The organism is Streptomyces sp. NPDC037126, from assembly GCF_055605965.1.
In genome coordinates, this window is the sequence record NZ_JBVJTD010000004.1 from 391,026 (window position 1) to 506,368 (window position 115,343).

Sequence of the window (115,343 nt, forward strand, 5' to 3'; positions counted from 1 at the left end):
CCTGATCAGCGAAGCGGGCCTGTACGACAACCTCCTCGGCGTCATCCTGCCCACCGCCGCGTTCTGCCTGCCGATGTCGGCACTCATCCTCAGCGGTGCCATGCGGGACATCTCCCCGGAGCTGTTCGAGGCCATGACGGTGGACGGGGCGAGCCCGCGAAGGATGTTCTTCCAGCTCGTCGTACCGCTCTCGCGCGGCGGACTGTCGACGGTCGTGGTGTTCTCCGCGCTCCAGGCCTGGAACGGCTTCCTGTTCCCGCTCGTCCTGACCCAGTCCGACTCGACCAAGGTGATCACCCTGGGTCTGTACAACTTCCAGACCGAACACGGCATCGACATCCCCGGCCTGCTGGGAGCCGTGACGCTGTCCATGGTGCCCGTCCTGCTCGTCTACCTGTTCGCCCGCAAGGCCCTCGTCCAGGGCCTCATGGGCGTCGGAGGAAAGTGAACCGAAGTGGCCGTTGAGACCACCCCTGAAGCCCCCCTCTGGAACGACACCACCCAGGACATCGCCGTCCGGGTGTCCGCACTGATCGACGCGATGACCCTGGACGAGAAGATCGCCCAACTCTACGGCGTATGGGTCGGCGCCTCCGACGAGGGCGGCGAAGTCGCCCCGCACCAGCACGAGATGGAGGAGGCCGTCGATCTCGACGCGCTCCTGCCGGCCGGCCTGGGGCAGCTGACCCGCCCCTTCGGCACGGCGCCCGTCGACCCCGCGCTCGGCGCCCTCTCCCTGTCGCGCACCCAGAGGCGGATCGCGGCGGCGAACCGCTTCGGCATACCCGCGCTGGCCCACGAGGAGTGCCTGGCGGGGTTCGCCACCTGGGGCGCCACCGCCTACCCCGTCCCGCTCTCCTGGGGCGCCACCTTCGATCCCGGCCTGATCCGCCGCATGGCCGCCGCCATCGGCCGCGACATGCGGTCCGTGGGCGTCCACCAGGGTCTGGCGCCCGTCCTGGACGTCGTACGCGACGCACGCTGGGGCCGGGTCGAGGAGACCATCGGAGAGGACCCCTACCTCGTGGGCAGCATCGGCACCGCCTACGTCCAGGGCCTGCAGTCCACCGGAGTCGTCGCCACCCTCAAACACTTCGCCGGCTACTCCGCCTCCCGGGCCGGCCGCAACCTCGCCCCCGTCGGCATGGGCCCGCGCGAGCGGGCGGACGTGGTCCTGCCCCCCTTCGAAATGGCCGTGCGCGAGGGCGGGGCCGGCTCCCTCATGCACGCCTACACCGACACCGACGGAATGCCCTCCGCGGCCGACGAGGACCTCCTCACCGGGCTGCTGCGCGACACGTGGGGCTTCGACGGCACGGTCGTCGCCGACTACTTCGGCATCGCCTTCCTCAAGACGCTCCACGGCGTCGCCGGCGACTGGGGGCAGGCCGCGGGCACGGCCCTGCGCGCGGGCGTCGACGTGGAACTCCCCACCGTCAAGACGTTCGGCGCACCCCTCGCCGAAGCCGTCACGGAGGGGCGGGTGCCCGAGTCGGTCGTCGACCGCGCCCTGCGCCGGGTGCTCACCCAGAAGGCCCGGCTCGGCCTCCTCGACGCCGACTGGACCCCGGTACCGGTCGCGCTGGACGCGGCCGACACGGACGACCCGGACACCCTGCGCGGCACGGTCGACCTGGACTCGCCCGGCAACCGGGAACTGGCCCGCACCGTCGCCGAGGAAGCGGTCGTCCTGCTCACCAACGACGGCACGCTGCCCCTGGAGCGGCCACGCCACATCGCCCTGATCGGCCCCAACGGCGCCGAACCCACGGCCGTACTCGGCTGCTACTCCTTCCCCCAGCACGTGGGCGTGCACCATCCGGGCGTCCCGTCGGGCATCGACCTGCCCACGCTGCACGACGCCCTCCGGCACGAGTTCCCCGACGCGGAACTCACCGTCGCAAGGGGAACCGGCGTCGACGACGGCGACGCCTCGGGAATCACCGAGGCCGTCCGCACCGCGCGGTCGGCCGACGTGATCGTCGCGGCCCTGGGCGACCGCTCAGGACTGTTCGGCCGCGGAACCAGCGGCGAGGGCTGCGACGTCGAGTCGCTGGCACTGCCCGGCGCGCAACAGCAGCTGCTCGACGCCCTCCTCGACACCGGCAGGCCCGTCGTGGTGGTCCTGCTCACCGGCCGGCCGTACGCACTCGGGCGGGCCGCGCAGGAGGCCGCCGCGATCGTGCAGTCGTTCTTTCCCGGCGCCGAGGGGACCACCGCCATCGCGAGTGTGCTGAGCGGCCGGACCAACCCCTCCGGTCGGCTCCCCGTCAGCGTGCCGCGCGGCTGCGGCGCCCAGCCCGCCACCTACCTCGGTGCCCGGCTGGCCCAGTCAGGCGGCGTCTCCAGCATCGACCCGACCCCGGCCTTCGCCTTCGGACACGGCATGTCGTACACGTCCTTCGAGTGGAGCGGCCTGACGGCCCACCAGCCGGAGGCGGACACCGGCGGAGAGATCTCGCTCGGCCTCACCGTCCGCAACACGGGGCGCCGGCACGGCACCGAGATCGTCCAGCTCTACCTGCACGACCCGGTCGCCTCCGTCGTCCAGCCGGTACAGCGCCTCGTCGGCTACACACGCGTCCCGCTGGCCCCGGGGGAGGCCCGCCGCCTGCGGGTGACCGTACCGGCCGACCTGGCCTCCTTCACCGGCCGCGACGGACACCGGGTGGTCGAACCGGGCGAACTCCAGCTGCGCCTGGCGGCCTCCAGCGCCGACGTCCGCCTGACGGCCACGGTCACCCTGACCGGCCCGGAACGCCGGGTCGACCACTCCCGTCGCTTCCACGCGTGCTTCGACCAGGAGGCAGGGGACCGGGCACCGGGAACCAGCACGTGAAACCGCTCCCATGAGCATGCGCGATGCGGCGTCCGGGCCCGGAACCGCCCTGACCCAGACGCCGCACGGCTCCCGCGCCTCCCGGTGGCCGTGCGTCGGGCGCATGGGAAGGCGCGACCACGAGTAGCCTCGCTATATGTCCACTGTGTCCGTGATGTCGTCCTCATCGGTCTCTGCAGGGCTCGACATCGCGACGCGTTACCTGGACCTCGCCGGTGTCTTCTCATGCGCGCTGCTGGGCGGTGCCGTGGCCCGTGCGGCCGGCCTGGACATGTTCGGGTTCCTGGTGGTCGGCATCGTCTCCGGGCTCGGCGGAGGCATCATGCGGGACGTGCTGCTCCAGCACGGCACACCGGTGGCCCTGACCGACTACGCCTACCTCCTGACCTCCTTCGTCGGAACGGGGATCGCATTCCTCATCCACGTCAGTGAGCAGTCCTGGAACCGACTGTTCATCGGCCTGGACGCCGCCGTGATCGGGTTCTGGGCGGTCGCCGGTGCCAACAAGACGCTGGCGGTCGGCCTCGGCTGGCTCCCGGCCGTTCTGCTCGGCACCCTCACGGCCGTCGGGGGCGGCGCTCTGCGGGACATCATCCTCGGCCGGGTGCCGGCCGTCTTCGGCGGCAACGGTCTGTACGCCACCGTCGCCCTCGCGGTCGCCGGGGTCACGGTGCTCTGCTCGTACCTCGGCGTCCCCAGGATCGGCATCGGCCTGGGAATCGCGTTGGCGCTCCTCTTCCGGCTCACCGCTGTGCACTACCGCTGGAACCTGCCCAGCGGCGTGCAGTGGCAGCCCCAGTCCCAGCTCGCCTCGATGATGCGGCGTCGTTCCGGACCTGCGACCCGTCGCCGGGGAAAACGCCGCTCGCGCAAGGAATCGTCATGACCACCCCCGCCCACACCGTGCTGGCCGGCCTGAACGGCATCCGCTCCGACCTGGAGGACTTCTACAAGGACCTGCACCAGCACCCCGAACTCGGATCGCGCGAACACCGCACGGCGAGGAAGGTGTCCGATGCCCTGCGGGACTTCGGCTACGAGGTCACCGACGGGGTCGGCGGCACGGGGGTGATCGGGACCCTGGCGAACGGTGAGGGCCCGGTCGTCATGGCCCGCGCCGACATGGACGCCCTCCCGGTGCGCGAGCGGACCGGTCTGCCCTACGCCTCGACGGTCACCGTGACCGGCGACGACGGTGCCGAGCGCCCCGTGATGCACGCCTGCGGACACGATGTGCACGTGAGCTGTCTGGCCGGCTGCGCCCGGCTGATGGCCGAGGCCCGGGACGCCTGGCGAGGCACCTTCGTGGTGCTCTTCCAGCCTTCGGAGGAGAACGGAGACGGCGCCGACAGCATGATCAACGACGGCCTGACGTCCAGGTCGCCCCGGCCCGATGTGGTACTCGCCCAGCATGTCCTGCCTTACCCGGCAGGGTATGTCGGCACCCGCCCGGGACCGTTCCTCTCGGCCGCGGACAGCCTGCGCATCACGGTCCACGGCCGGGGCGCGCACGGCTCCATGCCGCAGGCCGCGGTGGACCCCGTGGTGCTGGCGGCGATGATCGTCGTACGCCTGCAGACCATCGTCTCCCGAGAGTTGGCCGCGACCAGCCCAGCGGTCGTCACCGTCGGCAGCATCCACGCCGGCAGCGGCCCCAACATCATTCCCGACAGCGCGGTCATCCAGCTCAACGTCCGTACCTATGACGGCGCTTCACGCACCAAAGTGCTGCACGCCGTCGAACGGATCGTCAGGGCCGAGTGCGAGGCCTCCCGGTCGCCGAAGCCACCGGAGATCGAGAAGACGGTCAGCTTCCCGCCCACGGTCAACGACGAGGCCACGACCCGGCGCGTCGCCGAGGCGTTCGCGGCCCACTTCGGCGACGACGCACACACCATCGACCTGCAGACCGCCAGCGAGGACATGAGCGAAATCCCCGGGGCGTTCGGCGTGCCGTTCACCTACTGGGGCATCGGCGGCATCGACCCCGGCCTGTACGCAGAGGCCGCCGGCAAGGGGACCATCGCCGAGGACATCCCGGTCAACCACAGCCCCGGCTTCGCCCCCGTCATCCAGCCGACCCTGGACACCGGCGTGAGCGCCCTGACCGTCGCGGCCCTGGCCTGGCTCGGCACCTGAGAGGAGTCCGCCACCGCCCAGCGGCCTGTCCGTACGCGGCCGCGGGGCACCCCTGGACCGGCGAAACCGCCGCGCGGTCCGTAGAACTCACGGATTTCCGGACGTGGTCGCTGTCGGCGTCGAGGGCGCCGAGGCGCTGCCGGGCGAGGTGGCGGGGGCGGTCGGACTGTAACTCGTGCCGGTGGACGGCGCGTTCGTCGACGCGGACGGTGACGGCGACGAGGACGGAGACGAGGAGGGGGACGCAGTGGTCGGGGAGCCGGTCGTGGGAGGCGTCTGGCCGAGCGGCGCCAGCACGGCGTCGGTCACGCGTCCCTGTGCATCCGTGGTGAGGCTGACGGGGTCGGTCGCGCCGAGAAGCCGATCGCAACCCAGGTTGGTGAACGTCTGGTTGGCCCGCGAGGCGAGGAAGCCGAAGAGGTTCGGTGCCGTGGCCGGGTCCGGCGAGGGCGCCCTTTCGAAGAGCGCCTTGTCCCTGAAGACGCGCCGGACGCCTGCCGGGTCGCGGAACAGGGTGGTGCAGAAGGCCGCTTCGTCCTTGCCGGGGCGGGCGCCCCCGCGGATCGCGGGCATGTCGACTCCCGCGCGGTACGCGTCGGTCTTCGCGACGCTGCTGTGGCCGTCGACGAGCGTCATCGGGTCGTTCTGCGGAACCAGCGCGACCGGAGCCTTCTGGCGGGCGGCGGCGGACAGTTCGTCCAGGGCGAGGGCGGACGTGGCGTGGCCGTCGCCGGACTGGTCGGGCGCCGTGAACGGCTTGCAGCCGAGAGCGGGGTCCATGAACTGGGTGAGCAGCAGATTGTCGCTGCCGTTGGCCAGGTCGGTGGGGGTGGCCGCGGTCCTCGACCGGGACCCGCCGTTGTGACGGTGGTGGCGGTCGCCGCGGTTGGCCAGTCGTGCGGCCCTCTGCATGGCGGCCCTGCTCGCGGCGTTGTTCTGGGCGATACGGCCGTGCGCGTCGGCGAGGTAGTGGGTCACCACGTTGTCGCTCCCGTCCTGGTCCACGACGGAGAAGTCCCTCGTGGTCGGGCAGGGCAGTCCGTCCCGGGCGGTGCCGAGCGCCGGAATCCTGAGGTGTCCCTTGGCGATCTGGGCGTTGGCGGCCCGGAAGAAGGCGGGCGCGTTGCAGTACGCGAACTGGCCGAAGACGGATCCGCGCAGGCCGTTGACGCACTTGCCCTGAGCGAGGGTGTCGGAGCGACCGCTCTTGCGCAGGGTCAGGTTCTCACTGTTGAAACCGAACCAGATGCCGACCGTCGATCCTCTCGGCACCGAGGGCGGGACGGTGCGCGCGGCCGGTCTCGATCCTCTGTCGATCACCAGCGGGTTGTAGATGGTCAGTTTGCCGGTCGGGGTGACGATCGCGGCTTCCACGAACGCCGACTGATCGGCGTTGGCCTCGTGGCACGGCCCCTGTGTCGGATCGGTCGCCACGAGTCTGTACGGCGTGGCCAGGCCGCGCGCGGTCAGGGGGTGATCGGGCACCTGCAGCGTGCAGTTCGGATCCGGCTTGCTGTCCGACGCCGGCCGGGCGGTGGCCGGCGGGTTCCCCTGTGGATGACGCTGATCTCGGCTCTCCGCCGCGAACACCGAACCCGCGACGACTGCCAGAAGGACCGGCCCGCCGACGAAGGCGAGCGACCACTTCGACCGTTTCCGACGTCGGGCGCGTTCGCGCTGCGACGTGCGTGACGACTGCGTCAGGTCCTTGCCGGGCACTGGCCTGCTCCTCACTGTGCTTCCCTCCGCTGAGGGGAAGTCACGGTCCTGCGGGGCGCACGATGGTCGTTTCGTACGGGACCCCCGTCTCGGCGGGCTGGAGGGCAACCCGACAAGCCGGCATGACAGATCCGTACGCGGTACGTGCGGGGCCCGCGGGGCGTTCAAAGGTGGCAGCAGACATTGCCAAGCCTTGAAGAAGCGGGCGTCGTCCGGCCAGGCGTCGGCGAACGGGCTGATGGGGCCACGCCGTTCGGACGGGTGCCCTGGTCGCGTGCCGGGCTATGGGCGATGGATCGTCCCGTCGGCCGAGATGCGGCCGGCGTGCGGGCCGAAGTCCTCGTCCGACACGTCGGAGACGAGGTCGATCCCGTCGCCGCCCGGCTCCGGTGTGCCCGGCGGCACGATCCGGGTCGGGCGCAGGCGCCCGGACACGTAGGTGCCGTCGGCGCGGAGGGTGACTTGCAGGACGCCGCTCGTGGAGAGCGTGCCGCCGAGGCCGAGCACCTTGTAGCCGGAGAAGTTGCCCAGGCTGTAGGCGATCAGTCGGCCCTTGTAGAACTCCACTCCCCGCATCACGTGGGGGCCGCTGCCCACGACGAGGTCGGCGCCGGAGTCGATCACGGCGTGGCTGAAGTCGTAGCAGTCTCCGCGGTCCTCGCCGAGGAAGTACTCGGTGCCGGGTTCCACGTGGGTGCGGTCCGAGCCCTCCGCGCCGGCGTGCATCGTGACGATCACGATGTCCGCCATCTTCGCGGCGCGAGCGGTGAGCCGCTTCGCGGCGGAGATGTCCGTGAGATCGTTGGACCCTCGATCGGGAGCGAACCCGACCACCGCGACCCGGACGCCGTTGACCCGTTGGACGGTGATCTGGCCCAGGCGGCCCGTGTACGGCAGGTTCGCCGAGCGCAGGGCGGCGAACGTCTGGCGCCGCCCCTCCGCCCCGAAGTCGTCGATGTGGTTGTTGGCCACGTTCATCACTGTGAACCCGGCCTTCTTGAGTACGTGGCTGTAGGCCGGAGGGGCGTGGAACGCGAAGCAGTGCGGACTGTCGTCGTCGCACTTGCTCGGGCCGTCGGTGGTGAGCGTTCCCTCCAGGTTCCCGAGCACCACGTCGCCGTCGAGCAGATCGTCGACGGAGTCGAAGAAGGAAGCGCCGTCATCCGGCGGCAGATCGTCCGGCAGCGAGCCCATCACGACGTCCCCCACGGCGGCGATGCGCACGTTGCCGGCAGGGCGCGGGCGTGGTGCTCCAGGCGCCCCGGGCGTCGTGGTCCTGGTCGTCCGCTGGGGGGTCCGGGCGGATCCGAGGGATCTCGCCTGCTCGGATCCGTCGCGGAGAGCGATCGCCGAAACGACCACCGCGCCGATCCCGACCAGACTGAGGACGAGCGTGCCCTTCCGGCGCACCGGTTTCTGCCGCTCGCGCCGTTGCTGAGCACATCGCTTGCCTTGCCCGATCATCCGCTCATGCTACGAAATGGGTGCTTATCCTTCGCGGAGGTCGGCCGCTGGCGTGTTCGTCGGCCGCTGGTCTCTCCGCCTCCCCGGAACGGCCGGGCGCGTGGAACGGGCGGCCATCACGGTCCGGCCTGCTCCGGAGATCACGGACCTCGGGCGTGCGGGTCCTCAGCGCCGGGCCAGAGCCAACACACTCAGACCGAAGAGCAGGACGCCCAGGGGGAGATGGGCCGAGGGCACGTGCGCGATCCCGAGCACGACCTGGATCGAGGCGAGCACGAGGAATCCCGACGCGTGCCAGACGGGCCGGGGTGAGCCGCCGCCCGGCTTCCATGCCAGCACCGCGGCGAGTACGTACAGCATCGACGCCCCGTACCTCACCCGGGCTCCTACGCTGTGCAGCGTCTCTCCGTAGGACGAGGTCAGCAGCAGTCCGGCCGAGACCGCCTGGAAGAAGATGGTCAGGGTCGGCAGGGCGAGCGCGATGGCATTCGTCCTGCACGACGTCCTCAGGTACCCGTTCGCCGAGATCGCCGACGTGCTCGGCCGGACCCCTGCGGCCTGCAGGCAACTGGCGGCCTCCGCCCGGCGGCGCGTGAGCGTCGCGCCCGCTTCCGTGGCGGCGACCGGCCAGGCCGACGTGGTGAGGCATGTCAAAGAGGCCTGGGAGACCAAGGACGTCGCAGCCCTCGTCAGTCTCCTCGACCCGGCCGCCGTGATGACCGACGACGGCGGGGGCATGGTCGGCACCGCCCTGCAGCCGGTCGAAGGCGCCGCGCTCATCGCCCGGTACATGGTCGCCATCGCCGCCTGGTGGCCCAGCGTGCCGGCGCCGTGGTGACGGTAGCCTCGTTCGAGATCTCCGACGGCCGCGGCACCCGGACATGGGTGATCCGCAACCCGGAAAAACTGGGCTCGTGGGCCCAGCAACCCTGACCGGCCCTCGCTCGGCTGAGCGTGCGGTCGCTGTTGGTGAGAGGGATGCCTGGGGTGTCGGCCATCGGGCGGGGGTCGCAGTCGTCTCCGTGTTCACAGGCTTCGCTCGGGATCCAGCGACCCGGCCGGACGCGGTTGGGTGGGGGACGCCGGCGCTGTGAGCGTCGGCCGACGCGGTGTGCCCACGCCAGTGCGCCTTAGCGTTGCCGGCCCTCGTCGCGTGTTTGCTTGAAGGCGTCGGAGATCGCCTCCGCCGCGCCGGACAGGGCCCCCTTGGTCTTGCCGTGTGCCCCGGACTCCGTGAGTTTCCCGGTGAGTTCCGTGAGTCCGGCGGGCTTGCGGGGCCCCGATTCGAGGTCGAGGCGGTTGCACGCCTCGGCGAAGCGAAGGTAGGTGTCGACACTGGCGACCACGACGCGTATGTCGATCTTCAGTATCTCGATGCCGACCAGAGAGACCCGCACGAACGCGTCGATCACCAGCCCGCGGTCGAGGATGAGTTCCAGAACGTCGTACAGGCCGCTGGAACCGCCACCGCCACCCTGCTGTGTCGCTACGGTCATCGCGAAATCCCTTCATCCGTGACTGCATGACCTCACCGGCGCCACCGCGTCGGCCTCGCCGTCCCTCGCCGGGACGCGGGATTCCGGGCGAGGGTAGCCCCACCACCTACGACCAGACGGCTGTTCGAGATCGGCGGAGGGGGCCGACCCTGCCGCGCCAATAGGCGTCTACCCGCTTCTCCTCCCCGGACGCCCCGGTCAGCGGCAGTAAGCAGGGTGATGAGGCACTGCAGGACTTCGTCGGCACCGGTGACGCGTGCAGTGGCGCGGTGGCACGCCGATGGCGCCCGACCTCACGCGTGCGCGGCGTCCGGGGCGGCGTGGTCGGCGATCCAGCGGTCGACACGGGCCCACTGCGCGAGCAGCCACTCGCTGCGGGCGTCATCGCCCGGTGGGACGCGATCGGCGGGTACGCGCCACCAGTACGCCCGCACGTCGTCGCGCAGCGGGAGCCGGCTCCAGACGGTACGCACCGAGTTGACGGCGTCGAGGCCGGTGTGGGCGACGAAGACCACGTCGGCGGTGGGCGCGGCGGCGATCGCGGCGAGGGCCCCGGCGTCCTGCGGCGGCAGGACATGGTGCATACGTGCCGCGCGGGACGCCCGGCGCCGGAACCCCCGGCGCTGCAGCGAAGCGATCGCGCGCCGGCGTCGGCGCGGTGTGAAGTTGCCGCCCTCCGGAAAGATCACGAGGGCGTCACCCGGGCCCAGCCCGGCCGCCATCCGGCCGATCGCGTCCTCGGGCCGCCCGCTGAAGGGCGGAAGGAAACAGTGGGGGACCCGCCCGATGAGGACATCGAGTGCCGGGTCGGCGCGCAGTGTCCGCTTCAGGACCGTGTGGGGGCGCAGTCCGGCCTGGCTGAGCAGCGTCTGCAGCAGCAGGAAGGAGTCGCCGACCCCGGCGTGCCGTACGAAGATCAGAACCGGCGCCCGAGCGTGTCCGGTGTGCCCCGGTGGCGGCGTCACCTTCACCTGGAGACCGAACAGCCGTTCGCCCGCACGTCGTAGCAGCCGCAACAGCGTCTCCAGTACGGCGTACGCATCCGCGGCGCACCGCTCCACGCGGTCCCGCCTGTCGGGCAGCCGCCGCACCCACAGGCCGACGGCGGCCACCAGCCCGGCCAGGTCCACCACCAGGTACACCAGGGCGAAGCCGGTGATCCGCACCGGTCTCCAGGGGCCGCGCGTGACGAGAGAGACCGGCGCGCAGAGCACGCCCGCGGCCACGAGGAGCGCGGCCACCGTGGGGACGAGGACGAGCAGCAGCGCGGTGGTGATCGTGCGGCGCAGCCCGGTGACCGCCGCGCGGATCAACCGCGTCGGTCGTCTTCGGGACGCATCCGCATCGGTCATGGCGCGCCGTCGGGTGCGCCGAGAGCGATCTCGAGGTACCGGGAGGCGGCCGCGTAGGAACTCTCGATGCGCTCGGCGGTCCGGCCGAACGTGCGGTGCCGCAGCTGCCGCAGCGTGGGCGCCCCCTCCGCGGAGCCCGAGCCCGAGGGGAGTACGCGGACCGTCACGCCGGGCGGCAGGTCCGCCATGTCGCGGGCGAACCGGTGTCTGCGAGCGATCTCGAACGCCACCAGTGCCACCTGCCACGGAGCCCGCGGCGGAGAGAGGGCTCGCTCGACACGGCCGACCTGCAGGACGTAGACCTCGCGCGCGCCGAGGGCCACCGCGCGGCCGACGGGGATGCTGTTGACCAGGCCGCCGTCGACGAAGTGCTCGCCGTCGAGCCGCACAGGCGGCAGCAGCCCCGGCACCGCGCACGAGGCGAGCACGGCGTCCACCAGCGGCCCGGCGCTGAACCAGTGCTCGGCGGACCGTTCGATGTTCGCCGCGACGCACTGGAACGGCAGGGCCAGGTCCTCGATGTGCGTCACCGGGAGGTGGGAGGAGAGCAGCTCCCGCAGCGGCGTGGCGTGGTACAGGTGAGTTCCGCTCCGCACGGCGGTGCCCAGCCGCCCGAGCAGCGACCCGGAGAACACGCCGGCACGCCCGAGGCCGGTCCACAGGTCGGCGAGCCGGGCCACCGACGCCCGCGAGGGGTCGGCCGCCACGACGGCGCCGTTGATCGCGCCGACGGAGGTGCCGACGACGAGGTCCGGGTGCACGGCGGCGGCGAAGAGCGCCTTGAGCATGCCAACCTCGTAGGCGCCGAGCGCACCTCCGCCGCCGAGCACGAAGGCACGGGTCGGCGGGCGGGCGGGCCGGCTTTCCTCCATGGGCCCAGGGTGCCCCGGCACCGCGCCGCCAATCACCCAGGGACCCGGCACCAGCCGCGGCGGGGGCGGGGGTACCCGGGTGGCTCCTGATACGACCAGCACCGCGAAGGTTCGTCCTTCGCGGAACTGCTCGGCTGTTTCCTGAGCCGGGTGCGCCGACACACGGTCTGCCCGGCGACGGCCGAGGCGGACGTTCGGCCGTGCGTCGGCCGCGGAACGGCAGAGGCCGGTCCACCGGCGAACTCACCCGCACGCAGCAGGAGTTGGTGCCGACCTCGCACGGCGCCGGTCAGTCGGAGCTCCTACTGGCGCCGTGGACCAAGGACGCAGAACTCGTTGCCTTCGGGGTCCGCCAACACGACCCACGACTGGTCGCCCTGGCCGATGTCGACCCGCTGTGCGCCGTGGGCCAGCAGGCGAGCCACCTCGGCGTCCTGGTCATCGGGCCTGAAGTCGAGGTGCAGCCGGCTCTTGGCCTTCTTGCTCTCGTCGAGCCGGACGAAGTCCAACCCCGGCAGGCGATCCGGCTCCGGGCGGATCTCGAACTCGTCATCGGAGGCGTGGACCACAACCCAACCAAGAGCCGTGGCCCACCACTGCCCCAGGGCCGCCGGATCGACCGAGTGGACAACCACCTGTTCCCATTCCAAGGCCATCAGCGGAGCTTAGACCAGTACCCGGCAGCCCACCTTGGTGCGACGCTGCGTTTCCACCGAGCCTTCTCCCCGGTGCAGTCGGCGGGGACCGAGCTGCATGCAACCGCCTCGTGGAATCTTCTGGTCATCATCGCCCAAATCCGGCCAGACCACCCGGAGTTCCCTTTCGGCGCCGCCGTGGAGACCTCCGTGTTCGACTCCGACTCGGGCTCCAGAATTCGAGAAGGTGTTCCATCAATGGCGGATGGCGGTTATGTTCCTTCCGAACGATCTTGTCGGAGGTGCCCCGGATGGACAACGATGCCCGCACTCGCCGGGGCCGGCCCCCCGGCCGCCGCACGGAAAACGGTGAGCTGAGCGACCGCCAGCAGGCGATCGTCCGTTTCATCACCGACACCGTCCGGCGCCAGGGCTATCCGCCGTCGATGCGGGAGATCGGCCTGGCGGTCCAGCTGGCCAGCACGTCTTCGGTCGCCCACCAGCTGATGGTCCTGGAGCGCAAGGGCGTGCTCTACCGCGACCCGCACACGCCGCGCGCCTACCGGGTCAGGGCCTCCTGGGCGCCCGAGCTGGCCGACAGGAGCCAGGCGCAGGTCGACGTGCCACTCGTCGGGCGGATCGCCGCCGGCAGTCCCGTCCTGGCCGAGGAGATGGTCGAGGACGTCTATGCCATGCCCCGCCAGGTGGTCGGCGAAGGCGAACTGTTCGCCCTCACGGTCTCCGGCGACTCCATGATCGAAGCGGCGATCTGTGACGGCGACATCGTCACCGTGCGAAGGCAGGACAGCGCCGACCACGGTGACATCGTGGCCGCGCTCCTGGGTGAAGAGGCCACGGTCAAACAGCTGCGCCGCCAGGACGGCCGGGTGTGGCTCATGCCACGCAACCCCCGCTACGAGCCGATCCCCGCGGACCACGTCCAGATCCTGGGCAAGGTCGTCGGGGTTCTGCGCCTGCTCTGATCTGAGCGGCCGTTCGGCACACGTCACAGATGCGCCAATCTGAGGGGGCATCCGGCCGTGGGTGGTGTGTGATCGGGACGGTTGTGGCACCGTGGAGCCAGGGCCTGGCCCCGCCGCTTTCCCCCGTAGCGGCGGGCCGGGCCTGATTGCGTTTGGACGCATCACCGACCTGGGGCCCGCGCTCTCCAGGATTCGGACCGGTCGGAAGCGGGGGGCGGCGCACGGTCGGCACCAAGATCACTGGCGCAGGCCTCTCGCTCCCTCGCAGTCCAGGCCGAGGCGCCGTAGTTCCCGGCCTCGGGTGGCGGGACCAGGCGGTCGATGCCGAGGCCCTGCGGCCTGTGGATCCGGGAGTCGTCGTAAGGGGAGCGCACGCGCGGCCGGTGAGGGTGCGGTCCGGTCCCGGGCCGTGCCCGGTGAGCCGGGCCGCCCACATGACGGGCCTACCCGCCTGTACGTAAGGCTCCTGGCCGAGGGGCTCGGCCGAACCCTGCCCTGCGGCTGTAGCGGGAGGCTGGTCGCGCGGCGGAAGGATCACCAGCCGGTGTGGGGTCGTGCCGGCCGGCCCGCACCGTGGTGCCGCCCGGGGTCTTCCGGCGTCGGCGGTTGAGGGCCCCGCCCCCTCATGACTGGCGGACCGTCAGGTGGTGCCTGCGGATCCGCTCCGAGTGCTCCCGTCTCGGCGATGTGTGCCGTGTCACGCACTCAATGGTCGCCCAAGTTGTCTGCATCACAGCGGAAATGTCCATTTAGCGTCCATGCTCGAAACAGACGCCGAGCCCCGAAGTGGTGCTTATCGGCATCCTCTTGGGCGCGAAGTTCCAAAGTGGCCCATGACACAGCACTCGTGACTTTCCTGCTTCTGCCCCCCAGAAAGGTGCCATCATGGTTGCTTACCTCTGTCCTCCTGCCGTGATACACGGCGAGCACGCCGTGGAGACCAGCCAGATCGTGGCGGAGGTGCGTGACCGGCACCCGAACGCCGCTTGGGCGCCGCGGATCGACGGCATCGCGGCCAGTACGGGCATCGAGACCCGCGGGTGGATGCTGCCACTGGAGACCGCCGTAGCGCCCGGCAACGGCAACGGCCTGCGGTCCGTCGGCGTCGGGCCGGCCCAAGAGGCGCTGGCACGCGACGGGTTCAGCCGGCAGGACGTGGACCGCGTGATCGCCGCTCTCGAGGCGATACCCGCGCCGCAGACCGTCCAGGAGCGCACCGCGCCGGCCTGGGAGGCCGTGCAGTCCTACGGGGAGCGTGCGGCGCGCGGGGCCCTGCAGATCGCCGGGCTGGACGTCTCGGACGTCGACTGCCTGATCACCAGCAATTCCACCACCCCGGCGCTGCCGGGTCTGGACGTCGCCCTGGCCAACAGGCTTTCGCTCCGCAGCGACGCGATGCTGCTCCCGGCCACGCAGTGGGCCTGCATAGCCGGGACCCGCTCCCTGGCCCTGGCGGCGGAGCTCGTGGCCGCGGACCCCGACCGGGTGGTGCTGGTCGTGATCTCGGAGGCGCTGAGCACCACCTACCAGCCTGCGGACGACACCCTGGAGTCCCTGATCGTCCGGCTGCTGTTCGCGGACACCGCGGTCGCCGCGGTGGTCACGGGCCGCCCGCGGCGGGAGTCCATGCTGCGGCTGGACTCCGCCTGGAACCACACCCTGCCCGGCACCCAGGACCTGCACCGCCTGGAGACGCGGGCGGACGGCACCCACTTCGTGATGGACCGGCGCGGCCCGCGCGCCGTGCAGGAGACGGTCACCGCGATGTGGGAGTGGCTGCGCGTCCGTTACGAGGACGACCCCGACTCCTGGCACCCCGACGTGCTGCTCGCGCACCCCGGCGGCACCCGGGTGCTGGAGTACATGGAGCAGACGATGCCAGAGGCGTGGCCGTCCGGGCTGCTGGAGTACAGCCGGGACAGCTACACCACCGGCAACCGCGGCGGCGCCGCGGTGTTCGACATCATGCGGCGGGCGCACGACGCCGGGCAGAAGTCGGGCAGCCGAGCCGTCCTGTACGCGGCCGCACCGGGCCTCACCGCCACCGCGCTGGAGGGGGAGTGGCTGTAGGGCGACCCCACGCCGCACCCAGCGGCGGAACGAACCGCCGGCGCCACCGGCACCGCTGAGGACACCGTCCTCACCCGCGGTGGCGCCGGACGACACGCACGCGGTCCGTACCCCGCCGCGCCCGGTCCCGGGCCCGTGTCACCTCGCGACTTCCGCCCAGACCACCTTGCCGGTGTCCGTCCAGCGCACCCCCCAGCGGCTGGTGAGCCGGTGCACGACGTGCAGGCCACGACCGCCGTCGTCGAGCAGGTCGCCGCGCCTCAGGCGCGGCCTGCCGTTTCCGGTGTCGCCCACCTCGCAGAGCAGTCCGTGACCGGCCCTGATCAGCCGTACCGTGACGGGACCCGAGGCGAAGCGCACCGCGTTCGTGACCAGCTCGCTGACCAGGAGCGCCACGTTGTACCGGAGGTCGTCCCTGACGCGCCACTGCCGCAGCAGCCCGGAGACCTGCGCGCGGGCGCGGGCGGGCGCGTCGTAGCGGGCGGGCAGCCGCCAGGTCGCGGTGTCCCCCTTGCGGTAGCCGATCATGCGCGCGAGCAGCAGGGTCACGTCGTCGCGCTGGCGCACCGGCCCGAGCGTGGCGACGACGTGCCGTGCCGCCTGCTGCAGGGCGTCCCAGGGGTGCACCGTGGACACGACGTCCGCGAGCCTGCCGATGCCCTCGTCGATCGACACGGCCGGATCCTCCACCAGGCCGTCGGTGTAGAGGGCGAGCAGGGAGCCCGGGGGCGCGCCGAACGTGTGCACGTCGAACGGCTCCCTGAGCGCGAACTCGGCACCCAGGCCGGGGTGAGGGCGTACCGCGAGCGTGCCCGCCTGCCCGTCCGGGAGCACCAGGATCGGGGGCAGATGGCCGGCGCTGGACAGCGTCACACTGTGGCTGACCGGGTCGTACAGGGCGATGCAGCAGGTCGACCCGAGGGCGCTGTAGCCGGCCGCCAGCCCGGAGTCCACGTCGTCCAGGAGGCTCACGGTCTCGTCCAGGTGCTCCAGCACCTCGTCGGGCGCCAGCCCCGCGGACAGCAGCGCGCGCGCCTCCATGCTCAGCTGGCCCATGGTCGCCGCCGCTCCCAGGCCGTGCCCGACCACGTCGCCGACCACCAGCGCCGTACGGCCGTCCGGCAGCGGAAAGCTGTTCACCCAGTCACCGCCGACGCCCGCGCTGTCGGGCGTGGCGGGCTGGTAGATGCTGGCGATCTCGATGGTGTCGCCGCCGGTCCGGGGCAGCAGCCGGCGCTGCAGGGCGAGCACCTGCGTGTGCTCGCGCTGGTGCTGTCGGGCCAGGTCGACGTGATGGGCCGTCCTGGCCACGAGTTCCTGCAGGTCGAGCAGCTCGCTGTCCCGAAAGGGACGGTCAGCCCGCCGCCAGATCTCCGCCACGCCCAGCACGACGGGCGGCGCCTCGTCCAGGACCAGCGGTATGCAGGCGACACCCGCCGACCGCTCGCCGGGCACCAGGGCCCGCATCACTCGCGGACTGCCGAGTATCCGCTCCACCGCCTCCCGGTCGGGTATGACGATGGTCTGCGGGGTGTCGTCCCGCCGCACCGCCTGGGCCAGCAGGCGACTCGCGTCGCTGGGAAGATCGTCGCCCGGAGTCACGTAGCCCTCGGGCCAGGCCCGGTCCGGCACCAGGGCCGCCCGCCGCAGCCGGATGCGCCCCTGCGGCTGCTCGGTGACCCCCTCACCCGTCCACACGGCGAAGTCGAGGTCCACGGCGGCCACGTCCCCCCAGGCCAGCAGGGACTCCGCCAGCGACTGCGCGGTCTCGCCGATGTCCAGCGAGGTCCCGATCGCGGTCTCGGCGGCGTACAGGTGCAGCCTCGTGGCCATGGCGATCAGGGAGACGGTCAGACCCTCCTGAGGCGCCGCGGCGGGCAGGATGCTCATCGAGACCACCAGCTCCGGACCGTCGCCGCGGCGCAGGCGCTGGATCCGGGCCACGTGCGCCTCGCCGGTCTCCAGAACTTGCAGCAGCCGCCGTGTGACCGTCGGTACGTCCCCGGGGGGCAGGAGATCGACGAAAGGACTCCCGGGTACGACGTCCAGACCCGCGAACACGGGCGCGTCCAGGTTGCAGCGGGTGATCCTCAGCTCCCGGTCCAGGTTCACCGCGCCGAGAATCTGGTCCTGACGGCTGGCCGTGCGGGTGGTGCGATGGCCCTGCGGGTCGACAGGACCGGCGGCCGCTGCCGATCCGCCGCGCGGGATGTAGCGCCCCAGGGCGCTGCTGACCAGGTCGAACGGCGACGAGGACGAGTGGGAGGGTGTGGAGTCCATGCGGCTCTCTCGGCAATCCCCGGCACAGCGCCGGGGCTGTACTCGGACCCGTGCGACCGGGCCCCGAGATCCCTGACCGCACACCTCATTGAATAACACCGGGTGTCGCATCGCCCACACCAGCGGAGCGCACGGTGAACACGGACAGTGAGGGAACGCCGGGGTCGGTGGGCCGTGCCCGCCCGGCCGAGGGCCGCGTCCCCGCGACCACCCGATGGCACACGATCGGAGCGGTGGGCAGCCTCCCGGCCCGGTCCCACGCCGGCCCGTACCCGCTCGCTCAGAAGTTGAAATCCTCCGTGGCGCGGATCGCGGTGATCAGCGACGAGCCGGTCCACCAGGGAGCGAGCCGAAACTGTCTGGTTGCGGCTCCGCGGCCTGTGCTTCCATGCCGGAGTGGACACCGAGAGCTCCGAGGCTGCTGTGAACAGGCCAGACCGCTGGGTTCGGCGGAGGACCGATGGCGACGTCGAGAGGTGCGTGCGGGTTCTCGCGGAAGTCCATCGATGTGACGGCTACCCGGTGAACTGGCCTGACCGGCCTGACAAGTGGTTGTCGCACGCTTCCGAATTCGGGGCCTGGGTCGCGGGACTCGACGGCGGTGTCGTCGGCCATGTCGGTCTGTCCCGCAGCGGCGAAGGGGATCTGGCCCCCGGCCTGTGGAGCGACCGGAACGGGACGAGCAGGGACCTGACCGCGGTGGTCAGCCGGCTGTTCGTCGCCCCGCGGGCCAGGGGGCACGGGATCGGCGCACTGCTGATCGGCCGCGCTGCGGAGGAAGCACGGGGGCGTGGCCTGCATCCGGTGCTCGACGTCGTGGCGTCCGACACCGCCGCGGCAGCCCTGTACGAACGGCTGGGCTGGGAACGGATGGCCACGGTCGAGCAACGGTGGAGCCCAACTCAGTTGGTCACCGTCCACTGTTACGCGGGCGCATCGTGATGTGGCCGGTCACAGCCGGTCGTTGATGTCGGCGCCGAGAACGGTCGCCTCACAGCCGCCCGCGACTGGGAGCCCCCGCGGACGTCAACCGAAAGGGGCTCGTGCCGGGTGCCATCCGCTGCCCGAGACTCCGCGCCGCCTGATCGGACCCGGCTGCGCCGACACCGGCCGGCCGACGGTGCGCATGCGTCATGGTCGAGGTGGGACGTCTTCCGTCGGCGCGACAGTCGGCCGCAGGCCCGGTCCCGTGCGATCGAACTCGCGTGTTCGAATAAATGTTCTATATCGTGAGGGGCGGGAGGTGATCGCAGTGGAGGAGTACGGGATGCAGGCTGCGCGGTCGACGGTGATGCACGTGCGTTGCCCGGACCGACTGGCGGAGGAGGTCTACCGGCAGGTGCTGGAGCTGTTGTCCGGCCTGTCCTCGGTGATCCAGGCTCTGCCTCCGACGGCGGCCCTCGCGGAATTCAAGGGCGCGCTGCGCTACCACGGCACCGATGCCCGCCACCTCGGTGAGGTCCTGCGGATCAGGGCGATCTCCCGGCTCGGCGTCGATCTCCGGATCGGCATCGGTCCGACGATCACGGTCGCCGCGACCGCTTCCGCCCAGGTCGCCGAACCCGGGGGAGTGCTCGCCGTCGCCCCGGACGGGATCGCCGACTGGCTCGGGCCGCTGCCGGTCAAGGACCTGTACGGCATCGGTCCCCGCCAGGCCGCCGTCCTCGGTGACTACGGCATCCACCGCGTCGGCCTGCTGGCCGCAGTTTCACCGGCCACCGTGCAGCGCCTGCTCGGCAAGAAGGCCGGGAGGCTCGCCGCCGACCGGGCCCGAGGCATCGACCCACGCCCCGTCGTCCCCCGCGCGCTACCCGCCTCCGCCTCTGTACGGCACCGTTTCGACCACCACACCCTCGACGGAGCCACCGTCCGGGCCGCCCTGCTGGACCTGGTCGTACGGCTCGGACTGCTGCTGCGCGGCCGGGAGCAGGCCGCACAGGCGCTCACCCTGACCCTGAAGTTCGCGGGCGGCACCAGCTGGGAGAGGACACGCCGCCTCGCCGAGCCCTCCGCGCACGACGACGACCTGCGCACCCTCGCCTATCAGCTCATGGACGGTGCGGGCCTGCAGCGCGCACGTCTCGCCGCAGTCGTACTGAAGGCCGAGGACCTCCTCGACGCCGACCGGGTCGCCCGCCAGATCACCCTCGACGCCGCACGCGAGTCCAGGATCGTCGCCGAACAGGCCATGGACCGGATCCGTGCGAAGTTCGGTCCGGGTTCGGTCGGTCCCGCCGCCATCGCACCGCTGCGGCGGGCGTCATGACCCCGACCCACCACCGCTGCGGTCGGCCGGGGCGGGGCGTTCCGCCGTGACCGCCCGGCGACGCGGCGTCCTCCGCCGCGGCCCGGCAGTCGCCGGCCTCGCGACGCGGGGGATGGTGTGGCCGGGGGTGTGGGGTCAGTCTCCGGCCTTGGTCAGGGCGGACCTGCCGCGCCGGGGCGCGATCGTCCGGCGGATCTCCTCCGTGGCCGCGCGGAACGCGGGCGCCGCCTGCCGGAAGTAGTCGAAGAGCAGATCGCGTTGCTCGGGGGTGTAGCGGGCGAGGACCTCGGCGATGTGACGGCGGGCGGGGCCCACGACCTCCTCGACGCGGGCTAGGGCATCCGGGACCGGTTCGACGACGACGCGCCTGCGGTCCCTCGGGTCCGCGGTGCGGCGGGCGTATCCGGCCCGCTCGAGACGGTCGATCATTCGTGTGGTGGCGCCGGTGGTGAGTCCGGTCCGCGTGGCCAGTTCACCGGAGGTGAGGCCGCCTTCCAGCTCGATCAGGCTCAGCGCGTGCCACTCCGAGGTGTGCAGTCCGGCGGCTTCGGCGCTGGCCAGGCCTTGGAGTCCCACCGCGTCCAGGTACTGGCGGAAGATCGCGTGCGGCTCCCCGCCGCTCAAGGAGGTTGCCATCTCTGGACGTCCCCTCTAAATTTATCTGCACGGATGCAGATACTGAATGAGTGCAGTATCTGTGTCAGTCTAGACAGAAGGGGGACCTCCGTCATGTCGACCACCGACCACGACATCGCAGCAATCACCTCCGTCCTCGGGGAACTGGTCGCCGCCTGGGAGCGGCACGACGCCGACGCCTACGGCGAGTTGTTCACCGAAGACGCCACCTACGTCACCTACGTCGGCACCTTCTACCAGGGGCGCCGGGACATCGTGGAGAGTCACCGCACCCTGTTCTCGACCTTCCTCAAGGGCACCAGGCTCGCGGACGACATCCTCGACATCCGCTTCTACGGACCGGACGTCGCCGTGGTGAACGGGCGCGGTGACACCTACAAGGGCGAACGGCGACCCAAGCTCACCAAGATGCAGACCTACACCTTCGTGCGAAACGGCGAAGGCGGCTGGCGCATCGCGGCCTTCCACAACACCAAGCGCAAGCCGCTGATGGAGTCGATCTCCTACAGGTTCGCCCCGGGCCTGGTCCCCGCCGCCGGAAGGTGAGCCCCGGGCACCGACCACTCCGGCGATGTGGCCTCATCGAGGACCGCCGCTGCCGGGGGCACACCCGGGGGCCGCGCCGAACGGGGGCACACATGAACGGGGCGCACATGAACGACGCGTCCGCCGACTGCTCATCGGCTATCGAGTCGGTCCCCGCGAGGCCCATGGGCAAGCTGCACGAGGGGGGCTTGCCCGGCCGCCGCTCGTCCGTGAGCGGCCGTCAGTCGCCTTTGAAGGCCCCGCCACGACACTCGGAACTCGCCTCCGTCAACGGATACGGCCGCGGCGAAGCGGGTTCCGCTCGGAGAGTGCGCCGATGGCCGGCCCACCGCAGACCGCGGACCGGATCGGCCGGGGTCAGCGGCTCGATCCGGTCCGACATAGCATCAGTGATCACCCATCGGACTGGCGCATCCGATCAACTGACCAACCGAGTCAAGAGACATGCTCCAGGCCGGTCAGTCATCCCCGTCCTGGCGTGTGTGTCTGGAGGCTGGGCACCCGAACCATTTCACCGTCCCCTTCTCGGACGTGTAGCCCAGGCACCTGAAGGTTCTGTCGTGCACGGTCTCGGTCCGGTCGACGCCTCCAGCCAGATCGTCACTCTTGTAGTAGGTCTGCACGAGGGTGTCGATCTCGACGGTGTACCAGCGGCGCTTGGTGCTCGGCATGGTGCAGCGCTGGGCGGTCAGCTCCCGGGCAGGGTCATTGCTCCATATCCTCTGCTCGGCGCGGTAGCAGTGCACGCTCTCGGACGCGCCGGCGGTACCGGCGCCCGCGCCGAGCAGGGTCGCGACGCCCGTGGCGACCGCAGCGGTGACGCCGAGCAGGCGCTTCAGAGTGAGGTTCATGGATGGGTCTCCTGCCAGCCTTGGTGACGCTCGGGAGTGAAGACGTCACCTTGGGTTGATAGTCACACCGATTCGGTGTGACTCGCCTGGCAGCCGACGGCGCAGTACCCCGACCCGGTGACGTAGGTGCCCCCAATGCAGCAGGCGTGGCCACCGCCCCGGCAGGCCTGTCGTGCCGAAAGCGGGGAGTCGGTCATCGGGTCGCGCGGATCCCGGGCACTTGACCGGTCCCGACCCCGTCAAGGCGTCGGCCTGGACGCACCGTCACTTGATGCCCGTCGTGGCGACTCCCTGCACGATCTGGCGCTGGAAGGCGAGGAACACGGCGATCAGCGGGAGGAAGCCCGGGACCGGGGAGGCCATCACTTCGGCGTACTGGATGTTGCTGTTGCTGACCAGGGACGCCAGACCCACCGGGATGGTCCGGGACTGGGTCTGGTTGAGGACCAGCAGGGGCCACAGGAAGGAGTTCCAGGTGGTGATGAAGGTCAGGATGGCGACCGTGGAGAGGGCGGGACGGCTGATGGGCAGGCAGGCCCTTGCGCAGACGCGCCACCAGCTCGCCCCGTCGATGCGGGCGGCCTCGAGCAGCGCGACGGGGATGCCGCGGAAGAACGACTGGAGGACGAAGACCGAGATCGGCGCCGCGATGGACGGCAGGATCAGGGCCCAGAAGGTGCCGAGCAGGTGGAAGGACCGGTCATGGGTCCTCCACTCGGACCGCGGTGCCGGTCGCGCGACGGTGCCGCAGTCCGTACCAGGCCGCCGAGATCGCGACGATGATGACGAAGTAGTCCATGGTGGCCGCGGCGCCGTAGCCGCCTCGGTAGGAGGTGAAGCCGGTGTCGTAGATGTACTCGATGACTGGGCGGGTGGACTGGTTGGGCCCGCCGCCGAGGAGCAGGTGGATCTGGTCGAAGACCTTGAGCGAGGCGAGGACCTGCAGGATCAGCACGAGACTGGTGGTCCGGCCCAGCAGGGGTACGGTCAGGTGGCGGATCCGCTGCCAGGGGCCCGCCCCGTCGATGGCCGCCGCCTCGTACACGTCCGGCGGGATGTCCATGATCGCGGCGGTGTACAGGACGAAGTTGAAGCCGAAGGTCCACCACAGGGTCATGAGCGTCACGGCGGTCCAGTCGCCCGACGTACTGCCGACGAAGTCCGGCACCGGCAGTCCGACGGCGCCGAAGATCTTCGGCAGCAGCCCGATCTGCGGGGTGTACGTCCACAGGAAGATCAGGGCCACCACGGACGAGGGCACGACGTACGGCGCGAAGAACGCCACGCGGTACAGGACCCTGCCGCGCCGCACACGGTGCCGGGCGTCGCTCCTGGAGCGGTGTGCGATGACGCGCGGCCGACGGCCGACGGGGCGACTTCTGGGGCCGGCCGGTCAGTTGGCCACGGTGAGGGCGAGCGCGGCGAGGATGAGTGCGAAGGCGGCCACGGTGAGGGCGGTCCGTACGAGCCGTGCCCCGCGCGCTCGCTTCCGCGGGGGCGGCGCGAAGCAGCAACAGGGCTCTGTCGGGTGCCAGTAGGGGGAATCCAGCCAGTAGGAGCCCAGGAGGCGGGCCGAAACCGGGAATCGGGCGTCGTCGTCCATGTGCGGGCCAACGGACGGTGGGACCGACGGGTTGCGGTGGTGACTCCGGCCGGCACCGGACCGTGACCTTGCATAGCTGCTGGGTATGTGCCAACTGGTGGTCCACCGTGGCTCGCGGGGGCGCCGGTGCCATGACGTGCGGTTGCCGTCGCGGGGGCAGCCGCTCAAAGGCCCCTCGGATCGCCGAAGGGCCTTTGACCCGGCCCGTGTGTCCTGTCAACGGCAGGAGCGGGGGCTACGGCGTGGGCACCGGCGCCGCGCTGTCGTCCGGTGCGGTGGTCTCTCCCTTCTTCAGTAGCGTCTCGGCCGCGTAGGCGCCGGGACCGAGGCAGGCGATGAGCAGGAACGTCCAGCAGAACAGGACCGCCGGCTCACCGCCGTTGTCGATCGGGAACAAGGCGTTGGGCTGGTGGACGCTGAAGTACGCGTAGGCCATCGACCCGGAGCAGACGGCGGCCGCCGCCCGCGTGAAGAGGCCGAGGGCCACCAGGACTCCACCGGCCAGTTCGATGACCGCGGCCCACCACCCGGGCCACTGCAGGGTGGGGACCGTGCCGCCGCCGTGGGCGCCGCCCAGGACTCCGAACAGTGACGCCGCGCCGTGGCAGGCGAACAGGAAACCGGTTATCAGGCGGAACACCGCCTGAACGACCGGGCGCACGGTGCGTAACGTCAGTAGCGGTGAGAAGTGCATGGGGGTTACTCCTCGGATCGGGGAAGCCTGGCGGCGGGTCAGGATTCCGATCGTGTGCATGACACTCAACGGTCTAGCTTGCCAAGCGGGCCGGCACCAGCCGCTGGAAGCTCTGTATTTGCTCTGAAGCGACCGGGCGCTGGTCCCCGGTGGCGACGTCACGTCCACAGCTCCCGGCTCGTGCACACGTGCGCACCCATGTTCGTCTCCATCATGCGCAGTGCCGCCTCTGCGAGGTCTTCGTGAATGTGCGCCACGGCGTCTCGGGGGACGATCACTTCGAGGTGGCGGATGTGGGCGTCGAGGGCGGAGTACAGCACGCACTGCTCGGTCACCTGGCCGCACAGCACCAGCTGCCGGATTCCCCGCTGCCGGAGCAGATACGTCAGGGGCGTCTCGTAGAAGATGGAGTGCCTGGCTTTGAGCACGAAGAGGGAATCGGCGTCGGGCCGCACTGGCTCGACGAGCTCCGCATGGGGAGCTGACAGGGCCTGCTCCAGCAGCTCGCCGTGGTGCGAGCGCCACTCTCCGAAGTTGTCGTTGACGTAGATGACCGGCGCTCCGTGGCGCCGCGCACGGCTCAGCAGATCCGCCAGCACCGGCACGACCGCCCGCGCCGAGGGGAGCAGCAGCTCGGCGTCCTGGTGATCGTAGGTGTTGATCATGTCGATGACGATCAGTGCGGTCTTGCCCATACCGTCAGCGTTCCACTTCCAGGACGGCACGAAGTGCCCCGAACGGGGCTGCCGCCACTCTTTCGGGAAGGGGCACCGGGCATGGTGCGTCCGCCTGGCACACGGAGGTGGCGCTAAACCCGTAGTAGGGCCGTCTGATCTGGAGATCGGCACCGTGATGGTCGCTGCCCGCCGCCTGGTCGCACACTCGCTGCTCGGTGGTGCATCCGGCACCCCGGCAGGCCCGGAATGGTTGGTGAGGGTCCGGGCCCCTGCACCCGGACGAGCGCCCGCGACTCGAGGGATACGGGAGGCGGCGCGCTCCTGGGCCCCCGGCACGGCGGTGCGCGGGGCCCAGTCCGCCCAACCGCCTGCGGGCCCCGAGTGTGGCCGGCGGCCGCGCGTGACCCCGTACGGATCACCGGGATGCGGCTCGGGAGCGGGGAGTGCCCTTCGGACGGCGCGTGGACCGACCTGGCGGGGCGCCGAGCGGGTGCACGCCTGGTCCGTCGCCGTCGTCGTTACGCGCGGTGGACGCTGACGCCACCGAGCAGGCCCCAGGCGTCGATGCGTACCGTCGGGCCGCCGGGTTCGCTCGGGCCGTCGTCCGACACGCCGCCCAGGCGCAGCCCGTGGACCTCCACCCGGACATCCGGCAGGACCCTGAGCTTGACGCCCCCGATCAGGCTCAGCTTGGTGATGCGCAGCTCCGCGCCGTCCGGTATGTCGATGTCGGTCAGGTCGACATCGGCGCCGCCGATGAGGGACGCGGTGACGGTGCGCTCATGGAGGGTGGCTCCGTCCAGGCGGTGACCGCCGAGGAGACTCACCTTGACATCGGCCTTCTTCGGGTTGTCCCCGTCGCTCTTCGTCATGGGAACAACCGTAGCGGCGTGGGCACTTGGGGCCGTAGTGTCCGCCGTCCCGTGTGGCGGATGACAAGTGTCATGCCGTGCAGGTGCCGTGAGCTACGGGCGTGCTCGGCTCCGAAAGAGATGTGCGCGCGGTGGGGCTCGTTGCCACGCCGCCAGCAGGGTCCGCCCGTCGGTGTTCGGTGCCCGGCCATTGCTGCGTCGAGGCGGCGGGCCCGAGCCGGCTCCGGCTGCCGGTGGTGGTGACCCGGCGTCGATCCTGCCGTGCCCTCGACCGGCTTGTGAGGACTCGGTTGTGAGGACTGGGTTGCGCGGGCACACCGCTAGGGCATACTGACCCCTCGCCAGTGCAACAAAATGTTGAAGGAGCGTGAGTTGGTAGCCACTTTCAGGACGGTCGCCGAGGTGGGAGAGGCTCACATGGCCCAAGCGGAGGCCCTGGGGCGTGCCTTCCAGAAGGCGATCGCGCCCGCCACCGTCAACTACGACTTCGGCCACATTCGCGATGCCGCAGCCGCACTTCCCGACAGTGGCATCGTCAGGATGGTCCGCGGCTGGGGACTTCGGGAGGAGGCACCGATCCTGGTGATGGCGCTCTCCCTCAAGGAGGCGGTCCGCCAGGCGCTCCCGCCCGAGGCGGCTCAGGCGTCGTTCTGGGGAACCGTCGAGCGCGAGCTCATGGATGCGTTCACCGGTCTCGCGGCGCAGGAGGGCGAACCGGGGCTGGCCTACTACGAGGAGGGGCCGGAACGCACGAGCTACTACCGCGACTTGTTCTTCGCCCTCCAGGACGAGGAGGCGGGCGCGTACGTGTACGGCGTCGCCTTCTGCGCCGACGTCACGGTCGGCCTTGCCAAGTCCCGTGTGGGGGCGCTGGGCCTCGCCGACGTCGCGCCGTTCGCGGTCCGGCTCAACGCCATCGTGGTGCGCCAGAAGCTCGCGAACGTGGACTGATCTCCTGGGTGTCACCCGCTGTCAGCTTCGGGTGCCGCCCTCGCGTGCCTCGCGGTCGGCCCCCGCGGGCCCCCGCGATCACTCACGGCCCGCCGTCCCGGGCCGTTCCCGTATGGCGTGCATCACATGCGTGGCGGTTCGTGTCACAGCCCAGGGGCCGTTCCTCGTCTCGGGAAGCGACCACAGCGACCGTGCCGCAGGGACCACATGAGGTCGACGCCCCACCTGACACGACGTCGCGAGACACACGCAGAGGAGTCACGATGAAGCTCTCCAAGTTGGTCACAGCTGTCGTCGCCACCACCGCCGTCATCGCCGCCGCCGCTCCGGCCATGGCCGTCACCCCGGCGAACTGGCACATCGACGGCAAGTACAACGACGGTGCGCCGTCCCCCTCCCTGGTCAACGGCGGCACGAAGGTCTCCCCGGCCAATTTCCATGTGACGGTCGGTACGGCGGTGACCCCGGCAAACTTCCACGTCACGGCCGGCACGGCGGCGACGCCGGCCAACTGGGCCCAGGCAGCGCAGGCCTGATGACGGCAACCCCGCGCGGCCGTGTGGCGACGTTCGGTGCAGTTGCGGCGCGCGATGACGACACGAGCACTTCGCGGAGACGCCCTAGTCCGTGGCGTTCCACTCTGCCTGCACCCACGCCAACTGCGCGTCGCTCAGCGACGGGTCGAAAGTCGTCGTCTTCGGCCAGCCCATGGAAGCTCGGAGATCTCCGCCGGATCTAGCCGCCGGTCGTGCCGTCGAGCATCTCGCGCAGGATGTCCAGGTGGCCGTTGTGGCGGGCGGTCTCCTCGGTGAGGTGGAGGAGGATCCAGCGCAGGTCGACGTGGAGGCCGTCGCGGCCGGCTCGCTGGGCCTGTTTGTCCAGGCTGTTCTCGGCTACCAGTTCGCGGTAGCGGGCGCTTTGTTCGGTGTATTCGTCGAGCAACTGTGTGAGCGGGAAATCGACCGCGATACGCATCTCGCGGTCGGGGTCCTCCTCCGTCCAGGGGCCCCGGTCTTCCTCGCCGAGGAAGACCACCTGGAACCAGTAGTACTCGACCCAGCGGAGGTGATTGACCAATCCGCTCATGGTCATCAACGGTGAGCTCGGCAGAAGCGCCTTGCGTGCGTTCTCAGCGGAGACGCCGTCGCACTTGGCGCGGGCGGTGTCACGTGCATAGTCCAGGAACGTGGTGAGCTGAGTGCGCTCGTCCCACGCGGGCGGCGTGTCATCGATTCTGGTCATCGGGTGAAGCGTCCCTGATCGGCGTGAGCGATGTCGAGGCAATTATCGACCGACCGGCCCTGCTCCGCCCAACTCCTCGTCCGGCAGGTCGCTACGGCGACTCAGCGTCGGCGGGGCCGCCCGGCAGAATCCGCCGGACACTCCCCAGTAGCCGCCGGGTGGTGGCCCCGTTCCCCGAACGCCCCGAGGTGGGCGGCGAGTCCGGGCGGGAGTTCCTCCACGTGCAACTCTCGCCCGGCGTCTCACACGACCATGCCGTTGCGGTCGCCGGGATGTCCGACACCGGTGATCAGCGCTTGCGTCACGGGCAGCCCCTGGTTGTCCATGTGTGGGCCAAGGGCGGGCGGGCTTGGCGGGGCGCTGTGGTGAGCCTTGGTGGCATCAGAGACGTGACCTCGCGTTGCTGCTGGACTTCTGCCGGCAGGTGAGTAGTCGTCGCGCCACACACATACGGGCCAACACGGCCGCGGTGCCCTCGTCAGTGTGATGTGTAACGGCTGCGGATGGCTGTGGTGGCGAGGAACCCTGTCGCCGCGGCGCTGAGGAGGGCGGAGAGGGCGAGAAAGAGGGTGTTCCGGTGCATGGTAGGGCCTTCCTTTCCGGGGCCTTGGATGTCTTACACAACGGCGATGGCCGCACTTTCGGGTCGGTCACGTTCGTAGGTGCACCCGGATGGCCGCCCTGTCGGGCAAGCCGCAGCAGATCGACATGGATGCACGGACGGCGGTCGTCGATCGGGGGCGGGGAATCCGAATCCGTAGGCGTCCGCTTCCTCGGGGCACCTGGGTGGACGGCCGTTGACGTTTCCAATCGGTTTGCCGCTGACCGGCCCGGTCGGATAGGAAGCTCGCATGCTTCGAGGCGACAAGATCGGGCTGCGGGCCCGGCACGAGGACGACGTCCCGGTCCTGCTGGCCGAGCTCTACGACGACGTGGTCAACTCCTCGCGGGCCGAGAGCCGGCCGTGGCGGCCGATCTCGCCCGGCTCGAAGGATCCGCGGCTCGTGGTGGACGACAAGGATCAGGGGTACGTCCCTTTCTCCGTGGTGGAGTTGGACGGCGGCGCGCTGGTCGGCACGGCGACCCTGTGGGGCATCGACAACCACAACCGGTGCGCGCACATCGGTCTTGGACTGCTGCCGTCCTCCCGTGGCAAGGGCTACGGGACCGATGTGGTCGCGGTGCTGTGTCACTACGGTTTCGACGTGCGTGGCCTGCAGCGGCTGCAGATCGAGACGCTGGCGGACAACGCCGCGATGCTGGGCTCCGCCGAGCGCAACGGCTTCGTCCGCGAGGGCGTGCTGCGCTCCTCGGCCTGGGTGATGGGCGAGTTCCTGGACGAGGTGCTGCTCGGCCTCCTCGTCCAGGACTGGCAGGCGCACGCGAGGGCCTAGGACCTGCCGCGTGGATTGGGCAGGACCTCGCCCATGGCAGCGTGGGGCGCGTACACCCAGATGGCGAGTTGAGCGGAAGACGGGGGGAGGAGGAGGCACGTGCTGGAGGGGATTCTGGAGGCGCGGCGGCTCGCCGAGGGTGCGGGGCCGCGAGACGTGTTCGACACCGACGACCCGGCCGCCTGGCTGCGACTGGACGAGGGTGCGCGGGCGGAGGACTGGTACTGGCCGCCGGAGAGTGTCGCCCGGGAGTCGATGGACAGTGGTCGCTCGCTGCTCGCCGACCTGGCCGCGGGCGATCCGATGTCCGACGGCCACCTCGCCCTCGCCCTGTGCCACCGCGACGGCAGGATCCGGCACCGGGCGCTGGGCCGGGTCGCCGGCCGGTCGGAGCTGCTTCCCCTGGTGGTCGTGCGGTGCACCGACTGGGCGGAGCCGGTGCGCACGCGGGCCCGCGAGCGGCTTGTCGAGGCGCTGGACGCCGAAAGGGCCGCACAACTCGCCCCGTTGATCCGGCGCCTCGCCGACCGCCATCGCGGCGACTTCGCCCTCGGCCTGCTGAACGACGTGCTGCGTCGGTCGCCCCGAGAGCGGATGACCCCGATCCTCTCGTCCCGTGATCGTGCGGTACGACGGTTCGGTTACGGCCTCGTCGTCGAGGAGGGCATGCTTTCCGCCGCCGAACTGGCCCGGGCCGCGGCCCGGGACGACGACGCGGTCGTACAGGCACTGTGCGCGGACGCCGCGCTGACGACCGTGACGCCACCTGATGCGCGGGAGGTGCTGGACGCGCTGCTCGGCGCCCGTGGCCCGCAGGCGCGGTCGGCAGGCGTGACCGCGCTTCGGCGGCTGGGCGAGCCGGACCGGGCCGTGGATTTCCTCGCCGACCGGTCGGCGCTGGTGCGGGCCTGCGCCCGGTACGTTCTACGGCAGCAGGGCACCGATCCGCTGACCTGGTACCGGGCGCGCTGCGCCGACCCGGCCGACCCGGAACTGCCGCCCGGTGCCGCGATCGGACTCGCGGAGTGCGGGGAGCGCGCGGACGCGGCCCTGTTGTGGCCGCTGCTGGACCATCCGCGGCCCGGGGTGCGGGCACGGACGGTGGCGGGGCTGCGGACGCTGGACACGACGGACGTCCCGAGGATGCGGCAGTTGCTCGAGGATCCGGCCCCGGGTGTGGTCCGCGAGGCCACGCTCGCCCTGCTGCCGTCGGCCGATGCGCTGCCGGCCGAGTGGCTCCTGCCGCGGCTGGACCCGGCACGGCCCCGGTGGGAAAGGGTGTCCGCGTGGCGGCTGCTTCAGGCGCACGACGTGGTCGTACGGCTGGGGGCGGCCGTGATGCTGCTCGGCGGTTCCGACGAACGGCTGCGGTCATGGGCGGTGCCCGTGGTGCGAGCCGTGGTGCGGTGGGGGATACGGGGCCGGTCGGAACCGGAGGTTGCCGAACTGCTCGAACGGGGCCGTGTCCTGCTGGCCCGATCCGTCGGCGGTCCGCACGTGCCGCGGTGATCCGCGTGCCGAACGGCTGCGGGCTCGGGCCCCTCAACTGGACCGTCCAGAAGGGGTCCGATGTCGTGATCAGACCAACTACCGTGTGATCAACCCGCCGATCCGGGCGCTCCCCGCTCGAGCGCGAGGCGGCAGCGTTCCACCTGGTCGGCGACATGGTCCATGAACCAGCGCGTGATCTCGTAGGGGATGACGTGCTCGTCATGGCCCAGGATGTGGACGGTGGGCTCAAGGTCCGGATCCTCGTCGGGTATTGGCGCGGTCAGCAGGGCAGCGCCGGGCAGGTGTGCAGGCGCGTCGGGAATCCCGGCCCATGCGACCGGTGCCGGTTCCGCCTCGCTCAGTTCCAGACGCCGTGCGTCGTCCGGCAGCGCGTAGTGGAACTGGATCGCGTAGTGGCGGCCCGCGTGAACGCGCAACTCGGTCATATCCGCAGGCTGTCACAGCCTCGGCGGGTTGCCGGTCCGTGTCCGCGAGGAGCGCTGTCCAGGACAGCTCCAATATGAGGAGATATCATGCTGTTTGTGTGACATTCGGTGCGAACGTCTCCGCCTCCAAGGCGCGAACGTTCCCCCCGTCGCACTCGGCCGAAGCGGTGCCCTCCGTCGGTGCGCCTTGAAGGTGCCCGGCTTGAGCGAGCGGAGAACGGATACCCCGTACACCCTTCGGCGTCGCCGCCGGAGCCATGACCGCTGAGTCGCTCATCTGTGATGTGCACGTCTCGATTGAGCATCGCATGCTTAGTAATGAGTCGGCTGGGAAGTCGGAGGTGCACAGCCCGGTGCCGCCGGACCGGTGGGGTGAGCCGGTTTCCCGGGCGAGGCAGTCAGACGTCCGACCGCCATCTCTGGAGTGTCATGACCCTTCGTATCGGAGTGGAAGAAGAGTTCCACATCGTCGAGGTGGAGACGGGACGGCTCGTGTCCCGTGCCGACGCGGTGCTGGACGGCCTCCCCGGACAGACCTTCACGACCGAGCTGCAGCAGGCGACCGTGGAGTCGAACAGCGGTGTGCACGCGTCCCTGGACGGCCTGTACGGCGATGTCACCGGCACCCGGCGCCGACTCGACACCGCAGCGGCCGCTCACGGCCTGGCCGTCGTCGCCGCCGGAACCGTCCCGCTGGCCCGCACCGCGGACATACGCCCCACGGCCGGACGCCGCTACCGTCACATGGTCGACGAGTACCGTCTCCTCGCGGACGAGCAGCTGATCTGCGCGACCCACGTCCACGTCGACGTTCCCGACCGTGACCTCGGCGTCCGTGTCATGTGCGAGGTGTCGCCCTGGCTGCACGTGCTGCTGGCCCTGTCCGCCAGCTCCCCCTTCTGGCTGGGCACCGACACCGGCTATGCCAGCTGGCGGACCATGCTGTGGCAGCGCTGGCCCACCGCGGGGCCGCCCGGATGCTTCGCCGACGCCGCCGAGTACGACGCGGCCGTGCGGTGCCTCATCGACTCCGGTGTCATCAGTGACGCGGGAATGATCTACTACGACATCCGGCCCTCCGCCCACCAGCGGACCCTCGAACTGCGCATCTGCGACGCCTGCCCCCGCGCGGAGACGGTCGTGCTGATCACCGGGCTCTTCCGCGCCCTGGTGACCGAGGCGCGTGAGCGGCTGGAAGCGCCTCACGCCCTGGCCTGCGCGGGCCGGCACGAGTGGCTGCGTGCCGCTGCCTGGCGGGCCGCGCGGTCGGGCCTCGAAGGCACCCTGATCGATCCCGGCACCCGGCACGAGGCGCCCGCGGCCCAGGTCGTCCGCGGCCTGCTGAGGCGGGTGCGCCCGGCGCTGGAGGCCGCCGGAGACTGGGGCACCGTCCGTGATCTCGCCGAGCGGGCGCTGGCGGCGGGCAGCGCCGCCCACCGCATGCGGCGCACGGCCGCGGGGGAGGACCTGCTGGCCTGCACGGACATGGCGATCGCGGAAACCCGGGGCGACGACCAGCCGCGCCCACGGCCCGTCGCCGACGCCACCCACCACGTCGCTCTCCCTGGGCGGACCGCCGCGAACGCCTCCGAGTCCCGCCCGGCAAGGATCGCCGGCCATTGAGGCGTACACGACGAAATCAGGCTCCCTCACCGACCCACCTCGTACACGCTCTCGTCGAAAAGGAGAGGCACCCCGTGTCAACCAGTCCTGACCACAAACCGGCGGACGGGCCCGCGTACAGCCCACGGCCGCGCACTCCGCGCGACCCGTACGCGCAGCGGGGAGGTGGTTCCGGATGTGCGGCTTGAGCGGAGAGATGCGCTTCGACGGCACGCGGCCCGACCTGGCGGCCGTCGAACGCATGAGCGACCGGCTCGCTGCCCGCGGCCCCGACGGCCAGGGCATCTGGTCACGGGACGCCGTGGCGCTCGGTCATCGCCGGCTGAAGATCATCGACCTCTCGCAGCGCGGGCGCCAGCCGATGACCGACGCCCGGCACGACATCACCGGCGTCTTCAACGGGTGCATCTACAACTACGAGGACCTGCGGGCGGAGCTCAAGGCGCTCGGTCACCGGTTCCGGTCCACGTCCGACACCGAGGTCGTCCTCAAGGCGTACCAGCAGTGGGGGACCGCCTGCGTCGACCACTTCCACGGCATGTTCGCCTTCGCCCTCGTCGAGCACCGCACCGGCCGGCTGATCCTCGGACGCGACCGGCTCGGCATCAAGCCGCTGTACCTCGCGCAGACCCGTGGACGGCTGCGCTTCGCCTCCTCGCTGCCCGCCCTGCTCGCGGCCGGCGACGTCGACACCTCGCTGGACCCGGCCGCCGTGCACCAGTACCTGAGCTGGCACGCGACCGTGGCCACACCGCGCACCGTCCTGGCCGGGGTGCGCAAGCTCCCCCCGGCCACCGTGCGGATCGTCGAGCCCGACGGCACCCACCGGGACCACCGCTACTGGCAGCCGTCGTACACGCGCCGCCCGGAGCACACGGGCATGGGTCCGGCCGAGTGGCGCGACGCGGTGCTGGACGCACTGCGCGTCGCCGTGCGCCGACGGATGGTCGCCGACGTGCCGGTCGGTGTCCTGCTCTCCGGAGGGCTGGACTCCAGCCTGATCGTGGCCCTGCTGGCCGAGGAGGGACAGCGGAACCTGGCGACGTTCAGCGTGGGCTTCGAGTCGGAGGGCGGCGCCGACGGAGACGAGTTCCGGTACTCCGACCTGGTCGCCAGGGAGTTCGCCACCGATCACCACCAGCTGGCCGTTCCCTCACGCCGGGTGTCGACCGCCCTGGAAGCGGCGATCGGGGCGATGAGCGAACCGATGATGAGCCACGACGCCGTGGCGTTCCACCTGCTGTCCGAGCAGGTGGCCAGGAACGTGAAGGTCGTCCAGTGCGGGCAGGGCGCCGACGAGGTCTTCGCCGGCTACCACTGGTACCCGCGACTGGCCGGCGTGGCACGCGAGGAGGAGCCGGAGAGGTACGTCGACACGTACTTCGACCGGTCGCACGCCGACCTCGCCGCGATTCTGCAGCCGGACATGCTGCCACGGGACGACGTCTCCGGCCGGTTCGTGCGGGAGCACATGGCGGCGCCGGGGGCCGAGACCGCGCTCGACGCGGCCCTGCGCCTCGACACACACGTCATGCTGGTGGACGACCCGGTCAAGCGGGTCGACAACATGACCATGGCCTGGGGCCTGGAGGCCCGCGTGCCGTTCCTCGACCACGAACTTGTGGAGCTCGCCGCCGCCTGCCCGCCGGAGCTGAAGCTCGCCGACGGCGGCAAGGGAGTCCTGAAGGAGGTCGGCCGCAAGCTCGTGCCCCACGAGGTCGTCGACCGCCCCAAGGGCTACTTCCCGGTCCCGGCGATCACCCACATGGCCGGACCCGTCCTGGACAGGGTGCGCGAGGCACTGGGTGCCCCCGAAGCGAAGCGGCGCGGCCTCTTCCAGGACTCGTACGTCGCCGAACTCCTGGCGGCCCCCGACCGACACCGCACCAAGCGCGGCGCGAACGCGCTGTGGCAAGTGGCTTTGCTGGAGATATGGCTGCAGACGCACGGAATCTGACCGGTGAACCGGAACCCATCACCGAGGGCACACCCGGCAGCGGCGACGCCCCTGCCGAGACGCCCTCCGCCGCGCGCCCGACGCTGACCGAAGGCCCGGCCCCGCCGGCCCCGGACGGCCGTGAACCCGCCTTCGCCGCGCCCGCCCGCATCCCACTCCCGGACGCCTCCGGCCCGCGCGAGGCGACGACACGGCTCATCGCCCACGGCTGCTGGTACCCCTCGGCCGACCCGGCCGGAACACAGACGGCGTTCATCTGCGACCGCGGCGGTGTCCCCCAGCTCTGGGTGGGCCCCGTCGACGGCGACGCGCCGCACCTGCTCGACGACGGACCGGACCCCGTCCAGGAGGTGTCCTGGTCGCCCGACGGCCGCTGGATCGCCTACACCACGGCCCCCGGCGGCGGTGAGCAGACACGGGTGCTGTGCGTACGGCCCGACGGCACCGACCGCCACATCCTGGCCGGGGCGGAACCCGGCAGCTCCGCCCACCTCGGCTGCTGGGCCCACGACGGATCGGCGATCGCTGTCACCGTCGCGGTCCCCACCACCGCACCCGCCCCCGAGGCCATGGCGGAGCCCGGCCCCGCGCCGGCCGTCGGCTTGCCCGACGACTGGCAGAGCCGGATGGGCGACGCCGCGTTCCTGGACGTCGCGCGGCTCGACACCGCCCCGCCCGCCAACCGCGGACTCGGCCTCCCGGCACACCCCACGGACCACCGCCCCGGCCTGCCGTCACCCGCCGCGGCCGTCGACACACCGGCGATCGGCGCCCCCGGCGACGGGCACACCGCCCCGGCGGCCGGCTTCGGCGACGGGCTGTCGGCCTATCTCATCGACCCCGACGGCACGACCGCCCCCGTCCTGCTCGCCACGGAGAGGGACGCGGCGACGCTGCGCGTCTGCGATCTCAGCCGTGACGGCTCGCTGGCACTGCTGCGCCGGGGGCCCCGCGGGCGGCGCGAGGCGGTCGTGCTGCGCACCACCGACCACGAGACGACGTGCGTGGTGCCGGTGGCCGACGGCGACCCGTGGATCGGCCAGTTCACACCCGGCGCGGACACCCTCTGGCTGCGCAGCAACGCCCACCGAGAGTTCGCGGTCCTCCTCGCCGCCGAACTCGACCCGGAGGGGCAGCCGCGCGGCTGGTCCGTCGGGGCATCCCGCGAGGACACCGACCTGGAGCTGCTGCGGTGCGCCCACGACGGCAGCGCCGCGGTGCTCGCCTGGAACGCCCGCGGCGCCAGCGAGGTCGAGATCCTCGACACGGACCCGCCCGGCACGACCGGGGCCGCCCACGGCCCGCCCCGATCCGTGTCCCTGCCCCACGAAGTGGTCACCCGCATCACGGACGCCGGCACCGGGCGGCTGCTCCTGGCCCTCTCGGGATCCCAGCGCCGACCCGGCATCTGGTGGCTTCCCGAGGGCGTGCATCCGGTGCGCACCCCCTGGTCGTCCGCGGACGAGGACGCCGTTCCCCCGGGCCGCCCACCCGTACGACCGGTCCACCGCCGCCAGACCGCACGGGACGGGCTGCCGCTGAACGGCTGGTACTACCGTGCACCGGGGCGCAACCCCGGCGAACCGGCGCCCTGCGTCATCTATCTGCACGGCGGTCCCGAGGACCAGGAGCGCCCCGTCCTCAATCCGCTGTACCACGAGATCCTGGGCCGAGGACTGGACGTCTTCGCACCCGACGTACGCGGGTCGTCCGGCTACGGCAGGTCGTTCGTCGACGCGGACCTGGGCAGGGGCCGCTTCGCCGCGATCGACGACGTGGCCGACTGCGCCGCCGACGCGGTGCTGGCCGGATCGGCCGACCCCTCCCGGCTCGCGGTCATGGGCCGCTCGTACGGCGGCTATCTCACCTTCGCCTCGCTGGTCTGGCACCCGGACCTGTTCCGCACGGGGGTGGCAGTGTGCGGCATGTCCGACTTCGCGACCTTCTTCGAGGGCACCGAACCCTGGATCGCGCAGTCGGCGGCCCACAAGTACGGCCACCCCGAACGCGACCGCGAACTCCTGCACGCGCTCTCACCGATGAGCCGCATCGACGCGCTGCGTGCTCCGTTGCTCGCCGTGCACGGGGAGCACGACACCAACGTGCCGCCAGGGGAGTCAGAGCAGTTCGTACGGGCGGCACGCGAGCGCGGACTGTCCGCCGAACTGCTCACGCTGCGCGACGAGGGACACGAGTTCCTCCGCGCCGACAACCGCCGGCTCTTCCGCCGTGCCGCGGCCGACTGGCTGCAACAGCACCTGACCGGCTGAGCGGCCCGTCACAAGGCGCCCCGTGCCCACTACTTGATGCGTCGGGTGATCGCCTTGACGAGGTCGGTCCTGGCGATCTGCAGCGCGAAGCGCTCGGGCTCGGTGGTGAGGGGCCGGGCGTACCAGGGCAGCGCGCGGCGCCTCCACTTGGCGGGAGGCAGATCGGTGGGGAGCGGGGGCAACGGTACGACCCATGAACCGAGCCGGAGTTCGCCGTTCCAGACCCCCGCCGGGAGGGTGCCGACGGGCACGTCGACGAGGAAATCGGGGCTGCCAGTGGTCTGCTCGACCGGGAACCGCGCGGTCTCACCGCCCCCGTCGTCCAGTACCAGGAGCAGCGCGCCCGCAGGGAGTTCCGCCAGCTCGCATCGTCCGCCGACCTGCAGCCGAGGCGGTGTACCGGCGGCCCAGCGGATGTCGTCGAGGTGCAGCAGGGGCAGCACCCGGTGCTTCGCCTCGCCGAGGTCGAGGGTGAGGTTGCCGTGCGGCTTGGTGGTGTAGAGCGTGACGGCACGCAGATCGCCGTCGTCGGCGACGACGCGGGTGCCCGCGCCGGCGGGGACGTCGGCGGCCCGCCTGCTGCCGATCCGGACTTCCTTCGACAGGCCCTGGGCGCCCACTGCGAGGGAAAGGTCCCACAGCCCGTCCGCGAGCGGCCTGCCGCCGGCCGCGGTGGCGATGTCGACCGTGGCCTCGAATCCGGCGAGGTCGTACGTGTACCGGCCCTGGTCCTGGTCCGCTCCGAGTCCGGGTGTGGGGGTATGCGTGAGCGGAAGGCGGTACTCGGTTCCGCTGTCGCGTTCACGCAGGACCAGTTCGGTGGTGACGGCGCGGGTCTCCACACGGTGCACGTAGCCGTGGCCGGCCAGGTGCAGCATGGTGCCGCGCAGGTCGGCCCGGGTGACATGGTGGCGGACGGCGAGCTGGGCCGTCACGTCGTAGCACGAGTCGGGGACGGCGCGCTCGGGATCGCGCAGGAACGGGTAGCGGGCCAGAGCCCGCCCGCCGTCGACGAGGACGGGGGTGGCGGCCTTGCCGCGGGCCAGCCCCTTTTCGAAGGTGAGCAGCTCCAGCAGTTCGTCCAGCATGCGGTGGCGTACGAGATGGAGCCGCAGCCGAGCCATGGCCGAGAGCCGCTCGTTCAGTCCCTCGTGCCACAAGGGCTCGATGATCTGGGCCAGTTGGTCCAGCATCTTCTCCTGGACCGCACGGGGTTCGAAGGCGAGCTGGTCGGCGAGCATCTCCTTGACGTCGACGGTCAGATGCCGGTGGGCGAGGTGGTCGCGGCCGGGCCCCGGAGGCACGTTCTCCAGGATCATGTCGACCACGCGCGGCAGGAAGCGCAGCCTGTGTTCGGAGCCCTTCAGCCTTCGGGTGATGTTGCCCTCGTCCTCACGCAGCACCCAGAACACGCAGTCGTAGTCGGCGACCACGGAGACGCCCGAGGCACGCAGGTAGGCCGCGCCCACGAACAACTGGTCCTCGCCGATGGGCAGATCGGTGGGGAACCGCAGCCCATGCCGCTCCAGCAGTTCCCGGCGGAACAGCTTCATCGGGTTGAGCGTCCAGTACACGCGGGAGGAGAAGACGTCGGTGCGTGGCTGGTTGCCCTTGAACATCGACGTGGGGGCGCCGCGTCCGCCGACGCCGACCATCTTGCCGAGCACGATGTCGGTGCCGTTGCTCTCGGCCGCCCGCACCATGCGTTCCAGCGCCTCGGGGCCGAGGTGGTCGTCGGCGTCCAGGAAGAACACGAAGTCACCGGTGGCGAGTTGGAGCCCGGTGTTGCGGGGCCCGGACGGGCCCCCGGAGTTCCCCTGGCGCACCACCCGCAGGAGCTCCGGGTAGAGGCCGCTCAGCCGGTCCAGCTCGGTGGCTGTGCCGTCGGTCGAGCCGTCGTCGACGACGATGACCTCCAGCCGGTCACGGCCGATGCTCTGCTGGGCCACCGAGGTGATGCAACGCGTCAGGTAGGGCATCGCGTTGTACGCGGCGACAATCACCGAAACGCTGGCGCCGGGCATGAGTCAAGTGCTCCAAAATACCGGGTGACCCCATGCCACGGAGGCTTCGACATCAGGCGTGGGGGAACCGTGAAGATCCCTGTGAACCTACCATGATCAGCCTGTGTCCCAGCGGCGCGCGCTCCGTGAGGGAACACATACCGGCCATTCGCGCACCGGCCGCCGAACGGCACCCGACGCCCCTGTTGCAGGGACGTCGGGTGGCCGGGTCGGGTCAGGGACGGTACTGACAGACCGTCACACCGTCCCGCGCGCCGCAGCCGATCTTGGTGAACCGGCTCTGGATCATGTTCCAGTAGTGCCCCCACCGGGTCTTGTAGCCCACGCTGTTGGTGTCGTTGTTGTTGGGGTCGGCGTCGTACGCGGCCTTCTCGGCCGCCCACTGCCCGGTGGCTCCGGTCGGGCCGACGGTCGACATGTTCTCGGCGCCGTTGAAACCCGGTGAGTGCGCCAGCGAGCCGGGGCCGCTCGGCGTGGACGCCGGATTGTCGGCCCAGGCCTGTGCGATGTCGGCGACGCCGCTGTCCCAGACCAGCGGCGGTGCGCCGGCCGCCTGGCGAATGGTGTTGGTCTGGCTGACGATGGTCTGCTGGTCTCCGGGGCTGATGGAGGAGATGGCCGCGGAAGCGCTCGTCGCGAACATCGTGCCCCCGGCCATCAGTCCTGCTGCTATGACGGCCACGGCTTGACGGCGTATCCGAACAGGGTTGTTCATGGCGACCCCCTGGTCGCAGAGAGAGTGGCAGATGCTGCCGACGGGTCTCACTCGTCACAGGGGCGGGCCGTGTGGCCGGCTCCTGCGGTGACCGGAGGCAACCGCCGGCGAAGTGGCCAGGTCGGGCGGCCGTACGGCGGCCCCCTGCGCCCACAACCAGACTAAGTCGCGGGCGTCCGCGCGGCGACCGGGGAGGCGCTCGCGTTGACGTCGTCCCACGTCAACGGCTCATATTCACAGGCAAGTTCACCGGTCCGGAGAGTCGTTACCGAGGTGCCTGACGGCACGCTTCGAGTGCGGCTTCATGTGACACACCGGCCTGGGTCAGGTCGGTTGCGCAGCGGTCCTGGTCGCCCACCAGTCCGACGTAGCACGCCATCTGGACGGCGTCCGTGACCTCGCCGCCCTGCGCCTGCACAGCGCGCTCGCAGGCGGCGATGTCCGCGTGCGCGGCCGGCGCGGCGATGACGCCTCCGCCCAGGGCGAGGGCAAGGCCGGCGAGGACGCTGGGGATACACGCCGTACGACGCATGAGGATGCACCTGCTCTCAGGGTCGGGTAGCGATCCTGGCTGCGCTTGCGCGGGACCGCGTGCGGGGTGCGGCGAGCCGACGCGTCGAAGGGCCGGATCCCCACTCTCGGAGCCCGAACCCGGGGCTGGTGTCGCGGGGCGAACACCATGCGCGTCCGGCAGGCGTCTTCCGCGCCCGTCATGCGGGCGGGTGGTGTGCGTATCCGCCGAGACCACGATCGGCTCGATGTCGACCACCCTCGCTCTTACGACGCTAGAACACTCCCACCGCCCCCGCACGCCCTGAGAGGGGCAGCCGGAGGTCTCGGCCGCACGGCGGTGCCACATCCCGGTACAAATCTCGCAGGCCGTCCGGCAGGAACCCGATGTGCTGGGGTTTTGGCCCGCACTGCCCCCGGAATTGTGGCTTCCACCACGGCGAACATGATCGTGTCCTGGTGAGATCACCGGGTGCTCGGTTTCCTCCTCCGCCTCCTGCCCTTCTGGGTCCGGGAGCCCCTGCTCATCGTGCTCGGATCCGTACTCGGCGTGCGCATCACGTATCTCGCCGTCCGCGATCACCGCTTGGTCCTGGCCGGGCTCGGTGCGCTGTTCCTCGTGTTCACCGCGCTACGTGTCCACGCGGTGGTCCAGGCCCTGCGCGCACGCCGGAACCCGAGTCCGAGCCCGGCGGCCTCCGTGGACGGGGCGGCGGTCGGTGCGGCCGCACAGGCACCAGTGCAGCAGGCACCGCTTCAGGCACAGGTACCCGTACGACAGGCACCGCTACAGGCACAGGCGCAGCCCGGGGCCGTGCCGCATCCCGCTCCGGCCGCTCCGGAGAAGGAGCCCAACGCCTGGGGACAGGCCGTCGCGGCGGTGGCCCTGTTCGGGGCACTCGGGGCCGCGCTGTGGGTGGCCCCGCACGTGCTGCCGTCGGACGACAACACGCCGCAGCCGGCCTCGTGTTCGGGCGGCGAGCACAAGGAGCTGCCGAAGGCCTACAAGGCGACGCCCCAGGCCGTGACCGGTGACGATCTGTGCAAGGCCCTCAACCGGCCTGACCTGGCCCAGCTCCTCGGGACGCCCGGAGAGACCGCTACCACGGCTTCCGGCACCAGCGACACCGCTCCCCTGACCGGTGGGAAGGTCGCCCGGCCGGAGGCGGAGATCGCGTTCGACACGTACACCGTGAACGTCTCGGCCACGTACAACGAGCTGTCGACCGCCCAGTACGTGAAGCTGATGAAGTACGGGGACGAGCAGGACGTCAGGACCGTCTCGGTTCTCGGCCGGCCCGCTGTCTTCTCCTCGGACCACACCATGAAGCTCCAGATCGACCTCGGGAGCGGCGGATCCGGCGGACCGGTCGAACAAGGCCCCCTGGCCAGGACGCTCTCCATCGCCCTCGACCGCAAGGACCGGGGCGGCTACTGCGAGATCACCGTGTGGAGCGCGTCCGGAGCCCTCCCGGACGACAGCGCTCTCCTGGGCATCGCCGAGAAGGTACTCCCGACGATTCCCGAGCGGACCGCCCGATGAGACGCCGGCGGTCAGGCGGCCAGGGTCTGGGTTGCCTTGGTGGCCGTGTGTCGGTCCACCCGCAGTTGGTCCAGGAGGGCGTCGGCAGCGGCGAGGGCCTCGTCCACCGACCGCGTGCCGGTCATGACGCACAGCGTGCGGGAGGTGTCCTCCAGCTCTCGGCTGGAGTGTCCGGTGGGCTGCAGGTCATGGCGGAAGCGAGCATCGGCGAAGCGGGCCAGTACCGCCCGCAGTTCCTTCTCCTCAGGCAGCAGCACAGCGACGACCTCTCTCGAAAGGCGACGGTCCCACAGGGCTCGCGAAAACCCGCGCCCGCCAAGTGACACCAAGGTGAAAGGGAGCGGATCCTCCCCGGCATGTCGAGTGCCCCCGCTTGATCACCCTATGCAAGCCGGTGCCCACCGAGCCGTGCGCCGGACCTCGGCTCCGAGCGGACCTCGCCCGGGCGCGGCCGGACGTGTGGAAGAGTCGGACGCCGGTGCCCACGCCGGCCGTACGAGGTGAACCGTGCGGTCGAGAGGAACAGGAGTCGTCCATGTCCGGCGAGATCACCCTGCGCCCCGTCACTGCCGACGATCTCGACCTGTTCGAGCGGGAGTTCAACGGGCCGGAAGGGACCGGACCGTATCAGTGGTTCGGCTTCGGTTCACCGGCCGGCCTGCGCCGGCAGTTCGCTGAGAACGGCCTGCTCGGCCCCGACGGCGGCATGCTCTCCGTAGCGGAGGCGGGCCGGGCGGTGGGCCGCGTCGAATGGTTCACCGGCACCTGGGGGCGGCCCGCCACCTCCACCTGCTGGACCCTGGCCATCGGCCTGGTGCCCGCCGCGCACGGCCGCGGCATAGGCACCCGGGCCCAGCGACTACTGGCCGAGTACCTCTTCGACCACACCAGGGCCGAACGGCTCCAGGCCTGGACGGACCGCGCCAACCTCGCCGAACAGCGTGCGTTGGAGAAGGCGGGCTTCGTCAGGGAAGGCGTGCTGCGCTCGGCGCAGTGGCGCGGCGGCCGGTGGCACGACCAGGTGATCTACTCCATGCTCCGCGCCGAGCGGTCCGGCGGCCGGTCGGACCGGTGACCGAGCTGACGCCGGCCTCCGCTGGACACGGTTCGCCCGCCGAGGCCGGCCGCCGGTGGCCGCGCATCGAACGGCACGGTCCCCGGGTTGTCGGAGGCGCCCTGTAGCGTGGCGGGACGACACAGCGTTCGCCTCACGGCCGGGGAGTCCCGAGTGGCCCATGACGATGACCTTTCGCCACCGGGCGGGTCCCTGGTCCCGCCAGTGCCCGTGAGCGGGACGGGTGCACCATGACCTCCGGGTACGGCAGGTTCATTCAGCAGATCCGGCTGGACCAGGACGTGGACGACGGCCGGTACCCGTTCAGCCTCCCCGCGGTGCGGCAACTCGCCCGGTCAGGCGCGCTCACCCTGCCGCCGGGGGTCACGTTCCTGGTGGGGGAGAACGGCGCGGGCAAATCGACGCTGATCGAGTCGGTCGCCGTGGCCGCGGGGTTCAATCCCGAGGGCGGTAGCAGGAACTTCCGGTTCGCCACGCGAGCCACCGAGTCCGAGCTGGGTGACCATCTGATTCTGACCTGGGGGATCCGCAAGCCTCGTACCGACTTCTTCCTGCGGGCGGAGTCCTACTACAACGTGGCCAGCGAGATCGAAAGGCTCGACGGAGCCGGAGGGCGGCCGCTCCTGCCGGCCTACGGCGGGGTGTCCCCGCACGAGCGCTCGCACGGGGAGTCGTTCCTCGACCTGGCCACCCACCGCTTCGGACCCGCGGGACTGTACCTGCTGGACGAGCCGGAAGCCGCGCTCTCCGTCCAGAGCTGCCTCGCCCTCCTGGCCCGCATGCACGAACTCGTCGCGCAGGGCAGCCAGTTCCTCGTGGCCACCCACTCGCCGATCCTCCTCGCCCTCCCCGGCGCGACCATCATGGAGATCTCCGACGAGGGCGGACTGGAACACGTCGACTTCGACCAGGCCCTGCCGGTACGGCTGACACGCGAGTTCCTCGGAGCACCGGGCCGGTTCCTGAAGAACCTTCTGGGCACCGACGAGAACGACCGGCCCCGAGGCGGCTGGCACTGAGTACGGCGCCTCGACGGTGCCGGCGCCGCGGCCCCCGGCGGGCACCGAGCGAGGCACGGCCCGCTCGGTGTGCGAGCGGGCCGTGGCGCAGGGAGGACGAGAGCCCTAGTACATGTCCTCGGGATCGCGCATCACACCGGGGCGGTGAAGCTGTACTTGCCCGCCGGGAGGCTGTACGTGGCGGGGCCCGACGGGACGGCCTGCGCGGGAGCCTTGACCGAGCCGGGCTGCGAGGTGGGTACGACCACGGTGGCCGTGACGTTGGCGGGCACGGTGACCCCGAGCGTCACCTGGCCGCCCGCCACGGACCAGCTGCTCTCGGCCGTCCCGTACGGCGTCCGGTACGTGCCCGAGGCCGAGCTCAGGCCCCCGCCGGGCTGCGGCGCGACGAGCAGGGACCGGTAGCCCGGAGCGGCCGGGCCCATCCCCGCGATGTGCCGGTACAGGAAGTCGCCGACCGAGCCGAGGCCGTAGTGGTTGAAGGAGTTCATGCCCGGATCCTGGAAGGATCCGTCGTTGCGGATGCCGTCCCAGCGCTCCCAGATGGTGGTGGCGCCGCGGCTGATCATGTAACCCCAGCCGGGATAGTCGGTCTGCAGCAGGATCCGGTAGGCGACGTCCGCGTGCCCGTTGCCCGCCAGGACGGTCAGGAGGTTCTCCACGCCGAGGAACCCGACCGTCAGATGCCCGTTGCTGGACGACACCTTGGCGGCGAGTTTGTCCGCGGCCCGCTGGACGAGGGCGGTGGGCACCAGGCCGAAGGAGAGGGCGAGTACGTACCCGGTCTGGGTGTTGGTGCCGACGGAGCCGTCGGACCCTATGTAGCGGCCGGCGAAGGCGGCCGCCACCTGGTCGGCCAGCTGCCCGTAGGAGGCGGCCTGTGACGACCGGCCCGTGGCACCGGCCATCCGTGCCACCAGTCGCGCCGCCCACGCGAAGTACGCGGTGCAGATGAGGTCGTGGGGCGTCTCGTCGCCCACGTTGAGCCAGTCGCCGAACGTCTGCTGGTTGCGGATGAGGTCGCTGCCGGCCGTGCCGCGCAGGTAGTCGACCCAGCCGGAGAGCGCCGTGAAGTGCCGGTCGACGACTCTCATGTCCCCGAAGCGCTGCCACAGGGTGTACGGGATGATCACGCCCGCGTCGCCCCAACCGGCCGTGCCGGAACCGTTGATGACGCTCGGGGCGACGTCGGTGAACGCCCCGTTGGACTGCTGGTCGTCGACCAGGTCGTCGACGAACTTCGCCAGGAACCGGTGGACGTCCATGTTGAACGTCGACGTGGCGCTCAAGGCGGCGATGTCTCCCGTCCATCCCAGGCGCTCGTCACGTTGCGGGCAGTCCGTGGGGATGGAGAGCATGTTGCTGCGCTGCCCCCATGTGATGTTGTGCTGGAACTGGTTGAGGAGTTTGTTCGACGTGGTGAACGTGCCGAGCTGGTCGCCCGTGGTCCAGGCGGCCCGACCGGTGACGGTGTCTTTTGTCGGGGTCACGCCGGAGGGCAGTCCGGTGAGCTCGACGTAGCGGTAGCCGTGGACGGTGAAACGGGGCTCGTACGACTCCGCCGAGCCGGCGCCGGCGAGGACGAACCGGTCGGTGGCCTGCGCGGTGCGCAGGTTGGTGGTGTAGAGCGTGCCGTCGGGGTTGAGGACCTCGCCGTGCCGCATGGTCACCGTGGTGCCCGCCGGGCCGGTCAGCGAGAGCCGGTTCCAGCCCGCGAAGTTCTGGCCCAGGTCGAGGATCCACACGCCCGGCTGCGGCTGGGTGACGGCGACGGGTGAGAACTCCGCCTGGACGGTGACTCCACCGTCGACCTGCGACACCAGAGTGGGCAGGGTGACCGAGGAGACGGTGACGGCGGCCCATGCGGAGTCGTCGAAGTCGGCGCCGTCCCACCCGGCGACGTCCAGGCGTGCGTCGTACGTCTCGCCGTTGTACAGGTCGTCCGCCCGGATCGCTCCGGTGGCGGTCTTCCAGCCGCTGTCGGTGGCGATCGTCTGCGTGGAGCCGTCGGTGAAGGTCAGCACCAACTGGGCGGAATACCACGGCTGGGAGCCGTAGTGCTGGCTCCCTGCGAAACCGAGGCTGCCGCTGTACCAGCCGTTGCCGACCCAGGCCGCGAGGGCGTTGGCGCCCTGCTGGATCCCGTCGGTGACATCGAAGACCTTGTACTGCAGGCGCTTCTTGTAGTCGGTCCAGCCCGGGGCCAGCACGTCGGAACCGACCCGGGCGCCGTTGAGGCGGGTCTCGTGCAGACCCAGCGCGGTCGTCAGGAGCCGGGCGGAGGCCACCGGCTTGGAGACGGTGAAGCGCTTGCGCACCATGGGAGCGGGAGTGATCACTCGCACCTGGACCCCCCACGGACCGCCGCCGGCGGCGGCGACGGACTTCGCAGCGGGCCAGGCGCTGTCGTCGAAGTCGCGGGTGTTCCAGCCGGTGGGCCCGGTCTGGGAGGCCTTCCAGGAGGTGTCGCTGTTGACGACCTGACCGCCGGGCAGGATGAGCTTGGCGAGCAGGCCGGCGGGGGAGACGCTGGTGTTCGTACAGGACACCGCGATGGTGTTGGTGCCCGTCGTCAGGTGCGGGGCGAGGTCGACTAGCGCCGCGTTCTTCCAGGAGTCGCCCGCCCTCGGCGAGGAGCTGACCAGCACGCCGTTGACCCAGACGTCGGCCGTGTCATCGCCGGTGATGGCCAGTACCGCGCCGGCCGGGGCGCCGGGGAGCGTGAGCGTACGGCGGAAGTAGCGGGTGCCGGCCGGTGCGGACGAGGCGGGGTCGCCCTCCGGGTACCAGATCCAGCTCGCCCCCGCGAAGTTCGGCGCGGCGGCCTGGCCGACGAAGGCGCCGTGCCATTCGGTGGCCGGGTTGAGCAGCCCCGTCTCGAACCACTGCAGGTCGCTCCAGGCGCCGGCCCGCCCCTGCGTGTCCCACACGCGGACCCGCCAGTGGTAGCGGGTGAGACTGCTCAGCGCGGTTCCGTCGTACTCGATGTCGATCTGCTGGGCCGAGGAGACACGGCCGCTGTCCCAGACGTCGCCCCTGCCGGCGCCGGTCGAGGAGATCTGGATCTGGTAGGCCGCCTGGTGCTGCTGGGGCGTCGCGGAATCCAGGGTCCAGCCGAACCGCGGCTTCGGCGCATCCATCCCGAGCGGGGTGACCTGGTGCTCGACGGTGATGCCCGTGACGCCGAGGGGCGACGCCGGCGAGAGATCGGGGGCGGCGACGTTCGAGTTCCACGGGGAGATGCCGTAGGCGCCCAGGTCCGCGGCGGACGACCAACCGGAGTCGTCGAACGCGGGCGCCTCCCAGCCCGTGGCAGCCGACTGGGCGGAGCGCCAACTGCCGTCCGTGACCAGGTCGGTCGTGCCGCCGTCCGTCGTGATGTGCACGTGTCCCAGGAGACCGGCGGGGCCGCCGCTGTTCCCGCAGGCGACCGCGATCGTGTTGTTCCCGCCGGTGAGCGCGGGGCGCAGGTCGACGTAGAGGGCGCTCTGCCAGGAATCCGCGGTGCGCGCGGAGGCTGCCAGGTGCTGCCCGTTCAGCCACACGTCCACGGTGTCGTCGCCGGTGACGACCAGCTGGGCGTCACCGGCGTTGCCCGCCGGGACGCTGAAGGTCTTGCGGAAGTACCGGTAGGCGGCGGGTGCGGTGACGCGCGGATCGCCCTCGGGGTACCAGATCCAGTGCGCACTCGACAGATCGACGGGTCCGGCCGCGGCGGCGCGGGGAGCCGCGGCCGCGACGCCCGGGCGCGCCAGCGCCGAGCCAGCGGCGAGCACGCCGGCCGCGACGCCCGTTCCGGTGCTCAGAAAGCGTCGCCTGCTGTACCGCGGTTGGTCCTCGCCGGGCTGATCCGAGCCTCTGTGGTGCCTCGCGTCACTGCTCAACGCCGTACTCCTTCTCTCGAGCCACCGGCGTGCGGCGGCCGTGCGGGGGGCGAGCGAGGTGGACCGGCAGCGCGATCCCGCGGTGCTGGTCCGGCCTGATGCAGTTGATTGAAACGTTTCATTTCCACATGTCGGGGGTAATTTAGAGGCGCCCGTGGGAGTCGTCAACGTCCTCGGCAGACACGGATGTTGTAGGGGGTCGGCTGGTGCGACGGCGCGCCACCGGGGTATTGAACCGTTGCGAGGCCCGGTGCTCGACTTCATGCCCAGGCCCCAGCGGCCGGGGGGCGAAGGGGGTCGACCAGGACAGCTACACCAAGCGCTCGCGCCAGGGCTGAGCAGCGCTCCGAGGCTGCGTACCACCGCGGCGGCTTCCTCGCGCAGCGCCTGGGCGCGTGGGGTGGGAACCATGGTCTGTCCGGCCCGGACCAGGAGGGGGTCCTGGAATATGCGGCGCGGACGGGCGAGGGTGCGGCTCATGGCGGCGGGTGAGGTGTGCAGGCGCGCGGCGGCGCGGGTCACGCTGTGCTCGGCTTCCCCCACCAGTTTCGAGCAGTGGTGCGCCCAGGTCCTCAAGCCCGCCGTCCTCTCCTGAAGCCCGCACCGGCGCCGGGAACGCATGGAGCCCGGCGCACCAGGACCCCCCGCCGCATTGGAGGCACCCTGTGTCCGCTGCAGAGACGGAACCGTCGGTCACGGCGTTCATGCTGGTCAAGACCACACCTGAGTGGCTCGCCCTGTCCGTCCAGGAACGCGTGGACGCCTTCACCACCCGGGTCCTGCCGGCCATCGAGGCCAAGACCACCGGCGTCCGGTCCCGCTTCTACGACACGGAGTTCTACTCCGCTCGCGTCACCGACGTCTGGGTGTGGGAAGCCGACGACCACCACACCTACCAGCTCCTCGTCGACGCACTGCGCGAAACCCCGTTCTGGGATCGCTACTTCGAGGTCGTCGACCTCCTCGTCGGCACCGAGAACGGCTACGCCCGCACCTACGGCCTCGAACCCGTCGCCGCCGTCACCACCTGAGGCACCGCCAGGTTCACGAACCGCTCGACACCCGACCCTCTGCGCAAAGGGAAGATCACGTATGATCCAGACCGAAAGTTGATCAACTGCTGCAGTCACCCGCCCAGTTGGAGCACTCCTCCACATCCCAGACCAAGGGTGACCGCGCAGGGGGGAAGGAAGAGGATCGATGAAGTCAACCAACATCCGCCGGCGCCTCGCCGGGACCGCGGTCACCGCCCTCGTGGTAGGCGCGGGTGTCCTGGCCACTGCGCCTTCGGCAGCGGCCAAGGCCAACCTGCTGACCATCGACAAGGTGTCGTTCCACGCCCCGAGCGTGCAGGTGCAGGTCACCTACTCCTGCGACCCCGGCATGGACCACGAACTCGTGGCCAACGCGGCGACGCTCGACTCGGGTCACGACGGAGGGATCGCCGCGGGCACCATCAAGAAGGACAAGCTCGTGTGCGACTACGCCGACCACACCGCGCGGGTGACCATGCGCACGGCCGAGGGGTCGCACTTCGCCAAGGGGGACAAGGTCAAGGTGACCGTCTTCTACTTCGACAACGACGGCTTCAGCTACGCCAACGAGACGACCGTCGCCGTTCTGTGAGACACGGAGGTGCCTGAGCACCGCCACCAGCAGGGCTTCCGGGTCCTCCCATGGGCCGGCACCGCGCAAGCGGGGCCGGCCCATGGCGATGGCTCCGCCCCTCGACCGCGTCTCCGCGGAGATCGGGCGGAGTCTCGCGGAGGTCCAGGTCCAGTTCCCGTGAGGATGGAGCGGCACCGCGCGCAGCGCACGTGGCCTGGACGGCGTGCCTGGTGGTCACCACACCAGGCTTGGCACACACTCCCGTTCCACCGCGAGGCATTGCCATGATCGCTTCATGACCCAGCGCACCACTTTGATCACCGGCGCCACCCAGGGCATGGGCCGCGCCCTCGCACTCGACCTGGCCCGGCGAGGCGGCACCCTCCTGCTGCACGGCCGGGACCGCGATCGCCTGGCGGACGTGTCCACCGCCGCGCAGGCCATCGCCCCTGACACGGCCGTCCGCACCTACCTCGCAGACCTGTCCGACCTGGACCAGGTGCACGCGATGGCCCACCGGATCCGTTCCGCGGAGCCGTATCTCGACGGCCTGATCAACAACGCCGTGGCGGGCGGGGGTACCGAGCCCCTCAGGCGCGAACTGAGCCGCCAGGGCCACGAACTCCGCTTCGCGGTCAACCACCTCGCCCCGTACGCCCTCACCCGCGACCTCTTGCCCCTGCTCACGGCCTCGGCCCCGGCCCGGGTGATCAACGTCGCCTCGATGGGACAGGAGGCCGTCGACTTCGACGACGTCATGCTGGAGCGGGGCTATGAGGGCCTGCGTGCGTACTGCAGAAGCAAGGTGGCCATGATCATGGCCACCTTCGAACTGGCCGCCGAACTGCGGGGCACCGGAGTCACGGTCAACACCCTGCACCCGGCCCACCTGATGGACACGGAGGGCGTCCGTGCCTTCGGCCTCACCCCCGTCACGAGCACGGAGGAGGGCGTCCGGCCGACGGTCCGGCTGCTCTTCGACCCGGAACTCGCGACCACCACGGGTCGCTACTTCGACCAGTTCACCGATGCGCGTGCGCATGAGCAGGCGTACGACGCCGACGCCCGGGAGCGCCTGATGAAGCTGACGCACGAGCTGATCGAATAGGTGCGCGGCCGGTCCGCCGGTCTCGGGATTCCTCAGGTGAACGGTGACCGCGCCGGCACGGCGGGCACCTCGCGCCGGTCGAGCCGGTAGCGTGGCCGGCCGTGAGGGTGGGTGGTGAAGAGACGCGGCTGATCGTGCTGCGCGGCAACAGCGCCTCGGGCAAGTCGTCCGTCGCGGCGGGCATCCGGGAGAGGTTCGGCCGGGGGCTGGCTCTGGTCGGTCAGGACAACCTGCGCCGAATCGTGCTCCGGGAACGCGACCGGCCGGGAGCCGCCAACATCGGCCTGATCGATCTCACCGCCCGCTACGCCCTGGACGCCGGGTACCACGTCGTCGTCGAAGGCATCCTGTACTCCGACCACTACGGCGAGATGCTCACCCGGCTCCGGGCCGATCACCGTGGCCCGACGCACGGCTACTACCTGGACGTGCCCTTCGCCGAGACCCTGTCCCGCCACGCCATGAAGCCGATCGCCGACGAGGTGGGCGAGGCGCGGCTGAGGGAGTGGTACCGCTCGCTCGATCTGCTGCCCGGCGGCGCCGAGGCCGTCATCGGCGCCGGAAGCGCCCTGACCGAGACCGTCGAGCGCATCATGCTCGACACCGGCCTGGCCGGCCTGCCGGCTCTCGACCGCTGACGGGGTCGTGCCGGCGCCGACTCCGGCCGTTGTGGCGGAGAGGGCAGGATTTGAACCTGCGTGGGCCCCTGAGGGCCCGACCGTGAGTCGAACTCGCTGGTCCCCGATAAGCCACTCCGGGCACCTCTCCTCGCTCCCGGCTCCGGTGGTGTGCCGTGCCGTTCACATGGACAACAGTGGCAGCACTCTCTGACGCACGGCTGATACGTCCCTGACACGGGGTTCGCCTGTCGACGTGCGAGGCGTGGGATCAGCCGGCACTCAGCGCGGTGAGGAGGCGCGCGCAACGGGACGTCATCTCGGCTCCACTCTGGTCCGGGTGTTCGGACCACCAGCGCATGACGGCGGTGACGGCGTACTGCCAGACATGGTTGAGGAGTTGGTGGTCGAGCGGGTCGTCGTGTCCGGCGTGGGCGAGGAGTCCGGCGGCGCCCGCGGCGCCCATGGAGGCGAGCTGTCCGCGGTAGTCGTTCACGGCGTCGCGCAGCTCACCTGCCGGCGGGAGTGCCGGGTCGTAGAGGACGGACCAGGCGTGGCGGCAGCGCTCGACCGTGCTGAAGAGCGCGGAAAGGGTGTCCAGCGCGTGACCGGTCGTACCGCTGCGGGACCGTGCGGCGGCCACGGAGTCCACCAGCAGGCCGCCGACCCGGTGGACGCAGGCGAGGTACAGCCCGTCCTTGGAGCCGAAGTAGCTGTAGACCAGCGGTTTGGAGATCCCCGCGCGCTCCGCCACTGCGGCGACGGACACGCCTGCGTAGCCGTGCCCGCCGAACTCCTCGACCGCCGCGTCGATGATCTGTCTCTCCCGATCGGTGCGGGAGACGCCCTTGGTTCCGGCCTTGCCCATGGCGCCGACTGTAGCCCAAGATGTGACCGCTCGGTAATTTACCCATGGGTCAATTCGAGGAGAGGCGCGAGCATGACGCGATCGTGGTGGGGTTGGGGAAACGTCGAGGACGCCGTGAGCGGTGCCGAGTTGCGGGAGCTGCTCTCGCGGGTACGGGCGCTCGTGCCGGGTGACCTGAGCGACCACGAGCCGCCGGACATCGCCTCACTCGCTCTGCCCCGGTCACGGGTGACACCGCCGGCCGCTCTCGCCGCACTGTGTTCCGCCGATCCCGCGGACCGGGCCGCGCACGCGCACGGCAAGGCATTCCGTGACGTCGTGCGGAACCTGCAGGGGGACCTGCGCCATGTGCCGGATCTCGTCGCCAGGCCCCGCGACGAGCGCGACGTGAGCGACCTCCTGGACTGGTGCACACGGGAAGGCATGGCCGTCGTCCCGTTCGGTGGTGGCAGCTCCGTGGTCGGCGGCGTCGAGCCGCGGTGCGCCGATCATCCCGGCGTGGTCACTGTCGACCTGGGACACATGAACCGGGTACTGGAAATCGACCGGACGAGCCGGGCCGCACGCATCCAGGCCGGTGTGCTGGGCCCGCACCTGGAGGACCAGCTGAGGCCCCACGGGCTGACCCTGCGGCACTTCCCGCAGTCGTTCGAGTTCTCGACGCTGGGCGGCTGGCTCGCCACCCGCGCCGGCGGCCACTACGCGACGCTGTACACACACATCGACGACCTCGTCGAGTCGATGCGGGTGGTCACACCGAGCGGAGTCAGTGCGTCACGGCGGCTGCCGGGCTCCGGCGCGGGACCGTCGCCCGACCGGCTTTTCCTGGGCAGCGAGGGAACCCTGGGCATCATCACCGAGGCGTGGATGCGCCTGCAGGAACGACCTCGCTGGCGCGCCAAGGCGTCGGTGCTGTTCGAGGACTACGCGGCGGCCGTCGCCGCCACCCGGGCCATCGCGCAGAGCGGGCTGAACCCGGCGAACTGCCGCCTCCTCGATGCGGCCGAGGCGCTGATCAACGCGGGTGTCGGAGTCGGCGGCGGCGTGCTCGTCCTCGGTTTCGAGTCGGCGGATCATCCGGTGCGCCACCAACTGCGACGGGCCCTGGAACTCTGCCGGGACCACGACGGGGAGCCGTCCGCCGACACCGTCCGGGAATCCAGCGGTGACTCCACCGGCGGTGCCGCGGAGTCCTGGCGCTCGTCGTTCCTGCGGATGCCGTATCAGCGTGACGCGCTGGCCCGTCACTCGGTGATCGCCGAGACCTTCGAGACGGCCTGCACCTGGGACCGGTTCGGCGAACTCCATCAGGCGGTCACCGGCGCGGCGGGGCAGGCTCTCCGCGAGGTCGCCGGGGCCGGGGTGGTCACCTGCCGCTTCACCCACGTCTATCCGGACGGGCCGGCGCCGTACTTCGGTGTGTACGCACCCGGTCGTTGGGGCGACATGGTGGCCCAGTGGGATCACATCAAGGCCGCGGTGTCCGAGGCGATCGAGGCGCACGGCGGTACGATCACCCACCATCACGCGGTCGGCAGGGACCACCGTCCCTGGTACGACCGCCAGCGCCCCGGCCCCTTCGCCGCCGCGCTGACGGCCACCAAAGCGGCCTTGGACCCGGCCGGCGTCCTCAATCCCGGGGTGCTCCTCCCGGCGCGCTGAACTCCGGGGCGGGCCACAGCGGTTGCCTCACCATGGCCGATGTCCGGCGGCGTCACGTGTTGTCGTAGATGTCGATCCAGATGGTCTTGCCGTGTCCGGTGGGGGTGTTGCCCCACTGGGTGGAGAGGCGGTCGACGATGGTGAGACCCCGCCCGTGTTCGGTGTGCGCACCGCCCTGTGAGGTGTGGGTGGTGGTGGGGAGGGGCGGTGTGGGGTCGGTGTCGTGTACTTCGAGGCGCAGGTGGTCGGGGTATTCACGCAGGCGCAGGTCCACGTCGCTGTCCGCGTGGATGAGGGCGTTGGTGACGATCTCGGAGGCCAGGAGCTGGATGTTGTCGATCATCTGGTCGTGACCCCATGTGTGCAGGGAGTCGGTGATGAACTGGCGCGCGGCTTTGACGGCCCTGAGGTCGTGACGCTGGAAGGTCTTGTGGGTGATCCGGCGGTTGGGGCCGGGCCGGGGACCCTCGTAGTGCGCGAGGAGGAGGGTGGCGTCGTCGTGGTGGCCCTGGTCGGTGCTCTGGTGCATCAGGCGGTCGGCGAGGTTTTCGAGCGTGCCGGGCGGGGTGGTGTCGGGCTGTGTGGCCTGGCTGGGGGTGAGGCCGTTGGTGTGCAGGACGAGCAGGGTGTCGGGGGCGAGGGTGATGTCTCCGGTTCGGTAGGTGGTGTCCGGGTCGACGCCGAGGGGGATGTTGGGCGGTAGGTCCTGGGTGTGGAGGGCGCCGCCCGGGGTGCGCAGGAGCGGGGCGGGGTGGCCGGCGAGGGCGACCTCGGCGTGTCCGGTGGCGATGTCGATGGTGACCAGGCAGCACGTGGCCATCAGGTCGGTGTCGAGGCCGTGCAGGAGGCGGTTGGCACGGGTCAGGGTGGCGCCCGGCGTGTGGCCTTCGGTGGTGTAGGCACGGACGGCGCTTCGGAGCTGACCCATGACCACGGTGCTCTCGATGCTGTGGCCTTCGACGTCGCCGATGACGAGGGTAAGGCGGTTCCCGGACTGGGGGATGGTGTCGTACCAGTCGCCGCCGAGTCCGCCGGTGGACGGGGCCGGGACGTAGCGTGCGGTGGTGGTGATGCCGGGCACTTCGACGAGGTCGCGTGGCAGCAGCTTCTTCTGCAGGCTCTCGGCCAGGGAGCGTGTGCTTTCGGCGAGCGTCGCGCGGTGCAGCGCGGGGCCGAGGAGGTCCATCATCATCATGACCACGGCCTGCTCCTCGGGGCTGAAGGTGCGTGGCCGGGAGAAGCCGAGGGTGCAGACGCCGATGGGCCGGCCGGCGAGGGTTATGGGCAGGTGGGCGCCGGCTTCGAGGCCGTCGTCGACGGCCTTGGGATAGCCGCGGGTGAGCGCGGCGCGGTCGCGGAGGAACAGGGGGGTCTCGCTCAGCAGGGCGTCGGCGTCGGGACGGTGGTGGCCGGCCGCGGCGCCGTGCAGGAGGCGGAGGGTGACGGTGGAGTGGCCGCTGTGGCCCGCGACCCAGAGGCGGCCGTCCTTGAGGGTGCTGACGAGGAAGGCCTGGGCGTCGAAGGGGGACATGATGCGGGTGCGGGCGACGCTCATGACGTCGTTGACGGTGGCGGCCTCGTTGAGTTCGGCGGCCAGTTGGTGGATCTGGTACATGAAGCTGATCCCGGTCGAGCCCGGGACGTCGGACAGACCCCAGCCGGTGTTGGTGGCGCGGGCGCCGGCGGGGGGCCCGGGTGGGTAGACAGGGAGCAGGATCGGCCTGTTGCCCGGTCGCATGGAGACGGCGTCGGTACGGGCCATGGCGTGCAGCGTGTGCGCTAGGTCATCCGTCCGGTCCGTCAGCCATGTCATGTCGATGGCGGGCAGCGGGTTGATGCGTGGGGGGATCCAGAGGAAGGCGAGCACGCCGAGCCGGCCCTCGTCGGCACCCAGGGGGACGGCCAGCACGGAGTAGGGGAAGGGGACACGGCTGGCCAGCCTGAGGCCGGTGGCGGGGACGGTGGGGAAGCCCGCCATCGTCGGCCGGCCGGTCCTGAAGGCGGCCGCGGTGGCGTAGGGCGCCTTCACGTCCACGTGTTCCGGAACGGTGTAGATCGCGGGCTGGGCTCCGGCGATGATCGCGGTGCGCAGGGTGTGGTGGTCCTCTGCCAGCAGATAGGCCACACCTGTGTGCGCCCCGAGTTGTTCGATCACGTGCTGCAGGGTGTCGGCGAGCGCGGAGTCGCGGGGCAGGGTGGTCTCTGCGTGTGTGTGGTCATTCATGGCCATGTCCCAGGTCACGCACCCCGCGGGGGAGTGGTGGGTGGGGGAGGGTGGGGGGATCGGGGGGTGGAGTGCCGGGGATGGGGTGAGGTGCCGGTGTTTTCGTTCCTCATGCTCCTCCCGGCGTGGGACGGGCGCATCCGGCCTTGGTTCCTTCGCGCGCATTTCCTCCTTCTGCGCGTCCGGTCGGTGGTCGCGCCGTGCCTGTGCCGGTCGTCCTCAGGCCGCGAGCGCGGGTTCGGGGGCGCGCGACGTCCAGTCGGGGGGAACGATGAGGACGGGTGCCGCCGCGTTGCGCAGGCAGTACCTGTCGGGCGAGGGGCGCAGCCGGGCGAACGCCTGCCGATAGCGAAGGGCGACCACCAGCAGGTCCTCGGGACCGCCGGCCAGGTGCGCCAGCACGGGGCCCAGCACGCCTTTCTCCACCCGGCGTTCCACGGTCACAGTCCGCGGGAGGCGGGCACGCGCGCAGGCGGCGTCGAGCATGCTCCGTGCCGAGGCCACCTGCTTGGCGTCCAGTGCGGGGCAGGGATACGTGCGCTCGGCGACGTCGCCCCCGTAGGGGGTCCAGGCGGCCACGGCCACGAGGACGGCGTTGCGCCGGATGGCTTCCTCGGCCGCGCACCGCAGCGCCGCGACGCTTCCCTTCTGGTCATCGACACCGACGATGACGCGTCGCTGCTGGTCGTTGCGGTCGTTTCGCATGACACTCTCACTTCACCTGCTGGGCGGGTCGGGACTATCGATGTCACGACGCTAGGGGTGCCGTGCGAGGTGGTGAGTCCCCCGTCTGAGGGAGCGGGCGGGGGACGGCCGTGTCCTCCGCGCCCGCGGCCGGACGTGCCTGAACTCGTGGCCGACGGGCGCGTGCCCGCGATGCGGCCGGGGGGCTGCGTCTCGTGCTCGCGCTGCCCGGCGCCCTGTGGCGCGGGACCTCTCGGCTATTCGATGAGCCCGCGCCGCATGGCCTCTGCGACGGCCGCCGCGCGGTCGGACACGTTGAGCTTCTCGTAGAGGTGTTGCGTGTGCGTCTTGACGGTGCTGGCGCCGAGGAAGAGCTCCTGGGCGATCTGGGGGATGCTGAGTCCGCGGGCCATGCCGTTGAGGACCTGGCGTTCGCGTTCGGTGAGGGTGGGCGCGCTGTGGCTGCGCCGCGCGCGGATCTCGTCGGCGAGCCCGCCGGTCACTTCGGGTGGTACGACGGTCTGGCCGCGGGCGATCGCTTGTACCGCTTCGACGACGTCGGAGCGTTTGCTGTCCTTGGTCAGGAAGCCCGCCGCCCCTTCTTCGAGGGCGCGGTAGACGGAGGCGCTGTCGGTGAACGCGGACAGCAGGAGGACACGGGTGTCGACGTGGTCGCGGACCAGTGCGTGGAGGACGGTGATCCCGTCGAGCTCGGGCATGCGCAGGTCGAGCACGGCGACTTCGGGTGTTTCCCGGCGGACGATGTCGAGGGCGTCCCGGCCGTTCTCCGCCTCGGCCACCACGTCGATGAATCCACTCAGCTGCAGCGCGCGTGAAATCCCCTCCCGGAAGAGGGGGTGGTCGTCGGCGATTACCACTCTGATTCGGGCGGGGTTCGGTGTTGCCACGGTAATCCCGACCTTTCGGCTGCACGGTGCTGCTTTTGGGGTTTCCGTAGATTCCGGGTGACTGGTGTCAAGCGTAGGTGAGCCCGTCTCCCCGGGCCACCGCCCGGGTGTGCCGCGCTAGCCGGTCACCGGTAGGACGGCCTCGGCGGTGGTGCCGCCGGAGGCGTTGGCGTGGAGGGCGAAGGTGCCTCCCATGCCCTCCACCCGTGCCCGGTGCGAGGCGATTCCGATGTGGCCCGAGCACAGGCTCTTGGCTATGGCGTCGGGCGGTATTCCGATTCCGTCGTCACAGATCGAGAGCCGTACGCTTTCGGTGTCGTGTTGCTGCAGGGTGACGGTGACGTTTTTCGCGTGCGCGTGTTTGACGACGTTTTCCAGTATTTCCCGGGCGAGCCAGTACAGAGGCCGGTCGGCGCATCCGGCGGTGGTGATGGTGGAATGGACTTCTGCGTGGAATTTCCCCCGTTCGGCGGCCTGCTGGGTCAGGTGTTCAAGGGCGGGGATGAGTCCCCCGGTGACCAGCACTTCGGGGTGCAGGGTCCGTACCGAGGAGCGGAGTTGCCTGCTGGCCGCGGAGAGGGCTTCGTCGGCCCGGTGCAGCGAGTCGGTGACGGTGGGGTCGGTGGCCGCCTCGTCGATGAAGTGGCGGGCGGCGAGGACGTTCTGCAGCGCACCGTCGTGGAGGACCTCGGCGATTTTGCGCTGTTCTCTTTCTTCGGCGGCCATGATGCGGTCCAGGAGCAGCAGGCGGTGTTCGGCGAGCTCCCTGATCGATCTGACCCGGTGCTGCTGGACGTCGGAGAGCAGGACGCAGCCCGCGCAGACGACGAGGATGAACAGGGCGTGGAGGAGGGTGAAGTGCCAGTACGGCTGGCGCAGGTGGCCGATGCCGGTGCCGATGGTGTAGCTCGCCGCGGCCAGAACCCCGGATGTGGCGGTGAGCACCGGTCGCATCTGGAACGAGGCGAGTACCGGGATGAACAGGAAGATGTCGGCGGAGATCGGTGAGCTCCAGTTGGGGTCGTCGAAGTTCCCGGAGACGGCCATCAGGGCGGTGAGCAGGGTCAGGTCGACCAACGGGTAGACCCAGCTGGGATAGGGCTTGTGCGATCTCCAGGCCCTCCAGAGGGTGACCAGGGTCCAGAGGGTGTAGACGCTCGCCAGGGCGATGGACAGTGCCAGCTGTTCGGACGGTGGGAAGACGGCCAGGTCCGCGGTGTAGGCGATGACGATGGCGATGCGCAGCAGCGCCTCCCAGCGGAAGGCCCTTTGCAGGTGCAGGGCGGGCACCTCGGCCCCGTCCTCCTGATCGAACCGGCCACGTTCTCCGGTGGCCTCGGGTGTGTCCAAAAGTGCCATGTCGTCCTCTTACCGGTCGCCACCGCGTCCCCGCGGAAGCGGGTTCGCGGGGCCGGGCCGTCCTGCGCTGTGCCAGAGGTTTCACTGAAATGGTCGGAAGAACCCACTCCGCTCGCAACCCGATCGGACCCGCGCTCCGAGAGCCGGACGACTTAGGTCGCCAACCGCCCCGATCCCCGGCGAGGGGCCTGCTCCCCACTGCATTCGAGGGCGTCCGACGGATAAGCGTCGGGCGGGGGCCGGCTTCGACCGGCGGGCGACGAGGGGGACAGGGGCCAGAGCGCTGGGGGCGGAATGAATTTAGGGTGTTAATACTTATTTGGTTATTTGTCCGACATGGGCGAGTGTTCGGTGGCGATGGAGCAGGCGCCCGAGTTGCCTGGGGCACTCGGAGCAGGGCAGGCCGCGGATCTGCCGTACCAGCAGTCCGCTCTGGCTGCTGCTCGCGTCGTGGCCCAGGGGGCCGCCCTGCTTGCCGCTCTGGTGGGAGCCTCGGGCCTGGTCGGCTGGATCTCGGGCATCGACATCCTGAGGCGTGTGCCGGGTGCCGATGCGGCCATGAACGCGAACACCGCCGTGGCCCTGCTGGCACTGGGCGTCTCCCTGTTCCTGGCGGCTCGCCGCCGTGTCACCCCGTGGGTGGTCGTCACGGTGCGCGCGTTCGCCGCGCTCGCCGTGGTGATCGGTGGGCTCACGGTCGTGGAGTACGTGACCGGGGCGGGCCTGGGCATCGACGAACTGTTCTTCAAGGACGACACGGCGCGGGTGGCGTCGGCGGCGGCCGGCCGGATGGCACCGAACACGGCGGCGGCACTTGTGGTCGGGGGCGTGGCGGCCCTGTGCGCGAGCGCGCCCCGACTGCCGGCCTGGACGAGTCAGGTCCCCGGCCTCGCCGTCCTCACGCTGGGGATGCTGCGCCTGTACGGGTTCGCGTACGCCGTGCCCGAACTGGAGCGCTTCGGAGCGTACAAGGGGATGGCCCTGTACACCGGGCTGGCTCTGGTGCTGCTCGGGATCGCCGCCTTCCTCGCCCGTCCGGACCGGGGCCCCGCCGGACTGCTGATGAACGTGGGCACCACGGGCGCGCTCGGGCGCCGTCTGTTCGCCACCGTCCTGGTGGTGCCGCCGCTGCTGGGCGGGCTCGTCCTCGCCGGTGAGGACGCGGGACTGTTCGGAACGCGTCTGGGCACCGCGCTGCTGGTGTGCGGGCACGTGGCCGTGTTCACCGTGCTCGTCTTCTCGGCCCTGGCCGTGGGCCGTCGTATCGAGGTGGCGCACGCGCGTGCCGAATGGCAGGTGCGGCAGAGCCAACTGCTGCAGGCCCTGATGGACCACACGCCCGCCGTGGTGTTCATCAAGGACCTGGAGGGGCGCTTCCTGGCGGTCAACACGACCTTCGAGCAGAGCCTGGGGCTGCCGCGCGAGCGGGTCCTGGGCCGCCGGGACCGGGATGTCCTGCCGGCGGACCTCGCGCGTCGGGTACGGGCCGCCGACCTCGCGTTGCTGGCCGAGGGCGCCCCCATGCAGCGCGAGGAACTGCTTTCCCTGCCGGACGGCCCACGGGCCTTCCTGACCAGTCTGTTCCCACTGAGGACCGCGTCAGGCACGCCCTACGCCGTGTGCGCCGTGGCCACGGACATCACCGAACGGGTCGCGGCCCAGCGTGAGGTCCGGCGGGCCAACAGGCGCTTCCTCGCGCTGCTGGAATCGGCCCCTGACGCGCTGCTGATCACGGACGGCCGAGGCGTCGTCGTCATGGCCAACGCGCAGGTGCTGGGAATGTTCGGCCGTGCGCCGTCCGACCTGCTGGGTACCGCGGTCGTGGAACTGGTGCCGCCCGCACGGCGCCGGAGGCACCGCGCGCTCCTCCGGGCCTACCTGCGGCAGGCGGACCCGAAGCCGATCGTCGTGGACCGGGGCCTGTACGGGCTCCGCCGCGACGGCGGTGAGTTCCCGGTCGAGGTGAGCCTCAGCAGCCTCCGGGCCGACGAGGAGACGCGGGTCTTCCTGACCGTCCGGGACATCACCGAACGCAGACGGGCCGAGGCCGAACGCGCCGAGCGCTACGAGGAGCACCGGCGCATCGCCTACACCCTGCAGCACAGCCTGATGGGCGAACCGGCCCGTCTCCCCTACCTGCCCAGCGCTCACCGGTACCTGGCATCCGTCCAGGACCCGGGAGTGGGCGGCGACTGGTTCGACATCGTTCCGCTGGACCGTGACCGCACGGGGATCGTCGTCGGCGATGTGATGGGACGGGGGCTGGAGGCCGCGACCGTCATGGGCCAGCTGCGGGCGGCCTCCCACGCGCTGGCCCGCACGGGTATACCGCCGAGCCGGCTGATGGCCGGGCTGGACGCGTTCGTCGGCGACCTGGCGGACCAGCTCGTCACCTGCGTCTACCTGGTGATCGACCAGGATGCCCACGAGATCACCCTGTGCTCCGCGGGGCACCTCCCCGTCATCGTCCTGCCGCCGGACCGGCCGGCCCGCCGGCTGCGGGCACCGGTCGGTGTCCCCCTGGGCGTCAACGACTCGTGCGGTGCCGCGGTGCCCTTCCGGCAGACGACCCAGCCGCTGCCGCCGGGCAGCACCCTGGCCCTCTACACCGACGGCCTGGTCGAGAGGCCCGGCACCGACATCGAGGCCCAGATCGACACGCTCGCCCGCACCCTCGACATCGCGCTGAAGGGCGCCGCGGCGGATGCGCGAAGCCTCGACCAGGCCGCCGACCGGCTGATCGGCACCCTCATCCCGGACGCGGCGGCGCATGACGACGACGTCACGCTGCTCCTCGTCGGGCTGCCCGAGCCGGACGGAGGAGCCGGCCGCGGCTGACCCCCGCGGCACACGTGCACGCCCCCCTCGGCCGCGGACGGCCGATCACGGCCGAAATCTGTACATTTGTTCAGTAGGTCACACGGCCGTGAGGCATACGACGGCCGCGCCCGTGCTCATGAAGCTCGCAGGCGAGGGAACATGTCCAACCTGAGTGCGCCGATCTTGGCCACATTCCTCGTGTATGTGGCCGTCATGATCGGAACAGGCATCTGGGCCTACGGCCGCACTCACACCTTCGCCGACTTCGCCCTGGGAGGCCGCAGGCTCCCCGCGTTCGTGGCCGCCCTGTCCGCAGGGGCCAGCGACATGTCCGGCTGGCTGTTCCTGGCCTTCCCCGGAGCCGTGTACGCGGCCGGCGTCGGAGCCAGTTGGATCGCGGTCGGCCTGGTGATCGGCACCTACCTCAACTGGCTGTTCGTCGCGCCGAGGCTCCGCACCTACACCGAGCGCGCCGGGAACGCCGTGAGCCTGTCGGCCTACCTGGAGGAGCGCTTCGAGGACCGCACCCGCACCCTGCGGATGGTCTCCGCGGCGGTCACGCTCGTGTTCTTCACCGTCTACGTCGCCAGTGGGCTGGTGGCCGGCGGCCTGTTGTTCGGGCACATCTTCGGCGCCGGCTTCCGGCTCGGAGTGGCCCTGACCGCCCTGGTGATCGTCGTCTACTCCTGCCTGGGCGGCTTCCTCGCCGTGAGCCTGACCCACGTCGTGCAGGCCACGCTGATGTTCCTCGCCCTGCTCGTGCTCCCCATCGTCGGCATCGCGGCGCTCGGCGGCTTCGGGGCGCTGCGCGACTCCCTCAACAGCAGGACACCCGACCTGCTGGACATGGGCGCCAGAGTCGGCTTCGCGGACGGGCGGTGGTCGGCGGGCGGCGGATCGCTGGGCGCCGTCGCGATCATCTCACTGCTGGCCTGGGGCCTCGGGTACTTCGGGCAGCCGCACATCCTGGCCCGCTTCATGGGCATCCGCAGCACGAGCGCCGTTCCCGCCGCCCGTCGTATCGAGACGGGATGGGCCGTCGTCGTGCTGGCCGGTGCCACGTTCGTCGGCCTGCTCGGCATCGCGCAGTCCGGCACGCCGCTGCACGACCCGCAGACGGTGTACATCAACCTGAGCCGGACGCTGTTCAGCCCCTGGGGCGCCGGGGTGATGCTGATCGCCGTACTCGCGGCGATCATCTCGACCGCCGACAGCCAGCTCCTCGTGTCGTCCGTCGCCCTCACGGAGGACTGCTACCGCGCGTTCCTCAACCGGCGTGCCTCGGACAGGACCCTGGTGTGGGCGGGGCGCGCCGCCGTCGTCGTCGTGACGCTGGTGGCGTTCGTGATCGCGCTCAGGGGTGGCGGGCTGCTGGGCATCGTCGCCTACGCCTGGGCGGGCTTCGGAGCCGCCTTCGGCCCGGTGGTCCTGCTCTCGCTCTACTGGCCGCGCATGACCTGGGCGGGGGCCATGGCCGGCATCGTCTCCGGCGCGGCCACGGTGCTCCTGTGGAAGGACATCAATCCGCTGCTCGGTCCCTTCCGGTCGGGCGTCTACGAAATGGTCCCTGGCGTCCTGGTCGCCACGGTCGCCGCGCTGGTCTTCGGCAGGTTCGTCGGCCGGCCGCCGAAGCGGGCCTTCTGGCGGATGCCGGGCGGCGGGGTGAGCCAGCTGATGCTCACGCCCTTCCTCACCCACGCACCGGTCGGCATCGCCGTCCTCGACATGGACCTGCGGTACGTCTGGGTGAACGGTCCGCTCGACCAGCAGATCCCGCTGAAGCGGCGGCTCGGGCGGCGCATGGCGGACGTACTGCCGAAGGCCGAGGCCGAGGCGTTCGAACAGAGGATGCGCGAGGTGCTGGAGACCGGCACCGCGGTGATGGACTACGAGTACCGGGGTGCCGGCCACCCCGAGCCCGACCACAGCCGCGCGATCTCCGCGTCCTTCTTCGCGATGAAGGACCGCCACGACCGGAACGTGGGCGTCTGGTACATGGTCATCGACGTCACCGAGCGCTGGCGGGCCCAGGAACGCCTGGCCCTGCTCAACGACGCCGCCGCCCGCATCGGCAGCACCCTGGACGTGACACGGACCGCGCAGGAACTGGCCGTCGACGCCGTGCCCGCCGTCGCCGACTTCGTCGCCGTCGACCTGCTGGACTCGGTCATGAGGGGCGAGGAACCGGCACCCGGGCCGGTCGGCATGGCGCCCGTCATCCGTCGTGCGGCGCAGCAGTCGGTCCAGGAGGGCTGTCCCGAGTCGACCCTGGCCGTGGGCGAGACCGTCCGGCGCGCCGCCTCGTCGCCCGTGACCCGCTGCCTCCTGGAGAGCAGGACCCTCGTGGAACGGATCGTGGACCACATCCACAGCCCCTGGGTGACCGAGGACGAGTCGCTCGGTGCCTCCATCCGCGCCTACGACTGCCGCTCGGTCATGGTGGTCCCCGTCCGGGCACGCGGCGTCACCCTGGGTGTGGCGACATTCGCCCGGTCCCGGCGGCTGGGGCCCTTCGAAGAGGACGACGCACGTCTCGCCGAGGAACTCGTCTCCCGCGCGGCCGTGTGCATCGACAACGCGCGCCGTTACACCCGCGAACGCACCGCGGCCCGCTCCATGCAGCGCTACCTGCTGCCGCAGGAACTGACCGGAGGATCCGCCCTGAAGGTCGCCTCCTGGTACCTCCCGGCGGATGCCCCGAGCGGCGTCGGCGGCGACTGGTTCGACGTGATCCCGCTCTCCGGAGCACGCGTCGCCCTGGTCGTCGGAGACGTGGCCGGGCACGGCATCAACGCGGCGGCGACCATGGGCCGCCTGCGCATCGCCGTACGCACACTCGCCAACCTCGACCTGTCCCCGGACGAGTTGCTGGCCCATCTGGACGACCTGGTCATCGGTCTCATGGGAGCGCACACCGACGCTCCGACGGCGGCCGAGGGGGAGGCGACGGGCACCGCGTTCCTGGGTGCCACCTGCCTGTACGCCGTCTACGACCCGGTCAGCAGGCGCTGCACCCTGGCCAGGGCCGGTCACCTCCCCCCGATGATCGTCGGCCCCGACGGCGGCGCCGAGATCCTGGACATGCCCGCCGGACCGCCACTCGGCCTCGGGTACCTGCCGTTCCAGTCCGTCGAGATCGAGCTGGCCGACGGCAGCCTCATCGCCCTCTACACCGACGGGCTCATCGAGTCCTTCGACCGGGACATCGACCTCGGGCTCTCCCAGCTGGGCGATGCCCTCGCGGTGCCCCGGCCGACCCTGGAGGAGACCGGCCGCAGGGTGATCGACAGCCTCCTGGCCGATCCGCCGTCCGACGACGCGGCCCTGCTCATCGCCCGGACCCGGGTCCTCGCCTCGGACCGCGTCGCCTCCTGGGACCTGCCCAGCGATCCGGCCGCCGTGGCGCACGCCCGCACCCTCGCCACGCGGCAGCTGACGGAGTGGGACATCCCCGATCTGACGTTCACCGCGGAACTCATCGTCAGCGAACTGGTCACCAACGCCATCCGCCACGGGACCGGACCGGTCTGCCTGCGGCTGATCCGGGACCGCGGACTGATCTGCGAGGTGTCCGACGCCAGCAGCACCTCTCCACGCCTGCGTCATGCGCGGACCACCGACGAGGGAGGACGAGGCCTGCTGATCGTCGCCCAGCTCGCCCACCGATGGGGCACGCGCTACACGACGACCGGCAAGATCATCTGGACGGAACAGGTCATCCCGGCGGACACGATGGCATAGAACTCGTGGGGGCTGTCGTTGTCGGTCCCGGACGTGGAAGGGCACTCATCGACGAGGGGGGACGGTATGGAGCCGGCGGAACTCCGCCGCGCGGTCGAGACAGGACGGGCGACCGCTGCGGAGCTGGGCCTCCAGGTCGACGACGTGGTCGTCATCCACGACTCGGACCGCGTCGCGCTGCGTCTGGTCCCTTGCGAGGTCCTGGCCCGGGTCGCGCCCTCGGGGCAGCTGGCCGATGCCGAGTTCGAGGTGGAGGTCGCCCGCCGCCTCGCCGACGTCGACGCACCGGTGGCCGAGCTGGAGCCTCGGGTCGACCCCCGGGTCCGTGTGCGGGAACCCTTCGCCGTCTCGCTCTGGACCTACTACGAACCCGTGGGACCGGAGATCGCGCCGGCCGACTACGCGGACGTGCTCCTGCGGCATCACGCCGCCCTGCGCCAGATCGATCTGGACGCACCGCATGTCACCGATCGCGTCGCCGCGGCACTGCGAGAGGTGAACGACCGGGAGCGGTCCCCCGAACTGCCCCATTGCGACCGGGAGCTGCTCAGCGGCACGCTCCGTGGACTCAGTGCCGCGATCGGCGCTGAGGGAGGCCGCGACCAGCTGTTGCACGGCGAGCCGCATCCGGGCAACCTCCTCGGCACGAGGCGGGGGCCGCTCCTCGTGGACCTTGCCACGTGCTGCCGCGGGCCGATCGAGTTCGACCTCGCCCACGCGCCCGAAGAGGTGGGAGAGCTCTACGCCGGGGCCGACCACGGCCTGATGCGCCGGTGCCGCGCCCTGAACTGGGCGATGTTCTCGGCCTGGCGCTGGCGCCGGGACGACCAGATGCCCGACCGGGACCACTGGAGGGCGGAGGGCCTCAGCCGGGTTCGCGCCGCACTCGATCGCTGCGGTCCGGGCTGAACGCGGCAGAGGGCCGTGAGCGGCTACTTGTCGATCTGGAGCACCGACATCATGCCGAGGTCCTCGTGGTTGAGGACGTGGCAGTGGAGCACCGTCTTGCCCGGGTAGTCCAGGAACCGGATCCGGATCACCATCCTGCCCCGCCGCGGGATGTCGACCGTGTCCTGGAAGCCGTAGTTCCGTTGGGGCTTCCCGTTGATGCTCATCACCTGGAAGTCGTTGGTGTGCACGTGGAAGGAGTGCACCTCGTCGGTGTCGTTGCGGATGGTCCATTCCTCGACGGTGTGCAGCCGGGACCGGAAGTCGATGCGATGGTGGTCGAACTGCTTGCCGTTGATGTGGAACTTGGTGCTGGCCTTCCCCGTGTTGTACGGCAGCGTCTCCAGCAGGCGTGAACCCCGCGGTCCGCCCTGCACGAGCACGTCGTAGCGAGCGCCGGCCGGAATGACGATCGAGTCGGCCGAGTAGACCCTGTTGACCGGGTAGCCGTCCTGCGCGACGACATGGAACCTCTGCCCTCGCAGGGCGACCTTGTAGAAGATGTTCGAGCTGATGTTCGCCAGTCGCCATAGTTGGGTCTCACCGGGCGAGGCGGCGGCGCTGCGTCCCGTCGGCGAGCGCTCAGGTCACCGGGCCGGTGTTCCCGTGCGGGTGGCGAGGAAGGCCAGGGCCACGGCGGCCTCGCAGGCGATGCCCGTGGCGAGCGCGCTCTCGTCGAGGATCATGCGGGACGAGTGCAGCGAGGGAGCCTCCCCGGGCTCCAGCTCCGGCGGGCACACGCCGAGGAAGGCCAGGGCGCCGGGAACTGCCTGGAGGACATAGGAGAAGTCCTCCGCCGTCATCTGGGGGACGGGCATGACGCCGACCGCGTCGGTCCCGAGCGCGTCGGCGGCGGCGCGCCGGACGAGGTCGGTGAAGGCGGCGTCGTTGACGGTGACCGGGTAACCGGGGGTGACGGTCACCTCGGCGCTCGCCCCGTGCGCGGCGGCCACTCCCTCGGCAACCCGGCCGATCGCCCCGTGCAGCCGCTGCCGGGTCGCCTCGGACAGGGTGCGCACGGTCCCGGCGAGCTCCGCGGTGTCCGGGATGACGCCGGGCGCGGTACCCGCGGCGAGGCGGGTCACGCTGAGGACCGCGCTGTCGTGGGCGTCCAGGCCGCGGGTGACGGCCGTCTGGAGGGCGAGCACGATCTCGCAGGCCACCGGCACCGGGTCGCACGTGGTGTGCGGTGCGGACGCGTGCCCGCCGCGCCCCCGGACGACGACCCGGAACCGGTCGGAGGCAGCCATCTGCGGTCCCGGACGCAGCCGCAGCGCACCCACGGGCAGGTTGGGCTGCACATGCAGGGCGAAGGCGGCGTCGGCTCTGCTGCCGGACGACTCCAGCACCCCCTCCTCGATCATGTGGCGGGCTCCGTGCTCGCCCTCCTCGCCGGGCTGGAACATGAACACCACCCGTCCGGCCAGCCGGTCGCGTCGCCCGGCGAGCAGCCGCGCGGTGCCGACCAGCATCGCCATGTGGGCGTCGTGCCCGCAGGCGTGCATCAGCCCGGGGGCCCGCGAGGCGAACGGCAGTCGGGTGTCCTCGGTGACCGGCAGCGCGTCCATGTCGGCGCGCAGCAGGATCGTCGGGCCGTCGGCCGCCCCGGTGAGGACGGCGGTCACGGAGGACAGGGCGCGGCCGGTGCGGATCTCCATGCCGAGGCCGTCGAGGGCGCCCAGGATCAGGCGCTGGGTGGCCGGCAGGTCGAGGCCCAGCTCCGGGTCGCGGTGCAGGGCCCGGCGCAGGGCGACCGCTTCGGGGGCAAGGCGGCGCGCCTCGCGAAGCAGAGCCGGCTGTCCCGGGGGAGCCGGTGGCCGGGACGGGCCGGCCCCCGGTCCGCCGTCGGCGGCCCTGGGCTCAGGGGTCATACGACCGTTCTCCTTCCCTGGGCCCGGCCCGTGCCGGCACGAGGCCGCGGCGGCCGCACACGAGGAGGCGACTGCTCTCCCACGGTAGGGAACGAGGCGCCGGCCGGACAGCCCCCGGCGGTGTCCGGCGCAGCGGATTCGGACAGGACCCGGGACGTGGGGCGTTGGGGCGTGAGAGCCGCCAACGCCTGCTACGGGGCCTGTTGGAATGGGGCCTGCCGCGCCAGGTCGTGGTGATGTGGGGGAACAGCCGGTGCCGTCCCTCCCCTCGCTGACCGCCGGTCAGCCGACGGTGGCGCCGTGTGCCCTCACTTCGCCATCGGCTTTCGCGTGGCGCGTGCGAGCCGAGTTCGCCTGCTTCTCCGCGGCCACTTCCCGGGTGAGACTCTGGAGCTCGTCGCCCGCCTCGACGGCTGCGCGCTTGACTTCGAGGGACAGACCGACCGACGTCTTGATGATGCCCCGCACCAGCGGCTTCGCCACTCTCTTGATCAGAGGGGCCGTGATCAGGCCGATGAGGAAGGGAGGAACTACAGGGGGCATGGGTGAACCCTCTCGTGTGTGCACAGGACGGAAGCGCGTGCAGTTTCACCCCCACCGAAAAACACCGTAGTCGGCCCTCGGCCGATGCGCCCGGGGACGCCGACGCCTTTCATTCGTTCGGGCGGCCGTCCACCAGCGAGCCCACCACCCGCACGACGAACTCGGGCACCCGGTCCGGGAAATCGTGGCCGGTCCCCTCCGGGGTGTAGACCCTGCGGGACGCGCTGGAGGCGGCGAGGAAGCGTTCTCTCACGGTGAGGAAGAAGTGCCGTACCCGAGCGTTCTCCTCCGGGTCGTGGACCGCGTCGAAGATGTTGTCACCACCCGTCAGATCGCGGGGCGCCACGAGGAGGAGGGGGAGCGCGCCGAGTTCGCCGTCGTGCACGACCGTCTGCCAGCCGTTCCGGGTGATGCCGCCCGGCGACAGCTCCCGCAGGATCGACGCGGCGGCGCAGTTCGCCTTGGTCCTGGTCTCGACCACGGCGAGAACCTGCATCGGATCCTCGGAGACGTGCGCCTCGTTCCTGCGCACGACGGCGTGGAGGCCGAAGAGGTGGCGCAGCGCGAGGGCGGTCTGGTCCTTCACCACGTGCCGCAGGGCCGGAAGGGACGGGCCGAAGGCGACGACGTCGGGCGGGGTGGGATCGAGCAGCACCAGGCCGGCCACCAGGTCGGGGCGGCGCCTGGCGGCGTTCGCCATCAGAAGGCCCCCGAAGGAGTGCCCCACCAGCACGTAGGGACCCTCTTCGCCGGCCCGCTCCAGCGCCGCTAGCAGTTCGACGGCCTCGCCCGCCGTCGTGCGCGGGAAGGGGCCCGGGTCGCTCCAGCCGGAACCAGGGCGGTCCACCAGGACCGAACGCGTCCGTTCCCGCGCCAGCGCGTGCAGCCGGTACATGGCGTATCCGCCGGCATGGCCGCCCGGCATCCAGACCACGGTGGGCCCGGCTCCGGCGTCTCCCTCGGCGAGCACGTGCATGCGGTACCCGCCCACGTCGACCATGCGTCCGGGCGGCGGATACCTCACCCGCACCCGGGCCACATGCACCAGATGGCGGAGGGACCCGAGAGCGAGCGCGAGGGCCACGGCGCAGAGCACGCCGCCGAGGATGCGCGGGCCCGTTCCCAGGGTGAGGCACCACGCGCCCGCGGCCGCCGGCAGCAGGGCGATGACCAGTCCGGCCCAGTCCCGGCTGAGCAGCCGGAGCATCGCGTCGGCGACACGTGTGCCCGGTCGCATGGCTCCCTCTCCGTCCCAGCCTTCACGGCCGCTGCCAGGGACGCCGCGCGGCCCGGCGCCCGGCACCGGCATCGTCCCCTGGAAACCCCGGGGGCGCCATGCGCGCTGTCGGGCCCCGCCTTCCGTCACGGCCGTGACGTGGATGTCCGGGTGCCCGACACGGGCTCGGCACCGTCAGGCCCTGCCCGCGCCGTGCGCGGGCGCGAGGCGTGCTGCCACGTCGGCGAGCACATCGGCCTCGCGGGGCACGAGGTAGAAGTGGTCCCCGGGGAACGACCGCAGCTCGAAGGCGCCCGGGGGAGCGAGGTCGGACCAGGCGAGGACATGGTCGAGCGCGCAACTCGGATCGTCCTGGCCGACGTACGCGGTGATCGGTGCCTTGACCGGGGCCGGGTGCGGGGGACGGTAGCCGTCGAGGAGCCGGTAGTCCGCGCGGAGTGCGGGCAGCAGCAGCTCACGCAGCTCCGGGATGTCGTAGGCCTCCGAGTGCATGTCCCCGAGCTTCCGGACGCGGGCGATCAGCGTTTCGTCGTCGGCACCGTGCAGTGCGGTGTGATCGGTCCATTGGGGGGCCGCGTGTGCCGAGACCAGCAGGTGTTCCGGGACGACACCACGGGCCTCCAGCCGCACGGCCAGTTCGTACGCGACGCACGCGCCCATGCTGTGCCCGAAGAGCGCGAGCGGCCGGTCGAGCCAGGGCCGCAGTGCCTCCTCGATCGTGTCGGCCAGGGTGGCCATGTCCTCGATACAGGGTTCCGCGAGCCGGTCCTGGCGGCCGGGGTACCGCACGGCGAGCACCTCGACGTCCTCCGGCAGGAGGGTGGGCCAGCCGTGGAACAGCTGTGCCGTGCCGCCGGCGTGCGGGAGGCACACCAGTCGGAGTCGGGGGGCCGCCGTGCGCCGGTGGACACGGAACCACTTCTTCGCGTCGTGCGCCGTCATCGCTGTCGAAGACCGCCTGGCTGGGAGGAGTCGAGCTTGGAGAGGAAGGTGGGGAGCTGCTCCACCACTCTTCTGGACACGTACGTGGTCTGCACGGTGTGGCGCAGCCGATCGGTCACGACGAGTTTGTAGGCGCTGCCCTCCTGGATGAGTTCGGCGGAATACAGGGGTGTTCCGGTCGCAGACATCTGACCTGCCTCCATCAGGATGCCGCCTTCTCCAGCCATGCTTGCCGTCCCGGCGACGACTCAGTGCACCTTGGCATGAGCCGCGGCGCCGCGGGCCTTGCCGGTGGCCCCGTTCTCGCCGCCGTGTTCGGCCCCCTGCGCCATCTGGGCGGCGAACATCTCGGCGGACGCCTCGGCCGCGAGGTCCTGGATCCCCTCGCCGGCTTCCTGGACGGCCCGCTTCACTTCCATCCCCAGGCCCACCGACGTCTTGACGATCCCTCGCACGAGGGGTTTGCCCAGCCTCTTGACCAGGGACGCGGTGACCAGGCCGATCAGGAAGGGAGGTACTACAGGAGGCATGACAGGACACCCTTGTCTCGTACCGAGGAAACCGTGAGGGAAAAGGTGACGAACCGGCACCTCTCATCACAGAGCGTATCCATGGCGGAGCGAACGGCCACCAGCTCCGCCGTGGTCGTCACTCGTACGAGGAGAACGACTCTCCCGTGACGGGCTGTTCAGGCCATTCGACGGCCGGAACCCGATGTCACCGGCCTTCTTCGGGTGACAACTGGTACTTCTGCTGACGGCCGGACTCCCCGTGCAGTTCCCTCGCCATCCGTCGGCGCAGGGCCGGGAACGGCAGTGTGCCGCCGGCCAGCACGGCCTCGTGGAAGGCGCGCACGTCGAACACCGCACCGGCGCCGCGCTCGTAGGCCGCCCGCAACGCGGTGAACTCCGCATGACCCGCACGGTACGTCAGCGCCTGCCCCGGCATGTCGGTCGCGTAGCGCAGCAGCTCGGTCGTGATCTGTCCCTCGGACTCGGCCGCGGCGTGGGAGCGCATGAAGGCGCGCGCCTGCTCCAGCGTCATCGTCCCGAGGTTCAGGCCGGTGTCGACGACGAGGCGCTGCGCGGTGAAGCGTTCGTGGGCGAGGCGTCCGTAAGCGTCCCACGGGTCGTCGTACAGCCCCATCTCCCAGGCGAGACCGGCCGCGTACTCCGCCCAGCCCTCCTCGAACCCGCTGAAAGCCGTCAGTTCGCGCCGCAGGTCGGGCAGGTCGGTGTTCTCGGCCTGACGGGCGAGGTGGAAGTGGTGTCCGGGCGCCAGCTCGTGGTAGATCAGCGCGGCCGCGCCGAGCAGTGACCGGTGCGCCAGGTCCGAGGCGTTGTAGCGGTAGCGTCCCACCGGCTGCGCGGCGGTCGGCGATTCGTAGTAGCCGAACGTCATCGATGCCTCGAGGGCCGGGTCGAGGCGGGCCACGTCGTACGGCGCGCGGGGCAGGACCGCGAACCAGCGCGGCAGCAGCGGCGTGAGGCGGTCGAGGTGTCCGCGGTAGCGGGCCTCGACCTCGGCCGGGGTGGCGGCGTACAGACGGGGCTCGGTGGCGAGCCGTTCGTTGAACTCCGCCTCCGTCCCCGCGAAGCCGAGCGTGCCACGCATCTCCCGCATCCGCTCGCTGAGTTCGCGGCAGTGCTCCCGGCCGATCTCGTGAAGTCGCTCGGGCGGTGTGTCGCCGGACGTGTACGTCCTGACGAAGGCCCGGTACGCCGCCTCGCCCTCCGGGTAATGGGCCCATCCGACGGCGTGCGGTGCCCGCCCGAGGTAGTCCGGGTCGTCCAGGAGGGCGAGAAGCCGGTCGAACGCCGGCTCCAGTTCGGCGGCCACGAGCCCCGCCAGGGTGTCGCTCAGGTGGCCCCGGCCCGCCGTGTCGAGTCGGGTGAGCCGGTCGTCGTCCGGCCGGACGTACCGCGTCGCCGAGGACCGCAGGCGGGTGAGGGTGGTGTGGGTCCCCGCCAGCGCCGGGGCCGGGACGAGGAAACCCCGTGCCGCCTGCCCCGCGGCCTTGTCCCCGATCGTGGTGACGCAGCGGGCCAGGTCCCGCACCAGGGACACGTACCGGTCGACGTCGTCCCGCTGCTCGAAGCGGAACGGGCGGAAGACCATGTCGCCGTACTGCTGGAGGCGGAAGAGCTGGTACGGCGTGGCGGTGGGGGTGAGCCAGTGGAAGCGGGCCGCCTCCGCTTCCTGTTCGGCCAGTGCGCGAAGGAAGTCCGCGGTGTCGGCGGTGGGCCCCGACAGCACCGCGGGCCGCAGCATGCCCAGCCGGTTCAGCACTCCTGCCGCGAACCCGGCGCGTTCGTCGGCCTCCGCGGCGGACACCCCCGGCAGTGACTCGACCGGCAGCCCGCGCCGTGTCCGCAGCGACGGCTCACGTGCGAGCAGGAAGGCCCAGTACGAGGTCGCGAGTCGGTCGACCTCCCGCGCCGCCGGGTCGTCCGGGGAGTCCGATGAGTGGTTCGCCATGGGGCCAGTGTGCGCACACAGGTGACGTCACATCAGGAATGGGGATCAACCGCGAGTCGGGCGGACTCACTCGCACGGGGGAAATCCTCCGGCCCGTTCGTGTCCGGACCGGTGGGGCCGGTCCGGCGCCGTCGAACCCGGTGGCACGATGACCACCATGCACCGCCGAACCGTGTCGTTTCCCAGGGCCCGGTCGGCCGCGGTGGCGTCCGCCGTCGCCGCGTCAGCCGTGATGGCCGGTTGCGGCGGCGGCGACGTGTCGTCGACGCACACCCCTGTCGTCATGGGCGGCACCGTCACCATCGCCACCGCCTCCGAGACCCCGAGCTTCCATCCCTACTCGCAGTTCGGCTCCGCCCTGGCTCCCTACGCCTACGACTCGTTGGTCACCATGGCGCCGGACGGGCGTGTGGTGTCGGCCCTGGCCGAGAAGTGGCGGGCCGGGGCCACCTCGGCGAGTTTCACCCTGCGCAAGGGGGTGACCTGCTCCGACGGCACCGCCCTCACGGCCTCCGGGGTCGCCCGGTCACTGAGCTACGCGAGCGACCCCCGCAACCGGCTCGTCGGCGCCCGGGCGGCACTGCCCGGTGTGCCGTTCACGGTGTCGGCCGACGACGCGGCACGGACGGTGGCGGTGCGGATGGCGTCGCCGTACAGCTTCATCGCGCGGACGATCGGTCTGCTGCCCGTCGTCTGCCCGGCCGGGCTGGCGGACCCCCGCGCGCTGGACAGGAGCACCCAGGGCACCGGGCCGTACGTGCTGAGCGGCTACACCTCCGGCGGCCCGTACCTCTTCACGAGGCGCGAGGGCTACGCGTGGGGGCCGAGCGGAGCGACCGACACGGTTGCGGGACAGCCCCGGCGGATCGTGGTCTCGGTGGTGCCGCAGGAGTCCACCGTGGCGAATCTGCTGCTCACGGGAGGCGTGAACATCGCGACGGTGACCGGCCCGGACCGTGCGCGGCTGACCGGCCACGGCCTGGCCACCGCCGAGGTGCCGACCGTGGTCGGGCTGACCTTCTTCAACGAACGGTCCGGCCGTCCCCTGAGCGATCCCGCGCTGCGCCGGGCCCTGGTGGGCGCCCTGGACCGCAAGGGCCTCGCCAATGTGGCGATGGGCGGCGACGGAACCCCCGCGAGCCACCTGACCGCCACGGACTCCGTCTGCCACGCCGACGTGGCCGGCGCGAACCTGCCCTCGCGCGGCGCCGTGGGTGCCCTGGGCGCCGCGGGCTGGACGAGGAACGCACGGGGCGGGCTGGTGAAGCACGGCAGACCGCTGCGGCTGCGGCTGCTCAGCAGTGCCGACTTCGGGTCCACCCTTCCGTCGGTCGCCGAACTGATGGCCGCCACCTGGGAGGCGCTGGGCGCGGACGTCGACCTCGTCAGCGAGAGCCGCAACGCGGTCGTGCAGGCCATGTACCAGAGCGGCGACTTCGACGTCGTGGTCGGCAGCTCACCGGGCCCGCCGCTGCCCGCGCAGCTCGTACCGTACTTCTCCGGCCCCCCGCCGTCGCAGGGGCTGAACTTCGCGCACGTCACCGACCGCGCGTACGACCGCTTCGTCGCCCTCGCCCTGCACGCACCGGGCACGGCCAGCTGCGCGGACTGGAACAGGGCCGCCGCGGCGCTGTTCCGCTCGGCCGACGCGCTGCCCGTCGCCGACGGCACGAGCACGGTCTACGGGTACCGGACGACGTTCGCCGTCGCCCCCGGCGGCCAGATCGTACCGACCAGCATCCGCCTGCACAGATGACCGCGGCGGCCGCCGCACGCGGCCGTCCACCGCCCGTCGAGGAGGTACGCCATGACGACCGTGTCCGCACGGCTCGGTGCCCTGGCCAGGCGCCACCCGTGGGTGGTGTTCTGCGGCCGGCGCGCGGTGCGGCTGGCGGTCTCCCTCCTCGTGGTCGTCACCGCTTCCTTCGCGATGATCCGGCTGGTACCCGGCGACCCCGTCCGGGCCGCCCTGGGCGTGGACGCCCCGCCGGACCTCGTGGCGGCGAAGCGGCACCAACTCGGCCTGGATCAGGGCCTGTCGGCACAGTACCGGCAGTACCTGGGGCATCTGGCCCACGGGGACCTCGGGGTCTCCGTGGTGACCGGCGAGCCGGTGGCCGACCTGATCAGGGCACGTCTGCCGGCCACCTTGCTGCTGGCCGTCCTGGCGTTCGCCTGCGTACTCGTCGTCGCGCTCCCCGGGGGGCTGCTGGCCGCGGTGTGGACACGCGCGGGGCGCCGGCCCCGGGCGGAGCTCGCGTTCACCGCCACCACCTCCGTCATGGCGGGCATGCCGGACTTCGTGCTCGCGGCGGGCCTCACCGCGGGACTGGCGGTAGCCTTGCGCGTCTTTCCGGTGGCGGGCGACCTCGGACCCCAGTCCTACGTGCTGCCCGTCCTCGCGCTGGCACTCGCTCCGGCCGCGGTGCTCCTGCGGATCGTACGGGTGGAGACGCTCAAGGTGCTCGCGACGGACTATGTGCGTGCCGCCCGCGCGAAACGGCTGCCCGCCGTCCCGCTCTGTCTGCGCCACGTGGCACCGAACACGCTGACCGCGTCTCTGACACTCGCCGGGAACCTCCTGCCGGCCCTGATCGCGGGGACCGTACTGGTCGAGAAGGTGTTCGCCTGGCCGGGGATCGGTTCGGCGATGGCACAGTCCGTGGCCGCGCAGGACTACGCGGTCGTCGAGGCGTCGGTTCTGGTGCTGGGCTCGGCCGTCCTCGTGGTGAACTTCCTGGTCGACCTGGCCCTCGCGCTGCTCGACCCCCGATCGGTCATCCGGAGGACGTGATCCGATGGTGCTGTCCTCGCCTCCCGCCACCGCCTCCGGCCGGTCCCGCGCGTCCGGGTCGGGCTGGGCCTCGCCCATGGGCGTGACCACCCTGGCCATGCTCGGATCGCTCGCCGTGCTGGCCGTCGCGGGGGCGGTGCTGTGGGGGCAGGCCGCCCAGCGTCCGGACCCGTCGGCGGTGCTGCGGGGGCCCACCGCGATCCATCTGCTCGGCACGGACCACCTCGGACGCGACCTGCTCGCCCGCCTGCTCTCGGCGACCTGGCTCTCCCTGCTGCTCGCCGTCGCGGCCACGCTCCTCGGGGCGGCGGCCGGGATCACGCTCGGCGCACTCACCGCCGTCGTGGGCGGGCGCGTCCGCCGCCTGCTGGGAGCCCTGATCAACCTCCTGCTGGCCTTCCCCGCGCTCCTCGTCGCGATGTTCTTCTCGGCCTTGTTCGGCGCGGGTGCGGGCGGGGCGGTGCTCGCCCTGGCCGTCGCCGGTGCACCGGGCTTCGCCCGGGTCACGCAGACCCTTGCCGCCGCCGTGGCCGGAACCGACTTCATGGCGGCGGCGCGCGTGCTGGGCCTGCGCCGCCACCGGCTCCTGCTGCGCCACGTCCTGCCCCACATCGCCGAACCGCTGATGCTCAACACCACCGTCGCCGCTGGCTCGGCGCTCGTGGCCCTGTCGGGCCTGAGCTTCCTCGGACTGGGGGTGCAACCACCTTCGTACGACTGGGGGCTCCTGCTGAGCCAGGGCCTGGACCGCATCTACATCGAACCGCTGCCCGCGGTGGCACCCGGCATCGCCATCGTCTACGCCGCCGTGGCCTTCCAACTGCTCGGCGAGGTGCTGGCCGGAGCCGCCGCGCGGCGCACCCGCCCACGGCGGCCCGAGGAACCCACGGCGCCCGCGGCACGCGCCGACCGACCCGCGGTAGCGGACCACGTGCTGGAGGTGGCGGACCTGCATGTCGCCCTCCCCGTGGACGACCGGGTGCTCCGGCCCGTCCGCGGGGTCACCCTCGCCCTGCGGCGCGGTGAGATGGCCGGCCTGGTCGGCGAGTCCGGCTCCGGCAAGTCGCTGACGGCGCTCGCCATCGCCGACCTGCTGCCGGACGGCGCCCGCGCGACCTGGCGCACCCATCGGTTCCTCGGCGCGGACACCGGGGCACTGTCACGCAAGGAGCGACGCAGGCAGCTGGCGACGGGCATGGCGATGATCTTCCAGAACCCGGCGTCGGCCTTCAACCCGTCGCTCCGCATCGGAACGCAGATGACGGAGGCGGTGCGCGCACACCACGGCACCCCTCGCGCCCAGGCCGTCGAGCAGGCCCTGGACCAGCTGCGGCGGGTCGCGCTGCCCGGCGGGCGCCGGTTGCTGCGGTCCCGCCCGTTCCAGCTCTCCGGCGGTCAGCGCCAGCGAGTGGCGATCGCCGCCGCGTCGATGATGCGGCCCGGCCTCCTCATCGCGGACGAGCCGACGACAGCCCTGGACGTGACCGTGCAACGGCAGATCATGGACCTGCTCCGCCGCATCCGGCGCGACGACGCCACCGCGATCCTCTTCATCAGCCACGACATCGCCCTGGTCGCCGACGCCTGCGACCGGGTCCTGGTCATGTACGGGGGAACGATCGTGGAGAACCTCCCCGCCCGTGAGTTGGTGTCCGGCGCACGGCATCCGTACACGAGGATGCTCGTCGCCTCGGTCCCGGACATGGCCGCGGACCGCGACCGGCCCCTGCCCACCATCGAGGGCGGACCGCCCGATCCGTACGGTGTGCCGCCGGGCTGCCCGTTCCACGACCGCTGTCCGCACCGAACGGACCGGTGCGCCGTGGAGCGCCCGGTGCTGTCCCCGCTCGGCCCGGAGCACGAGGTCGCCTGCTGGCAACCGCAGCCCCCGGCACCGTTGCGCGGACGCCGTGAGACCGAAGAGGCGGAGACGTGAGGCAAGAGACGGGGCAAGAGGCAGGGCTGACGCTGTACGACGTCACGGTTCGCCACCAAGGGCCGTTCGGACCGGTCACGGCGGTGGACGGCGTGTCGCTGGAGGTTCCCCGGGGCACGACGGTCGGCCTGGTCGGCGAGTCCGGTTCGGGAAAGTCGACTCTGGCCCGTGCGGTCGTCGGGCTGGACAGCCCGTGCGGCGGTCGGATCACCGTCGGGGGAAGGGAGTACCGAGCGCGCCGGGCGGCCGAGCGGCGCCGGCTCGGGCAACAGGTCCAACTGGTGTTCCAGGACCCGGACACGGCACTGGACCCGCGCATGACGGTCCGTCAGTCACTCGCCGAATCGGCCGGGGCCTTCGTCCGGCTGGACCGCCGCAGCCGCGAACGGCGCATCGACGGACTGCTGGAACTGGTCGGTCTCGACACCGGCTGCGCGGACCGCGTGCCGGGCCGGCTCTCGGGCGGCCAGCGCCAACGCGTGGCCGTCGCCCGCGCACTCGCCGTCGATCCGGCGGTCCTCATCGCCGACGAGGTCACCTCGGCCCTCGACGTGTCGGTCCGGGCGGCACTCCTCACCATGCTCCGGGACCTGCAACGGCGCATGGGTTTCGCCATGTTGTTCATCAGCCACGACCTCGCCGCCGTCCGCCATGTGTCGGACGTCGTCGCCGTGATGTACCTCGGCCGGGTCGTCGAGACCGCCTCCACGGAGAACCTGCTGCGCAGCCCACGGCATCCCTACACCCGGACACTGCTGTCCGCCGTGCCGAGCCTGCACGCCGGACGGCGACCGGCCGGGGAGCCGCCCCTCGCCGCGGAGGTGCCCGACCCCGCGACACCGCCCACCGGCTGCCGCTTCCATCCGCGTTGCCCCGTCGGACCGAACCGGCTCCACGGACGGGACGTCTGCGCCGTGCGGGACCCCCAGCAGGACGCGGCCGGACGCCCGCACCACGCCGCGTGCCACTTCCCGTACCGCCCCGGCGACCCCCCGCCGCACGCCGACGGCGTTCACCCGGACGGCAACGGTGACCGGGCTTCGCGGGCCCCCGGGGACCGGCCGTCATGACGGCGCGGGAACCGGACACGCTGCCGTCCGGCGCGGACGCGGTCGTCGTGGGCGCCGGGGTGATCGGCGCCGCGGTGGCGCTGGAACTCGCCCGTACCGGTCGGCGTGTGGTGGTCGTCGACAAGTCCGGCGGGGTCGGCCACGGATCCACCAGCGCATCGAGCGCGGTCATCCGTTTCAACTACTCGACCTGGGAGGGTGTCGCCACCGCCTGGGAATCCCGGCACTGCTGGGCTCGATGGGCGGAGCACCTGGGCACCGTGCGCGGCCCTGGCCTGGCGGCCTTCTGCAGGACCGGAGCCGTACTCCTCGACGCGCCGGGCTCCGGGACGGCGGAGGCCGTCGCACTGTTCGAACGCGCCGGTGTGCCCTACGAGCGCTGGGACGCCGCAACCCTGCGCCGCCGGGTCCACGGCATCGACCCGGGACGCTACGGTCCCCCCAAGCCCCTGGACGACGAGGCGTTCTTCTCCGGCCCGGCAGGGGAGCTCGGCGCGCTGTTCACACCCGACGCGGGTTTCGTCGACGATCCACAGCTCGCGGCGCAGAACCTCGCCGACGCGGCTGCCCGCAGCGGGGCGCGCTTCCTCTTCCACCGCACGGTCGTCGATGTCCCGTGCCGCGAGGGCAGGGTGGCGGGCGTCCGGCTCGCGGACGGCACCGCGATCACGGCGCCGGTGGTGGTCAACGCGGCCGGGCCCTGGTCGGGCGCGTTCAACCGGATGGCCGGGGTCGGGACCGAGTTCACCGTCGGGGTGCGCCCGCTGCGCCAGGAAGTCCACCAGGTGGCCGCACCGGTCTCCCAGGACGGCGCGAACCCGTCGAGCCCGGGCGGCGCCGGGAGCGCGCTCTGCCCGATCGTGGCCGATGTCGACCTCGGGACCTACCTGCGCCCCCACGGCGGGCACCTTCTCATCGGCAGCACGCTGCCCGCCTGCGACCCCAAGGAGTGGCTCGACGATCCCGACGGGTGCGACCCGCGCCCGACGCCCGCCCGTTTCGACACCCAAGTGACCAGGGCCGCACGCCGTTTCCCGGCCCTGCGCGTCCCGAACCGGCCGAGCGGCGTCGCCGGTGTCTACGACGCCGCCGACGACTGGTCGCCCATCTACGACCGCACCGATCTCCCGGGCTTCTACGTCGCCATGGGAACGAGTGGCAACCAGTTCAAGAACGCCCCTCTGGCCGGCCGGTTCCTCGCCGCCCTGGTCGAGCGCGTCGAGGCCGGCCACGACCACGACCGCGACCCGGTGCGGTACCGGGGTGACCACACCGGCATCGTCATCGACCTGGGCGCCTTCTCCCGCAAGCGGCCCAGGGCCGAGGGCGCCGCCGCACGGACCGTCATGGGCTGACGCGCCGCCGGGCCCCGGACGGGCACGCCACGAGGCCGGTGCCGTCCGGGAGTTGCCGCGCCGGACGGCACCGGCCTCGTGACAGCGGAAGGGGTCTACCGGCGGTCGCGCGCCGGTGCCGAGCCGAGCTTGGAACTCAGCACCGAGAGGAAGACCGGGAGCCTGTCCACCGTCGACTTGGGGACGGAGGTGACCTGGACCGTGTCCCGTACGACGTCCTGCACGACGAGCTTGTAGACGCCGTCCTCCTGGACGAGTTCGGCGGCGTAGAGCAGTGTTTCCACCAGGGGCCCTTCGGTTGGGTCGGGCGACGGATCAGGCGCCGTTGAGCCAGACGTTCCACGCCTTGGTGGCCTGCTCTTCGTCCGCGTCCTCGGCGAACAGGTGGTGGCCCACCCAGATCGGCCAGTTCCAGGTGCTGCCGTTGAAGAACCGGTACAGCGCGTCCGGGCCGCGCAGCCCGACGAAGTCGGCGCTGAGCCAGTCCACGACCACTTCCCGCGGGCCTCCGTCGGCACCCGGGAGGTCGAGCGAGAGCCGGTCTCCGACGGTCGTCCCGTCGGTGAGGCCGAGGCGCCGGCGCAGAGCGGCGAAGTCGGCGGGGTCGTCGGTGCGCTCGGCGCGGCCGGCCTTGACGTAGACGGCGGGGCGGCCGGCGAAGTGCCCAAGGTACTCGGCGAGCCCGTGCTGGTAGAAGTCGACGTGCTTCTCGGCCGCGTCCGCCTTGGTGTCCCAGTAGTCGTCGACGACTCCCGTGTGCACCCAGTGGATGCCCATCCGCAGGTGGCTGGTTCCGTCGCCGAGCGGCTCGATCCGGTAGGTGAGCGTGTTGGAGAACCCGTCGTCCAGGGCCACGCGCACGGCGAAGTGGTGCGGCGGTTCCCACGCCACGACGGTGCCGTCGGCTCGCGTGACCTTCCCCCCGACGCGCGGCTCGACCTCCATGGGATACAGCCAGCCGAGGTTGCCGGCGCCGGTGGCGACCGCGTCCCACACCTGCTCGGGCGTGGCGGTCAGGTCCTGCTCCCGGCGGACCTGGAACTCTCGGGCCATGGTCAGTTCTCCTTCGTCGTCGTTCATGCGTCAGTAGGTGAGCGGGAGGGCGTGCAGCCGCCGTTGCAACGGATTGGGCCGCCATTCGAGGGCCGTCCCTTCGGCGATCCGCAGGCCGGGGAGCCGGCGGACCAGCGTGCCGATGGCCGCCTCCGCCTGGAGCTTGGCCAGCGGACCGCCGAGGCAGAAGTGCGGGCCGTTGCCGAAGCTCAGGTGCCGGTTGCCGGGCCGGGACAGGTCGAGCCGGTCGGGGTCCTCGAAGCGCTCGGGATCACGGTTCGTCGCGGCGAGGAACAGGTACACCAACTCGCCCTCGCGCAGCGTCTGCCCGCCGATCCCGACGTCCTCGGCCACGACCCGGACGATCGCCTGGGTCGGCGTGTCGTAGCGGGCGAGTTCGTCGACGGCCGTGCGGATCAGCGCCGGGTCCTCGCGCAGCCGGGCCAGCTGGTCGGGGTGGCGCAGCAGGGCGAGCATGCTGTTTCCGACCAGGTGGGTGGTGGTCTCGTCGCCCGCGGTGATCAACACGAAGCAGGTGGACAGCAGTTCGGAGTCGGTGAGCCGGTCGTCCTGCGCCTGCGTCGCGACCAGCGCGCTGATGAGGTCGTCGCCCGGGTCGGCCCGGCGCCGGCGGACGAGCCCGGCGAGGTACTCCTCGTACTGCTCGATCGCGGCCTCGGACTTGTCGATGTCCTCGGAGAGCCGGCCGAGGCGGCGGAACCAGCTCTTGACCTGCGGCCGGTCCTCGGGCGGGATGCCGAACAGCTCGCAGACGACGGACAGCGGCAGCGGTGAGGCGACCGCCTCGATCAGGTCCATGGCCGGCGCCGCCGCGACCGCCTCGTCGACGAGCCGGTCGACGATCCGCTGGATGCCCTCGCGCAGGGCTTCGACCCGCCGGGCGGTGAAGGCCCGGTTGGCCAGTTTGCGCAGCCGGGCGTGGTCCGGCGGGTCGGTGTTGGTCATCACCCGGCCGAGCCGGTCGGTCAGCCTGCTGAAGGCCTTCAGGTCGCCGCCGAGCGCGCCGTAGGCCCGGGTCATCCGGTCCCGGTCGTTGGACAGCCGCAGGTCTCCCAGGGCCGCCTCGACGTCGGCGTACCGGGTGAGGTACCAGATGCCCTGGTCGCTGCGGTGGACCGGGCTCTCGCGCCGCATGCGGGCGTAGAACGGGTACGGGTCCCGGCGGGCCTCGGGCGTCCGCAGCGCCGCGGCGAGGTCGCCGGGCCGGACGAGGCCCGCGGTGCCGCGGGCCTCGTCCACTGTGTCGGTGGAGGTCACGTCGTCCGCGCTACCGCTGGGCGTCCATGGCGTCGACGAGGCTCTGGGGCCGCATGTCGGTCCAGGTCCGCTCGACGTACTCCAGGCACGCGGCGTGGGTGTCCGGGCCGTGGGCGACGGTCCAGCCGGCCGGGACGTCCGCGAACTGCGGCCACAGCGAGTGCTGGTTCTCCTGGTTGACGAGCACGAGGAAGGTGCCGTCCTCGTCCTCGAACGGGTTGGTCATGGGAATCAGTCCTCCTGGTTGCGGGTTGGGGTGTCACCGGTGGCCTCGGCGAGCCTGGCGGCCAGCACCGGTCCGATCTGGGCCAGCGAGCCGGCCTGGGTCATCCGGTCGTGCCGGGTGGTGATCTCGTGCGAGTCGATCCGGCCGGCGATGTACGGGCACCAGGTCCCGGGCCCGGCGTTGTCCTCGCCCCGGTCGATCGTGGAGTTGAACAGCAGCAGGTCTCCCTCGAACCTGCCGGGGACGAAGTCGACCGCCAGCTTCGCGTTGTTGATCATGATCTGGACGACGATCTCGATCTGCCGCCCCGTCAGGCCGGCCAGCGCGCTGCCCCGCTCCCGCAGGATCTCGGCGACCTCGGCGTAGGTCAGCGGCCGGTCGCCCAGGTCGTCCAGGTTGCAGTCGAGCACGCCGACGAGCACGTCCCGTTCGGTGGGCACGGGCACCTCCTCGAACGCCACGTCCTTCACCGGATAGGCGTCGAGGATCGCCAGCAGCGCGGTCCGCTCCCCGTGTGCCTGCAGCTCACAGGCGATCGCGTGGGCGATCAGCCCGCCGGCGGACCAGCCGAGCAGCAGGTACGGCCCCTCCGGCTGGATCTTGCGGATCTGGCCGGCGTAGTCGGCCGCCATCTCCTCGAAGGACGTCGGCCGGGGTTCGTCGGGGCTGCCGAGGCCGCGCGCCTGGATCGCGTAGACCGGGTAGTCGGAACCGATGTGGTTCAGCAGTCCGCTGTAGGACCAGCTGATTCCGCCGCCGGGGTGGATGCAGAACAGCGGCGTCCGGTCACCGGTCGTGCGCAGCGGCAGCAGCACGTCCAACGCGTCGTCGGGATCGTTCATGACCAGGCGCTCCGTGAGCCCGGCCACGGTCGGCGCCTCGAACAGCGTGCGCAGGCCCACCTCGACGCCGAGGGTCTCGCGGACGCGGGACACCAGGCGGGCGGCGAGCAGCGAGTGCCCGCCCAGGTCGAAGAAGCTGTCGTCGATGTGCACCTGTTCGCGGCCGAGGACCTGCGCGAAGAGGTCGCACAGCAGCTGCTCCTGCGGCGTCCGGGGTCCGCGCCCGGCGCCCGGCGCACCGTAGTCGGGCGCCGGCAGGGCTGCCCGGTCCAGCTTGCCGTTGGCGGTCAACGGCAGCACGTCCAGGGCGACGAACGCCGACGGCACCATGTACTCGGGCAGTTCACGGCGCAGCCGCTCGGACAGCTCGCCCGTCTCGGGCGCCCCCTCGGGAGCGGGCACCAGGTAGGCGACGAGCCGCTTGTCGTCGGGCTGGTCCTCGCGCACGACGACGGCCGCCTGGGCCACGCCCGGGCAACTCGCGAGGACCGCCTCGACCTCGCCGGGCTCGATCCTGAAACCGCGCAGCTTCACCTGGTGGTCGGCCCGCCCGGCGAACTCCAGCGTGCCGTCGGCCAGCCACCACGCCAGGTCGCCCGTGCGGTACATCCGGCTCCCGGGCGGCCCGTACGGGTCGGCGGTGAACCGCTGCACCGTCAGACCGGGCCGGCCGACATAGCCCCGGGCCACGCCCAGCCCCGCGAGGTACAGCTCGCCGACCACGCCGGGCGGGACCGGCCGCAGCCCCGCGTCGAGCACGTAGGCGCGCATGTTCGCCATCGGCCCGCCGATCGGCACGGTCGCCGCGTGCTCGGAGAGGTCGTGCACCGGATGGCAGGTGGCCAGGGTCGTGGCCTCGGTGGGCCCGTAGCCGTTGACCACCTTGATGCCTGGGCAGACCGCCAGCACCCGGGCGACGGCGGCGGGGGAGACCACGTCACCGCCGGTCCAGACCTCGCGGACCCCCGCGAGCAGGCTCGGCCGCTCCTCCGCGACCAGGCGGAACAGACCGGCCGTCAGCCACAGCCCGGTCACCTGGTGCTCGCTGACCGCCTGGTGCAGCAGGTCCAGATCGAGCCGCCCGGGCGGTGCGACCACGATCCGGCCGCCGCCGAGCAGCGGCACCCAGTGCTCGTACGTCGAGAGGTCGAACGCGGTGGGGGAGTGCAGCAGCACCCGCTCGTGTCCGCCGTCGCGCCAGCAGGGGGTCAGGGCGTGCGCCACCACGTCACGGTGGGTGACGGCCACGCCCTTGGGCCGCCCGGTCGAGCCGGAGGTGTACATCACGTACGCCAACTGCTGTGGATCACAACGGACTTCGGGATCGGAGGCGTCGGGCTCGGCCTGGAGCAGGGCGGTCAGCACGTCCTCGGTGAGGACCAGCGAGGCCCCCGCCTCCTGGAGGATCAGGTCGATGCGGGACTGCGGGAACCGCGAGTCGAGGGGCACGTAGGCGCCGCCGGCCTTGATGATCGCCAGGATCCCCACGACCAGATCCGCCGAGCGCTCCAGCAGCACCGCGACCGACGTCTCGGGCACCACGCCCTGGCGAATCAGCGCCCGCGCCAGACGGTTGGCCCGCTCGTCGAGTTCCCGGTAGGTCAGCTCGGTGCCACCCGCCACGACGGCCACCGCGTCAGGCGTGGCCCGCGCCTGACGGGCGAACAGCTCCGGCAGGCCGGCGTCGGGCAGTTCGACGTCGGTGTCGTTGAACTCGGACAGCAACCGGTGGCGTTCCTCGCCGGACATGACGTCGATCCCGCTGATCGGCCGGTCGGGGTCGGCGACCACCGCGCGCAGCAACCGTGTCCAGCGGTCGAACAGCAGCTCCACGGTGGCCGGGTCGAACAGGTCGGTGGCGTACTCCACCGCACCGGCCATGCCGTCGTGGCTGCCGTCCGGCCGGTACTGCTCGGCCAGACTGAACGTCAGGTCGACCCGCGCGGTGCCGGTCGGCGCCTCCAGGTGCCCGGTCGACAGCCCCGGCAGCGTGAACTCGTCCAACGGCGCGTTCTGCAGCGCCAACATGATCTGGAACAGCGGGTGGTGCGACAGCGACCGGGCCGGGTTGACCACCTCGACCAGGTACTCGAACGGCACGTCCTGGTGGTCGTACGCGGACAGCGCCTTCTGCCGCACCCGGCCCAGCAGTTCGGCGAAGCCGGGGTCGCCGCTCGTGTCGGTGCGCAGCACCAGGGTGTTGACCATGAAACCGACGAGGTCGTCCAGGGCCTGGTCGGTGCGCCCGGCGATGGGGCTGCCGATCGGGATGTCGGTACCGGCGCCGAGCCGGGTGAGCAGGGCGGCGAGACCGGCCTGGAGCACCATGAACATGCTGGCGCCGCGCGCGGTCGCCAGGTCCCGCAGTGCCTGGTGCAGTTCGGGGTCGAGCCGGACGGCGAGCCGGCCGCCGCGCTGGGAGGCCACGGCCGGCCGGGGCCGGTCCGTGGGCAGTTGCAGCCGCTGCGGCAGCTCGGCCAGCTCCCCGCTCCAGTAGGCGAGTTGCCGGGCGAACAGGCTGTCCGGGTCGGCTGCGTCGCCGAGCAGGTCGCGCTGCCACCGGGTGTAGTCGGCGTACTGCACCGGCAGCGGGGACCACCGCGGCTCCTCGCCCCGGCAGCGGGACGCGTAGGCCGTCGCCAGGTCGCGGGAGAGCGGGCCCATCGACCAGCCGTCGGCCGCGATGTGGTGCACGACGAGCAGCAGCACATGCCGGTCGGGGGCGAGCGCGTACAGCTCCGCGCGGATCGGCGGATCGGCGGCCAGGTCGAAGCCGCGCTGCGCTCCCTCCGCCAGCCGGCCGGCCAGCCGTACGTCGTCGAGCTCGACGACCGGCAGTTCGGGGCGGGCCGCCTCCTCGCCCAGCACGAGCTGGTACGGCACGCCCTCCGCCTCGCGCAGGACCGTCCGCAGGCTCTCGTGCCGGGCGACCACGTCGGCGAGCGCGTCATGCAGCGCCGTCCGGTCCAGGTCGCCGTCCAGGCGCAGCGCGAGCGGCATGTTGTAGGTGGCGCTCGGTCCGTCCAGGCGGTGCAGGAACCACAGGCGCTGCTGGGCGAAGGACAACGGAAGCCGCTCGGGCCGCGGACCTGCGGTGAGCGCGGGCCGCTGCGTGACCGATCCGTCGAGGCGGGCCGCCAGGTCGGCCACGGTCGGGTACTCGAAGAGGGTACGGACCTCCAGCTCCGCGCCGAAGGTCGCCCGGACCCGGGAGGCCAGGCGGGTCGCCAGCAGGGAATGCCCACCGAGGTCGAAGAAGCTGTCCTCGACGCCGACCCTGGGCAGCCCGAGCACGTCGGCGAACAGGTCCGCGAGCAGTTGCTCCTGCGGGGTGCGCGGCGCCCGCCCGGTCACGGCCGTCCCCAGGTCGGGGGCGGGCAGCGCACGCCGGTCGACCTTGCCGCCGGCGGTCAGCGGCAGTGCGTCCAGGACGACGACGGCCGACGGCACGAGGTACTCGGGCAGCCGCTCGCGCAGCCAGTCGCGGAGCGCGCCGACGAGCGCGCCCGTGGCGCGGCTTCCGGTCGGACGGTTGGTCAGCGAGGACAGCGCGGTGCCGGACGGCCGCGACGGCCGGCAGGCCTCGACGCGGACGTCTCCCGGTGCGCCGCCGATGACGACGTCCAGGGCGTCGGGCGCGCCGGCCGACCAGGTGACGTCCACCCGGCGGCCGAGTTCGTCGCCGAGCTCACGGAAGTCCTCCGGGTCGGGCAGGTCGCCGCCCCCCGGGCCGTGCAGCAGGTCCAGGAGTTCGGCGAGCGTGCCGTCCCCGTTCTGCACCGCCCGCGCCAGGGCGGCCTCGCGGGCGACCCGCCGGTTGGGCACCCCGGTGATGCGCACCGGGGCGGCGTCCGGCCGGGCCAACAGCTCGCGCACCTCCGTGAGACCGGCGACCTCCCGGCCCCACACCAGCTCCCGCGGCGCGGCCGGTGCCGTGGGGGCGACAGACCGCTCGTACAGCGTGACGTCGTAGCGGTAACGCGTCAGCTCGTTGTGGTGCCGGCCGCCCTTGACCTCCACGGCCACGGCCCCGACGGTGCCGCGGTCGCGCAGGACGGTGAAGAAGTCCGGGTCGACCAGGAGCTCCTTCTCCACCAGAAGGGCCTGCTCCACGGCACGGCGCACCGACGGCAGGTCGGCGCCGTCGCCGGCCCGGTGCAGCTGGACGGCCGTGGCCAGCGGACGCAGCAGCCGCAGGTTGCGGACGTCGCCGACGAAGAGCGCGCCGCCGGGGGCGAGCAGCCGCATCAGCCGGTCGATCACGTCCGCGAGGTAGTCGGCGGACGGGAAGTACTGCACCACCGAGTTGAGCACGATGGTGTCGAACCGCCCGGCCGGCAGCCCGTCGGTGTCGTGCGCGGGGCGGGTCTGCAGCACCACGCGCTCGGCCAGCCGCTCCTCCCGCGCCACCTGGGCGGCCAGCGCGTCGATCGCGGTGGCGGAGAAGTCGGTCGCCCAGTAGGCCTCGCAGCGCGGTGCGATCTGCGAGAGGAGCAGACCGGTGCCGACGCCGACCTCCAGCACCCGGCGCGGGCGCAGGGCCAGGATGCGCGCCACCGTGGCGTCCCGCCACTCCCGCATCTGCTCGACCGGGATAGGGCTCGCGTCGTAACTGCTGTTCCAGCCGACGAAGTTCTGACCGAAGGCCGCTTCCTCCGGGACGATGGGCAGGGCATCGTAGATGTCCCGCCACTCGCCCACATGGTCCGCTTCGAGGCCGCTGTCCCGGTCCGCCTCCTGGCGCGGGACCACGTAGCCGACGAGCCGGTCGTCCTTCGCGAGGGCGGCGGTCTGGGCGACGGCGGGGTGTTCGGCCAGGGCGGCCTCGATCTCGCCGAGTTCGATGCGGAAGCCGCGTACCTTGACCTGCTGGTCGGTGCGGCCGATGTACTCCAGTTCACCGTCGTTGCGTCGGCGTACCAGGTCGCCGGTGCGGTACATGCGCTCGCCGTGTGCGCCGAACGGGCAGGCGACGAACCGTCCGGCGGTCAGGCCCGGCCGGTTCAGGTACCCGCGTGCCAGGCCCGGGCCCGCGACGTAGAGCTCACCGGCCACGCCCGGCGGCACCAGCCGCAGCCGCTCGTCCAGCACGTACACCCGGGCGTTGGTGATCGGCCGGCCGATCGGCGGCACGCCGGACCCGGGCGACAGCGGGTCGCTCATCGTCGCGCACACCGTCGTCTCGGTCGGACCGTACGCGTTGATCATCCGACGGCCCGGGGCCCAGCGTTCCACCAGCTCCGCCGGGCATGCCTCGCCCGCCACCACCAGTGTCGACACGGTCAGCGCGTCCTGCGGCAGAGTGGCCAGGACGGACGGGGGCACGGTCACGTGGGTGACCGCGAGATCCCGGTCGGTCAGCGCGGCGACGGGCTCGGCCCCAGGGGGCAGCACCAGGGCGGCGCCGCGCAGCAGAGCGGTGTAGATCTCCGACACCGACGCGTCGAAGCTGGGCGAGGCGAACTGGAGCACCCGGCTGTCGGGTTCGATCGCGAACCGCTCGATCTGACCGGCGACCAGACTCGCCACGCCCCCGTGGCCGACCACGACGCCCTTGGGGCGGCCGGTCGAGCCCGAGGTGTAGATCACGTAGGCCGGGTTGCGGACGTCGAGGGTGATCTCCGGGTCGGTGTCCGGGCGGTCTTCCGCGTTGACGGTTGCGGGGTCGTCGATCACCACGGTGGGGCGGGCGTCGTCGAGCATGAACGCGATCCGCGATTTGGGGTACGAGGGATCCACCGGCAGGTACGCGGCTCCGGCCTTGAGGACGCCCAGGACGGCCACGACGGACTCCAGTGACCGTGGCAGGGCCACCGCCACGATCTGCTCCGGGCCCACGCCACGGGTGATCAGCGCATGCGCGAACCGGTTGGCCCGCGCGTTGAGTTGGCCGTAGGTCAGCTCGACGTCGCCGCAGACCAGCGCAAGGGCGTCCGGTGTCGCCGCCACCTGCGCCGCGAACGCCTCCGGCACCGGTACGGCGCCCACCCCGTGGTCGGTCGCGTTCCCGCGCTCCAGCAGGTGGTGCCGCTCGTCGGGGTCGAGGAGGTCGATCCCTCCGATTGGCTGCTCGGGGTCGGAGGTGACCGCCTCCAGCAGGAGCGTCCAACGCCGGGCGAGGGCGGCGACGGTGTCCCGGTCGAACAGGTCGGTGGCGTACTCCACCACGCCCCCGATCCCGGCCGGGCTGCCGTCCGGACCGAACCGTTCGGCGAGGTTCACGCCGAGATCGAACTTCGCCGTTCCGGTGGCCACCGCGTAGGTGGCAACCTCGAGACCGGGCAGCGAGAAGCGGCCCATCGGCGCGTTCTGCACGGCCAGGATGGTCTGGAACAGGGGGTGGTGGGAGAGGGAGCGGGACGGGTTGAGTACCTCCACGAGGTGCTCGAAGGGCACGTCCTGGTGTGCGAACGCCGACAGGGCCGTCTCCCTTACCCGGCCGAGGAGTTCGGCGAAGGAGGGGTCGCCGCTGGTGTCGGTGCGCAGTACCAGCGTGTTCACGAAGAAGCCGACCAAGTCGTCCAGCGCCTCGTCCGTGCGCCCCGCGATCGGGCTGCCGATCGGGATGTCCGTACCCGCGCCCAGCCGCGTGTACAGCGCGGCCAACGCGGCCTGGAGCACCATGAACAGACTGGTGCCGGTGCGGTGCGCCAACTCCACCAAGGCCGCGTGAAGTCCGGGACTCAACTCCAGCCCGACCTGATCTCCGTGCCAGCGTGCCACGGCCGGCCGGGACCGGTCGGTGGGCAGCTGGAGCAGTTCCGGCAGCTCCGACAACTGCCGTGACCAGTAGCCGAGTTGTTCCGCGAAACGACTCTCCGGGTCGGCCGCGTCGCCGAGCAGGTCGCGCTGCCACAGGGTGTAGTCGGCGTACTGCACCGGCAGGTCCGGCCAGTTCGGCGTGCGACCCTCGCACCGGGCGGCGTACGCCTCGGCCAGGTCGCGGGCCAGCGGACCCGTGGACCAGCCGTCACCGGCGATGTGGTGCACCACCAGCAGCAGCACGCGTTCCCGCGGCCCCACCTCGAACAGCTCCGCCCGCAGCGGCGGTTCCGTCGCCAGGTCGAAGGGCAGCCGGGCGAACTCGGCTAGCCTGCCGAGAAGTTCGGCCTCCGACACCTCGGTCGACTTCATTCCGGACCGGGCCGCACCCGGGTCCAGGACGCGCTGGCACGGCACGCCGTCGACCTCCGGGAACACCGTCCGCAGGCTCTCGTGCCGGGCCACCACGTCGGACAGCGCCTCCTCCAGCGCCGCCGCGTCGAGCGTCCCGGTCAGCCGGAGCGCCAGCGGGATGTGGTACGTCGCGGCGGTGCCGTCCATGCGGTGCAGGAACCAGAGCCGGCGCTGGGCGAAGGAGAGCGGCACCGCTTCCGGACGCACGTGCGCCGTCAGCGCCGGGCGCGCGCGGCCGGCCTCGGCAAGCGCCTCGGTCAGCCCCGCCACGGTGGGCGCCTGGAAGAGCGCGCGCAACTCCACCTCCACGCCGAGCACCGAGCGGATCCGGGCGACCAGCCGGGTGGCGAGCAGGGAGTGCCCGCCGAGGTCGAAGAAGTCGTCGTCGACCCCGACCCGCGGCGCGCCCAGTACCTCGGCGAACAGTTCACACAGGATCTGCTCCCGCGGCGTACGAGGCGCACGGCCCGTCCCCGCGGTCACCGACTCGGGCGCGGGCAGCGCCGCCCGGTCCAGCTTCCCGTTCGGCGTCAGCGGCAGCGCATCCAGCAGGACGAACGCCGACGGCACCAGGTAGTCGGGCAGGCGGTCACGCAGATACGCCGTCAGTTCCGCAGGGCGTACGGCCGCGTCGGGACGCGCCGCGACATAGCCGACGAGCCGGTCGTCCTTCGCGAGGGCGGCGGTCTGGGCGACGGCGGGGTGTTCGGCCAGGGCGGCCTCGATCTCGCCGAGTTCGATGCGGAAGCCGCGTACCTTGACCTGCTGGTCGGTGCGGCCGATGTACTCCAGTTCACCGTCGTTGCGTCGGCGTACCAGGTCGCCGGTGCGGTACATGCGCTCGCCGTGTGTGCCGAACCGGCAGGCGACGAACCGTCCGGCGGTCAGGCCCGGCCGGTTCAGGTACCCGCGCGCCAGGCCCGGGCCCGCGACGTAGAGCTCACCGGCCACGCCCGGCGGCACGATGCGGAGGCGATCGTCCAGCACGTACACCCGGAAACCGGCGACCGGCCGGCCGATCGGCGGCACGCCGGACCCGGGCGACAGCGGGTCGCTCATCGTCGCGCACACCGTCGTCTCGGTCGGACCGTACGCGTTGATCATCCTGCGTCCGGGCGCCCACCGGGCCACCAGTTCCGGCGCGCACGCCTCACCCGCCACCACCAGGGTCGCGGCCGTGACGTCGGCGCTGTCGAGCGCCGTCAGGGCCGAGGGCGGCAGCGTCACATGGGTGACGTCGAGCCTGCGGTCCGTCAGGGCCTCCAGAGGAGCCTCGGACGGCGCCAGGACGAGGGCCGCGCCGGTGAGCAGGGCGCTGCACAGGTCCCAGAACGACGCGTCGAAGCTGGGCGAGGCGAACTGGAGCACCCGGCTGCCCGCCGTCACGCCGAGCCGTTCGACCTGCGCCGACACCAGGCCCGAAACGCCGGTGTGGCTCACCATGACGCCCTTGGGGCGGCCGGTCGAGCCCGAGGTGTAGATCACGTAGGCCGGGTTGCGGACGTCGGGCGTGATCTCCGGGTCGGTGTCCGGGCGGTCTTCCGCGTTGACGGTTGCGGGGTCGTCGATCACCACGGTGGGGCGGGCGTCGTCGAGCATGAACGCGATCCGCGATTTGGGGTACGAGGGATCCACCGGCAGGTACGCGGCTCCGGCCTTGAGGACGCCCAGGACGGCCACGACGGACTCCAGTGACCGTGGCAGGGCCACCGCCACGATCTGCTCCGGGCCCACGCCACGGGTGATCAGCGCATGCGCGAACCGGTTGGCCCGCGCGTTGAGTTGGCCGTAGGTCAGCTCGACGTCGCCGCAGACCAGCGCGAGGGCGTCCGGCGTCGCCGCCACCTGCGCCGCGAACGCCTCCGGCAGGCTCACGGCGGCAGCCGCGCTCCCGGCGGCGGGCAGCAGTTCGCGGCGCTCCTCGCCGGACAGCAGGTCGACCTCGCCGATCGGCCGGTCCGGAGCGGCCGTGACCGCGGCCAGCAGCCTGGTCCACCGGGCGAACAGGGTCTCCACCGTCGAGCGGTCGAACAGGTCGGCGCTGTACTCGATCGCACCACTCAGCCCGGCCGGCGCGCCGTCGGGTCCGTGCCGCTCCGCCAGGCCGAAGGTCAGGTCGAGCCGGGAGGTCCCGGTGGCCACGGCCATCCCGGTGGCCTTCAGACCGGGCAGCTCGAAGTCGCCGCCCGGCGCGTTCTGCACGGTCAGTCCGGTTTGGAACAGGGGGTGGTGGGAGAGGGAGCGGGACGGGTTGAGTACCTCCACGAGGTGCTCGAAGGGCACGTCCTGGTGTGCGAACGCCGACAGGGCCGTCTCCCGTACCCGGCCGAGGAGTTCGGCGAAGGAGGGGTCGCCGCTGGTGTCGGTGCGCAGTACCAGCGTGTTCACGAAGAAGCCGACCAGGTCGTCCAGTGCCTCGTCCGTGCGCCCCGCGATCGGGCTGCCGATCGGGATGTCCGTGCCCGCGCCCAGCCGCGTGTACAGCGCGGCCAACGCGGCCTGGAGCACCATGAACAGACTGGTGCCGGTGCTACGCGCCAAACCCACCAAAGAGGAGTGGAGTTCGGCGTCGATCCGCACGTCGAGCAGGTCACCGCGGTACGACATGGCGGCCGGGCGCGGCCGGTCGACCGGCAGTCGCAGCTGGTCGGGCAGCCCGGCCAGCGTCTCCGTCCAGTGGGCGACCTGGCGCGCGAACACACTGTCCGCGTCGTCCTCGTCGCCGAGGATCTCCTGCTGCCACAGGGTGTAGTCGCCGTACGTCACCGGCAGCGGGGGCCATTCGGGCGCGCCACCGCCCCGCCGGGAGGCGTAGGCCTCGGCGAGGTCGCGGGCGAGCGGGCCCATGGACCAGCCGTCACCGGCGATATGGTGCATCACCAGCAGCAGCACGTGCTCCCGCGACCCCACCTCGAACAGCTCCGCCCGCAGGGGCGGTTCCGACGTCAGGTCGAACGCCCGCACCGCCGCCTCGCGCAGCAGCGCCGGGACCTCCGCCTCGTCGACCGCGCGCACCGCCAGCGGGACCGCGGCCTCGGCGGCGTCCAGCACCCGCTGGTGCGGAACGCCGGCGGTGTGCGGGAAGACCGTCCGCAGGGTCTCGTGCCGGGCCACCACGTCGGTGAGCGCGGCAGTCAGCGCGGCCCGGTCGAGTGCGCCGGACAGCCGCAGGGCGAACGGCATGTGGTAGGTGGCGCTCGGGGTTCCGAACTGCTGGAGGAACCAGAGCCGGCGCTGCGCGAACGACAGTGGCATGGGATCGCGGCGGGGGCGGGGGGCCAGGGCCTGCCGGGCGGTGCCGGCTTCGCCCAGCCCGGCCGCGAGCCCGGCGGGCGTAGGCGTGCGGAACAGGCTGCGCAGTTCCACCTCGACGCCGAGGACCGCCCGGACCCGCGAGACCAGCCGGGTGGCGAGCAGGGAGTGGCCGCCCAGGCCGAAGAAGTCGTCGTCGACCCCCGCCTGGGGCAGGCCGAGCACCTCGGCGAACAACTCGCACAGGATCTGCTCCTGCGGTGTGCGCGGCGCGCGACCGCTTCCGGCGGTGTCCGGCTCGGGCGCGGGCAGCGCCGCACGGTCCAGCTTCCCGTTCGCCGTCAGCGGCAGCGAGTCCAGCAGCACGAACGCCGACGGCACCATGTAGTCCGGCAGGCGGTCGCCCAGGTAGGCCGCCAGCGCCGCGGCCGTCTCACCGGTCGTGGCGGTGGGCACCACGTACGCGACGATCCGGGTCTCGCCGGGCCGGTCCGTCCGGGCGAGCACCGCCACCTGGGCGACACCCGGGTGTGCGGCCAACTCGGCCTCGATCTCGCCCGGTTCGATCCGGAACCCGCGGACCTTCACCTGGTGGTCCGTGCGGCCCGCGAACTCCAACTGGCCGTCGGCGCGCCAGCGGACCAGGTCACCGGTGCGGTACATCCGGGCGCCGTCCGGACCGTAGGGGTTGGCGACGAACCGCGTGGCGGTGAGCCCTGGCCGGTTCAGGTAGCCGCGGGCGAGCCCCGCCCCGGCGAGGTACAGCTCGCCCGTCACACCGGGGGCGACCGGACGCAGGGCCGAATCCAGCACGTACACCTGACAGTTGGCGATCGGACGGCCGATCGGCACGGGCAGGGGGCAGTCGGCGGGGTCGGCCGGCAACGGATAGGCGGTGATCACGTGGGTCTCGGCCGGGCCGTAGTGGTTGTGCAGCTCCCGGCCGGGCCGCCGGGCCTGGAAGCGGCGTACGGCCCCGCCCAGCCGCATCGCCTCGCCGGCCTGTGCGATCAGCCGCAGCTCCGGCAGTTCGAGGCCGGCCTCCTCGGCGGCCTCGGCCAGCGCCTCGACCACCAGATTGGGCGCGAACAGCTCCTCGACCCCGTGCCGGTCCAGCCAGCGGGCGAACAGCTCGGCGCTGCGACGCTGCTCCTCGGTCGGCACCACGAGCGTCTTGCCGTACAGCAGCGCGGAGAGCATCTCCTGCACCGAGACGTCGAAGCTGATCGCGGTGAACTGCGCGGTGCGCGTGCCGGGTTCGCCGCCGACGGCCCCGTGGTGCCACGCCAGCAGGTTCAGCAGTCCGCCTGCGGGCATCACCACGGCCTTGGGCCTACCGGTGGAGCCCGAGGTGTAGATGACGTAGGCCGGGTGCCGGCCGTCCACGGTGACGCACGGGTCGTGCTCCGGCCGGTCCTCGGCCGGTGTGACGGCCGCGAGGTCGTCGAGCACCACGGCCGGTCGCGCGTCCTCCAACATGTACGCGATGCGCGCGGCCGGATAGTCCGGGTCGACCGGCAGGTACGCCGCACCCGTCTTGAGGACCGCGAGGACGGCGACCACCAACTCGGTGGAGCGCGGCAGCCGCAGGGCGACGACCTGCTCCGGCCCCACCCCGCGCGCGATCAGCGCGTGCGCGAGGCGGTTGGCCCTGCGGTTCAGCTCGCGGTAGGTCAGTGCGGTGTCCTCGAAGACCACCGCGGGGGCCTCCGGGGTGGCCCGGACCTGGGCCTCGAACAGGGACGGCAGGCTCGCGTCCGGAGCCGGGCACGCGGTGTCGTTGCGCACGACCAGCAGCTCGTGCCGCTCCTCGGCGGCGAGGACGTCGATCCCGCTCAGCGGCCGGTCCGGCTCGGCGACCACCGACGCCAGCAGGCGCAGCCACCGGGCGACCAGCGCCTCCACCGTCCCGCGGTCGAACAGGTCGGTGCTGTACTCGACCCGTCCGACGATGCCCTCGGCCGGCCCGCCGCGCTCCAGCAGGTGGATGGAGAGGTCGAACATCGCCGTGGGCGTCCGCACCAGGACGATCTCGGTGCTCAGACCGGGCAGGGTGAACTCGGTGCGGGGCACGTTCTGCAGCGCGAGCAGCACCTGGAACAGCGGCTGGCGGGCCGGCGACCGGGCCGGGTTGAGGGCTTCCACGAGGTGCTCGAACGGCAGGTCCTGGTGCGCGTACGCGGCCAGCGCGGTCTCCCGGACCCGGCCCAGCAGTTCGGCGAAGGTCGGGTCGCCGGAGGTGTCGGTCCGCAGCACCAGAGTGTTGACGAAGAACCCGACGAGGTCGTCCAGGGCCTGGTCGGTCCGGCCGGCGATCAGGCCGCCGACGGGGATGTCCGTCCCCGCGCCGAGCTTGTCGAGCAGTGCCGCCAGCGCGGCCTGCAGCACCATGTAGGCGCTGGCCCCGTGCTCCCGGCCCAGGCGGACGAGTCCGGCGTGCAGCTCGGCGTCCAGCTCGACAGGGAGGTGGCCGCCGGAGTAGGACGGGACGGAGGGGCGGTGGCGGTCGGCGGGGAGCCGGATCTGCTCCGGAAGACCCGCCAACGTGCGGGTCCAGTGAGCCGCCTGACGGGCGAACAGGCTGTCCTGGTCGGCCGGGTCGCCGAGCAGTTCGTCCTGCCACAGGGCGTAGTCGGCGTACTGCACGGGCAGCGGCGCCCACTGCGGTTCCTCGCCCCGGCAGCGCGCCGCGTACGCGGTGGCCAGGTCGCCCGACAGGGGTCCCAGCGACCAGCCGTCACCGGCGATGTGGTGGACCACCACCAGCAGCACGTGCTCGTCCGGTGCCGCCTCGAACAGTTCGGCGCGCACCGGTGGTTCGGTGGCGAGATCGAACCCGCGCGCCGCGGCCGTCACCAGCAGCTCCGGCAGCTCCGTCTCGGCGGCCGGGGTGACCGGCAGCTTCGGCCGGACCGCGCCCGGGGCCAGCACCTTCTGGAACGGCACTCCGTCCGCCGACGGGAAGACCGTGCGCAGGCTCTCGTGCCGGTCGACGACGTCGGCGAGCGCCTTTTCCAGGGCCGCCCGGTCAAGTGCCCCGGAGAGCCGCCACGCCAGCGGCATGTTGTAGACGGCTCCGGCGCCCTCCAGCTGGTGCAGGAACCACAGCCGCCGCTGCGCCGAGGACAGCGGCACCGGCTCGGGCCGCTCCGCCCGCCCCAGGGCGAGCCTGGCCCGGTCGGCGCCGCCCAGCGCGGCGGCCAGCCCGGCCACCGTCGGCATCCGGAACAGGGTGTGCAGCGCCAGCTCGACGCCCAGGGTCGCCCGGACCCGGGCCACCAGCCGGGTGGCCAGCAGGGAGTGGCCGCCCAGGTCGAAGAAGCTGTCGTCGGCACCCACCCGAGTCAGGCCCAGAACCTCGGCGAACAGCTCGGCCAGCACCTGTTCCTGCGGGGTGTGCGGGGCCCTGCCGGTCCCGGAGCAGGTGAACTCGGGCTCGGGCAGCGCGCGCCGGTCGAGCTTGCCGTTCGTGGTCAACGGCAGGGCGTCGAGGGTGACGAACGCGGCCGGCACCATGTACTCGGGTAGCCACTCGCCGAGATGGGCGCGCAGTTCCTCAGGCCGCGGCTCGGCGCCGTCGGCAGGCACCAGGTAGGCGACCAGACGGGTGTCCTCCGCGTGGTCCTTCCGGGCGATCACCGCGACCTGACCGACCTGCGGGTGATCGGCCAACGCCGTCTCGATCTCGCCGAGTTCGATCCGGAAGCCGCGCACCTTCACCTGGTCGTCGGCACGGCCGAGGTATTCCAACTGGCCGTCGGCGCGCCGGCGCACCAGGTCCCCGGTGCGGTACATGCGCTCACCTGCCGCGCCGAGCGGGCAGGCGACGAACCGCCCGGCGGTGAGCCCCGGCCGGTTCAGGTAGCCGCGCGCCACACCCGGGCCGGCGAGGTACAGCTCCCCGGTCACGCCCGGCGGCACCAGGTCAAGCCGCCGGTCCAGCACGTACGCCCGGAGACCGGCGACGGCACGGCCGATCGGCGTGACACCGGACCCGGGCCACAGCGGCTCGCTGATCGTCGCGACCACCGTCGTCTCCGTCGGACCGTACGCGTTGATCATCCGGCGCCCCGGCGCCCAGCGCGCCACCAGCTCCGGCGGGCACGCCTCACCCGCGACCGTCAGCGTCGGCACGGTCACCGCGTCCGGCGACAGCGCCGCGAGGACGGAGGGCGGCGCCGTCGCGTGCGTGAGCCTCAGGCCCGGGTCGGTCAGCGCGGCGACCGGCTCGGTCGCGGGGGCCGGCACCAGGGCGGCACCCGTGAGCAGGGCGCCGAGGATGTCCCACAGCGAGACGTCGAAGCTCGGCGAGGAGAACTGGAGCACCCGGCTGCCGGCGCCGACGACGAGCCGCTCGGCCTGCGCCGCCGCCATGGCCCGCACGCCCGCGTGGCTCACCACCACACCCTTGGGCCGGCCCGTCGAACCCGACGTGTAGATCACGTACGCCGCCTGCCGGGCGTCCACGGCCACGAGCGGCTCGGTCTCCGGCCACTCCGACACCTCGGCCACCGTCGCCGGGTCGTCGACCACCACGCTCGGCCGCGCGTCCTCCAGCATGAACGCGACCCGCGACCGCGGGTACACCGGATCCACCGGCAGATAGGCGGCTCCCGTCTTCAGGACGCCCAGGACGGCGACCACGAACTCCACCGACCGCGGCAGCGCCAACGCCACGACCTGCTCGGCGGCCACCCCGCGAGCGATCAGCGCATGCGCGAACCGGTTCGACCACGCATCGACCTGGCGGTACGTCAGTTCCACATCACCGGCGGACAGGGCGACGGTCTCCGGGGTGGCCGCCACCTGAGCCGCGAAGGCCTCCAGGACGCTCTCGGTGACGGTCCCGTCCTCGACGGCGGGCAGCAGCTCGCGGCGCTCCTCGGCGGACAGCAGATCGACCTGGCCGAGCGGGCGCCGCGGGTCCGCGACGGCCGCCCTCAGCAGCCGTACCCAGCGCGCGACCATCGTCTCGACCGTGGCCGGATCGTACAGATCGCTCGCGAACTGGACGTACGCGTCGATCCCGTCGGGGGAGCCGTCGCCGCCGTGCCGCTCCGACAGCGAGAAGACCAGGTCGAACTTGGACGTGGCCGTGGGCAGTTCCACCTCGCCGACGCGCAGCCCCGGCGGGGCGAAGTCGGCCCGGGGCGCGTTCTGCAGCACCAGCATGACCTGGAACAGCGGGTGATGAGCCAGCGACCGCACCGGGTTGAGGGCTTCGACCAGATACTCGAACGGCAGGTCCTGGTTGGCGTACCCGGCCAGCGCGGTGTCCCGCACCCGGCCCAGCAGCTCGGCGAACGTCGGGTCGCCGGAGGTGTCCGCACGGAACACCAGGGTGTTGACGAAGTAGCCGACCAGCTCGTCGAGCGCCTGGTCGGTCCGGCCGGCGATCGGGCTGCCGATCGGGATGTCGTCGCCCGCGCCGAGCTTGCTCAGCAATGCCGCCAGCCCGGCCTGGAGCACCATGAACAGACTGGTCCCGTGCGTGCGGGCGAGTTCACGCAGACCGCGGTGCAGTTCCGCGTCCAGCCCGGCGTGCACGCAGCCGCCCCGGTTCGAGGCGACCGCGGGGCGGGGCCGGTCGACGGGCAGCTGGATCTGCTCCGGCAGGCCGGCCAACTGCCGCTTCCAGTAGGCCGCCTGGCGGGCGAACAGGCTCTCCTGGTCGCCGGCGTCGCCGAGCAACTGGTGCTGCCACAGGGTGTAGTCGGCGTACTGGACGGGCAGCTCCGCCCATCGCGGCTCCTCGCCGCGACAGCGTGCCGCGTAGGCGGCGGTCAGGTCCTGTGCGAGCGGGCCGAGGGACCAGCCGTCACCCGCGATGTGGTGGAGCACCAACTGGAGCACGTGCTCGTCCGGCGCCAGCTCGAACAGCTCGACGCGCAGCGGCAGATCGACCGCCAGGTCGAACGGCCGGGTCCGCGCGGTCGCCAGCACACCCGGCAGCCCGGCCTCGGTGGTCCGGCTCACGGCCGTCCTTGGGCGGGCCGCCGCGACGTCGAGGACCCGCTGGTACGGCACGCCGTCCACCGCCGGGAAGACGGTGCGCAGCGTCTCGTGCCGGGCCACCGTGTCCGCCAGGGCGGCCTCCAGGGCCTGCCGGTCCAGGGGGCCGGACAGCCGCCACGCCAGGGAGATGTGGTAGTTCGCCCCCGCGCCTTCCCACTGGTGTAGGAACCAGAGCCGCCGCTGCGCGAACGACAGCGGGAGTCGGTCCGTCCGCGGGTGGGGCGCCAGCGCCAGTTGCGCTTGGCGGGCACCTGTCAGGGCGAAGGCCACGCCGGCCGGGGTCGGCGTCTCGAACAGGGTGCGGAGCTCCAGCTCCACCCCCAGGGTCGCGCGGACCCGGGCGGCCAGGCGGGTCGCCAGCAGCGAGTGGCCGCCCAGGTCGAAGAAGCTGTCCTCGACACCGGCCTCGGCGACGCCCAGGACCTCCGCGAACAACTCGCACAGGATCTGCTCCTGCGGGGTGCGCGGCGCGCGGCCGGTGTTCGCCGCAGCGAGGTCGGGGGCGGGCAGGGCACGCCGGTCCAGTTTGCCGTTGGTCGTCAGCGGCAGACTCTCCAGGGCGACGAAGGCGGCCGGCACCATGTACTCCGGCAGCCGCTCCCGCAGGTGCTCGCGCAGTTCGGCGGGGCGCGCGTCGGCACCCGGTGCGGGCACCAGGTAGGCGACCAGCCGGGTGTCGTCGGCCCGGTCCTGCCGCGCCACTACGGCGACCTGGGCGACAGCGGGGTGCGCGGCGAGCGCCGCCTCGATCTCGCCGAGTTCGATCCGGAAGCCGCGGACCTTCACCTGGTCGTCGGCCCGGCCCACGAACCGCAGGCTGCCATCGGGGTTCCGGCGTACGACGTCGCCGCTGCGGTACATGCGCGCACCGGCAGGACCGAACGGGTCGGCCACGAAGCGCCCGGCGGTCAGTCCGGGCCGGTTCAGATAACCGCGCGCCAGCCCGGCGCCCGCCACGTACAGCTCGCCGGGTACACCCGGCGGTACCGGCCGCAGGTGGTCGTCCAGCACGTACGTGCGCAGGTCGGGCAGGGCCGCGCCGATCCGGCCGGCGACGGTGGCGCACCGGTCGAGAGCCGCGTGGGTGACGTGCACGGTGGTCTCGGTGATGCCGTACATGTTGACGAGGCGCGGCGCGTCGTCCGGGTGCCGTTCGTACCAGCTCGCCAGCCGGGCGTGCTCCAGCGCCTCGCCGCCGAACACCACCGTGCGCAGGGCGAGCGAACGGCCGGTCTCCGGTGCCTCCTCGTCCGCCCGCATCAACTGGTAGAAGGCGGACGGCGTCTGGTTGAGCACCGTCACCCGCTCGCGAGCGAGAAGCTCCAGGAACCTGTGGGGCGAACGGCTGGTCTCGTGGTCCACGACCACCAGCCGGCCGCCGTACAGCAGCGGCCCCCACAGCTCCCACACCGAGAAGTCGAAGGCGTACGAGTGGAAGAGGGTCCAGACGTCCTCGGCGGAGAAGTCGAACAGCTTCTGGGCGGTGTCGAACAGCCGCACCACGTTCCCGTGCGGGACCACGACGCCCTTGGGCTCGCCCGTGGATCCGGAGGTGTAGATGACGTAGGCCGGTTGGCGCGGATCGAGGGGGACCGCCGGATCGGTGTCCGGCAGTCCGCCCAGGTCGGCGGTGTCCAGCAGAAGCCGGTCCACCGGGTCCGCACCAGGCAGTTCGCCGATCGCGCTCGTCGTCACGAGCAGCGACGGCCGGGCGTCCTGGAGCAGGTGGGCGATCCGGGCGGCGGGATACCGCGGGTCCACCGGCACGTAGGCGGCGCCCGCCTTGAGGACCGCGAGGACAGCCACCACCAGCTCGGCCGAGCGCGGCAGGGCGAGCGCCACCAGCCGCTCCGCCCCCACGCCCCGGGCGATCAGGGCGTGCGCGAGCCGGTTGGCCCGGGCGTTCAATTCCTCGTACGTCAGAGTGACTTCACTGCTCACCACCGCGACCGCCGCCGGGTTCGCCCGCACCTGCCGCTCGAAGAGGGCCGTGATGCCACTCCGCGGCAACTCCACGGTCAGGCCGTCACTGTCCGGCACAAGCGCGCGGAGTTCGTCGGGGGACAGCAGGTCCACCTGGCCGATCCGCCGGCCGGGGTCGGCCACCACGGTGCGGAGCAGCCGCAGCCAGCGTGCGACGACCCCCTCCACGGTGGCCGCGTCGAACAGATCGGTGCTGTACTCCACCAGGCCCGACAGCCCGCCTGCGCCCGGCTCTTCGGTCAGCATGAAGGTCAGGTCGCACTTGGCCGTCCCGGTGTGGACCAGCTCGGTCGCCACGCGCAGCCGCGGCAGGTCGAACGTGCCGAGCGGTGCGTTCTGCAACGCGAGCATGGTCTGGAACAGCGGGTGGTGCGCCAGTGACCGGGCCGGGTTCAGCGCCTCCACGAGGTGCTCGAACGGCACGTCCTGATGCGCGTACGCGGCCAGCGCGTCGGCGCGCACCCGGCCCAGCAGCTCCGTGAACGAGGGGTCGCCGGAGAGATCGGTGCGCAGCACCAGGGTGTTGACGAAGAAGCCGACCAGGTCGTCCACGGCCTCGTCGGTCCGTCCGGCGATCGGCGTGCCGATCGGGACGTCGGTGCCCGCGCCGAGCTTGCCCAGCAGGGCGGCGAGCCCGGCCTGGAGCACCATGAACAGGCTGGCCCCGCCGTCACGGGCGAGCGCGCGCAGGCCCCGGTGCAGCTCGGCGTCGATCCGCACCGGCAGGAGGGCGCCCCGGTGGGACGTGACCGCCGGCCTGGGCCGGTCGAACGGCAGCTCGACCTGCTCGGGAAGATCCGCCAGCCGCTGCCTCCAGTGGGCCAGTTGGCCGCTCAGCAGACTGTCCGGGTCGCCGCCGTCACCGAGCAGTTCCCGCTGCCAGAGGGCGTAGTCGGCGTACTGGACCGGCAGCGGCGACCACTCCGGCTTCGCCCCCTCGCAACGGGCCGCGTAGGCGGCCGTCAGGTCCCTCGACAGCGGCCCCATGGACCAGCCGTCGCCGGCGATGTGATGCACCACCAGCAGCAGCACGTGCTCGCCGGCCCCCAGCTGGAACAACTCGGCGTGCAGGGGCGGCTCCTCGGAGAGCTCGAAGCCGTGCCGTGCCGCCTCTGCCAGCCGGTCCGGCAGGTCGCCCTCGCCGGCTTCGGTCAACCGCAGCCGCGGCCGCGCCGCGTCGAGGTCCAGCACCCGCTGGCACGGCACGCCGTCGACCACGGGGAAGACGGTGCGCAGGCTCTCGTGCCGCTCCACCACGTCCGCCAAGGCGCCTTCGAGGGCCCGCTGGTCCAGGTCTCCGGACAGCCGCAGCGCCAGCGGGATGTTGTACGTGGCGCTCGGGCCCTCCATACGGTGCAGGAACCACAACCGGCGCTGCGCGAAGGACAGTGGAACCGCCTCGGGTCGCTCACGCCGCCCCAGCGCCGGGCGCGCCCGGCCCGCGACGTCCACCGCCGCCGCGAGGCCCGCCACCGTCGGCGCGTCGAACAGGTCGGCGAGGCTCAGCTCCACGCCCAGCACCGACCGTGCGCGGGCGATCAGCCGGGTGGCCAGCAGCGAATGCCCGCCGAGGTCGAAGAAGCTGTCGTCCGGCCCGGCCTCGGGCACCCCCAGCACCTCGGTGAACAGCCCGGCGAGCAGGTGCTCGGTCGCGGTGCGCGGAGTACGCCCCGGGGCGACCGCCGCCTGCTCGGGCGCCGGAAGGGCCTGCCGGTCCAGCTTCCGGTTCGGCGTCAGCGGCAGCGCGTCCAGCGTCACGAACGCCGACGGCACCATGTACTCCGGCAGTTGCTCGCGCAGGTGATCGCGCAGCGCGGGCACGGACACGGTGGCACCGGATTCCGGCACGACGTACGCGACCAGCCGGGTGTCCTCCTCGGTACGCACCAGAACGGCGGCCTGCGCGACCTGCGGGTGCTCGACGAGCACGGCCTCGATCTCGCCGAGTTCGATCCGGAACCCCCGGACCTTGACCTGGTCGTCGGTACGGCCGAGGAACTCCATGTTCCCGTCCCGGCCCCACCGCACCAGGTCGCCGGTGCGGTACATGCGCGAGCCGGCGGGACCGAACGGATCGGCCACGAACCGCCCGGCCGTCAGCCCCGGCCGGTTCAGGTAGCCCCGCGCCAGACCCGCGCCGGAGATGTACAGCTCGCCCGCCACACCCCTCGGCATCGGCCGCAACGCGCCGTCCAGCACGTGCAGCCGGGTGTTGCCGACCGGCCGGCCGATCACCGGACGCCGGCTCGACTCCAGTGGCGCGACGACCGAGTTCACCGTGCACTCGGACGGACCGTAGAAGTTCTGGCAGGACACCCCGTCGGCCGAGCGCAGCCGTTCCCACAGCTGCTCCGGGACGGCCTCCCCGCCCGCCGCGACCATCGCCGGACGCCACTGCGGATCGTCCAGCAGCCCCTGTGCGACCAGAACGCGGAGGTACGACGGGGTGGCCTCGACGTAGTCGAGACGGCAGCGCCGGGCGTACTCGACGAAGGCGTCCGGGTCGGCCCAGGTCGCGTGGTCCAGGACGTGCAGCTCGTGTCCCGCGAACAGGCTGAGCAACTGGGTCCAGCACGCGTCGAAGGAGACCGACGTGGTCAGGGCCACCCTCAGCCGCCGCCGTTCCACGAGCAGGGGCGGGAACAGGGTGCCCTGCTGGTCGGCGAACAGGTTGAGCAGGCCGCGGTGGGTGGGCATCACCCCCTTGGGCCGCCCGGTGGAACCGGAGGTGTAGATGACGTACGCCGGATGGTCCGGATCGACGGCCACCTCCGGGTCCACCGCGGGGCGACCCGTCACCGTCGCGGCCGTCTCCGCCTCGTCGACCACCAGCAGCTCGGCGGAACCGGTCTCGGGCAGCCGCTCCCGGGTGGCGGTGTCGGTCACCACCAGGACCGGACGCGCGTCGTCGAGCATGTACCCGATCCGGGCGGCGGGGTACTCCGGGTCGACCGGGACGTAGGCGGCACCGGCCTTGAGCACCGCGAGGATCGCGACGACCAGCTCCGCCGAACGCGGCAGGGCCACCGCGACCAGCCGCTCCGGCCCCACCCCACGGGAGATCAGGGCATGCGCCAGCCGGTTCGCCCGTGCGTCCAGCTCCGCGTACGTCAGTGACGCGTCCGGCCCCACCACCGCGACCGCGTCGGGCGTCGCCCGCACCTGCGCCCGGAACACCTCCGGGAGGCTCTCGGCGCGGGCCGGGGCCTCCGGCCCGGTGCCCAGCGCCAGCAGTTCGCGCTCGTCGTCCGCGGAGAGCAGGCCGACACGGCCGAGCGGCTCCTGCGGGGCGCAGCCCGCGAGGGTGTCCACCAGTGCGATCAACCGGCTCTGGTGGAGGGCGAGTTCGTCCTCGCTCCAGGTCTGGGGGGCGCCCTTGAGTTCGACCCGGAGTTCGTTGTCCCCCCGCCTGCCCCTGACCCAGAGAGCCAGCCCGGTGGTGGGTTCCGGGATCAGGTAGCGCAGCGTGGCGGGGTGCCCGGCGAAGCTCGACGCGGAGTCGAACACCATGATGTTGACGACGAGCGGGAACGCCACCCCGGGGGGACCGGGGACGCCGAGGTCACGGAACACGTCCTCACCGCGGTAGCGCTGGTGCGCCAGGACGGCGTCGAGCTCCGCCGCCACCTCCGTGACGAGGTCGTGCCACCGCATCCCGGGGTGCACCCGCACGCGCAGGGGCACCACGTTCGACACCGCGCCGGGCGCGGCCATCAGGGCGCGCTCGGTTCCCTGGCGCCCGGTGACGGGAAGGCCGATCAGCACGTCCCGGTCCCCGGTGAGCCGGTGCGCGTAGAGGGCCGCCGCCGCGATCAGCGGACGGGACCAGCGGACGTCGGTCCGCGCCGCCGCGTGCAGCGCGTCCACACGGAGCACCTCCGGTTCCACCGCGGAACGCGGGCCGCTCCCGCTCCGCGGCGCCAGGCCGGTGAGCTGGGTCGGCTCCGGCCGGCCGGCGAGCCGCTCCGTCCAGAAGGCACGGTCGGAGGCGAACTGCTCCGAGGCGCGGTAGTCGAGGTCGCTGCGCACCAGGTCGTCCAGCGAGCGGAACGGCGACGCCGGGACCGCACCGCCCGCGGTCAGCGCCGTGTAGACGCGCGCGATGCGCCGCCGGACCAGGGAGAAGCTGAACCCGTCCATGACCAGGTGGTGGTAGTTCTGGTACAGGATGTGGTGCGCCGGCGCGAGGCTGATCAGCGCGAAGCTGAACAGCGGGTCACGCGCCAGGTCCAGCGGACGCATCCGGTCCCGGGCCATCCACGCCAGGGCCGCCGCCCGTGGGTCGGGCTCCGCGCTCAGGTCGACCAGATGGGGTTCCCAGCCCCACGTCCCGCGGACGACCTGCCGCGGATCCTGCCCGTCGTCGACGAACCTCACGTGCAGCGCGTCGATCTCGTCGACCACCCGGCGCAGCGCGGTCGCGAGGTGCTCCGCGTCGACCGGGCCGTGGATCTCCAGGTAGTCGCCGATGCGGTAGATGTCGAGCGCCGTCCGCGCGCGCTGCTCGGCGAGCCAGATCTCACGCTGGGCCGCCGTCAGGGGAAGGGCGTCGCCGTCGCGACGGGACATGGGGGTACCTCCAGAAGTGTGGGCGGCGTGGTCGCCGGGCAGGCCGGGACACGCCGACCGCGGTGATGTCACGCGGTCGGCGGTGGGGTGACGCGGCAGCTGCGCTCAGGCGGCGAGTTCGCCGGCCTGGAGTCGCCAGAGGGATGCGTAGAGTCCGTGCTGGGCGAGGAGTTCGTCATGGGTGCCCTGTTCGGCCACGACTCCGCCCTTGTCCATGACGTAGATCCGGTCGGCGTGGCGGACCGTGGAGAGCCGGTGGGCGATGACCAGCATGGTCCGGTCGGCGGCGAAGACGCGGAGCGTGCGCTGGATGGCGGCCTCGGTCTCGTTGTCGACGGCGGAGGTGGCCTCGTCGAGGATCACGACCGGTGCGTCCTTGAGGATCGCGCGCGCGAGCGCGATCCGCTGCCGCTGGCCGCCCGAGAGGGCGGCGCCGCGTTCGCCGATCACCGTGTCGTAGCCGTCCGGCAGTGTCGCGACGAAGGTGTGTGCCTCGGCCCTGATGGCCGCCTCGACCACGGCGTCGTCCGAGGCGCCGAAGCTGCCGTAGCGGATGTTGTCGGCGATGGTGCCGTCGAAGAGGAAGGGGTCCTGCGCGACGAACCCGATCGCGTGGCGCAGATCGTGCCGCGGCACGTCGCGCACGTCGCGCCCGTCGAGCAGCACGCTGCCGAACTCCGCTTCCTGGAACCTCATCAGAAGCTTGGCGATCGTCGTCTTGCCGGAGCCGGTGGCGCCGACGAGGGCGGTGACCCGACCGGCGGAGATGGTCAGCGAGAGGTCCTCGAGCGCCGGCGGCCGGTCGGGGTAGGCGAAGGTCACGTTGTCCAGGACGATCTCCCCGCGCACCTTCTCGACGTCGAGCGGTCCGCCGGTGCCGTCGGTCTCGGTGGGCAGGGCGCGCAGTCGCTGGACCCGGTCGTAGGCGGTGAGCGTGCGCTGGTACTGGTCGACGATGCCGCCGAGCCGGTTCATCCGCACCAGCACCATCTGGGGCAGCCCGATCAGGGGGCTGAACACCTCGAACGGCAGGCTGCCGTTGAGCACAGACCGGCCGCCGATCAGCAGGGTCCCGGCCATCGAACTGGTCGTGCAGACCCGGACGATCTCGGCGTGGCGGATCGTGGTCCGGTCGGTCTGCTGGTCGCTCTCCTGGGTCTCCCCGCTCAGGCGGTCGACACGCTCGGCCTCGTAGTCCTCGGTGCAGAAGCTCTTGACGGTGGCGCCCGCCTCCAGCGCGTTCACCAGCTGGCTGTGCAGCCTGGCGCGCTGTTCGCCGGAGACGGCGTAGTCGGCCGCGACCTTGTCCTGGTAGTGGCACGACAGCCAGGCGATGACCGGGATGGGCAGGAACGCGATCCAGGCGATCTGCGGCGCGAGCAGCAGGAACAGCGGCACGAGGAGGGTCAGGCTGGTTCCGAGTTGCAGCAGGTCGTTGGCCGAGGTGGCGAAGAAGGTGCCCAGCTGGCGCACGTCGTCGGTGAGCGCGCCGGCGATGCGGGTGGTCCGCTCGCCCTCCAGGTGCCGCAGTTCGAGGTGCTGCACATGGGCGTACGTCCGGTTGCGCCAGTCGTGCTCGATGTCCTGCCCGAGCCGGCGCCACTGGAGGTTCGAGGAGTACGAGAGGCCCGCCACGGCGGCACAGGCGACGGCCACCAGCCCCGCCAGGCCCCAGAGTTGAGCGGACGCGGTGGTCAGACCGAAGCGCAGCAGCGGCGCCGCCTCACCCTTGATGAGCACCAGCGCGGTCCAGCCGAGGAAGGTGCCGAGAGCCATCTCCGAGACCTGGCAGGCGACCGACAGCGCGGAGGCGCGGTAGAGACGCCGGCGGTGCGGTCCGACGATCTCCAGCAGGGGATGTCGCTCGGCTTCGGTCCCGGGCAGGTCCCGCGTCGCGTCGGCCGTCCGGCGCCAGGCCTTCCGGGCAACCGCCGCGGTCGCGGCCGCCACTCCGCCGAGGGCCACCAGTTGCTTGCTCAGCGCCGACCCGCGCAGCAGGGCGATGCAGGCCGCCATGCCGCCCCCGACGGCGAGCACGGGACGCACGACGCCGCCGTCCGCGCGCGGGCCTGGCTCGACGGCGGGCCGTGCCGGGGCCGGGCGCCCCGCTCCGGCGGAGCCCTCCACGAGCAGGGTGACGGCCCGGCGGACGAGCCGGCCGACGTCCGCGGCCTTGACCCGCGCGTCGTGCCGGACGAGGACCCCGCCGGTGATCGGGCTGGCCTGCGCCTCGGTGATCCCGGGAAGGCGCCGCAGGACCGCGGCGAGGACTTCGGCCGCCTGGGGCCGGCCGAGAACCAGCCCGACGTCCCAGCGCTGGCGGCCCGGAATGACCGAACGCGGCCGCACGTCCAAATCCACGGAGCGATATCCGGCCGAGGCACCCAGCAGAGATGACATGTGTACGATCACCTGTTTATGGAGGTCGCAAAAACCGTGACGAGCACGACGAATTAACGCGACGGAGAGGAAAGTCCGGAGAAAACGATGCGGCCGGCGGTGTCGCGGCCGAACCGCCACTCGGGCGCGTTTGTCCGGGCCCGCACGGCGGCCCGGGCCGCTGGACGAACGTTCAGCGGGCCTTGCCGGCGGGGGCGGTCGCGCGGATCTTCGGAGCCCTCGCGTCGCCCTCGGTGCGGGCGGCCTCGTCCTTCTCGGCCCTGGGGGAGCTGTTCTCGGCGACCTGCCGGGCCTCACCCGGGCGGGCCTCGCCGCCACCTGCCGCGACCTGCGCCGCCACCATCTCGGCGGCCACCTCGGCAGCGAGATCGTGGATGTTCTCTCCGGCCTCGTGGGTGGCCTTCTTCACCTCGAGCGCGAGACTGACGGACGTCTTGACGACACCGCGCATCAGCGGCTTGAGGAGGCGCTTGGCGAGCGGCGCGGCGATGAGGCCGATCAGGAAGGGCGGTACTACGGGCGGCATGGTGCTCCATCCTCTACGTATACGTATGACGGGGACCCCCGGCATACGGAACACCGGGGCAGCACAACTCGGCGGACGGAAGCACCCGTTTCCAGAATTCGTTATTTCCCTGCTGGGTCGAATCCTCATCAATGGGGTCCAGCACCCGCTCTTCCATCACCGTAGTGGAGTCACGACCATCAAGGCCAAACGCTCCCGGCCGGTTTCACTCCTGCGAGTGCTCTTGATTTTCCCGAGCAACATTGATTGCCCATACACACTTACCGAGCACCGCACTCGACCGATATTCCTACGTACTGAGCACAGCGAAGTCAGTGCATCACCCGCCACCACAGGACGGGAATCGACACCGGCCTTGGTGGTTTTACGTAGCGAACGGATACGCCGCTCGGCCCCGCCCGGCAAGTCGGAGAGCCGATGCCCGGCGCCTCGGGCGAGTGGCGCCGCACCCGGCCTCCCTGGGACGACCGGGTACGGGGCAGTGGCCGAACGATCCGAGGCCGGCCACGTGGTTCAGCCTGCGTCAGGCGGCCATCGGAACCAGTGGGTTCGTGTGGGTGTCGGCCGCTGTGGTCACGCGTGCTGCTTCCCGGACACCGGCCGCGAGTACCGCGCACGTGAACGCGATCACCGGGGCCTTCCAGCCCCAGGAGGCGAAGAGGATCACCGGTACGACGCACATCGAATGGACGGCGGAGACGGCGAACGCCGCCCGTGCCCAGCCTCCGCCGGCCATCGGCTGATGTACCGTCGCCCGGTGGCGCCACCACAGTCCGGCAGCCACCGCCGCGATGACGGCCATCGCGGCGGCGCCGAGCCGGGCCAGATCGGCGTCGGTCACACTGTCGGGGGCCAGTGCGGACGAGTCGGTCGAGTGCACGCTCAGCGCGACCGCGGTCCATGTGAGGGCCGCCGCACTCAGCAGGGAGGCCAGGGCCGCTGAGCGCCGTCGGCCCCAACTCGTCCCGGAATGCGTCAAGTTCGATTCCATGCCTCATCCTACGGGGGCCGTGTTGCCGCCAAGCGAACGGCCGTCGGCCACGGGCCCGGGCGGCGGACCACACTCAGCTCGGGATGAGTGCCTCCCACTGGTCCCGGGTCGGCCCGTCGTGCCGCGGCGTGAAGTCCGGATGGGCAGCGAGCCAGGCGTCGACGTGTCGGTTCACCTCGTCGGTGCCGTAGGCGTCGTCGGCCAGTCGCAGCAGATGGCGCACCTGGGCCCGGGCTCTCATGACGACGGGATCGTCGAAGGCGCAAGCCGCCAGCGCGGCGGCTCGCCGGTCCGTGCGTGGTGAGCCCTCGGCGAGGCGTTGACCGTCGGCCCGGTCGGCCGCCACCTGGGCGTCGAACCACGGACGGAGACTCCGTGCCGCCCATGTGTGGTAGCCCATGGGATCCGCGGCGACCTGGTCGACATGGGCGGCCAGGTACTGGGCGGCACGCAGGCCGAGGGCCGCGCCGTGGCCGAAGGTGGGATTGGTGTGGATGAGACTGTCCCCGGCGTTCACCAGACCGGTGACGACAGGACCCTCATCGTCGGCGAGGGAGCTCCAGCGGTTGTCGAGGCCGCCCATCGCAAGCACGGTCGACCGTGCTTCGGGCGCCAGGCCGAGCCAGGCGGCGGTCGCGGGAAAGCGGCGGGCGACGGCCTCGAACACGGCGGGGTCGGTGAGCGCGCCGCGGGTCGGATCGCCCGTGGAGAGCACCAGGCTCACCGCGAAGGTGCCGTTGTCGGAAGGGAAGACGCCGGCGAGCGCGAACGGTGCGGCCGAGCCCGTCCTCACCCGCCCGGGATCACGCGGCCCGTCGGCGCGCAGGCGGTACCAGCGGCACACATAAGCGATCCCGGTGCGGTGGCTGTCGACCACGGGAGCGCGGCAGCCGGCCGCGACCAGCCAGGCGGGCACCGGAGAGCGGCGACCGGACGCGTCGACGACGAGGTCCGCCCGGTGGACTTCCGCGCCCACCCGCACGCCGGTGACCCGGGCAGGACGGCCCTCCCGAAGGGTGAGGGCGTGCACTCGGCAGCCTCGCCGCACATCCACGGTGCGTTCCCGCCGCACGGCCGCGGCCAGGGCGGCCTCCAGCACGATGCGGCGGGTGCGCAGGGTCACCAAGTCCTCGTCGCCGGCCCGACGCGGCGGATGCTCACCGAACCAGTCGAACTCGTGATACTCCCGGGCTCCGCGCGCCAGCAGGTCCGTATGGACATCGGGGGCCTCCGCCCGCAACACCGTGCGCACGGGGGCGAGTAGCGAGTGGGGCTGGACGGCCTGCGGGACGCGGGGCCGGTCCCAGTGGAAGAAGTCCCGGTCCAGGTCGTCTCCGGCCTGCCGCGCGTCCTGCTCGAACAACGTGACCCCGTGGCCCCGTCGACCGAGCATGAGCGCCGTACCCAGCCCGCTGATACCCCCGCCGATCACCGCAACCCGCGCCACCGATCTCCCCTTCGCGCCGTGTTGCGGAACGAGCCTACTCCTTGACGATCTTCAGTCCCGAACCGGCCCCGCCTGCAGCCGAGTTAGGGCGGTGAGGCTTCACGGGGTGGTCCGCGGGGCGGAGGGGCGGGTCAGCCGAGCGGGGGAGTGGCGCGCTCCCGGGGGCTGATGTGGAGGCATGTGCGGACGCCGACGATGGAATTCCGGCGGAGGGAGAAGTGGTGGAGCGTTGGGACCGGATCGGGCGTGCGGCGGCGTACGGGGCGGCGGCGGCCCTGGTGCCGTATCTGGTGATCAAGGTGTCGTGGGTGGTCGGTTCGTTGCTGGGGCTGCTGCCGGTCGGACGGGGGTTCAGCCTGGGCGGGTGGCTGGTGCTCAACACCGTCACGATCGCTATGGCGGCGGCCGGCATCACGCTGGGGTTGGCGCTGGTGCGGCCGTGGGGGATGCGGATACCCGGCCGGCTGGTGGGATTCGTCGGCTGGGTGGGGTCGGGGTTCCTGGTGTCGATCCTGCCGTTCGTGGCCGTCAGCGCGTTCTTGGGCTCGGGGACGGGGAGTTCGGGAGGCTCCGGGAGCTCGGGTGGCGACGCGGCGATGCCGGGCTGGGAGGCGGTACTGCTCCAGTGCAGCTTCGTGGGAACCGGGATAGGGCTGGCCGTCGCGCTTCCCGCCTACGTGCGGCGGCGCTGGCCCCACGCCCTGCGCCGACCGGAGCGACCTGGCACCCTGACCTCGCCGGGGCCGCTGTGGCCGGCGGTGACGGGCGCGGTGACGGGCCTGGTCTGGCTGTACTGGGCGGCCGGTGGCCCGTGGGGCATCGCGCACCGTGACGAGCGTCCGGCCAGTTGGCACGTGCTGGTCGGGGTCAGCGCGTGCTGGGCCCTCGCCGCCTCCGCCGCCGTACCGGCCCTCGTCCGGCGCGGGTCGACCCGGCTCCCGTATCCGCTCGTGCTTGCGCCCGCCTGGCTCGGATCGGGGTCCATGTTCGCGTGGAGCGGCTGGAGGCTGCCGGCCACGGTGTACGTGGCGGTGGCGCATCCGAGTGACGTCAGCTACCCGGAGAACGTCGCGGTCGCCGTGGCGTTGCACCTCACGGCGGTGCTGACGGGCGCGGGGATCATGCGGACGCTGGTACGCGGCGACCGTGGGCGAGTGAGTGAGCCCGGCGGTGCTCAGCAGCCCGCCGTGCGGGTGGGCCGCCGTCCCTGACTGCCGCGACCGGGCCCGTGTCGCGGGAGGGGCGGGAGTTCGTCGGACGGCGCGACGGGAAGGAGTTGCGGCCGACCGGTGCGCTACGACTTCCGCCGTAGCGCACCGGTCGGCCTCATTGCCCCGGCTTCGGGACGGTCGGACTTGGCTTCCGCCAGGCCGGGACGGCCATGGCCGACGACTCGCCCCGTGGTTACCGAGCGCTGACGTCGGAGGCGTACACCAGGGCTGTGCGGTGGTTGTACTGGATGGTGTACATGGTCTTCCCGCCGATGACGACACGGCCGGTCGAGGGGAAGTAGTCGTCGGTCGGCGCGGGCGCGGCGGTGGCGACGTACGCCTGTCCGGCCGGAACGTTGTAGAAGCTCAGCGGGGTCTGGGTGGAGGGGGAGAGCCCGGCGGGGTATTCGTTCGCGTCCGGGTAGCTCGACCCGTACACCGACACCGGTGAGGTGCCGGCGGCGCCGACCACCGTCACATCGTGGGCGGGCGTGGTGTCGCAGCCGTGCGGATTGAGGAACCAGGCCTTCGTGCCGCTGTACCAGATGGCGGTCCAGTCACCCTGGCGGTCGGCGACGACGAACTGCTGACCGGCCGCCGCGGTGCTGCCCCAGTCGTTGACGCGGTCCGTGCCGACGCCGTCCGAGTGGATGGCCTGGTCGCCGAAGAGCGGCGCGGTGGCGCTGGGTGCGGTTCGCAGGTAGACGAAGTTCGACGCCTGGGTCCGCTCGGTGCACGCCGGTGTGGTGCCGGTGGGGTCGTCCGACGGGCAGACCTGTACGGTCTGCTGGTTGCGTTCGTACCCGGGGGTGATGGTGACCACCGAGCCGACGGGGCCCACGCCGTGCCGACCGCCCAGCGGGGCGTGCAGCAGCCGCATGAAGCGCTCCCAGTCCCAGGACGGGCCCGGGTCCCAGTGCATGCCGGACACCAGGGCCGAGTTGGGGCCCGGCACGTTGTCGTGCCCGATGATGTGCTGCCGGTCCAGGGGAATGCCGAAGCGATCGGCCAGGTACCGGACGAGTTCCGCGCTGGTCTCGTACTCGTTCTGGGTGTACCAGGTGCCGCCCGCGGCGGCGTAGCCCTCGTGCTCGATGCCGATCGAGTGCAGGTTGGTCGAGTAGTTGCCCGCCTGGAAGGAGATGTCCTTGGTGGGCACCATCTGGGTCACGGCGCCGTCCGAGGAGCGGATGACGTAGTGGGCCGATCCGCCGCCCGGCTTCTGGAAGCTGTTGAGGGCGGCGTCGTACGACGACTCGGTGTCGTGGATGACGATGGAGTCGATCCTGATCCCGTTGGCGGGGCGGTCGGACACCTGGCCGTTGGCCGCCGCGGCCGGGAGGAAGGTGCAGTCGACGGTGACGGGGCACTCGGTGTTGTCCGCCGCGGCCGTCGTCTTCAGGTGCAGCGCCGACAGTGGTCCGGTGGCCGGTCGCACCCTCGGAGTGGGCGGCAGGTCGATG

At 71.8% G+C, this 115,343-nt stretch carries 79 protein-coding genes, 1 tRNA gene and 2 pseudogenes (2 of these 82 cut by a window edge); 34 read left to right on the forward strand and 48 right to left on the reverse strand.

The features are described from left to right. From ACZ7FF_RS13370 to ACZ7FF_RS13385, 4 genes are all read left to right on the forward strand, one after another. A protein-coding gene (locus ACZ7FF_RS13370; RefSeq protein WP_470812035.1) for a carbohydrate ABC transporter permease crosses the window boundary here: on the forward strand, positions 1-448 show its 3' portion. The gene continues 371 nt to the left of window position 1, outside the view; only the last 448 of its 819 coding nucleotides appear in the window; the start codon falls outside the window, past its left edge; the stop codon is at positions 446-448. A gap of 6 nt (positions 449-454) precedes the next feature. Then, entirely contained in the window at positions 455-2,839 is a 2,385-nt protein-coding gene (locus ACZ7FF_RS13375) for a beta-xylosidase/alpha-l-arabinosidase (protein WP_470812036.1), read from the forward strand. A 136-nt stretch (positions 2,840-2,975) separates the two neighbouring features. Beyond that, the gene (locus ACZ7FF_RS13380) at positions 2,976-3,725 is read left to right on the forward strand and encodes a trimeric intracellular cation channel family protein (protein WP_470812038.1); all 750 of its coding nucleotides are present in this window, start codon (positions 2,976-2,978) and stop codon (positions 3,723-3,725) included. Then, the gene (locus ACZ7FF_RS13385) at positions 3,722-4,978 is read left to right on the forward strand and encodes a M20 family metallopeptidase (RefSeq protein ID WP_470812040.1); all 1,257 of its coding nucleotides are present in this window, start codon (positions 3,722-3,724) and stop codon (positions 4,976-4,978) included. The genes ACZ7FF_RS13380 and ACZ7FF_RS13385 overlap by 4 nt, the downstream gene beginning before the upstream one ends. An 87-nt stretch (positions 4,979-5,065) precedes the next feature. Here ACZ7FF_RS13385 and ACZ7FF_RS13390 read toward each other — a convergent pair whose 3' ends face one another. The 3 genes from ACZ7FF_RS13390 to ACZ7FF_RS13400 all read right to left on the reverse strand — a co-directional run bounded on the left by ACZ7FF_RS13390 (position 5,066) and on the right by ACZ7FF_RS13400 (position 8,689). Continuing rightward, positions 5,066-6,463 carry a hypothetical protein gene (locus ACZ7FF_RS13390; protein WP_470812042.1) on the reverse strand — a complete coding sequence of 466 codons (1,398 nt, stop codon included), beginning with the start codon at positions 6,461-6,463 and terminating at the stop codon, positions 5,066-5,068. Between the two features lie 516 nt (positions 6,464-6,979). After that, entirely contained in the window at positions 6,980-7,906 is a 927-nt protein-coding gene (locus tag ACZ7FF_RS13395) for a CapA family protein (RefSeq protein ID WP_470812044.1), read from the reverse strand. Positions 7,907-8,326: 420 nt separating this feature from the next. Continuing rightward, the gene (locus ACZ7FF_RS13400) at positions 8,327-8,689 is read right to left on the reverse strand and encodes a hypothetical protein (RefSeq protein WP_470812247.1); all 363 of its coding nucleotides are present in this window, start codon (positions 8,687-8,689) and stop codon (positions 8,327-8,329) included. Between ACZ7FF_RS13400 and ACZ7FF_RS13405 the strand changes: the two are divergent. Next, positions 8,634-9,094 (forward strand): annotated as a pseudogene (locus ACZ7FF_RS13405) (sigma factor-like helix-turn-helix DNA-binding protein); the annotation flags it as partial. The gene ACZ7FF_RS13400 and the pseudogene ACZ7FF_RS13405 overlap by 56 nt on opposite strands. A 197-nt stretch (positions 9,095-9,291) precedes the next feature. Here ACZ7FF_RS13405 and ACZ7FF_RS13410 read toward each other — a convergent pair. The 4 genes from ACZ7FF_RS13410 to ACZ7FF_RS13425 form a co-directional block, all read right to left on the reverse strand. Further along, a complete protein-coding gene (locus tag ACZ7FF_RS13410; protein ID WP_470812046.1) occupies positions 9,292-9,657 on the reverse strand; it encodes a gas vesicle structural protein GvpA in 366 nt (121 codons plus the stop codon). Positions 9,658-9,950: 293 nt separating this feature from the next. Continuing rightward, complete coding sequence (locus tag ACZ7FF_RS13415; protein WP_470812047.1) at positions 9,951-11,009, reverse strand: lysophospholipid acyltransferase family protein; 1,059 nt, start codon at positions 11,007-11,009, stop codon at positions 9,951-9,953. After that, entirely contained in the window at positions 11,006-11,881 is an 876-nt protein-coding gene (locus ACZ7FF_RS13420; protein WP_470812049.1) for a patatin-like phospholipase family protein, read from the reverse strand. Before ACZ7FF_RS13420 ends, ACZ7FF_RS13415 begins: the two co-directional genes overlap by 4 nt. A gap of 302 nt (positions 11,882-12,183) precedes the next feature. Then, positions 12,184-12,537 carry a VOC family protein gene (locus ACZ7FF_RS13425; RefSeq protein WP_470812051.1) on the reverse strand — a complete coding sequence of 118 codons (354 nt, stop codon included), beginning with the start codon at positions 12,535-12,537 and terminating at the stop codon, positions 12,184-12,186. Positions 12,538-12,827: 290 nt separating this feature from the next. Here ACZ7FF_RS13425 and lexA point away from each other — a divergent pair, with 290 nt between their 5' ends. Beyond that, a complete protein-coding gene (gene lexA, locus ACZ7FF_RS13430) occupies positions 12,828-13,499 on the forward strand; it encodes a transcriptional repressor LexA (protein WP_470812052.1) in 672 nt (223 codons plus the stop codon). Positions 13,500-14,384: 885 nt separating this feature from the next. After that, entirely contained in the window at positions 14,385-15,569 is a 1,185-nt protein-coding gene (locus ACZ7FF_RS13435; protein ID WP_470812054.1) for a beta-ketoacyl-[acyl-carrier-protein] synthase family protein, read from the forward strand. Between the two features lie 138 nt (positions 15,570-15,707). Here the strand turns inward: ACZ7FF_RS13435 and ACZ7FF_RS13440 are convergent, their stop codons facing one another. After that, positions 15,708-17,849: an ATP-binding SpoIIE family protein phosphatase gene (locus ACZ7FF_RS13440; protein WP_470812056.1), complete on the reverse strand. Its 2,142-nt coding sequence runs from the start codon at positions 17,847-17,849 to the stop codon at positions 15,708-15,710. A 480-nt stretch (positions 17,850-18,329) separates the two neighbouring features. Here ACZ7FF_RS13440 and ACZ7FF_RS13445 point away from each other — a divergent pair, with 480 nt between their 5' ends. After that, positions 18,330-18,791, forward strand: a complete 462-nt coding sequence (locus ACZ7FF_RS13445) for a GNAT family N-acetyltransferase (protein ID WP_470812248.1) — start codon at positions 18,330-18,332, stop codon at positions 18,789-18,791. Positions 18,792-19,116: 325 nt separating this feature from the next. Next, complete coding sequence (locus tag ACZ7FF_RS13450; protein ID WP_470812250.1) at positions 19,117-20,115, forward strand: DNA polymerase Y family protein; 999 nt, start codon at positions 19,117-19,119, stop codon at positions 20,113-20,115. Between the two features lie 135 nt (positions 20,116-20,250). On the opposite strand, the gene ACZ7FF_RS13455 is transcribed toward ACZ7FF_RS13450, so the two are convergent. After that, positions 20,251-20,751 carry a MarR family winged helix-turn-helix transcriptional regulator gene (locus ACZ7FF_RS13455; RefSeq protein WP_470812058.1) on the reverse strand — a complete coding sequence of 167 codons (501 nt, stop codon included), beginning with the start codon at positions 20,749-20,751 and terminating at the stop codon, positions 20,251-20,253. Positions 20,752-20,844: 93 nt separating this feature from the next. On the opposite strand from ACZ7FF_RS13455, the gene ACZ7FF_RS13460 reads away from it, so the two are divergent. Beyond that, the gene (locus ACZ7FF_RS13460; RefSeq protein WP_470812060.1) at positions 20,845-21,297 is read left to right on the forward strand and encodes an SgcJ/EcaC family oxidoreductase; all 453 of its coding nucleotides are present in this window, start codon (positions 20,845-20,847) and stop codon (positions 21,295-21,297) included. 458 nt (positions 21,298-21,755) lie between these two features. Here the strand turns inward: ACZ7FF_RS13460 and ACZ7FF_RS13465 are convergent, their stop codons facing one another. From ACZ7FF_RS13465 to ACZ7FF_RS13495, 7 genes are all read right to left on the reverse strand, one after another. Further along, positions 21,756-22,148, reverse strand: a complete 393-nt coding sequence (locus ACZ7FF_RS13465; RefSeq protein WP_470812062.1) for a hypothetical protein — start codon at positions 22,146-22,148, stop codon at positions 21,756-21,758. Between the two features lie 264 nt (positions 22,149-22,412). Then, complete coding sequence (locus ACZ7FF_RS13470; RefSeq protein WP_470812251.1) at positions 22,413-22,835, reverse strand: carbohydrate ABC transporter permease; 423 nt, start codon at positions 22,833-22,835, stop codon at positions 22,413-22,415. A 13-nt stretch (positions 22,836-22,848) separates the two neighbouring features. After that, positions 22,849-23,460 carry a carbohydrate ABC transporter permease gene (locus ACZ7FF_RS13475; protein WP_470812063.1) on the reverse strand — a complete coding sequence of 204 codons (612 nt, stop codon included), beginning with the start codon at positions 23,458-23,460 and terminating at the stop codon, positions 22,849-22,851. A gap of 81 nt (positions 23,461-23,541) precedes the next feature. Continuing rightward, the gene (locus ACZ7FF_RS13480; RefSeq protein WP_470812065.1) at positions 23,542-23,751 is read right to left on the reverse strand and encodes a hypothetical protein; all 210 of its coding nucleotides are present in this window, start codon (positions 23,749-23,751) and stop codon (positions 23,542-23,544) included. Positions 23,752-23,986: 235 nt separating this feature from the next. Then, positions 23,987-24,445 carry a DoxX family protein gene (locus ACZ7FF_RS13485; RefSeq protein WP_470812067.1) on the reverse strand — a complete coding sequence of 153 codons (459 nt, stop codon included), beginning with the start codon at positions 24,443-24,445 and terminating at the stop codon, positions 23,987-23,989. Positions 24,446-24,603: 158 nt separating this feature from the next. Beyond that, on the reverse strand, positions 24,604-25,140 hold the full coding sequence (locus ACZ7FF_RS13490; protein WP_470812069.1) for a cysteine hydrolase family protein: 537 nt from the start codon (positions 25,138-25,140) through the stop codon (positions 24,604-24,606). A gap of 500 nt (positions 25,141-25,640) precedes the next feature. After that, a complete protein-coding gene (locus ACZ7FF_RS13495) occupies positions 25,641-25,994 on the reverse strand; it encodes a hypothetical protein (protein WP_470812071.1) in 354 nt (117 codons plus the stop codon). Between the two features lie 354 nt (positions 25,995-26,348). On the opposite strand from ACZ7FF_RS13495, the gene ACZ7FF_RS13500 reads away from it, so the two are divergent. Together ACZ7FF_RS13500 and ACZ7FF_RS13505 are read left to right on the forward strand one after the other, a co-directional pair. Then, the gene (locus tag ACZ7FF_RS13500) at positions 26,349-26,945 is read left to right on the forward strand and encodes a Type-2Aa cytolytic delta-endotoxin (protein ID WP_470812073.1); all 597 of its coding nucleotides are present in this window, start codon (positions 26,349-26,351) and stop codon (positions 26,943-26,945) included. Between the two features lie 263 nt (positions 26,946-27,208). Next, a complete protein-coding gene (locus ACZ7FF_RS13505) occupies positions 27,209-27,481 on the forward strand; it encodes a hypothetical protein (protein WP_470812075.1) in 273 nt (90 codons plus the stop codon). 199 nt (positions 27,482-27,680) lie between these two features. On the opposite strand, the gene ACZ7FF_RS13510 is transcribed toward ACZ7FF_RS13505, so the two are convergent. Beyond that, positions 27,681-28,187 (reverse strand): DinB family protein, encoded by a 507-nt coding sequence (locus ACZ7FF_RS13510; RefSeq protein WP_470812077.1) that lies wholly within the window; start codon positions 28,185-28,187, stop codon positions 27,681-27,683. Positions 28,188-29,038: 851 nt separating this feature from the next. Between ACZ7FF_RS13510 and ACZ7FF_RS13515 the strand changes: the two genes are divergently transcribed. Continuing rightward, the gene (locus ACZ7FF_RS13515; protein WP_470812078.1) at positions 29,039-29,581 is read left to right on the forward strand and encodes a GNAT family N-acetyltransferase; all 543 of its coding nucleotides are present in this window, start codon (positions 29,039-29,041) and stop codon (positions 29,579-29,581) included. Positions 29,582-29,680: 99 nt separating this feature from the next. Beyond that, positions 29,681-31,090, forward strand: a complete 1,410-nt coding sequence (locus ACZ7FF_RS13520; protein ID WP_470812080.1) for a HEAT repeat domain-containing protein — start codon at positions 29,681-29,683, stop codon at positions 31,088-31,090. 89 nt (positions 31,091-31,179) lie between these two features. On the opposite strand, the gene ACZ7FF_RS13525 is transcribed toward ACZ7FF_RS13520, so the two are convergent. Further along, positions 31,180-31,518, reverse strand: a complete 339-nt coding sequence (locus ACZ7FF_RS13525; protein WP_470812081.1) for a hypothetical protein — start codon at positions 31,516-31,518, stop codon at positions 31,180-31,182. A gap of 429 nt (positions 31,519-31,947) precedes the next feature. Here ACZ7FF_RS13525 and ACZ7FF_RS13530 point away from each other — a divergent pair, with 429 nt between their 5' ends. The 3 genes from ACZ7FF_RS13530 (at position 31,948) to ACZ7FF_RS13540 (ending at position 37,368) form a co-directional block, all read left to right on the forward strand. Next, complete coding sequence (locus ACZ7FF_RS13530; RefSeq protein ID WP_470812083.1) at positions 31,948-33,141, forward strand: carboxylate-amine ligase; 1,194 nt, start codon at positions 31,948-31,950, stop codon at positions 33,139-33,141. A 175-nt stretch (positions 33,142-33,316) separates the two neighbouring features. After that, positions 33,317-35,098 carry an N-acetylglutaminylglutamine amidotransferase gene (locus ACZ7FF_RS13535; RefSeq protein WP_470812084.1) on the forward strand — a complete coding sequence of 594 codons (1,782 nt, stop codon included), beginning with the start codon at positions 33,317-33,319 and terminating at the stop codon, positions 35,096-35,098. Further along, complete coding sequence (locus tag ACZ7FF_RS13540) at positions 35,074-37,368, forward strand: S9 family peptidase (RefSeq protein ID WP_470812085.1); 2,295 nt, start codon at positions 35,074-35,076, stop codon at positions 37,366-37,368. Before ACZ7FF_RS13535 ends, ACZ7FF_RS13540 begins: the two co-directional genes overlap by 25 nt. A 29-nt stretch (positions 37,369-37,397) precedes the next feature. Here ACZ7FF_RS13540 and ACZ7FF_RS13545 read toward each other — a convergent pair whose 3' ends face one another. The 3 genes from ACZ7FF_RS13545 to ACZ7FF_RS13555 form a co-directional block, all read right to left on the reverse strand. Continuing rightward, the gene (locus ACZ7FF_RS13545; protein ID WP_470812086.1) at positions 37,398-39,392 is read right to left on the reverse strand and encodes a glycosyltransferase family 2 protein; all 1,995 of its coding nucleotides are present in this window, start codon (positions 39,390-39,392) and stop codon (positions 37,398-37,400) included. A gap of 214 nt (positions 39,393-39,606) precedes the next feature. Continuing rightward, positions 39,607-40,107 carry a CAP domain-containing protein gene (locus ACZ7FF_RS13550; protein ID WP_470812088.1) on the reverse strand — a complete coding sequence of 167 codons (501 nt, stop codon included), beginning with the start codon at positions 40,105-40,107 and terminating at the stop codon, positions 39,607-39,609. Between the two features lie 265 nt (positions 40,108-40,372). Continuing rightward, positions 40,373-40,639 carry a hypothetical protein gene (locus ACZ7FF_RS13555; RefSeq protein WP_470812089.1) on the reverse strand — a complete coding sequence of 89 codons (267 nt, stop codon included), beginning with the start codon at positions 40,637-40,639 and terminating at the stop codon, positions 40,373-40,375. Positions 40,640-41,089: 450 nt separating this feature from the next. Here ACZ7FF_RS13555 and ACZ7FF_RS13560 point away from each other — a divergent pair, with 450 nt between their 5' ends. Continuing rightward, positions 41,090-42,160 carry a DUF6215 domain-containing protein gene (locus tag ACZ7FF_RS13560; protein ID WP_470812091.1) on the forward strand — a complete coding sequence of 357 codons (1,071 nt, stop codon included), beginning with the start codon at positions 41,090-41,092 and terminating at the stop codon, positions 42,158-42,160. Positions 42,161-42,171: 11 nt separating this feature from the next. Here ACZ7FF_RS13560 and ACZ7FF_RS13565 read toward each other — a convergent pair whose 3' ends face one another. Beyond that, entirely contained in the window at positions 42,172-42,417 is a 246-nt protein-coding gene (locus tag ACZ7FF_RS13565; RefSeq protein WP_470812093.1) for a DUF5133 domain-containing protein, read from the reverse strand. Between the two features lie 278 nt (positions 42,418-42,695). On the opposite strand from ACZ7FF_RS13565, the gene ACZ7FF_RS13570 reads away from it, so the two are divergent. Next, positions 42,696-43,235, forward strand: a complete 540-nt coding sequence (locus ACZ7FF_RS13570) for a GNAT family N-acetyltransferase (protein ID WP_470812095.1) — start codon at positions 42,696-42,698, stop codon at positions 43,233-43,235. Between the two features lie 230 nt (positions 43,236-43,465). Continuing rightward, complete coding sequence (locus ACZ7FF_RS13575; protein WP_470812097.1) at positions 43,466-44,254, forward strand: AAA family ATPase; 789 nt, start codon at positions 43,466-43,468, stop codon at positions 44,252-44,254. Positions 44,255-44,385: 131 nt separating this feature from the next. Here ACZ7FF_RS13575 and ACZ7FF_RS13580 read toward each other — a convergent pair whose 3' ends face one another. Then, positions 44,386-48,138, reverse strand: coding sequence for a family 78 glycoside hydrolase catalytic domain (locus ACZ7FF_RS13580; protein ID WP_470812253.1), 3,753 nt, complete (start codon positions 48,136-48,138; stop codon positions 44,386-44,388). A 665-nt stretch (positions 48,139-48,803) separates the two neighbouring features. Between ACZ7FF_RS13580 and ACZ7FF_RS13585 the strand changes: the two genes are divergently transcribed. The 4 genes from ACZ7FF_RS13585 (at position 48,804) to ACZ7FF_RS13600 (ending at position 51,492) form a co-directional block, all read left to right on the forward strand. Continuing rightward, positions 48,804-49,169, forward strand: a complete 366-nt coding sequence (locus tag ACZ7FF_RS13585) for a darcynin family protein (RefSeq protein ID WP_470812099.1) — start codon at positions 48,804-48,806, stop codon at positions 49,167-49,169. Between the two features lie 169 nt (positions 49,170-49,338). Further along, positions 49,339-49,764 carry a hypothetical protein gene (locus tag ACZ7FF_RS13590; RefSeq protein ID WP_470812101.1) on the forward strand — a complete coding sequence of 142 codons (426 nt, stop codon included), beginning with the start codon at positions 49,339-49,341 and terminating at the stop codon, positions 49,762-49,764. A 277-nt stretch (positions 49,765-50,041) separates the two neighbouring features. Further along, complete coding sequence (locus tag ACZ7FF_RS13595) at positions 50,042-50,854, forward strand: SDR family NAD(P)-dependent oxidoreductase (RefSeq protein ID WP_470812103.1); 813 nt, start codon at positions 50,042-50,044, stop codon at positions 50,852-50,854. A 101-nt stretch (positions 50,855-50,955) separates the two neighbouring features. Next, the gene (locus ACZ7FF_RS13600) at positions 50,956-51,492 is read left to right on the forward strand and encodes a P-loop NTPase family protein (RefSeq protein ID WP_470812105.1); all 537 of its coding nucleotides are present in this window, start codon (positions 50,956-50,958) and stop codon (positions 51,490-51,492) included. Positions 51,493-51,524: 32 nt separating this feature from the next. On the opposite strand, the gene ACZ7FF_RS13605 is transcribed toward ACZ7FF_RS13600, so the two are convergent. After that, positions 51,525-51,622, reverse strand: a tRNA-Arg gene (locus tag ACZ7FF_RS13605). Positions 51,623-51,742: 120 nt separating this feature from the next. Then, positions 51,743-52,339: a TetR/AcrR family transcriptional regulator gene (locus ACZ7FF_RS13610; RefSeq protein ID WP_470812106.1), complete on the reverse strand. Its 597-nt coding sequence runs from the start codon at positions 52,337-52,339 to the stop codon at positions 51,743-51,745. 72 nt (positions 52,340-52,411) lie between these two features. On the opposite strand from ACZ7FF_RS13610, the gene ACZ7FF_RS13615 reads away from it, so the two are divergent. Continuing rightward, positions 52,412-54,001 (forward strand): FAD-binding oxidoreductase, encoded by a 1,590-nt coding sequence (locus ACZ7FF_RS13615; protein WP_470812108.1) that lies wholly within the window; start codon positions 52,412-52,414, stop codon positions 53,999-54,001. A gap of 52 nt (positions 54,002-54,053) precedes the next feature. Here ACZ7FF_RS13615 and ACZ7FF_RS13620 read toward each other — a convergent pair whose 3' ends face one another. The 4 genes from ACZ7FF_RS13620 to ACZ7FF_RS13635 all read right to left on the reverse strand — a co-directional run bounded on the left by ACZ7FF_RS13620 (position 54,054) and on the right by ACZ7FF_RS13635 (position 59,176). Beyond that, on the reverse strand, positions 54,054-56,225 hold the full coding sequence (locus tag ACZ7FF_RS13620; protein ID WP_470812110.1) for a SpoIIE family protein phosphatase: 2,172 nt from the start codon (positions 56,223-56,225) through the stop codon (positions 54,054-54,056). Between the two features lie 219 nt (positions 56,226-56,444). Continuing rightward, positions 56,445-56,930: a universal stress protein gene (locus ACZ7FF_RS13625; RefSeq protein ID WP_470812111.1), complete on the reverse strand. Its 486-nt coding sequence runs from the start codon at positions 56,928-56,930 to the stop codon at positions 56,445-56,447. A gap of 236 nt (positions 56,931-57,166) precedes the next feature. Continuing rightward, positions 57,167-57,817, reverse strand: a complete 651-nt coding sequence (locus ACZ7FF_RS13630) for a response regulator (protein ID WP_470812113.1) — start codon at positions 57,815-57,817, stop codon at positions 57,167-57,169. 117 nt (positions 57,818-57,934) lie between these two features. Continuing rightward, positions 57,935-59,176 (reverse strand): sensor histidine kinase, encoded by a 1,242-nt coding sequence (locus tag ACZ7FF_RS13635; protein WP_470812115.1) that lies wholly within the window; start codon positions 59,174-59,176, stop codon positions 57,935-57,937. 336 nt (positions 59,177-59,512) lie between these two features. On the opposite strand from ACZ7FF_RS13635, the gene ACZ7FF_RS13640 reads away from it, so the two are divergent. From ACZ7FF_RS13640 to ACZ7FF_RS13650, 3 genes are all read left to right on the forward strand, one after another. Then, on the forward strand, positions 59,513-62,014 hold the full coding sequence (locus tag ACZ7FF_RS13640) for a PP2C family protein-serine/threonine phosphatase (protein ID WP_470812117.1): 2,502 nt from the start codon (positions 59,513-59,515) through the stop codon (positions 62,012-62,014). 141 nt (positions 62,015-62,155) lie between these two features. After that, on the forward strand, positions 62,156-65,737 hold the full coding sequence (gene putP, locus ACZ7FF_RS13645; protein ID WP_470812118.1) for a sodium/proline symporter PutP: 3,582 nt from the start codon (positions 62,156-62,158) through the stop codon (positions 65,735-65,737). A 66-nt stretch (positions 65,738-65,803) separates the two neighbouring features. Further along, positions 65,804-66,646, forward strand: coding sequence for a phosphotransferase (locus tag ACZ7FF_RS13650; RefSeq protein WP_470812119.1), 843 nt, complete (start codon positions 65,804-65,806; stop codon positions 66,644-66,646). A gap of 23 nt (positions 66,647-66,669) precedes the next feature. On the opposite strand, the gene ACZ7FF_RS13655 is transcribed toward ACZ7FF_RS13650, so the two are convergent. The 9 genes and pseudogenes from ACZ7FF_RS13655 to ACZ7FF_RS13695 form a co-directional block, all read right to left on the reverse strand. Next, complete coding sequence (locus ACZ7FF_RS13655) at positions 66,670-67,062, reverse strand: multicopper oxidase domain-containing protein (RefSeq protein WP_470812121.1); 393 nt, start codon at positions 67,060-67,062, stop codon at positions 66,670-66,672. Positions 67,063-67,068: 6 nt separating this feature from the next. Next, a pseudogene (locus tag ACZ7FF_RS13660) lies at positions 67,069-67,227 on the reverse strand (cupredoxin domain-containing protein); the annotation flags it as partial. A 45-nt stretch (positions 67,228-67,272) separates the two neighbouring features. Then, positions 67,273-68,556 (reverse strand): M20 metallopeptidase family protein, encoded by a 1,284-nt coding sequence (locus ACZ7FF_RS13665; RefSeq protein WP_470812122.1) that lies wholly within the window; start codon positions 68,554-68,556, stop codon positions 67,273-67,275. Between the two features lie 282 nt (positions 68,557-68,838). After that, complete coding sequence (locus ACZ7FF_RS13670) at positions 68,839-69,039, reverse strand: DUF5132 domain-containing protein (RefSeq protein WP_470812124.1); 201 nt, start codon at positions 69,037-69,039, stop codon at positions 68,839-68,841. 169 nt (positions 69,040-69,208) lie between these two features. Next, on the reverse strand, positions 69,209-70,336 hold the full coding sequence (locus tag ACZ7FF_RS13675; RefSeq protein ID WP_470812126.1) for an alpha/beta fold hydrolase: 1,128 nt from the start codon (positions 70,334-70,336) through the stop codon (positions 69,209-69,211). A 174-nt stretch (positions 70,337-70,510) separates the two neighbouring features. Then, the gene (locus ACZ7FF_RS13680) at positions 70,511-71,278 is read right to left on the reverse strand and encodes a thioesterase II family protein (RefSeq protein ID WP_470812128.1); all 768 of its coding nucleotides are present in this window, start codon (positions 71,276-71,278) and stop codon (positions 70,511-70,513) included. Beyond that, entirely contained in the window at positions 71,275-71,466 is a 192-nt protein-coding gene (locus tag ACZ7FF_RS13685; protein ID WP_470812129.1) for a hypothetical protein, read from the reverse strand. The genes ACZ7FF_RS13680 and ACZ7FF_RS13685 overlap by 4 nt, the downstream gene beginning before the upstream one ends. Positions 71,467-71,526: 60 nt before the next feature. Next, positions 71,527-71,808: a DUF5132 domain-containing protein gene (locus ACZ7FF_RS13690; RefSeq protein WP_470812131.1), complete on the reverse strand. Its 282-nt coding sequence runs from the start codon at positions 71,806-71,808 to the stop codon at positions 71,527-71,529. A gap of 187 nt (positions 71,809-71,995) precedes the next feature. Continuing rightward, a complete protein-coding gene (locus tag ACZ7FF_RS13695) occupies positions 71,996-73,756 on the reverse strand; it encodes a DUF885 domain-containing protein (RefSeq protein WP_470812132.1) in 1,761 nt (586 codons plus the stop codon). A 157-nt stretch (positions 73,757-73,913) separates the two neighbouring features. Between ACZ7FF_RS13695 and ACZ7FF_RS13700 the strand changes: the two genes are divergently transcribed. From ACZ7FF_RS13700 to ACZ7FF_RS13720, 5 genes are read left to right on the forward strand one after another with little or no spacing between them, the layout of a single operon-like run. Then, entirely contained in the window at positions 73,914-75,512 is a 1,599-nt protein-coding gene (locus ACZ7FF_RS13700; RefSeq protein WP_470812134.1) for an ABC transporter substrate-binding protein, read from the forward strand. Between the two features lie 51 nt (positions 75,513-75,563). Continuing rightward, on the forward strand, positions 75,564-76,550 hold the full coding sequence (locus ACZ7FF_RS13705; RefSeq protein ID WP_470812135.1) for an ABC transporter permease: 987 nt from the start codon (positions 75,564-75,566) through the stop codon (positions 76,548-76,550). A 4-nt stretch (positions 76,551-76,554) separates the two neighbouring features. After that, complete coding sequence (locus tag ACZ7FF_RS13710; RefSeq protein ID WP_470812137.1) at positions 76,555-78,486, forward strand: dipeptide/oligopeptide/nickel ABC transporter permease/ATP-binding protein; 1,932 nt, start codon at positions 76,555-76,557, stop codon at positions 78,484-78,486. Further along, positions 78,483-79,556: an oligopeptide/dipeptide ABC transporter ATP-binding protein gene (locus ACZ7FF_RS13715; RefSeq protein ID WP_470812139.1), complete on the forward strand. Its 1,074-nt coding sequence runs from the start codon at positions 78,483-78,485 to the stop codon at positions 79,554-79,556. Before ACZ7FF_RS13710 ends, ACZ7FF_RS13715 begins: the two co-directional genes overlap by 4 nt. Further along, entirely contained in the window at positions 79,553-80,911 is a 1,359-nt protein-coding gene (locus tag ACZ7FF_RS13720) for an NAD(P)/FAD-dependent oxidoreductase (protein WP_470812140.1), read from the forward strand. The genes ACZ7FF_RS13715 and ACZ7FF_RS13720 overlap by 4 nt, the downstream gene beginning before the upstream one ends. A gap of 95 nt (positions 80,912-81,006) precedes the next feature. Here the strand turns inward: ACZ7FF_RS13720 and ACZ7FF_RS13725 are convergent, their stop codons facing one another. The 9 genes from ACZ7FF_RS13725 to ACZ7FF_RS13765 all read right to left on the reverse strand — a co-directional run bounded on the left by ACZ7FF_RS13725 (position 81,007) and on the right by ACZ7FF_RS13765 (position 112,669). Continuing rightward, positions 81,007-81,195: a hypothetical protein gene (locus ACZ7FF_RS13725; protein ID WP_470812142.1), complete on the reverse strand. Its 189-nt coding sequence runs from the start codon at positions 81,193-81,195 to the stop codon at positions 81,007-81,009. A 31-nt stretch (positions 81,196-81,226) separates the two neighbouring features. Next, positions 81,227-81,991, reverse strand: coding sequence for an SRPBCC family protein (locus ACZ7FF_RS13730; protein WP_470812143.1), 765 nt, complete (start codon positions 81,989-81,991; stop codon positions 81,227-81,229). Between the two features lie 3 nt (positions 81,992-81,994). Then, positions 81,995-83,242: a cytochrome P450 gene (locus tag ACZ7FF_RS13735; protein ID WP_470812145.1), complete on the reverse strand. Its 1,248-nt coding sequence runs from the start codon at positions 83,240-83,242 to the stop codon at positions 81,995-81,997. Positions 83,243-83,252: 10 nt separating this feature from the next. After that, complete coding sequence (locus ACZ7FF_RS13740) at positions 83,253-83,468, reverse strand: MbtH family protein (RefSeq protein ID WP_470812147.1); 216 nt, start codon at positions 83,466-83,468, stop codon at positions 83,253-83,255. A 5-nt stretch (positions 83,469-83,473) separates the two neighbouring features. Further along, complete coding sequence (locus tag ACZ7FF_RS13745; RefSeq protein ID WP_470812149.1) at positions 83,474-107,305, reverse strand: non-ribosomal peptide synthase/polyketide synthase; 23,832 nt, start codon at positions 107,303-107,305, stop codon at positions 83,474-83,476. A gap of 105 nt (positions 107,306-107,410) precedes the next feature. Beyond that, positions 107,411-109,705 carry an ABC transporter ATP-binding protein gene (locus ACZ7FF_RS13750; RefSeq protein ID WP_470812151.1) on the reverse strand — a complete coding sequence of 765 codons (2,295 nt, stop codon included), beginning with the start codon at positions 109,703-109,705 and terminating at the stop codon, positions 107,411-107,413. Positions 109,706-109,877: 172 nt separating this feature from the next. After that, positions 109,878-110,231 (reverse strand): DUF5132 domain-containing protein, encoded by a 354-nt coding sequence (locus ACZ7FF_RS13755; protein ID WP_470812153.1) that lies wholly within the window; start codon positions 110,229-110,231, stop codon positions 109,878-109,880. A 523-nt stretch (positions 110,232-110,754) separates the two neighbouring features. After that, positions 110,755-111,222, reverse strand: coding sequence for a hypothetical protein (locus ACZ7FF_RS13760; RefSeq protein WP_470812155.1), 468 nt, complete (start codon positions 111,220-111,222; stop codon positions 110,755-110,757). Between the two features lie 73 nt (positions 111,223-111,295). After that, the gene (locus tag ACZ7FF_RS13765) at positions 111,296-112,669 is read right to left on the reverse strand and encodes an FAD-dependent oxidoreductase (protein ID WP_470812156.1); all 1,374 of its coding nucleotides are present in this window, start codon (positions 112,667-112,669) and stop codon (positions 111,296-111,298) included. Between the two features lie 221 nt (positions 112,670-112,890). Between ACZ7FF_RS13765 and ACZ7FF_RS13770 the strand changes: the two genes are divergently transcribed. Next, positions 112,891-113,880: a hypothetical protein gene (locus tag ACZ7FF_RS13770; protein WP_470812157.1), complete on the forward strand. Its 990-nt coding sequence runs from the start codon at positions 112,891-112,893 to the stop codon at positions 113,878-113,880. 193 nt (positions 113,881-114,073) lie between these two features. On the opposite strand, the gene ACZ7FF_RS13775 is transcribed toward ACZ7FF_RS13770, so the two are convergent. Further along, positions 114,074-115,343: the 3' portion of an N-acetylmuramoyl-L-alanine amidase gene (locus ACZ7FF_RS13775; RefSeq protein WP_470812158.1), read on the reverse strand. The gene runs 626 nt beyond the window's last position; the window shows 1,270 of its 1,896 coding nt (coding positions 627-1,896); its start codon lies beyond the right edge, outside the window — the gene reads right to left on this strand; the stop codon is at positions 114,074-114,076.

Coding starts and splice junctions, on each gene's coding strand:
- lexA (WP_470812052.1), top strand. CDS start 12,828: ATGGACAACGATGCCCGCACTCGCCGGGGCCGGCCCCCCGGCCGCCGC.
- ACZ7FF_RS13460 (WP_470812060.1), top strand. CDS start 20,845: ATGTCGACCACCGACCACGACATCGCAGCAATCACCTCCGTCCTCGGG.
- ACZ7FF_RS13410 (WP_470812046.1), bottom strand. CDS start 9,657: ATGACCGTAGCGACACAGCAGGGTGGCGGTGGCGGTTCCAGCGGCCTG.
- ACZ7FF_RS13435 (WP_470812054.1), top strand. CDS start 14,385: ATGGTTGCTTACCTCTGTCCTCCTGCCGTGATACACGGCGAGCACGCC.
- ACZ7FF_RS13415 (WP_470812047.1), bottom strand. CDS start 11,009: ATGACCGATGCGGATGCGTCCCGAAGACGACCGACGCGGTTGATCCGC.
- ACZ7FF_RS13615 (WP_470812108.1), top strand. CDS start 52,412: ATGACGCGATCGTGGTGGGGTTGGGGAAACGTCGAGGACGCCGTGAGC.
- ACZ7FF_RS13480 (WP_470812065.1), bottom strand. CDS start 23,751: ATGGACGACGACGCCCGATTCCCGGTTTCGGCCCGCCTCCTGGGCTCC.
- ACZ7FF_RS13575 (WP_470812097.1), top strand. CDS start 43,466: ATGACCTCCGGGTACGGCAGGTTCATTCAGCAGATCCGGCTGGACCAG.
- ACZ7FF_RS13525 (WP_470812081.1), bottom strand. CDS start 31,518: ATGACCGAGTTGCGCGTTCACGCGGGCCGCCACTACGCGATCCAGTTC.
- ACZ7FF_RS13750 (WP_470812151.1), bottom strand. CDS start 109,705: ATGTCATCTCTGCTGGGTGCCTCGGCCGGATATCGCTCCGTGGATTTG.
- ACZ7FF_RS13665 (WP_470812122.1), bottom strand. CDS start 68,556: ATGACCCCTGAGCCCAGGGCCGCCGACGGCGGACCGGGGGCCGGCCCG.
- ACZ7FF_RS13505 (WP_470812075.1), top strand. CDS start 27,209: ATGAAGCTCTCCAAGTTGGTCACAGCTGTCGTCGCCACCACCGCCGTC.
- ACZ7FF_RS13515 (WP_470812078.1), top strand. CDS start 29,039: ATGCTTCGAGGCGACAAGATCGGGCTGCGGGCCCGGCACGAGGACGAC.
- ACZ7FF_RS13730 (WP_470812143.1), bottom strand. CDS start 81,991: ATGAACGACGACGAAGGAGAACTGACCATGGCCCGAGAGTTCCAGGTC.
- ACZ7FF_RS13755 (WP_470812153.1), bottom strand. CDS start 110,231: ATGCCGCCCGTAGTACCGCCCTTCCTGATCGGCCTCATCGCCGCGCCG.
- ACZ7FF_RS13455 (WP_470812058.1), bottom strand. CDS start 20,751: ATGGCAACCTCCTTGAGCGGCGGGGAGCCGCACGCGATCTTCCGCCAG.
- ACZ7FF_RS13530 (WP_470812083.1), top strand. CDS start 31,948: ATGACCCTTCGTATCGGAGTGGAAGAAGAGTTCCACATCGTCGAGGTG.
- ACZ7FF_RS13550 (WP_470812088.1), bottom strand. CDS start 40,107: ATGAACAACCCTGTTCGGATACGCCGTCAAGCCGTGGCCGTCATAGCA.
- ACZ7FF_RS13380 (WP_470812038.1), top strand. CDS start 2,976: ATGTCCACTGTGTCCGTGATGTCGTCCTCATCGGTCTCTGCAGGGCTC.
- ACZ7FF_RS13675 (WP_470812126.1), bottom strand. CDS start 70,336: ATGCGACCGGGCACACGTGTCGCCGACGCGATGCTCCGGCTGCTCAGC.
- ACZ7FF_RS13590 (WP_470812101.1), top strand. CDS start 49,339: ATGAAGTCAACCAACATCCGCCGGCGCCTCGCCGGGACCGCGGTCACC.
- ACZ7FF_RS13425 (WP_470812051.1), bottom strand. CDS start 12,537: ATGGCCTTGGAATGGGAACAGGTGGTTGTCCACTCGGTCGATCCGGCG.
- ACZ7FF_RS13705 (WP_470812135.1), top strand. CDS start 75,564: ATGACGACCGTGTCCGCACGGCTCGGTGCCCTGGCCAGGCGCCACCCG.
- ACZ7FF_RS13700 (WP_470812134.1), top strand. CDS start 73,914: ATGCACCGCCGAACCGTGTCGTTTCCCAGGGCCCGGTCGGCCGCGGTG.
- ACZ7FF_RS13545 (WP_470812086.1), bottom strand. CDS start 39,392: ATGCCCGGCGCCAGCGTTTCGGTGATTGTCGCCGCGTACAACGCGATG.
- ACZ7FF_RS13420 (WP_470812049.1), bottom strand. CDS start 11,881: ATGGAGGAAAGCCGGCCCGCCCGCCCGCCGACCCGTGCCTTCGTGCTC.
- ACZ7FF_RS13710 (WP_470812137.1), top strand. CDS start 76,555: ATGGTGCTGTCCTCGCCTCCCGCCACCGCCTCCGGCCGGTCCCGCGCG.
- ACZ7FF_RS13490 (WP_470812069.1), bottom strand. CDS start 25,140: ATGGGCAAGACCGCACTGATCGTCATCGACATGATCAACACCTACGAT.
- ACZ7FF_RS13685 (WP_470812129.1), bottom strand. CDS start 71,466: ATGTCTGCGACCGGAACACCCCTGTATTCCGCCGAACTCATCCAGGAG.
- ACZ7FF_RS13625 (WP_470812111.1), bottom strand. CDS start 56,930: ATGCGAAACGACCGCAACGACCAGCAGCGACGCGTCATCGTCGGTGTC.
- ACZ7FF_RS13635 (WP_470812115.1), bottom strand. CDS start 59,176: ATGGCACTTTTGGACACACCCGAGGCCACCGGAGAACGTGGCCGGTTC.
- ACZ7FF_RS13695 (WP_470812132.1), bottom strand. CDS start 73,756: ATGGCGAACCACTCATCGGACTCCCCGGACGACCCGGCGGCGCGGGAG.
- ACZ7FF_RS13450 (WP_470812250.1), top strand. CDS start 19,117: ATGCAGGCTGCGCGGTCGACGGTGATGCACGTGCGTTGCCCGGACCGA.
- ACZ7FF_RS13570 (WP_470812095.1), top strand. CDS start 42,696: ATGTCCGGCGAGATCACCCTGCGCCCCGTCACTGCCGACGATCTCGAC.
- ACZ7FF_RS13745 (WP_470812149.1), bottom strand. CDS start 107,305: ATGTCCCGTCGCGACGGCGACGCCCTTCCCCTGACGGCGGCCCAGCGT.
- ACZ7FF_RS13555 (WP_470812089.1), bottom strand. CDS start 40,639: ATGCGTCGTACGGCGTGTATCCCCAGCGTCCTCGCCGGCCTTGCCCTC.
- ACZ7FF_RS13610 (WP_470812106.1), bottom strand. CDS start 52,339: ATGGGCAAGGCCGGAACCAAGGGCGTCTCCCGCACCGATCGGGAGAGA.
- ACZ7FF_RS13740 (WP_470812147.1), bottom strand. CDS start 83,468: ATGACCAACCCGTTCGAGGACGAGGACGGCACCTTCCTCGTGCTCGTC.
- ACZ7FF_RS13510 (WP_470812077.1), bottom strand. CDS start 28,187: ATGACCAGAATCGATGACACGCCGCCCGCGTGGGACGAGCGCACTCAG.
- ACZ7FF_RS13535 (WP_470812084.1), top strand. CDS start 33,317: ATGTGCGGCTTGAGCGGAGAGATGCGCTTCGACGGCACGCGGCCCGAC.
- ACZ7FF_RS13500 (WP_470812073.1), top strand. CDS start 26,349: ATGTTGAAGGAGCGTGAGTTGGTAGCCACTTTCAGGACGGTCGCCGAG.
- ACZ7FF_RS13760 (WP_470812155.1), bottom strand. CDS start 111,222: ATGGAATCGAACTTGACGCATTCCGGGACGAGTTGGGGCCGACGGCGC.
- ACZ7FF_RS13640 (WP_470812117.1), top strand. CDS start 59,513: ATGGGCGAGTGTTCGGTGGCGATGGAGCAGGCGCCCGAGTTGCCTGGG.
- ACZ7FF_RS13720 (WP_470812140.1), top strand. CDS start 79,553: ATGACGGCGCGGGAACCGGACACGCTGCCGTCCGGCGCGGACGCGGTC.
- ACZ7FF_RS13465 (WP_470812062.1), bottom strand. CDS start 22,148: ATGAACCTCACTCTGAAGCGCCTGCTCGGCGTCACCGCTGCGGTCGCC.
- ACZ7FF_RS13440 (WP_470812056.1), bottom strand. CDS start 17,849: ATGGACTCCACACCCTCCCACTCGTCCTCGTCGCCGTTCGACCTGGTC.
- ACZ7FF_RS13620 (WP_470812110.1), bottom strand. CDS start 56,225: ATGAATGACCACACACACGCAGAGACCACCCTGCCCCGCGACTCCGCG.
- putP (WP_470812118.1), top strand. CDS start 62,156: ATGTCCAACCTGAGTGCGCCGATCTTGGCCACATTCCTCGTGTATGTG.
- ACZ7FF_RS13595 (WP_470812103.1), top strand. CDS start 50,042: ATGACCCAGCGCACCACTTTGATCACCGGCGCCACCCAGGGCATGGGC.
- ACZ7FF_RS13495 (WP_470812071.1), bottom strand. CDS start 25,994: ATGACGAAGAGCGACGGGGACAACCCGAAGAAGGCCGATGTCAAGGTG.
- ACZ7FF_RS13680 (WP_470812128.1), bottom strand. CDS start 71,278: ATGACGGCGCACGACGCGAAGAAGTGGTTCCGTGTCCACCGGCGCACG.
- ACZ7FF_RS13650 (WP_470812119.1), top strand. CDS start 65,804: ATGGAGCCGGCGGAACTCCGCCGCGCGGTCGAGACAGGACGGGCGACC.
- ACZ7FF_RS13385 (WP_470812040.1), top strand. CDS start 3,722: ATGACCACCCCCGCCCACACCGTGCTGGCCGGCCTGAACGGCATCCGC.
- ACZ7FF_RS13690 (WP_470812131.1), bottom strand. CDS start 71,808: ATGCCTCCTGTAGTACCTCCCTTCCTGATCGGCCTGGTCACCGCGTCC.
- ACZ7FF_RS13485 (WP_470812067.1), bottom strand. CDS start 24,445: ATGCACTTCTCACCGCTACTGACGTTACGCACCGTGCGCCCGGTCGTT.
- ACZ7FF_RS13540 (WP_470812085.1), top strand. CDS start 35,074: ATGGCTGCAGACGCACGGAATCTGACCGGTGAACCGGAACCCATCACC.